The 115343-nt window shown below is 44.2% G+C and carries 93 protein-coding genes and 1 tRNA gene (1 of these 94 running past the window's edge); 36 read left to right on the top strand and 58 right to left on the bottom strand.

What is annotated here, in order from left to right:
* The 6 genes from QL919_RS05670 to QL919_RS05645 all read left to right on the top strand — a co-directional run.
* Nucleotides 1–153: the final stretch of an HlyD family efflux transporter periplasmic adaptor subunit gene (locus QL919_RS05670; protein WP_290188601.1), read on the top strand. Its footprint begins 1071 nt before the window's first position; 153 of the gene's 1224 nt are visible here — the last part of the coding sequence; its start codon lies beyond the left edge, outside the window; it ends in the stop codon at nucleotides 151–153.
* Nucleotides 154–672: 519 nt separating this feature from the next.
* The gene (locus QL919_RS05665; protein WP_058025471.1) at nucleotides 673–1395 is read left to right on the top strand and encodes a response regulator transcription factor; all 723 of its coding nucleotides are present in this window, start codon (nucleotides 673–675) and stop codon (nucleotides 1393–1395) included.
* A gap of 135 nt (nucleotides 1396–1530) precedes the next feature.
* Nucleotides 1531–3819: a sensor histidine kinase gene (locus QL919_RS05660; RefSeq protein WP_290188600.1), complete on the top strand. Its 2289-nt coding sequence runs from the start codon at nucleotides 1531–1533 to the stop codon at nucleotides 3817–3819.
* A 295-nt stretch (nucleotides 3820–4114) separates the two neighbouring features.
* A complete protein-coding gene (locus QL919_RS05655) occupies nucleotides 4115–4885 on the top strand; it encodes a methionine ABC transporter ATP-binding protein (protein WP_290188599.1) in 771 nt (256 codons plus the stop codon).
* A 19-nt stretch (nucleotides 4886–4904) separates the two neighbouring features.
* Complete coding sequence (locus QL919_RS05650) at nucleotides 4905–5591, top strand: methionine ABC transporter permease (protein ID WP_290188598.1); 687 nt, start codon at nucleotides 4905–4907, stop codon at nucleotides 5589–5591.
* A 167-nt stretch (nucleotides 5592–5758) separates the two neighbouring features.
* The gene (locus tag QL919_RS05645) at nucleotides 5759–6730 is read left to right on the top strand and encodes a MetQ/NlpA family ABC transporter substrate-binding protein (protein ID WP_290188597.1); all 972 of its coding nucleotides are present in this window, start codon (nucleotides 5759–5761) and stop codon (nucleotides 6728–6730) included.
* A 165-nt stretch (nucleotides 6731–6895) separates the two neighbouring features.
* On the opposite strand, the gene QL919_RS05640 is transcribed toward QL919_RS05645, so the two are convergent.
* The 3 genes from QL919_RS05640 to QL919_RS05630 form a co-directional block, all read right to left on the bottom strand.
* Nucleotides 6896–8152, bottom strand: coding sequence for an amidohydrolase family protein (locus QL919_RS05640; RefSeq protein WP_290188596.1), 1257 nt, complete (start codon nucleotides 8150–8152; stop codon nucleotides 6896–6898).
* An 83-nt stretch (nucleotides 8153–8235) separates the two neighbouring features.
* Nucleotides 8236–9330, bottom strand: a complete 1095-nt coding sequence (locus QL919_RS05635) for an MFS transporter (RefSeq protein WP_290188595.1) — start codon at nucleotides 9328–9330, stop codon at nucleotides 8236–8238.
* Nucleotides 9330–9452 (bottom strand): hypothetical protein, encoded by a 123-nt coding sequence (locus QL919_RS05630; RefSeq protein WP_290188594.1) that lies wholly within the window; start codon nucleotides 9450–9452, stop codon nucleotides 9330–9332. Before QL919_RS05630 ends, QL919_RS05635 begins: the two co-directional genes overlap by 1 nt.
* A 412-nt stretch (nucleotides 9453–9864) precedes the next feature.
* Here QL919_RS05630 and QL919_RS05625 point away from each other — a divergent pair, with 412 nt between their 5' ends.
* On the top strand, nucleotides 9865–10713 hold the full coding sequence (locus QL919_RS05625; protein WP_290188593.1) for an aldo/keto reductase: 849 nt from the start codon (nucleotides 9865–9867) through the stop codon (nucleotides 10711–10713).
* Nucleotides 10714–10816: 103 nt separating this feature from the next.
* Here the strand turns inward: QL919_RS05625 and ccmE are convergent, their stop codons facing one another.
* The 5 genes from ccmE to ccmA form a co-directional block, all read right to left on the bottom strand.
* Nucleotides 10817–11305 carry a cytochrome c maturation protein CcmE gene (ccmE, locus tag QL919_RS05620; protein ID WP_290188592.1) on the bottom strand — a complete coding sequence of 163 codons (489 nt, stop codon included), beginning with the start codon at nucleotides 11303–11305 and terminating at the stop codon, nucleotides 10817–10819.
* Nucleotides 11306–11559: 254 nt separating this feature from the next.
* Nucleotides 11560–11781 carry a heme exporter protein CcmD gene (gene ccmD / locus QL919_RS05615; protein ID WP_290188591.1) on the bottom strand — a complete coding sequence of 74 codons (222 nt, stop codon included), beginning with the start codon at nucleotides 11779–11781 and terminating at the stop codon, nucleotides 11560–11562.
* Nucleotides 11782–11821: 40 nt separating this feature from the next.
* Nucleotides 11822–12610 (bottom strand): heme ABC transporter permease CcmC, encoded by a 789-nt coding sequence (gene ccmC, locus QL919_RS05610; protein WP_290188590.1) that lies wholly within the window; start codon nucleotides 12608–12610, stop codon nucleotides 11822–11824.
* Nucleotides 12611–12804: 194 nt separating this feature from the next.
* Nucleotides 12805–13536 carry a heme exporter protein CcmB gene (locus QL919_RS05605; protein ID WP_290188589.1) on the bottom strand — a complete coding sequence of 244 codons (732 nt, stop codon included), beginning with the start codon at nucleotides 13534–13536 and terminating at the stop codon, nucleotides 12805–12807.
* 121 nt (nucleotides 13537–13657) lie between these two features.
* Nucleotides 13658–14287, bottom strand: a complete 630-nt coding sequence (gene ccmA, locus QL919_RS05600; RefSeq protein WP_290188588.1) for a heme ABC exporter ATP-binding protein CcmA — start codon at nucleotides 14285–14287, stop codon at nucleotides 13658–13660.
* Nucleotides 14288–14385: 98 nt separating this feature from the next.
* Between ccmA and QL919_RS05595 the strand changes: the two genes are divergently transcribed.
* From QL919_RS05595 to QL919_RS05580, 4 genes are all read left to right on the top strand, one after another.
* Nucleotides 14386–14733 carry a helix-turn-helix domain-containing protein gene (locus QL919_RS05595; RefSeq protein WP_290188587.1) on the top strand — a complete coding sequence of 116 codons (348 nt, stop codon included), beginning with the start codon at nucleotides 14386–14388 and terminating at the stop codon, nucleotides 14731–14733.
* Nucleotides 14676–15536 (top strand): RNA-guided endonuclease TnpB family protein, encoded by an 861-nt coding sequence (locus tag QL919_RS05590; protein WP_290188604.1) that lies wholly within the window; start codon nucleotides 14676–14678, stop codon nucleotides 15534–15536. The genes QL919_RS05595 and QL919_RS05590 overlap by 58 nt, the downstream gene beginning before the upstream one ends.
* A gap of 204 nt (nucleotides 15537–15740) precedes the next feature.
* On the top strand, nucleotides 15741–16832 hold the full coding sequence (locus QL919_RS05585) for a hypothetical protein (RefSeq protein ID WP_290188586.1): 1092 nt from the start codon (nucleotides 15741–15743) through the stop codon (nucleotides 16830–16832).
* Nucleotides 16833–16854: 22 nt separating this feature from the next.
* Nucleotides 16855–17784, top strand: coding sequence for a YbjN domain-containing protein (locus tag QL919_RS05580; RefSeq protein ID WP_290188585.1), 930 nt, complete (start codon nucleotides 16855–16857; stop codon nucleotides 17782–17784).
* A 172-nt stretch (nucleotides 17785–17956) separates the two neighbouring features.
* Here the strand turns inward: QL919_RS05580 and QL919_RS05575 are convergent, their stop codons facing one another.
* Together QL919_RS05575 and QL919_RS05570 are read right to left on the bottom strand one after the other, a co-directional pair.
* On the bottom strand, nucleotides 17957–18757 hold the full coding sequence (locus QL919_RS05575) for an RNA-guided endonuclease TnpB family protein (RefSeq protein ID WP_290188603.1): 801 nt from the start codon (nucleotides 18755–18757) through the stop codon (nucleotides 17957–17959).
* Between the two features lie 2 nt (nucleotides 18758–18759).
* Nucleotides 18760–19104, bottom strand: a complete 345-nt coding sequence (locus QL919_RS05570) for a helix-turn-helix domain-containing protein (RefSeq protein WP_290188584.1) — start codon at nucleotides 19102–19104, stop codon at nucleotides 18760–18762.
* Nucleotides 19105–19263: 159 nt separating this feature from the next.
* Between QL919_RS05570 and QL919_RS05565 the strand changes: the two genes are divergently transcribed.
* Entirely contained in the window at nucleotides 19264–20181 is a 918-nt protein-coding gene (locus tag QL919_RS05565; protein ID WP_290188583.1) for a histone deacetylase, read from the top strand.
* A gap of 76 nt (nucleotides 20182–20257) precedes the next feature.
* Entirely contained in the window at nucleotides 20258–20464 is a 207-nt protein-coding gene (locus QL919_RS05560; RefSeq protein WP_290188582.1) for a DUF2905 domain-containing protein, read from the top strand.
* Nucleotides 20465–20619: 155 nt separating this feature from the next.
* On the opposite strand, the gene QL919_RS05555 is transcribed toward QL919_RS05560, so the two are convergent.
* Both QL919_RS05555 and coaBC read right to left on the bottom strand, forming a co-directional pair.
* On the bottom strand, nucleotides 20620–21402 hold the full coding sequence (locus tag QL919_RS05555) for a sulfite exporter TauE/SafE family protein (RefSeq protein ID WP_290188581.1): 783 nt from the start codon (nucleotides 21400–21402) through the stop codon (nucleotides 20620–20622).
* Nucleotides 21403–21451: 49 nt separating this feature from the next.
* Nucleotides 21452–22813, bottom strand: coding sequence for a bifunctional phosphopantothenoylcysteine decarboxylase/phosphopantothenate--cysteine ligase CoaBC (coaBC, locus tag QL919_RS05550; RefSeq protein WP_290188580.1), 1362 nt, complete (start codon nucleotides 22811–22813; stop codon nucleotides 21452–21454).
* 164 nt (nucleotides 22814–22977) lie between these two features.
* Here coaBC and radC point away from each other — a divergent pair, with 164 nt between their 5' ends.
* From radC to QL919_RS05535, 3 genes are all read left to right on the top strand, one after another.
* On the top strand, nucleotides 22978–23661 hold the full coding sequence (gene radC, locus QL919_RS05545) for a DNA repair protein RadC (RefSeq protein WP_290188579.1): 684 nt from the start codon (nucleotides 22978–22980) through the stop codon (nucleotides 23659–23661).
* Nucleotides 23662–24135: 474 nt separating this feature from the next.
* Entirely contained in the window at nucleotides 24136–27084 is a 2949-nt protein-coding gene (locus tag QL919_RS05540; protein ID WP_290188578.1) for an acyl-CoA dehydrogenase, read from the top strand.
* A gap of 413 nt (nucleotides 27085–27497) precedes the next feature.
* The gene (locus QL919_RS05535; protein WP_290188577.1) at nucleotides 27498–28874 is read left to right on the top strand and encodes a dicarboxylate/amino acid:cation symporter; all 1377 of its coding nucleotides are present in this window, start codon (nucleotides 27498–27500) and stop codon (nucleotides 28872–28874) included.
* A gap of 101 nt (nucleotides 28875–28975) precedes the next feature.
* Here QL919_RS05535 and QL919_RS05530 read toward each other — a convergent pair whose 3' ends face one another.
* A complete protein-coding gene (locus QL919_RS05530; RefSeq protein ID WP_290188576.1) occupies nucleotides 28976–29731 on the bottom strand; it encodes a TSUP family transporter in 756 nt (251 codons plus the stop codon).
* Nucleotides 29732–30254: 523 nt separating this feature from the next.
* Between QL919_RS05530 and nhaA the strand changes: the two genes are divergently transcribed.
* The 3 genes from nhaA to QL919_RS05515 are packed head-to-tail and all read left to right on the top strand — an operon-like array spanning nucleotide 30255 to nucleotide 33509.
* Entirely contained in the window at nucleotides 30255–31460 is a 1206-nt protein-coding gene (nhaA, locus tag QL919_RS05525; RefSeq protein ID WP_290188575.1) for a Na+/H+ antiporter NhaA, read from the top strand.
* A 55-nt stretch (nucleotides 31461–31515) separates the two neighbouring features.
* On the top strand, nucleotides 31516–32100 hold the full coding sequence (locus QL919_RS05520; RefSeq protein WP_290188574.1) for a DUF2799 domain-containing protein: 585 nt from the start codon (nucleotides 31516–31518) through the stop codon (nucleotides 32098–32100).
* 53 nt (nucleotides 32101–32153) lie between these two features.
* Nucleotides 32154–33509: an oxygenase MpaB family protein gene (locus QL919_RS05515; protein WP_290188573.1), complete on the top strand. Its 1356-nt coding sequence runs from the start codon at nucleotides 32154–32156 to the stop codon at nucleotides 33507–33509.
* A 259-nt stretch (nucleotides 33510–33768) separates the two neighbouring features.
* Here QL919_RS05515 and QL919_RS05510 read toward each other — a convergent pair whose 3' ends face one another.
* Complete coding sequence (locus QL919_RS05510; RefSeq protein ID WP_290188572.1) at nucleotides 33769–34506, bottom strand: CoA pyrophosphatase; 738 nt, start codon at nucleotides 34504–34506, stop codon at nucleotides 33769–33771.
* Nucleotides 34507–34699: 193 nt separating this feature from the next.
* Between QL919_RS05510 and QL919_RS05505 the strand changes: the two genes are divergently transcribed.
* Together QL919_RS05505 and QL919_RS05500 are read left to right on the top strand one after the other, a co-directional pair.
* Nucleotides 34700–35215 (top strand): HPP family protein, encoded by a 516-nt coding sequence (locus tag QL919_RS05505; RefSeq protein ID WP_290188571.1) that lies wholly within the window; start codon nucleotides 34700–34702, stop codon nucleotides 35213–35215.
* A 576-nt stretch (nucleotides 35216–35791) separates the two neighbouring features.
* Complete coding sequence (locus QL919_RS05500; RefSeq protein WP_290188570.1) at nucleotides 35792–36355, top strand: NUDIX hydrolase; 564 nt, start codon at nucleotides 35792–35794, stop codon at nucleotides 36353–36355.
* Nucleotides 36356–36475: 120 nt separating this feature from the next.
* Here QL919_RS05500 and QL919_RS05495 read toward each other — a convergent pair whose 3' ends face one another.
* A complete protein-coding gene (locus QL919_RS05495) occupies nucleotides 36476–39553 on the bottom strand; it encodes an insulinase family protein (RefSeq protein ID WP_290188569.1) in 3078 nt (1025 codons plus the stop codon).
* 262 nt (nucleotides 39554–39815) lie between these two features.
* Here QL919_RS05495 and QL919_RS05490 point away from each other — a divergent pair, with 262 nt between their 5' ends.
* A complete protein-coding gene (locus QL919_RS05490) occupies nucleotides 39816–40277 on the top strand; it encodes a universal stress protein (RefSeq protein WP_290188568.1) in 462 nt (153 codons plus the stop codon).
* An 80-nt stretch (nucleotides 40278–40357) separates the two neighbouring features.
* The gene (locus QL919_RS05485) at nucleotides 40358–40819 is read left to right on the top strand and encodes a universal stress protein (RefSeq protein WP_290188567.1); all 462 of its coding nucleotides are present in this window, start codon (nucleotides 40358–40360) and stop codon (nucleotides 40817–40819) included.
* 83 nt (nucleotides 40820–40902) lie between these two features.
* Here the strand turns inward: QL919_RS05485 and QL919_RS05480 are convergent, their stop codons facing one another.
* A complete protein-coding gene (locus QL919_RS05480; protein ID WP_290188566.1) occupies nucleotides 40903–41838 on the bottom strand; it encodes a LysR substrate-binding domain-containing protein in 936 nt (311 codons plus the stop codon).
* Between the two features lie 219 nt (nucleotides 41839–42057).
* On the opposite strand from QL919_RS05480, the gene QL919_RS05475 reads away from it, so the two are divergent.
* Nucleotides 42058–43143 carry a YeiH family putative sulfate export transporter gene (locus tag QL919_RS05475; protein ID WP_290188565.1) on the top strand — a complete coding sequence of 362 codons (1086 nt, stop codon included), beginning with the start codon at nucleotides 42058–42060 and terminating at the stop codon, nucleotides 43141–43143.
* 297 nt (nucleotides 43144–43440) lie between these two features.
* Here the strand turns inward: QL919_RS05475 and QL919_RS05470 are convergent, their stop codons facing one another.
* The 4 genes from QL919_RS05470 to QL919_RS05455 all read right to left on the bottom strand — a co-directional run bounded on the left by QL919_RS05470 (nucleotide 43441) and on the right by QL919_RS05455 (nucleotide 48323).
* The gene (locus tag QL919_RS05470; protein ID WP_192524164.1) at nucleotides 43441–43650 is read right to left on the bottom strand and encodes a cold-shock protein; all 210 of its coding nucleotides are present in this window, start codon (nucleotides 43648–43650) and stop codon (nucleotides 43441–43443) included.
* A gap of 278 nt (nucleotides 43651–43928) precedes the next feature.
* A complete protein-coding gene (locus QL919_RS05465; RefSeq protein WP_290188564.1) occupies nucleotides 43929–44351 on the bottom strand; it encodes a YbaN family protein in 423 nt (140 codons plus the stop codon).
* A gap of 329 nt (nucleotides 44352–44680) precedes the next feature.
* Nucleotides 44681–45163, bottom strand: a complete 483-nt coding sequence (locus tag QL919_RS05460; RefSeq protein ID WP_290188563.1) for a hypothetical protein — start codon at nucleotides 45161–45163, stop codon at nucleotides 44681–44683.
* Between the two features lie 196 nt (nucleotides 45164–45359).
* Nucleotides 45360–48323 carry a valine--tRNA ligase gene (locus QL919_RS05455; RefSeq protein WP_290188562.1) on the bottom strand — a complete coding sequence of 988 codons (2964 nt, stop codon included), beginning with the start codon at nucleotides 48321–48323 and terminating at the stop codon, nucleotides 45360–45362.
* A gap of 315 nt (nucleotides 48324–48638) precedes the next feature.
* On the opposite strand from QL919_RS05455, the gene QL919_RS05450 reads away from it, so the two are divergent.
* Nucleotides 48639–49712 carry a formate/nitrite transporter family protein gene (locus QL919_RS05450; RefSeq protein ID WP_290188561.1) on the top strand — a complete coding sequence of 358 codons (1074 nt, stop codon included), beginning with the start codon at nucleotides 48639–48641 and terminating at the stop codon, nucleotides 49710–49712.
* 150 nt (nucleotides 49713–49862) lie between these two features.
* Here QL919_RS05450 and QL919_RS05445 read toward each other — a convergent pair whose 3' ends face one another.
* The 6 genes from QL919_RS05445 to QL919_RS05420 form a co-directional block, all read right to left on the bottom strand.
* Entirely contained in the window at nucleotides 49863–50798 is a 936-nt protein-coding gene (locus QL919_RS05445) for a bile acid:sodium symporter family protein (protein ID WP_290188560.1), read from the bottom strand.
* 397 nt (nucleotides 50799–51195) lie between these two features.
* On the bottom strand, nucleotides 51196–51699 hold the full coding sequence (locus QL919_RS05440) for a heavy metal-binding domain-containing protein (protein ID WP_290188559.1): 504 nt from the start codon (nucleotides 51697–51699) through the stop codon (nucleotides 51196–51198).
* A gap of 47 nt (nucleotides 51700–51746) precedes the next feature.
* Nucleotides 51747–52199: a YbjQ family protein gene (locus tag QL919_RS05435; protein ID WP_290188558.1), complete on the bottom strand. Its 453-nt coding sequence runs from the start codon at nucleotides 52197–52199 to the stop codon at nucleotides 51747–51749.
* A gap of 153 nt (nucleotides 52200–52352) precedes the next feature.
* Nucleotides 52353–52910, bottom strand: coding sequence for a YecA family protein (locus tag QL919_RS05430; protein WP_290188557.1), 558 nt, complete (start codon nucleotides 52908–52910; stop codon nucleotides 52353–52355).
* A 414-nt stretch (nucleotides 52911–53324) separates the two neighbouring features.
* Nucleotides 53325–53561 carry a PA3496 family putative envelope integrity protein gene (locus tag QL919_RS05425; protein WP_025652287.1) on the bottom strand — a complete coding sequence of 79 codons (237 nt, stop codon included), beginning with the start codon at nucleotides 53559–53561 and terminating at the stop codon, nucleotides 53325–53327.
* A 223-nt stretch (nucleotides 53562–53784) separates the two neighbouring features.
* Nucleotides 53785–55353 carry a hypothetical protein gene (locus QL919_RS05420; RefSeq protein ID WP_290188556.1) on the bottom strand — a complete coding sequence of 523 codons (1569 nt, stop codon included), beginning with the start codon at nucleotides 55351–55353 and terminating at the stop codon, nucleotides 53785–53787.
* Between the two features lie 453 nt (nucleotides 55354–55806).
* Between QL919_RS05420 and serB the strand changes: the two genes are divergently transcribed.
* From serB to hemJ, 6 genes are all read left to right on the top strand, one after another.
* Nucleotides 55807–56997, top strand: coding sequence for a phosphoserine phosphatase SerB (serB, locus tag QL919_RS05415; protein ID WP_290188555.1), 1191 nt, complete (start codon nucleotides 55807–55809; stop codon nucleotides 56995–56997).
* A 112-nt stretch (nucleotides 56998–57109) separates the two neighbouring features.
* Nucleotides 57110–58099, top strand: a complete 990-nt coding sequence (locus tag QL919_RS05410) for a DUF368 domain-containing protein (protein WP_290188554.1) — start codon at nucleotides 57110–57112, stop codon at nucleotides 58097–58099.
* Nucleotides 58100–58441: 342 nt separating this feature from the next.
* A complete protein-coding gene (aciT, locus tag QL919_RS05405; protein WP_290188553.1) occupies nucleotides 58442–58834 on the top strand; it encodes an AciT family ciprofloxacin tolerance protein in 393 nt (130 codons plus the stop codon).
* A gap of 195 nt (nucleotides 58835–59029) precedes the next feature.
* Nucleotides 59030–59536, top strand: coding sequence for an SCP2 sterol-binding domain-containing protein (locus QL919_RS05400; RefSeq protein WP_290188552.1), 507 nt, complete (start codon nucleotides 59030–59032; stop codon nucleotides 59534–59536).
* 284 nt (nucleotides 59537–59820) lie between these two features.
* The gene (gene bioB / locus QL919_RS05395) at nucleotides 59821–60951 is read left to right on the top strand and encodes a biotin synthase BioB (RefSeq protein WP_290188551.1); all 1131 of its coding nucleotides are present in this window, start codon (nucleotides 59821–59823) and stop codon (nucleotides 60949–60951) included.
* Between the two features lie 99 nt (nucleotides 60952–61050).
* Complete coding sequence (gene hemJ, locus QL919_RS05390) at nucleotides 61051–61485, top strand: protoporphyrinogen oxidase HemJ (RefSeq protein ID WP_290188550.1); 435 nt, start codon at nucleotides 61051–61053, stop codon at nucleotides 61483–61485.
* A gap of 195 nt (nucleotides 61486–61680) precedes the next feature.
* Here hemJ and QL919_RS05385 read toward each other — a convergent pair whose 3' ends face one another.
* From QL919_RS05385 to QL919_RS05360, 6 genes are all read right to left on the bottom strand, one after another.
* The gene (locus QL919_RS05385) at nucleotides 61681–62505 is read right to left on the bottom strand and encodes a hypothetical protein (protein ID WP_290188549.1); all 825 of its coding nucleotides are present in this window, start codon (nucleotides 62503–62505) and stop codon (nucleotides 61681–61683) included.
* A 273-nt stretch (nucleotides 62506–62778) separates the two neighbouring features.
* Nucleotides 62779–63303 carry a hypothetical protein gene (locus QL919_RS05380; RefSeq protein ID WP_290188548.1) on the bottom strand — a complete coding sequence of 175 codons (525 nt, stop codon included), beginning with the start codon at nucleotides 63301–63303 and terminating at the stop codon, nucleotides 62779–62781.
* A 121-nt stretch (nucleotides 63304–63424) separates the two neighbouring features.
* Nucleotides 63425–64141, bottom strand: a complete 717-nt coding sequence (gene rph / locus QL919_RS05375; RefSeq protein WP_290188547.1) for a ribonuclease PH — start codon at nucleotides 64139–64141, stop codon at nucleotides 63425–63427.
* Nucleotides 64142–64377: 236 nt separating this feature from the next.
* Nucleotides 64378–66156, bottom strand: a complete 1779-nt coding sequence (locus tag QL919_RS05370) for an AMP-binding protein (protein WP_290188546.1) — start codon at nucleotides 66154–66156, stop codon at nucleotides 64378–64380.
* A gap of 630 nt (nucleotides 66157–66786) precedes the next feature.
* Nucleotides 66787–68514 carry an AMP-binding protein gene (locus QL919_RS05365; protein WP_290188545.1) on the bottom strand — a complete coding sequence of 576 codons (1728 nt, stop codon included), beginning with the start codon at nucleotides 68512–68514 and terminating at the stop codon, nucleotides 66787–66789.
* Nucleotides 68515–68880: 366 nt separating this feature from the next.
* Nucleotides 68881–70692: a VWA domain-containing protein gene (locus tag QL919_RS05360; RefSeq protein ID WP_290188544.1), complete on the bottom strand. Its 1812-nt coding sequence runs from the start codon at nucleotides 70690–70692 to the stop codon at nucleotides 68881–68883.
* Between the two features lie 368 nt (nucleotides 70693–71060).
* On the opposite strand from QL919_RS05360, the gene parC reads away from it, so the two are divergent.
* Entirely contained in the window at nucleotides 71061–73367 is a 2307-nt protein-coding gene (gene parC / locus QL919_RS05355; RefSeq protein ID WP_290188543.1) for a DNA topoisomerase IV subunit A, read from the top strand.
* A gap of 111 nt (nucleotides 73368–73478) precedes the next feature.
* A complete protein-coding gene (locus tag QL919_RS05350) occupies nucleotides 73479–73862 on the top strand; it encodes a hypothetical protein (RefSeq protein ID WP_289049824.1) in 384 nt (127 codons plus the stop codon).
* Nucleotides 73863–73964: 102 nt separating this feature from the next.
* On the opposite strand, the gene QL919_RS05345 is transcribed toward QL919_RS05350, so the two are convergent.
* On the bottom strand, nucleotides 73965–74564 hold the full coding sequence (locus QL919_RS05345) for a hemerythrin domain-containing protein (RefSeq protein WP_290188542.1): 600 nt from the start codon (nucleotides 74562–74564) through the stop codon (nucleotides 73965–73967).
* A gap of 271 nt (nucleotides 74565–74835) precedes the next feature.
* Between QL919_RS05345 and QL919_RS05340 the strand changes: the two genes are divergently transcribed.
* Complete coding sequence (locus tag QL919_RS05340; RefSeq protein WP_290188541.1) at nucleotides 74836–75666, top strand: Cof-type HAD-IIB family hydrolase; 831 nt, start codon at nucleotides 74836–74838, stop codon at nucleotides 75664–75666.
* A gap of 136 nt (nucleotides 75667–75802) precedes the next feature.
* On the opposite strand, the gene QL919_RS05335 is transcribed toward QL919_RS05340, so the two are convergent.
* The 3 genes from QL919_RS05335 to QL919_RS05325 form a co-directional block, all read right to left on the bottom strand.
* A complete protein-coding gene (locus QL919_RS05335) occupies nucleotides 75803–77422 on the bottom strand; it encodes an AbgT family transporter (protein WP_290188540.1) in 1620 nt (539 codons plus the stop codon).
* A 258-nt stretch (nucleotides 77423–77680) separates the two neighbouring features.
* Complete coding sequence (locus tag QL919_RS05330; RefSeq protein WP_290188539.1) at nucleotides 77681–77944, bottom strand: hypothetical protein; 264 nt, start codon at nucleotides 77942–77944, stop codon at nucleotides 77681–77683.
* A 134-nt stretch (nucleotides 77945–78078) separates the two neighbouring features.
* Complete coding sequence (locus tag QL919_RS05325) at nucleotides 78079–78876, bottom strand: 3-oxoacyl-ACP reductase (protein WP_290188538.1); 798 nt, start codon at nucleotides 78874–78876, stop codon at nucleotides 78079–78081.
* A gap of 257 nt (nucleotides 78877–79133) precedes the next feature.
* Between QL919_RS05325 and QL919_RS05320 the strand changes: the two genes are divergently transcribed.
* The gene (locus QL919_RS05320; RefSeq protein ID WP_290188537.1) at nucleotides 79134–80258 is read left to right on the top strand and encodes an extracellular solute-binding protein; all 1125 of its coding nucleotides are present in this window, start codon (nucleotides 79134–79136) and stop codon (nucleotides 80256–80258) included.
* A 237-nt stretch (nucleotides 80259–80495) separates the two neighbouring features.
* Here the strand turns inward: QL919_RS05320 and QL919_RS05315 are convergent, their stop codons facing one another.
* From QL919_RS05315 to QL919_RS05265, 11 genes are all read right to left on the bottom strand, one after another.
* Entirely contained in the window at nucleotides 80496–81731 is a 1236-nt protein-coding gene (locus QL919_RS05315) for an FUSC family protein (RefSeq protein ID WP_290188536.1), read from the bottom strand.
* Between the two features lie 180 nt (nucleotides 81732–81911).
* On the bottom strand, nucleotides 81912–83333 hold the full coding sequence (locus tag QL919_RS05310; protein ID WP_290188535.1) for a glutamate synthase subunit beta: 1422 nt from the start codon (nucleotides 83331–83333) through the stop codon (nucleotides 81912–81914).
* A gap of 165 nt (nucleotides 83334–83498) precedes the next feature.
* The gene (gene gltB, locus QL919_RS05305; protein ID WP_290188534.1) at nucleotides 83499–87962 is read right to left on the bottom strand and encodes a glutamate synthase large subunit; all 4464 of its coding nucleotides are present in this window, start codon (nucleotides 87960–87962) and stop codon (nucleotides 83499–83501) included.
* A 956-nt stretch (nucleotides 87963–88918) separates the two neighbouring features.
* On the bottom strand, nucleotides 88919–90025 hold the full coding sequence (locus QL919_RS05300; RefSeq protein ID WP_290188533.1) for a hypothetical protein: 1107 nt from the start codon (nucleotides 90023–90025) through the stop codon (nucleotides 88919–88921).
* A 168-nt stretch (nucleotides 90026–90193) separates the two neighbouring features.
* Nucleotides 90194–91312, bottom strand: coding sequence for a 3-dehydroquinate synthase (aroB, locus tag QL919_RS05295; RefSeq protein WP_290188532.1), 1119 nt, complete (start codon nucleotides 91310–91312; stop codon nucleotides 90194–90196).
* 73 nt (nucleotides 91313–91385) lie between these two features.
* Nucleotides 91386–91946, bottom strand: a complete 561-nt coding sequence (aroK, locus tag QL919_RS05290) for a shikimate kinase AroK (RefSeq protein ID WP_290188531.1) — start codon at nucleotides 91944–91946, stop codon at nucleotides 91386–91388.
* A gap of 259 nt (nucleotides 91947–92205) precedes the next feature.
* Nucleotides 92206–94563 (bottom strand): type IV pilus secretin PilQ family protein, encoded by a 2358-nt coding sequence (locus QL919_RS05285; protein ID WP_290188530.1) that lies wholly within the window; start codon nucleotides 94561–94563, stop codon nucleotides 92206–92208.
* A 27-nt stretch (nucleotides 94564–94590) separates the two neighbouring features.
* Nucleotides 94591–95124 carry a pilus assembly protein PilP gene (locus QL919_RS05280; RefSeq protein ID WP_290188529.1) on the bottom strand — a complete coding sequence of 178 codons (534 nt, stop codon included), beginning with the start codon at nucleotides 95122–95124 and terminating at the stop codon, nucleotides 94591–94593.
* Entirely contained in the window at nucleotides 95121–95828 is a 708-nt protein-coding gene (pilO, locus tag QL919_RS05275) for a type 4a pilus biogenesis protein PilO (protein WP_290188528.1), read from the bottom strand. Before pilO ends, QL919_RS05280 begins: the two co-directional genes overlap by 4 nt.
* Entirely contained in the window at nucleotides 95825–96475 is a 651-nt protein-coding gene (locus tag QL919_RS05270) for a PilN domain-containing protein (RefSeq protein WP_290188527.1), read from the bottom strand. The genes pilO and QL919_RS05270 overlap by 4 nt, the downstream gene beginning before the upstream one ends.
* A complete protein-coding gene (locus QL919_RS05265; RefSeq protein ID WP_290188526.1) occupies nucleotides 96475–97530 on the bottom strand; it encodes a pilus assembly protein PilM in 1056 nt (351 codons plus the stop codon). Before QL919_RS05265 ends, QL919_RS05270 begins: the two co-directional genes overlap by 1 nt.
* A 195-nt stretch (nucleotides 97531–97725) precedes the next feature.
* Here QL919_RS05265 and QL919_RS05260 point away from each other — a divergent pair, with 195 nt between their 5' ends.
* Nucleotides 97726–100374 carry a transglycosylase domain-containing protein gene (locus tag QL919_RS05260; protein ID WP_290188525.1) on the top strand — a complete coding sequence of 883 codons (2649 nt, stop codon included), beginning with the start codon at nucleotides 97726–97728 and terminating at the stop codon, nucleotides 100372–100374.
* A 311-nt stretch (nucleotides 100375–100685) separates the two neighbouring features.
* Here QL919_RS05260 and QL919_RS05255 read toward each other — a convergent pair whose 3' ends face one another.
* From QL919_RS05255 to QL919_RS05205, 11 genes are all read right to left on the bottom strand, one after another.
* The gene (locus QL919_RS05255; RefSeq protein ID WP_290188524.1) at nucleotides 100686–101219 is read right to left on the bottom strand and encodes a DUF6586 family protein; all 534 of its coding nucleotides are present in this window, start codon (nucleotides 101217–101219) and stop codon (nucleotides 100686–100688) included.
* 157 nt (nucleotides 101220–101376) lie between these two features.
* Nucleotides 101377–105600 (bottom strand): DNA-directed RNA polymerase subunit beta', encoded by a 4224-nt coding sequence (gene rpoC / locus QL919_RS05250; protein ID WP_290188523.1) that lies wholly within the window; start codon nucleotides 105598–105600, stop codon nucleotides 101377–101379.
* A gap of 152 nt (nucleotides 105601–105752) precedes the next feature.
* Nucleotides 105753–109871, bottom strand: a complete 4119-nt coding sequence (gene rpoB, locus QL919_RS05245) for a DNA-directed RNA polymerase subunit beta (RefSeq protein WP_290188522.1) — start codon at nucleotides 109869–109871, stop codon at nucleotides 105753–105755.
* 787 nt (nucleotides 109872–110658) lie between these two features.
* A complete protein-coding gene (gene rplL / locus QL919_RS05240) occupies nucleotides 110659–111030 on the bottom strand; it encodes a 50S ribosomal protein L7/L12 (protein ID WP_011514491.1) in 372 nt (123 codons plus the stop codon).
* Nucleotides 111031–111156: 126 nt separating this feature from the next.
* The gene (rplJ, locus tag QL919_RS05235; RefSeq protein WP_193006701.1) at nucleotides 111157–111684 is read right to left on the bottom strand and encodes a 50S ribosomal protein L10; all 528 of its coding nucleotides are present in this window, start codon (nucleotides 111682–111684) and stop codon (nucleotides 111157–111159) included.
* Nucleotides 111685–112085: 401 nt separating this feature from the next.
* Nucleotides 112086–112787: a 50S ribosomal protein L1 gene (gene rplA / locus QL919_RS05230; RefSeq protein WP_290188521.1), complete on the bottom strand. Its 702-nt coding sequence runs from the start codon at nucleotides 112785–112787 to the stop codon at nucleotides 112086–112088.
* Entirely contained in the window at nucleotides 112788–113219 is a 432-nt protein-coding gene (rplK, locus tag QL919_RS05225) for a 50S ribosomal protein L11 (RefSeq protein ID WP_068405081.1), read from the bottom strand.
* Nucleotides 113220–113311: 92 nt separating this feature from the next.
* The gene (gene nusG, locus QL919_RS05220; protein WP_290188520.1) at nucleotides 113312–113842 is read right to left on the bottom strand and encodes a transcription termination/antitermination protein NusG; all 531 of its coding nucleotides are present in this window, start codon (nucleotides 113840–113842) and stop codon (nucleotides 113312–113314) included.
* Nucleotides 113843–113912: 70 nt separating this feature from the next.
* Nucleotides 113913–114401, bottom strand: a complete 489-nt coding sequence (secE, locus tag QL919_RS05215; protein ID WP_290188519.1) for a preprotein translocase subunit SecE — start codon at nucleotides 114399–114401, stop codon at nucleotides 113913–113915.
* A gap of 51 nt (nucleotides 114402–114452) precedes the next feature.
* Nucleotides 114453–114528, bottom strand: a tRNA-Trp gene (locus tag QL919_RS05210).
* Between the two features lie 384 nt (nucleotides 114529–114912).
* The coding region (locus QL919_RS05205; protein ID WP_244951942.1) for an EF-Tu/IF-2/RF-3 family GTPase at nucleotides 114913–115343 on the bottom strand (431 nt) is incomplete at its 5' end.

The raw sequence follows: 115343 nt of genomic DNA, 5'->3' as shown, positions 1-115343 counted from the left end.
CAGAATCAACGTCTGACACGCCAGCCTGTCGAAGTCGTCGAATATAACCCTTCTACCAAACAGTATTTAATTGCAGGTATCAGTAATGATAGCTTGATTTGTTTAGCAAACTTACCTGTTGATTCTAAGGGGAAAAAAGTCATCGTTTCATAACATTTAATGCTGACAGTTACATTATGTAGAAACATTAACAAAGCCGCTCTTGTTTTGTAACACCGATATTAGGCAATATGAGCTTCTATATATAGCACTAACCGAGTATTTTGTGAGATTAAAACCAAAGCGATGTGCTTGGTCATCTCCGAACGATATAATGAAGATATGATGAATAGCTATCCAGTGCACACTTGAGCATTATATGGCTACGTCTAATGACCGTAGGACTGAAGTGCTCACTAAAGCGCCATGACTCAGGATTAAACCCTTAGCATTTAGGGATTGCTATTTGAGAGTTGATTAGTTGAGAGTTGATTAGTATCTCAGAATTACCATATAAGAGAGAGTACTTAAATACTGGCATTTAAAGAATAACTTTTGAGAGATGAAACATTGCCACATATCAATCGTTTAGATAGCTCTAAGAAATTGTAATCACTGATGTATTTATCATGATTGACGTCATTGAGCACTCTAAGCTTTTGGCAAACCATAACAACAACTAGAGGATAACCCATGAGTAAGCAGATTTTACTAATTGAAGACGACCCAGATTTAGCAGAGCTGATCAGTGATTATCTGACCATGAATTACTATGATGTACATCATGCAGGACTTGGTCAGGAAGGTCTTGATTTATTGGACACCAAAGAACGTGATATTGATTTGGTGGTGCTGGACTTGATGCTGCCAGATATGGATGGCATGCAAGTTTGCCAAAAGATTCGTGGCAACAAAAATAACATGACCAATAAAGTACCAATTATCATGCTAACCGCTAAAGGTGACACCACAGATCGCGTTTTGGGTCTTGAAATGGGTGCTGATGATTACATCGCCAAGCCATTTGAGCCTCGTGAACTGTTGGCTCGTATTCGTGCGGTTATCCGTCGTCATGAGCAGCCAAATCAAGCAGACAGTCAATCAGACAGCTTGACCTTCGGTCGCCTAAGTGTGTTCCCAGATAGCCATGAAGTGACGATTGATGATGAGCCTGTACGTCTAACGACGCATCAGTTCCAATTACTGCATTACTTTGCCACCCATTCTGGTAAAGTGTTAAATCGTGAGCAGCTCTGGCAAGCCATGCCAAATGATGATAGCTCAGACAATATTGATCGTGCTATTGATGTCCATATCTCACGCCTACGGGCATTGATTGAAGACAACCCTCGCCAACCAAAACGCATTATTACTGTGCGCGGTGTTGGTTATCAATTTGCCACTGATCAGGTCTAATGATAGAAAACGGCTGAGTAATCGCTTGAGCAATCTTACTGTTTAATTCTGGATGTAGCTGACTTTATGCTATAAAGTTTAAACAGTAAGCACTGCTTAAAGTCGATATAAGCGTCTGATAATAGAGATGGTTTAATGCAGCAGTTGGGTTTTCGTTCCGTATTTGCTAAGTTATTTGCCAGCGTGATGCTGGCACTTATCTTATTTGCAGTGGCGATGGTGCTGTTGACGCAACTTGTCCACGACAAAGATGCGGGAATTCGCTCGGAAGTACTGGCGACGCAAATCTTGGGACAAATCGACCCTTTTTTGCATGAGTTAAACATTGCCATTAGCAAAGACAATCGTCTGCAGTCACGGTTTATGTTGGCTGTCGTTAAAAAAAGCTTTGATATTTTTGATGAGTCTTTACAAGCCAAAATGGGCTTGTATGACAATGAAGGTCGTTTGCTCATGCAAACCGATCACAGCGACTTACCGTTAGAGTTACCCCCTACTCCCTCTTTATTTTCACGCGTTTTTCCTTCTTTTTCAGACACGATTCCCACCCAGCAAGCTCAAGTATATAGCAGCACTGGCTACACACTGTTGTACGAATCACGCCTGCCACCTAAAAAGCCTGTACTCTCTGCTGCGTTAAATTTATTTACTGGCACCTTGCTACTGCTGCTCATTATGGCAGGTGTTCTATGGATTATCGCCCGTACAATGACCTGGCGTATCAATCAGATGAGTCAGCAAATGACGCAATTGGGTGATGGTGACTTTACCGTTCGTGTCAATGCACGCGGTAATGATGAAATCGCCTCCTTGGCCCGTGGGTTTAATCAGGCAGCACAGAAAATTGAACACCTCATTGATGCCAATAACTTGCTATTAGCACATGCTTCGCATGAGCTACGCACCCCTATCACGCGTATTCGTTTGCAGATTGAGATGATGGATATGTTGGCAGGCGCGCTACCCTCTGACACCAAAGCAAAATTCGATAAACGCGCACAGGCAATCAATCGCGATTTATCGGGGCTCAATGACTTAGTAGAGAGTATTCTGCTGGTCAGCCGCTTAGATGCTGGACACGCCTTACAGCAAGTTGAACGCTTAGATTTATACGACTTAGTCAACCAAGAGCGCCAGCATTACCCTGAGGCAACTTTGATTGGTGAACACATCGTCATTGATGGTCAATCTTCTATGTTGACCCATCTGATTCGCAATTTATTAACCAATGCAATGTTACATGGTGTCCCGCCAGTGACCGTATTACTCTACGGCGTTCAGACTATCGATGAGGCTGACAATATACCTGACTATCTGTTACAAACCCTGATTTGTAGTAGCTTCGTTGACTATAATAGTTCGGACTTTAGCTCATATGATGAGCAAGCTATCGCAAATACAGAAACCCTAAAAACTGACGATGTACCAGACAACGTCTCTGATTTTATTGATAAAATAAAACCGACAACCGCTGACTCGATAGCCGTATTGCCCGCACCACCTATCTATAAAAATGGTGAGAGCGTGGCTACTGATAGTAATGATGGCGACGAATTAGAGGCAGTTGATGTGACTGATGCCAATAGCATTGGAGTCAGTGGCGCTGAGAAAAATGATTGCAGCATGGAAGCAGATGACAATGGGATTAATGATGCAACAGATGCCATAAATTCTGAAAAATTAGAAAGCAACCATGCAGACAATGTCAATTCAGATAGCACCAGTTTATATAGCGCTAACCATCCATCAGAGAACGTTGAAGAGCCTTCTCTAATGGCAAACTATCAGCGCTTTACTAATGACGTGGCTGATAGAATCAAAAAAATGGTTTGGCGTGTTGTTCCTGAGTCTGAATCTAATTTTGATATTAAAAAGGCGGCTATGACTGATAGTAGCGAAGTGGTTAGTGGTGCCGACCTGACGACATCAAAACCCAAAGATGGCATTATGAGTAAGGGACTGAATGCTCTCAAAAATGGTAGCGCTCAAAAGAATCATAAGACTACTGTCGATACGGCTGTCAGTGTAGATGACGCTAAAGCTAAAAAAGTGGACCAAAAAAATAATACCAAAAGTAATCATCAACCTGACGACGATACGTCAGATATGCCGCGAAAAGAAGGTCTATTTACTAAGCATCTAAAGAAAGCTAAAACAGAACCTGTACGCCCATTACCAAAATATGCCGTAATGGCAGTGATTGATGAGGGTACCGGTATTCCTGAAGACAAACGTGAAGAAGTGTTTAGCCCGTTTGTACGGTTGCAGCAAAAGAATAAAGGCTCTGGTCTTGGCTTATCATTGGTTTCCCAAATCGTAACCGCCCATCAAGGCCGTATCATCACTGACACTATTAACGGTCATACGAGATTCTTGGTAGTCATCCCTATCAAGCACGACCCCCATTACCACCAACATAATTAATCATTCTCTTTAATAAATAACCGTTATAACAAGCACTAGCAAGTCAGCATTACGTCAACCATCGCTTATAGTCCTGTAATCTCCTAGCTTACACGCTCCCTCTCGATACTTGCTAATTGCTAATCATCATAAGCAGGTCACGTATGCGCATATCCAAAGTACCCAATAATATGCTATATTAGCGCCCCTTATTATAGGGTTATAGACGGTTGTTTTTTAATTGGCTTCTTACATGATAATAGAAGCGAAACAATACGTTCATGACATTAAAAAATTATTGAATTTTGAGCCCTCCATGAATGACATGATTGTCTTAAACGATGTGACCAAGAGTTTTTTAAGTGACCGTTCAATCAAAGACAAAGATGGCAAACCGCATTGGTTTACGGCTGTTGAGCCAACGTCACTGTCTGTCCAACAAGGTGAGATTTTTGGCCTCATGGGTTATTCGGGTGCCGGCAAGTCTACTTTGTTACGCATTATTAATATGCTTGAGCGTCCAGATTCAGGTCAGGTTATTATCGATGGTACGGACTTAACGACACTGTCTGCCAGTGAGTTACGTATTGCCCGTCATAATATCGGCATGATTTTCCAGCAATTTAACTTGATGTCCAATCGCACTGTTTTTGACAATGTCGCCTTTAACTTAACCGTTGCCGGCTATCCTCGCCGCGATATTCATCAGCGCGTCATGGATTGTCTTGAGATTGTGGACCTGACTGATCGTGCTGGTCATTATCCTGCGCAGCTATCAGGCGGTCAAAAGCAACGTGTTGGGATTGCTCGCGCCATTGCACCAAGCCCAAAAGTACTGCTCGCTGATGAGCCGACCAGCGCACTTGACCCTGCCACGACCCGCAGCCTGCTGACGTGCCTACGTGACATCAACGATCAGCTCGGCGTCACCATCGTCATTGTGACGCATGAGATGAGTGTCATTCGCAGACTCTGTGATCGTGCAGCTTTGCTGCATCAAGGACAATTGCTAGAAGTCGCAGATGTAAGAGATGGCCTGATTCAGGCAACCACCCCGATTGGCAAAGGCTTAGTCGTTGAGGACTAATGAGGCAGGAGAAATAGATATGTTAACTGGTACTGAATTATCCGCCTCAATAGACAAGCTTTTTGCCCTGCGCAAAGAGATTGTGAACGCATTTATTGATACATTCATCATGCTTGGTATCTCATCGACGGTCGCCATTCTCATCGGTGGGCTATTTGGAATATTCTTATTCTTATCCAGTGATAGACAGTTTTTGCAAAATAAAACACTATACGCGGTACTGGGCGGCATCACTAACTTTATGCGTGCCTTCCCTTTTGTGATTTTGATGATTGCGATGAGTCCGTTCACTAAAGCCATTGTCGGCACGGGCATCGGACCGATTGCAGCATCTTTGGTATTAGCGATTGCCGGTTCGTTTTACTTTGCTCGTCTGGTCGAGCAAAATCTGCGTGAAGTGCCGCGTGGTATTATCGAAGCCACCGAATCTATGGGTGCACGCCCTTTCACAATCATTAAGGTACTGCTTAATGAGGCGCGCTCAGGGTTGGTGTTGTCAGTGACGATTCTTGCGATTAGCTTGCTGTCTTATTCAGCGGCTGCGGGTATGATTGGCGGCGGTGGTTTGGGTGATTTGGCCATTCGATACGGCTATTATCGCTATCAAACTGAGGTGATGATTTTTATTGTCCTTATGCTATCAATCATGGTTATCTCAATCCAAGCCTCTGGTAACTGGTTGTCCAACCGCTTAGACAAACGTTAAACCGCTTTAGAGAATACTTGACATTGTCAGCGACTAGGTTTATTTTTGGCAGTTATTAATCCTTATCTCAGCGCATTAAAAAGCAGCATTACTACTTAGAATGTTGCTTTTTTAATGCTCAGACGATACCTCACTTTCCCAATCCCACATAGTAATAAGGAAGTTTTATGAAATTAACAGACATCAGCCGTCAGTTAGCAACCGCATTTGCCGCTGTTGGCGTATCGAGCCTAGTATTGGTAGGTTGTAATAACTCATCAGCGCCAGAAGCGACAAAAGAAGCTGTGACTGAAGGCACAACTGCTGAAACTGCTGAAACTGCTGCTAACGATATCGACCCTGAACACACCAAAATTGTCATCGGTACTACCGAAGGTGACTTTGCCGATATGGTACGTAACCAAGTCAAAGCCTCATTAGAAGATCAAGGTTATGAAGTTGAGCTAATCGCTTTTACTGACTACGTTCGTCCTAACCTAGCGTTGGCTGAAGGTGATTTGGATATTAACATCTTCCAGCATAAACCTTATCTTGATACTTTCAAAAAAGAAAATAATCTTGATTTGGTCGAAGTGTTCCAGGTTCCAACGGCACCACTTGGCATTTACTCTGGTAAAAAGACCACGCTTGATGACGTATATAAGGGCATGAGCGTTTCTGCGCCAAATGATCCAAGTAACTTTGCCCGTGCATTGGTGATGATGGATGACCTTGGTTGGATTACCCTAAAAGATAATATTGATCCATTGACGGCGTCGAAAGCTGACATCGCTGACAACAGCAAATACGATATCAAAATCGTTGAGTTAGAAGCGGCTCAATTACCACGCGCTCGTGACGAAGTTGACTTTGCTGTTATCAACGGCAACTATGCGACCGACTCTGGTATTAAATTGACTGAAGCTTTATTCCAAGAGCCAAGCTTTGCTTATGTAAACTGGTCAGCGATCAAGTCTGCTGATACTGGTAAGAAATGGGTTGAAGACGTCACCAATGCTTATAACTCAGAAGCATTCAAAAAGTATGCTCATGATACTTTCCCAGGTTACAAGTATCCAAAAATCTGGGGTGGTAATACTGCACCAGCTACCGAAACTACTGCAAGCACTGCCCCTGTAGAAGCGGAAGCCGCTCAGTAATCTGAATCTGCTTGAGCAAAAATTTAGACACTTAAAAACGGTTAGTTTCAATAATTAACTCATAGTGCTAAAAGTTCAAATTGTAAATACAAAAAATGCCCACTACTTATGAGTAATGGGCATTTTTTATGGTCTGAATTTTATATTTAGCTCTTGGACTAACCGTTAAATAGTGCTTCTAAACAAGTCCAGCTCAATATCATAACTAGGTTCAGGTTTTTTAAACAGGTACTTACCATTGCGAATAGAGGCCAGTACATCCGCGCGTTGGCGCACCGCTTCAAATGGACTTATCGCGTCCAATACTAGGAAGTTTGCTGCTCTGCCAACTTCTATACCGTACTCTTCTTCGATATTTAAAGTTTTCGCTCCATTAAAGGTAATGAAGTCAAGACAGACGTCAAGCTGTGGTAATGACATGGTTTGTGCCAAGTGAATACCATTATCTAAGATATTCATCATGTTACCGTTGCCCGCGGGATACCAAGGATCATTGATAGAATCTTGACCAAAAGAGATGTTGATACCATTCTCCCAAAATTCTTTCACTCGCGTGAGACCACGACGCTTTGGATAGGTATCTTGGCGACCTTGCAAATAAGCGTTCTCAGTAGGCAGCGCAATGAAGTTCATCTGCGATTGCTCAAACAGTCCCATCATGCGAAACGCATAAGCATCGTCTGCTGAACCAAATGAACAGGTATGGCTAGCTGCCGTACGCGTACCAATATCTTCAATCATCACCAAAGCATTCAATAGTTGTACGTGGCGACTCATTGGGTCATCGGTTTCATCACAATGCACGTCGATAAGCTTGTCATACTTCAGCGCAAGCTCAACCGTCTTACGCACAGAATCTTGACCGAACTCGTATGCCCATTCAAAATGTGGAATACCGCCGACGCAATCCGCGCCCATCTTTAGCGCCTCTTCCATCAACTCAACAGCCCCTTTATAGGCGTACATGCCCTCTTGCGGGAAAGCGACAATCTGAATAGTGACGTTGTCTTTTAGCTCTTCGCGCAGCTCCAGCATTGCTTTAAGCCCAGTCAAATCAGGGTCGCAGACGTCAATATGGGTACGAATGTATTGCACCCCTTTGGAGACTTCTTCTTGAATACCTTTTAGCATCCGCGATTTAGCATCTTCAAAAGTTTGCGTCTTTTTGACATCGTGCCAGCGAGCAATACCTTCGAACAAGGTACCTGTGGCGTTCTTGGCATCATCGCCGCCGCCCGTGTAGACATAATCAAGATGCAGATGCGAGTCCACATAAGGCGGTACGATCAAACGACCTTTGAGATCAATCTCTTCTTCAGCAGCAGGCAAATTGTTACCTATCTGCTGAATAACACCGTCTTTGACCAAAATCTCAGTAGCATCGCTATTGCGATAGATATTGGCATTGGTAAATTTAATCATGACAAACTCCTATTATTATTAAATAATTATTGATTGAAATTGCTGATCGAACATTATTTTATTAAAAGCTACTTCATTGAACGCTATCCGACAGTAGGCGCATCCAATGTTTTCTTAGATATGAAGGTAATGATGATGGCAGGAACGAAACAAAGAATGGATAGATATACAATACCTAAGACGCCTGTCTCTGGCATATGCACCAAAATCAAGCCAGCAAGCCACGTTGCAATCATAATTGAGAAGTTGAACACACTTGATTGTACGGAAGTCGCGACGGCTTTTGCTTCGGTGACTTGGTGACTGACTGCTGTTTGGAACATCGTTACCAAAGGTCCGAATGCTAGTCCCCATAATAAAAAGGCAAAATGCGAGAAACCATTCATTCCTCTAAAGAAAACGAATAGCAACATAGCTATCGCTCCAGATACAAGCATACTGACGATCAAACCGCGCAGATGCGTATCGATAATCTTGGCGGATAGTATGACTGAGATGACAGAACCGATACCGAAGATAAGCAGGGCCAAACTAATACCGCCGACAAAGTCCAAGGTTTCAACCAACAAGGTAATGTAGGTGTAGGTACTGTAATGAGCCACAACTGCCAAGAAAGTGAGGGCTAAGACTATCCAAACGCCAGGTATTTTTAGCACAGCTATTGGGGAGTTACTTTGCGTCAGCTTTTCACCTTTTACCGATGGTAAAAATTTCATCGCCAATAGCGCAATCAGCGCGCCTAAGCCGCCTAGTACCAAAAACGACATACGCCAGCCCACTTGCGTCCCGATAAAAGTCATCATTGGCAGACCCAAACTCACGCCAAAAGTATTACCTGCCATGATGATGGTAATTGCCTTACCATGCATATTCTCTGGCACAAGCGCGGTACCGTAGGCAGCAATCATCGGCCACATAATACCGGCACAAATACCACCCAAAATACGCATAGCAACAATAAGCGGATAAGATGAAGTGAGCCCGACGACGATATTGGAAACCGCAAAACCTGCCAGTAGCGTTAGCAGTAAAATCTTCCTATTAACCCACAGCGTCATACTGATGAGTGGAATGGCAAAAATCGCCGAAGCTAGCGCATAGATACCGACCAAAAATCCGACTTGGGTCTGTTCAATGCCAAGACCTGCCGTCATCTGTGGCAAAATACCGGAAGGCATCAACCGATAAAAGTAACACTGGCCATGAGACCAAAGATAAACCAAGAAATAGGGCTCTGTCCGACATTATTATTTTTTGATAGCTCGTCTTCTGAAAGATGAGCTTTTGAAACGATTGACATAATATCCCCAATCAAAGAAAAGGTTTTTATGAGTTTTTATATGGGTTTAGAGAAATTGAATACTGGAATAATTTTAAGATAAATATTTGATTTTTTGAATAAAACGTATATAAAAGACTGGTTATAGCGTAGTTTCTATATTACTTTATAATAACCATACTAATGGTAAGGTTTTGTTCGCTTGAGAGACACTTAACAGTTTGAAAATACTGCTCATCCTACAAATCAGAATAGTAAATGACGTTACAGCCTGTTTGTCCTTTGTAGGAAACCGTCACTCGCCCTTTCACCTCAGCCTACTTTTTTCTATAGTGGTTGGGCTGTATAGAGGTCGAGACAATAATATTCATGAGTAATCGCTCTCTTGATAAGTCCTCTATTAACAAATCACACAAATAACAAGGATAATAATATGCGTGCCAAAACTTATAATACTCGCACAGCAGGACAGGCTAATATCCCCGTACTTGGACTAGGTACATGGCAGTCAACAGGACAAGACTGTATCGATGTGGTCAGTAAAGCCTTACAGATGGGCTATGAGCATATAGATACAGCGCAAGCTTATGGTAATGAAGTCGAGGTTGGTCAAGGTATTAAACAGTCAGGCGTGGCGCGCGATAAATTCTTTTTAACCACGAAGATTTTTCCTGATGATATGAAGTTTGAGCCAGAGAAACTGGTGGCAGCAGCTAAACGTTCTTTAGAAAATCTAGATACCGATTATGTTGACCTGCTATTACTACACTGGCCTGATGATCGTGTGCCATTATCTGAGACCATTCCAGCCTTGTGCGAGCTACAAAAGCAAGGCTTAACGCGCAATATCGGCGTCTCTAACTTTAATATTGCCAATATTATTGAAGCCAAAAAGTATGCTGACGTGCCGATTGTGGTCAATCAAGTTGAATTTCATCCTTTCATTAAACAAAACACCTTGCAGACTTTTTTGAACAATCACCATATTTTATTAGAAGCTTACTCGCCACTTGCACGCGGTGATGTGTTCGATAATGACATCATAAAAGAAATCGCTGAGAAGCATGGCGTGACGCCAGCACAGATATCATTGGCTTGGATACTATCAGACAAACACCGTATCGCTATTCCAAAGACTTCTAATCCCGAGCACTTACAAGGGAACTTAGATGCCATCAACGTTCAATTGAGCGCATATGAATTAGAGAGAATCGGCAGTCTAGCCCGCAGTGACGGTCGCAAAATTGAACATCCCGACTATACTCCTGTATGGGATGACTGATACTTTAGATGCTTAAGGTCTCTTTATTACAGAAACTCTATAAAAAAAGAGAGCCGCTAATATTGTGTTAGCGGCTCTCTTTTTTGTCAGGCTCTTTACAGCATTACTGCTGTAGTGTCTGGGTTTCACGAATCGGCTCAGCAGGTTTGTACTGCTCTGCTCCGTTACGATTATTTTCTTTCATTGATTTGGCAACTTCTGGTGGCATGTAGTTTTCATCATGCTTTGCCAACACTTCACCAGCGACAAAGGTCTCACCCTGCATTTTACCAGTGGCAACGACGCCTGAGTTTTCAGCAAACAAATCCGGCAAAATACCTTGATAAGTGACCGGAACCGTTGATTCAAAATCCGTAATCGCGAACTCCACATTTAAGGGATTATCTGGCGCACGCTGTACACTACCAGCGACGACCATTCCGCCTGCACGAATACGCTTGTCTTGTGGCGCTTCACCTTGTGCAATCGCCGTAGCATCAAAATAGTAATCGGTTTGTTGACCAATAGCATAAATGACCAATACTACCGCCACTGCCGCCCCTGCAAGCGTGAACATAACCCACATCAGTTTTTTGCGACGAACTGCGTTCATACCACTACCTCATTGATGAGTCGCTGTTTTACAATGTATAGATAACGCCATATAAATCTATAAAACAGAAAATATTAGAGAAACTACCATTAGAAAAACTGTTTAAAACTGTCTTTCTAATCGTACTCTTCTAATAGCTATATGGTAGCATTTTTCGGATAAATCAATAAGCCCTATAATCGTCAATACAGCCATATACTTACAATTTAAAGCGTATAATTTTATTAGCTAAAGTTATGATATTAAAATAATTTTTACATCGGCTGCTTGGTTGCAGGATTGGCGGTTTTAGCAGTACGTTGAGCTTGTCGAGCCTGCTGAATGGTCAGTTGTTTGATAAGCGCTTGTCGTTGCCTGCGACTATATATAATAAAAGCCAGCATCACGCCAACCGTAATTGCCCAGCACGACCAGACAAACAAACCATGCTTACCCATGGCGATGAACTCAGATACGCTATAAAAGTAAGGCTGCATAATAGGTTCCTAGCCGTTATTTTTGTCCATGATTATGTGGTTATTTAGCTTGCCCGCGAATATATTCTTTGACCCACGCTTTACCTTGATCACGGTATAAGATGAGGGTGTTGGTACGATAAATCGTCAGTGTCGCGACGAGTAAGTAGCTACCGATAATCATTAGAAGCAAAGGCATCCACATGTCTGCGGACATCTTGGGCGCGGCCGTTAAGGTGAAAGTAGAGCCCTGATGTAAGGTATTCCACCACTGTACCGAATACTTAATAATGGGTAGATTCACTGCACCAACAATAGATAAAATGGCAGCCGCTTTACCACGGTTAGCAGTGTGCTCAAACGCTGCAAACAATGCCATCACGCCTGCATATAAAAACGCCAAAATCAGCATAGACGTCAAACGCGCATCCCAGACCCAGTAAGTACCCCAAGTTGGTTTTGCCCAAATAGAACCCGTAATCAAACTAATCACGCATAGCAAAAAGCCCAGCGGAGCAAGCGCCTGCGCCACCAAACTGGCTGTTTTAATCTTCCAAACGAGAAAGATGACACCTAATACGGCGAGGGCAAAATAGATAGAAATAGCAATACTAGCCGCTGGCACGTGAATAAAGATAATGCGATAGCTATTACCTTGTAGGTAATCGGGCGGTGCAAAAGCGAGGCCCCAAACACTACCAATCACAAGGCAAATACTGGCTAATATCGCAAGCCACTTAACCCAAGGCGCAAAGATACGAAAGAACTGCTTGGTTCCCACAGTGGTCAAGAAGCCTTGCCAAATACGCTGCCATAGGCTAGGAGATGAGACATTATTCAGGTTGGGCATGGGAATGTACCTATATACACAGCTAATTGGTTGGCTTATTGATTATAAATGACAAAGCACATGATGGACGCTACTATCTACTAACCTGCTGGCGTTAAACACTGGATAGAATCTACAAGTGACTGTTTACATATCGAGTTAGCTATTATAGCAAAGTTGCCAGTTTTCACCATGCTGTTAATATAAAGGGTTTTTCAATTTAGCCACGCCATTTTTAAGGTCATGGCAATCACCCACGGCATCACCAAAACCGAGATAATACTACCTGCCAATAATAAAGCCAGAATCGGCAAACCATTGAGACCAGTAGCAAACAAATCAACTGCACCGGTGGCAAAAATCAACACTGGCAACTGCATTGGCAAAGCAATCAGAGGCACTAGCACCGCGCCATTCTTCAATGACAGCGTTAAACTACTGGCGACCGCTGACAACATCAACAGCATCGGACTACCCGTCACGATAGAAGCCATCAATATCCACGCTTCAAACCAGCTAAGCTGAAATAATGGCACGGCGAGTAAACTGAGCGCTGCCACAATCCCACTACTAAAAATCCAATGGATGACTAGGCGGATAAGCACCCATAACGGTAGCGAGGCTTTTGCGACGACCAATTGCGCCAGTGTGCCATTATCAAGAGCGGGCTTAAATAAGCCATCAACACCCATCACTAGTGACAATAGAGCAGCAATCCACACGGCAGACACTCCAAGACGCTGTAACAGCGCAGGCTCACTACCAACGGCTAGCGGAAACAAGGTGATAATCACTAAAAATAGTACTAAAGGGTACAACCACTGTACCGCCCCTTGCTGCTTTACGTGCCATTCGCGCCGCCATAACTGCCTAAAGCTGATACCGCGAGCAGCAGATGCACTGACATTCGATATCTTATTCGCTGCTTGTACTGGACTGTCGGTCATTATCCGTCCTTTTACTGATAATTATCGCCCTTAGTTTGCACATATCTTATATTATCAACATGCCAGTCAGTTCAACTCAATCCGGCAAGCTCTAATATGTCACACATCTTCAGAGGCTTGACTAAACCATATAATCTGACAAATCGAGCACTTGATTGGCGACGCCGACAGCCTGATGACTGGTCATCAATATGCCACCGCCAGCATTGGCAAAATCGCGCAACCTGTCTTCCATCCGTGCCACCATATCGACATCAAGTGCGGTAAAAGGCTCATCGAGTAACCATAACGGGGTCACGTCCGGCGTCAATAAATATAACCTTGCCAGGGTGATGCGGCGCGTTTGCCCAGCCGATAAATGGCTTGAGCTAATCGTCTCAAAGCCTTGTAGTCCTACCCAAGTGAGGGCATCATCGATATCAGCGATACTTGGGCTAATACCATATAAATTTAGCAGAAAGGTCAGATTTTGCGCGACCGTGAGATTAGGATGGATACCCAACTGATGCGAGACATATAAAGGCTGAATCGGCAGATTCCCTACTCCTAGGTAGTAAACCTCACCTGTCAGCACTGGCAGCAGTCCAGCCAGTTGCATCAGTAGCGTCGTCTTACCCGTACCATTAGCACCAACCAAGTGACAGATGCTACCAGTAGGTAAATTGAGCGTGACCCCTTCACACAAAGGTATTTCACCGCGCTGAACCGTCAGCGCATCGAGCGCAAGTAAGGATGCATCCACAGCCGTCATCAAAACCTCTCATTGTTTAACATTTTCAGCGCAGAATTCCCCTACTTCTAAAGTAGAGGGATGAATGCGTCAGACTTTTGGTATGGTACAATAGCTTCATGCCAAAACAAGTCCTAAAAGCCCATAAAGTAAGATTATACCCTAATGAGGGTCAGCAAATATTCTTTGCTAAATCATTTGGCTGCACACGCTTTATTTGGAATAGGATGCTTAGTGACAAGATTGAGTATTACAACGAGCATAAGACCGAGCTTAAAAATACCCCTGCTCAATATAAGAAAGAGTTTGACTGGCTCAAAGAAGTCGATAGCCTGGCACTGGCGAATGTGCAGCAGAACCTAAGAGCTGCCTATAACAAGTTTTTCAAGCAAGGCGCAGGCTTCCCAAAATTCAAGAAAAAAGTCAGCGTGACAGCTACACCACCAATAATCAAAAGGGCACAGTAGCGATAACTGATGATACTGTCAAACTGCCTAAGATTGGTCATATCATCGCTAAATTTCCAAGCAAGGTAAATGGCTTGATTAAGAGCGCCACCATCAGCCGCACCCCATCAGGCAAGTACTATGTCAGTCTATTGGTTGAAACGGTTGTTGAGCCATTATCAAAAATCAGGTCTAACATTGGTATTGACTTAGGATTGACAGACTTTATCGTCTTATCGGACAGCACGAAAGTTGCCAATCCTAAGTTTCTATCGAAACTGCAACATAAGCTTGCGCGAGAACAAAAGATACTGGCCAAGCGTAGAGCAGTGGCCAAGGCCGATCAACGCAAGCTGTCTGACAGCCGCAACTATCAAAAGCAAAAAATTAAAGTCGCCAAAGTCTACGAGCGTATCACGAATTGCCGAAAAGACTTTCTGCATAAGCTATCATTCAATCTCATCAAAAACCACGATGTGATTGCCATTGAGGACTTGAACGTCAAAGGCATGGTTAAGAATAAAAAGTTAGCTAAAGCCATATCAGACAGCTCATGGTCAACCTTCACCACCATGCTGAACTACAAGGCTGAATGGTACGGCAAAAAGCTTGTCAAAATAGACCGATGGTATCCATCGTCTAAGACCTGCTCAGGCTGTGGTCACTTACTCACTAAGGCTGAGCTACCATTACAGGTGAGATCATGGAATTGCCCCAGCTGCTTGCAATCCAACGATAGAGACATAAATGCCAGTATCAATATCCTAAACGAAGGATTGAAGTTGGCAACACTCAAAACCGTCGGTGCGACGGGGTTAGCTTAGTCCATTTGCCTAACCGCTGATACAAAACATCGTATCAAGTATGGGTATTACCTAAGAAACCGCCACCTCTTTAGGTGGTGGGTAGTTCATTAAAGCAGCAGTCAATATTCATCACCAACAATTATCATGTTCATGGCATAATACTTTATGCTTACCCCAACCACACAGTATAACAAATTGTCGATTACTATGACCTCAAAACCTATGCAGACTTCAAAAGATAACCAAACGCCAAGCGCTCAAGCGTCAGATACTCACGCATCAGTAGCCGATACAAATGCAAGCGCTTCAGGTAAGCGTTTCACCGTAGACAGCTTGGTTAATGCCCAAGTTACTTTCATGCAGCAATGGTTACGTAGCCAAGCAGGGTCGCTGAGTATAGAGGCATGGCAGTGGTTAGGCGCGCAGCCAATGAACAAATATCTCAGCACTGATGACTTGCAACACCTCGTCAACGACTGGCTACTTAGCCAACCGATGAGCGAGGTCATGCGCACCGATATCCGCGATATCTTGCAGACTGTCATTTATCACCCAGTCAACGATAACGTGCCTTTATCTGAGCTGGTGGACGATACTCAGATTGAGACCCTTGCCAACTATGTCGGTAGCCATGACGAGCAGCGTAATGTGTTGATACATACACTGGTCGGCAATGAAACCTTTGCAGACTTGCTGACCCAAACGTTATATCACGCCATCAACGACTTTATGGAAACCACGCTGGATAAAGCAGGCGGTGTTGGTAAGCTCATGAAGCTTGGGCGCAGCTCTTTCGAAAAAGCCACCAACAGAAACCTGGATGAAAAACTGCAAACGTACTTGCATCGCAATATTAAAGACTTAACTCGCCGAGCAGAAGCCAATGCGCAAGAGCATTTATCCAATGAAGAGGTGGCACGACTACTGGTGACAGGCTGGGCTCGTATAAAAGAGCTGCCTGTTAGTCACCTGCAAACGTATCTGCGCGATGAGCCTGGCAATAGCAGTATCGATCATATCGAAGCCAGCATTCAACAAAGCTACAACCGTCTGCGCCTGTCCCCTTATTTGCATAGCCTCGTAGCGGCCAGTATTGATACTTGGTACGCCAACCATCAAGATGACACCATTGCAACGGTAGCAGCGAGCTTATATGTCGATGAGAGCGCTATGGCGCAGCTGAGCACTGCCATATTGCCGCTCATACATGATGCGCTTGACAGCCCATGGTTTACCGCTCATATTCGTGAGATGCTGCAGGCATTTTATGAGCAGCCTACTATCAGAGAAGGTCTGGCATTGAGCAGTCATTAATATAGTAATCAGCGATTAGAGCATGCCCTCGTTTGCGATGACCACTGACTGCTCATTAAGGCTAAGTTTCAATGCGGCTTTTCGTTCATCTATTGGTAAATGCAAGCTTATGGGTCAATCTAAAAAACTCAGCTTATGGCAAAAACTAAAGCGGTTTCTGACCACCTCAGCACCGCAGCCTATAGCCGATGATGTAAAAGTGTCACCGCACCCATCTGCCATTGTAGATGAGCTTGATTATGAAATGCACCAAACGCAGACCCAACAGCACGCTGATACAAGCAGCAACGATAAACACCTTCCAGACTTTCAAGCATCCCATAGTGACTATCATGCTGATTCTGCGTTTGGTGCTAAGAATGATAGCCTCAATTCTCGAATGGACTCATCAAGCCTCAATAAAACGCAGCAACAGCAACGTAATGACACATCCATTGTTAATTGCCTAAAGCAGTACTTCGATGACAAACAATGGAATTATACTCATTATCAACCCAGAACGAATGACAGCCAGCAATCACACCATTTATCCTTAAGAATGCGACATAAACAACTCAACTGCGGTTATCTATTTCGTGTGCAAGAAGACAATAAGCTACTGGCTGTTTATGGAATATTACCATTCTTAATGCCAGAGAGTCATCAAAACGCTGCAATGTTACTCATTACCCAAATCAATTATGACATGCTGATCGGTAATTTAGAGATGGATGTGAATGATGGCGAAATACGTTATAAACATGCTATCGATGTCGAAGCCGTTGGTATTAACGACGCTATCATCGAGCATCTCTTACAAAGCGTGATTGCCATGACGACGGTCGCTAATGAACTGTTTAGCGATTTAATCAATAACCAAGACCCTGCTGAAGACATGCAAACGTTATTGGCAGAGCTAAGGCAGCAATCGGATTCTCGAACCTTCTTTTTACCAACTCAGTATGTCCAGTAGTCCACTCACTCTGATGGCTATCCGCAGCTTTTACAATTCCTCACCAACCCCTTATTTTCAAAGTGTTTAAACTTATCTATCCATGAACTACTGACCACCTATAGAGGTAGGGGTTTCTTAGGTAATACCCATACTTGATACGATGTTTTGTATCAGCGGTTAGGCAAATGGACTAAGCTAACCCCGTCGCACCGACGGTTTTGATTGTTACCAGCCTTAGTCCTTCGTTGAGGATGTTGATACTGGCGTTTATGTCTCTATCATGCTTTTGCTGGCAACTCGGACAATTCCATGACCTCACCTGTAATGGTAGCTCAGCCTTAGTCAGTAAGTGACCACAGCCTGAGCAAGTCTTAGACGATGGATACCATCGGTCTATTTTGACAAGCTTTTTGCCGTACCATTCAGCCTTGTAGTTCAGCATGGTGGTGAAGGTTGACCATGAGCTGTCTGATATGGCTTTAGCTAACTTTTTATTCTTAACCATGCCTTTGACGTTCAAGTCCTCAATGGCAATCACATCGTGGTTTTTGATGAGATTGAATGATAGCTTATGCAGAAAGTCTTTTCGGCAATTCGTGATACGCTCGTAGACTTTGGCGACTTTAATTTTTTGCTTTTGATAGTTGCGGCTGTCAGACAGCTTGCGTTGATCGGCCTTGGCCACTGCTCTACGCTTGGCCAGTATCTTTTGTTCTCGCGCAAGCTTATGTTGCAGTTTCGATAGAAACTTAGGATTGGCAACTTTCGTGCTGTCCGATAAGACGATAAAGTCTGTCAATCCTAAGTCAATACCAATGTTAGACCTGATTTTTGATAATGGCTCAACAACCGTTTCAACCAATAGACTGACATAGTACTTGCCTGATGGGGTGCGGCTGATGGTGGCGCTCTTAATCAAGCCATTTACCTTGCTTGGAAATTTAGCGATGATATGACCAATCTTAGGCAGTTTGACAGTATCATCAGTTATCGCTACTGTGCCCTTTTGATTATTGGTGGTGTAGCTGTCACGCTGACTTTTTTTTTGAACTTAGGGAAGCCTAAACCTTTGAAGAATTTACTATAAGCGGCTCTTAGGTTTTGCTGGACGTTAGCCAGTGCCAGGCTATCGACTTCTTTGAGCCACTCAAACTCTTTCTTATATTGAGCAGGAGTGTTTTTAAGCTCGGTCTTATGCTCGTTGTAATGATCAATCTTGTCACTAAGCATTTTATTCCAAATAAAGCGTGTGCAACCAAATGATTTAGCAAAGAATATTTGCTGACCCTCATTAGGGTAGAGCCTGACTTTATGGGCTTTTAGGATTTGCTTGGTCATAAGGAGCTTGTTGTTAATTGGCGTTATAATTATTAATTATAATACCATAGGGAGTAAGGGTAGTTATCAATAACGCATTCATCCCACCACTTTAGAAGTAGGGAAATTCTGCGCTGAAAATGTTAAAATACTTTTCAAAAAAAGACATGCTTTAACACTATGCTAAAAATTGCTTACTCTGACATTTTCCGTTATTCCGTACCCGACAAGCATCGTTTTCCCATGCAAAAATATACAATGATTCCTGAGCGCCTGCTTAGCGAAGGGACTATCACTACCGATAATTTTTTTGCACCGAAGCGCCTGACAGAAGACGAAATATTAACCACCCATACTGAGGACTATTGGCATAAGCTTAAAACCCAAACCTTGCCGCGCAAAGAAGCGCGCCCTATTGGCTTTGAGATGACCGAAGCGTTAGTAGATCGTGGTCGCCATATCGCTCACGCCACTTATGAATGTGCGTTATATGCTCAGCAATACGGTGTGGCGATGAATGTTGCGGGTGGTACGCATCATGCGTTTGCCGATCATGGCGAAGGATTTTGCGTGTTTAATGATGTGTGTATCGCCAGTAATTTATTGCTTAATCGTGGACAGGCGCAAAAGATTTTAATCGTTGATTTGGATGTTCATCAAGGCAATGGCAACGCCAGCATTATGGCGGATGAGCCACGTGTTTTTGTGTTTAGTATGCATGGCGCCAAGAACTATCCGTTTCGTAAAGAAATATCCGACTTAGATATTGAGCTGGATAACGATACGGGTGATGCAGAATATTTACAGATTTTGATGGATACGCTGCCGCGCTTAATTAGCGACGTCGCACCAGATATGATTTTTTATCAGTCTGCGGTCGATGTGCTCGCGACCGATAAACTGGGTAAACTTGGCTTAACGCAAGGGGGTTGCAAGGCACGCGATGAGTATGTGTTGCAGCAAGCAAAAACTGCTAACATTCCAGTCGCTATTGTCATGGGCGGTGGCTATTCAGAAGATATTGAAGATGTGGTCGAAGCGCACTGTAATACCTTTCGGGTCGCCCAGCAGCTGTATTTTGGTGAGATGGCTGGCTAATCTGTAGCGCACTAATAGACGAGATAAAACCATTTAGTTAAGACGATATAAAATCAGAGCATTTGCGAGGCTTTATATGGCAAAAATATTCATAGTTATAGGCATTGTGCTGGTTATTATCGGCGTTATTTGGCTGTTGTTTCCAAGCGCGTTTTCGTGGATAGGTAATCTGCCAGGCGATATTAAGCACACTTCAGGCAATACACGTGTTTATTTTCCAGTGGTCACTATGATAGTCATCAGTGTTATCGCTACTATCATATTAAATTTATTCAATCGCTAACCTGAAAAGCACTGCCTATAGTTAATTCACTTTAAAACCGAGTCAACGCTACTGGGATGAATTTTGCGCAGCCTCTGTGTCAGCAGCACGCAAGGAAAATTTATACCAGTAGCACGTAATTATTGATGCTTCGATTCTATTTGGTACTGACTATACTACAAAAACGCCGTAATCCCCTGCCAGCCTACGCGTATACCAAGTACGGTAAGAATCAATAAAATAAGCTGACGAAAGCGTGCTTGCGGTAAGTAACAACGCAGGCGGATACCGACTAAAAGCGCGGCAATAGACAGAACACTTAGCAGAGTAATCAGCTGCCACTCACTACCGCTCAGCGCCATAATAGGCTCCCGCAATACGATAATTTGGGCAATTTTGCCCAAGAAATAACACATGTTGCCGACTTTAGCGATGGTGTTTTTATCGTTACTTGCAGACAATAAGTACATCATCAGTATGGTCGACATTGCGTTGGTGGCGCCGCCAATGACGCCTGCACTAAAGCCAACGATAATCAGCACAGGCTTAGTATCAGGCAGACGTATTTGCTTACCGAGTAATGCACTTATCACATAAAAGCCAATAACAGCTGCCAAGACTAACAAGATATAAGCGCTATCTACCCACAGCAGTAGCTTTGCACCCAAAATACTACCGAGCAAGCTGGTTAAAGCTAATAACCAATAGCGTCTGCCATAATAGATAAAGTTGTGCCAAATACTACGCCCGCCACCAGCCAACCAAGTCATCGCATTTAGCAATAATGACGGAAAAATTACTAGTACAATCGCATGCGGTAATGGATATATACTTGCCAGCGCCGTAGTCGTCACCAACGTTACACCCAGCCCACTAATACCATGCAGCAGTGAGGCTAGTGCAAAAATCACAATCAGCAATAACGTCTGGGTGCTATCGCTATCTACCATATTTGTCATCAGACGTTAGTGTCTAATAGCAAATTTATCGAAAGCAATAGTGCGTGTCTTACGCATGGTGACGTTGCCAAATGGCTTCACCAATAATACTGGCCAACTGCTCCGCAATTTTATCTTTGCTTGCTTTTTCAAGGGTCACGCTATCGTGCTCATAACGCTCTGAGAAAAACACTTGCATCGCATTGTCATCACTTGCAAAACCAATATCTGCTCGCGAAACATCATTACAAGCAATCAAGTCCAAGTCTTTAGCTGCCAACTTGCCACGAGCGTAACGTTCGACATCCTGCGTTTCTGCTGCGAAACCAACGACAAACAGCTCTGGATGGGCAAGCGAAATAGTCGCTAGAATATCAGGGTTTTTGACCAAGCTTAGCATCATCGCATCTTGGGTTTTTTTGATTTTTTGTGGGGCTGCTTCTTCAGTACGATAATCAGCGACAGCGGCAGTGGCAATAAAAATATCAGCGACTTTCACGTTGCCATCATTGATAGTGTCAGTAGTAGGTTCATGCGCTTCATGCTCATGATCTTCACCGCAATCACAGTCGTGGTGGTCGTGATGATGCTCATGCTCGTCTGCTGAAACATACTGCAGCGCGCCGTGCGTGCCATCCACACATTGCTGTGCTGCTATCAGCATGTCTTTAGCTGATAGAACATCAATGCGCGTGATATTAAGCGGCGTGGGCAGCGTTACTTTGCCGCCCGCAATCAAAACAACCTCTGCACCAGCAGCTACGCAAGCACGGGCTAAGGCAAACCCCATTTTCCCCGAAGAATGATTGGACAGATAGCGCACCGGATCGATAGCTTCTACCGTCGGGCCTGCGGTAATGACCACTCTTTTGCCTGCTAATAGTTGCGGCGTGGTTTGCATAGCATTGAACAGCAAAACCTCAGCCAATAACTGCTCAGGCTCAGGCAAGCGACCGGCTCCCACATCACCGCACGCTTGCTCACCACTGGCAGGCTGAATGATCTGATAGTTCATGTCACGTAAGGTCTGCACATTAAGATTAACCGCTGGATGCGCCCACATTTGCTGATTCATCGCTGGGGCAACAATCACTGGCGCCGTCGTCGCTAGGCATACGGTCGTTAGTAAATCATCTGCCATGCCCATCGCCAGACGCGCCAGGGTATTGGCTGATGCTGGGGCTATGACTATCAAGTCCGCCCATTTTGCCAGCTCAATATGACCCATGCCCGCCTCTGCCTGCTCATCGAGTAATGAGATATGCACCTCATTGCCAGTCAAAGCCTGCAGCGTCAGCGGTGTGATAAATGCTTGTGCGCCTGTGGTCATAATGACACGCACATCAAAGCCCGCCTTTATAAGCAGGCGAGCAAAAATAGCAGATTTATAAGCGGCGATACCGCCGGTGATAGCGAGGACGATATTGGACATAGGCATGGCATCAATAAAAAAGATAAAAGATAAAATTGCGCTTATAGTAACAATTATGAGATAAGTTGGGTAAGAATTTCCACATTTACCCAACTTATCTGTCAAAACGTCATTAAAGTACAACGAATAAGGACGTATTTCTAGGGCATCTTGAAGGAGTAACAATGGCGATCAAAGACTGGCATGAAGATGACAGACCACGTGAGAAGTTATTAAAATTTGGTGCATCACACTTGTCTGATGCCGAAATACTTGCGATATTTCTGCGGACAGGTACTCAGTCGCAGTCTGCAATCGAGTTGGCTCGTCATTTAATCGAGCAATTTGGTAGCTTGGCAGAACTATTGGCTGCGCCGCAAGAGACTGTCCTTGCTTGTCATGGTATCGGTCCTGCCAAATATGCACAGATAATGGCCTCACTTGAAATGGGTACACGTTACCTGGACAGTCAGCTTAAAACAGGTCAGGCACTTGGACGCTCACAAGTAGTCAAAGACTATATCAGCACGCAATTACGCGGTGAGCATCGCGAAGTCTTTGCTGTACTCTGCTTGGACAATGCACTGAATCTTTTGAACTTTGAGGTACTATTCACGGGCGGCATCTCATCGTGTTCGGTCTGTATCAAACATGTCCTTCGTCACGCATTGAACCATGCTGCTAGCCAGTTAATCGTCGCCCACAACCATCCACATACCGATGCAAAACCATCGACGGCTGACAACTTGTTGACCTATGAGCTAAAAAAAGCGTGTGACTTAATAGACCTGTCTCTAGTTGACCATATTATCGTCGGTCGTAACGATACCTTATCTTATGCTGAAAGTTGCCTAGCGCCTTTTAATTAGGGCATGTCATCAATGACGTCAATATATTTACTGGATTTAGGATCAAAACGATAAAACAACCTAGTTTTGACTTAACGGTTGAATCACTGATATAAATAATAAACGACGATACATATTATCGACACAGCGTAGCATTTTAGCTATTGATAGTTATCGACAACTGTTTCATATTGGTAGCTAACTTTGTTTTTTACTTGGTAATGCGACTTATATAACGCTTTAGCATGAATAGCAGAGTCTCTGATTATGGACATTTTCTCTATTTACGATGCTAAAAAGCATTATAAAACTTTTGTTATAAAAGTATTTATCAATGAAGTAGTAGCAGTCGCTCAGCTACTCTCTCATTGAGTAATAAGAATTTGAATTTGTCTATAAAAACAAAGTATCAGACAAAACAAAAATTATATTTATCTGATATTCCTCATTCATATATTTTTCACGCGGTCGTTCAGCGTTATAAAGGAGATAGTCATGGCAATTGGCTTATTTATTTTGGCAATACTCATTCAATTAGCCATGGTCCTCGCCATCTTTTTGATGTCCTTATCACGTGTCACCGGTAGTATCGTTGCACTGATTACTATCGCTGTCACTGCCTTTATCAGTCCTTGGTCGCTGATTTTAGGCGTTCCGATAGCGCTATTGTGTTTGGTACTCCTTATTGCTCCTCTACGTCAGTCGCTGATTACTAAGCCAGTTTATAAAGCCTTGGGTGGCGCTATGCCAAGCATGAGCGACACTGAACGTGAAGCGCTTGATGCTGGTACCAGCTGGTGGGAAAAAGAGCTGTTTATGGGTGCCCCTAACTGGGATACCTTTGCCAAGTACCCGTATCCAGAGCTGTCAGAAGAAGAACAAAGCTTCATTGATAATGAAGTAGAGACACTGTGTGCCATGCTTGATGAGTGGAAAATTCAGCATAAAGACAAAGATTTATCGCCTGAAGCATGGCGGTTTATCAAGAGTAATGGCTTTTTGGGCTTAATCATTCCCAAAGAGTTTGGTGGTTTAGAATTTAGCTCTTATGCGCAAAGTCGTGTCATGAGTAAGATTGCCTCACGCTCGCCGACGGCGGCTGTGAGTTGTATGGTACCAAACTCGCTCGGCCCTGGTGAGCTACTGATGCACTATGGTACGGATGAGCAAAAACAACGCTGGTTGCCAGGACTCGCCAAAGGTGATGAAGTGCCTTGCTTTGGTTTGACAGGACCTGAGGCCGGCTCGGATGCAGGTGCGATACCTGATACAGGCGTAGTATGCTATGGGATGCATGAGGGCGAGCAAGTGCTCGGTCTACGTATGAACTTCTCAAAACGCTGGATTACGCTTGCGCCTATCGCGACCGTCGTGGGTCTAGCCTTTAAGATGCATGATCCAGAAGGTCTGCTTGGTAATCCAGAAAAGACGGATTACGGTATTACTTGTGCGCTCGTACCTGCCAGTCATAAAGGTGTTGTCATTGGACCACGTCACAACCCAATCGGCTCGCCATTTATGAATGGTACTGTCGATGGTAAGGACGTCTTTATCCCGTTAGACTTTATCATTGGCGGTGTCGAAAATGCGGGTCGCGGTTGGCGCATGCTGATGGAATGCTTGGGCGTTGGTCGTGGTATCTCCCTACCTGCGCTGTCGACCTCAGCCAGTGAGATGACATATTTATCTGTTGGTGCATTCGCTAAAGTACGCGAACAGTTCAAAATCTCTGTCGGTAAGTTTGAAGGTGTGCAAGACGCGACCAGCCGCATGGCGAGTAATACTTATATGCTAGAGGCATTTCGCCATCTGGTCACTTGCGGATTGAACCAAGGTGGCACACCATCGGTTATGACTGCCATGGCAAAATACTATGCGACCGAAACCATGCGCAGTGTGGTCAACGATGGTATGGATGTTGTTGGAGGTCGTGCAGTACAGATGGGGCCACGTAACTTTTTGGCGACGCCTTATCAAGCAATCCCAGTGTCTATTACTGTTGAAGGTGCCAATATCTTAACGCGCTCATTGATGATATTTGGTCAAGGCGCAATGCGTTGCCACCCTTATCTCTTTGATGAGTTGCAACTGCTACAAAGTAAAGATAAAGAAGGTGCCACTCGAAAATTTGATACGTTATTCTTTAAGCATTTAGGCTATACCTTTAACCGCGGGGCAAAAGCCTTTGTTGCAGGTTATGTCGGTGGTAGTAGTCATGCGCCAAGCTTTGCCGATAGCTTTACCCGTCCTTATTATAAATATATTAACCGCTTAAGCGCGAGCTTTGCCCTAACTGCCGATATGGCACTAGGATTGCTGGCCGGCGACCTAAAGCGTAAAGAGATGCTCTCTGGACGTCTGGCTGATATTCATAGTCATCTATTTATCGCAACGGCTATTTTGCAGTTTTATGAGCATGGTACTAAATCTGAGTCTGAGCGTTTGCATGCTGAAGTCGCGTTGCAAAACAGCCTCTTCACGATTCAAGAAGCGTTTGAGTCTTTCTTTGAAAACTTCCCAAATCGTTTCGCAGCAGCATTGGTAGGTTTTGTCACCTTCCCTAGCGGTCGAATCTTTACACCGCCAAGTGATGAGCTTAAGCGTAAGCTGGGCGATACCTTTATGGATGACTTTGAAGCCAACCCTTTTCGTGATTATCTCAAAACCATGGTCTACTACACTACTGAAGAAGATGATGTGACTGGTCGTATGGAGTATGCTTATCAAACGTTGCTCGACATCGAACCGTTATGGCAGAAGTTCAAAAAGGCAGAACACAAAGACAGCTTTGAAGGTCTCACTTTTGAAGATTATGTGGTGTATGCCAGTCAAAATGGTGACATTACTGAAGAGGAAGCTGAAGTACTTATCCAATATAACGCCATACGTTTTGACTCGCTATTAACCGATGTGTTTGATAAGCATCTATCGCAAGTCAAAGAACGTGTCAATCCGCATACGCTTGAGAATGCAGTACAGCAATTGACTGACTATGCGCAGCTCAAGAGTGAAGCGCAAGCTAGAAATGGTATTGCGGTTAATAACGACCATACAGTTAATGAAGAAATTGCATCTGACGCCACGAATGCGTCTACAGACATCAATGAGCCTACAGGCGATGATAACCCCAATCATGGTTATGAAAGCGATGGTGATGTAGAAATGGTGGCTGAACAAGATACTGCTAAAGAAATGCAGGCACAGACCGACTTTGATGAGTCTAATCCTGAGACAGAAGCATTAGATCATCGTCACCGTGATGCCGCATCACATTTAAATGAACGCATGAGCTATAACCATCGCCTCGAGAAATCAGGCAATGATAAGGGGGCTAATAAGCTAGAAAACACTAATAGCGTAAAGGTTGAAGATAGCGTCGAAAAATCGTCTTCTGATACTCAGTGGCGAGATGGTTTACGTCGTGATGAAAGCGACAACGTTTAAATATGCAATACTTTAGCTACGTAAAGGTATAAACATAGCCTTTTTAAGTAAAAAACACTTGAAGGTACATGACTATTGTTTAACATAGAAAGACTGTCCAACTTGGGCAGTCTTTTTTTTGGTTACAAATGACAATTTTTGCTTATCATTGTGAAAAAAAACCCGTATCATCTGCCCCTTTCAATCGTGAAAGCCCTTGTAGACAGACCAACTATTGGGTCCGCATGGGTTAATTCATAAAAAAACATTGCAGTAACCTTAACAATTATTTTATATTGTTTAAGAGCCTGACATGAAATGACAGACAAAAAATTGATAGACGCAACAAGATCAGGCGTAAGGACAGCAATCATAGACGCATTGATTCAGTACCATACCTGATACTGAGCGTTGCGTATAAAAGGATAGAGGCTATGTGGAAGAATATGGGACTGACGGGCAAGATTATCGTTGCCATGGTGCTCGGTATCATACTGGGTTTATTTATAAATTATTCTGGATTGAACGCTGAAGGCGGTTTTGTTAGTACGTATATTACAAACGGCTTTCTCGCTATTGTTGGCAAGCTCTTTGTTAACTCATTAAAAATGCTGGTCGTACCTTTGGTACTTATCTCGCTGATTTGCGGGGTTTGTGGTATTGGTGATATTCGCTTACTTGGACGCATTGGTACCAAAACCTTCCTCATCTACATGATGACGACTGCGCTAGCGATTGCCACCGCCATTGGACTTGGTATTCTGTTTGGTATCGGTAAGGGGATGGATGTCGAGACTGAAGCGGCATTTGAAGCGCAGTCAGCGCCACCGCTACTTGATGTATTCTCTAATATTATTCCGTCAAACCCCATCAGTGCGATGGCAAATGGCGACATGTTATCGATTATTTTCTTTGCCATCTTAATCGGTATCAGTATTTTGATGGTTGGTAAACCTGCCAAAGGCTTGGTGCAAAGCCTAGAGCTTATTAATGAAGTCATCTTAAAGATGGTTACCATCATTATGAATCTTGCCCCTTATGGTGTATTTGCGCTGTTGACCAAAGCGATGGCTGAGCTTGGTTTAGACTTGATTTGGTCATTATTGGGTTATGTCGCTGTACTGGTTGGCTCACTGGCTTTCCACTTCTTTATTACCATGATGATTGTTCTCAAGCTGTTTTCAGGCTTATCAATCAAGACGTTCTTGGCAAAAATGCGTGAAGTCCAGATTTTTGCGTTTAGTACGTCAAGCTCTAACGCGACCATTCCGATTACCTTGCGTACGGTCACCAAGCGTATGGGTGTCAACAACTCAGTCGCTTCGTTTACGGTTCCTTTTGGTGCCACCATCAACATGGATGGTACGGCCATCATGCAGGGTACGGCGACCATTTTCATTGCCAATATTTATGGTATTGATTTGGGCGTGACCGAGTATCTGACTGTGATTCTCATGTCTGTATTGGCGTCTGTCGGTACTGCAGGGGTTCCTGGGGTTGGTCTGATTATGTTGTCTATGGTCTTTGCCCAAGTCGGTTTACCTATCGAAGGTATTGGCCTCATCTTAGGTGTGGATCGTATCCTAGATATGTTACGTACGGCAGTCAACGTTGGTGGTGATGCGGCAGTGACGGCTATTGTGGCAAAATCTGAAGATAAAATGGATATCGCTATCTATAACGACCCTAATGCGGGTGCCAAAGACGTGTTTGATGGTCACATCGATGAAGACAATGAGCGTGAATTCTCTGAAGTCTTTAGTGATGGGATAATGGGTAGTGAGTACGATGATGTCGATCGTAGACGCTAGTCATTGATACTGACAGTCAAATTCAATTCGGTGTCATGAATTTTAATCGTTAAAAGACAAAACCTCAGTCACATTGGCTGAGGTTTTTTGATAAAGGATGTTTAGCCAAAAACGTATTTGGTGATCATCGCCAAGCACACCAATACAATCATGGGACGAATCAGTTTACTGCCCCCTTTCACCACCATATGTGAGCCGAAATATGCGCCTATCGTTTGCCCAACCATCATGGCCAGACCGACTTTCCACAAGACATTACCCCCTAAAATAAAGAAAATCAGCGAGCCAATATTGGTAGATAGATTTAACACCTTTGCAGCCCCTGTCGCTTCGATAATCTGCCGACCTCGCAGTGCCACATTGCCAAGCGCAAAGAACATGCCAGTCCCTGGACCGATATAGCCATCATAAAAGCCAATTAATGGCGCCACGACTTTCTGCCATTTGCCCTCTGATATACGCGGTGCCGCCTCTACCTCGCCAAGTCTGGGTGCAAACAGCGTATAGATACCAATCGCCGCAATCAAAAATGGAATGAGCTTTTCAAGCAAATCAGGTGGTGACATTTGCACGGCAATGGTACCGATGACCGAACCGATAAAGGCACCGATAATCGCCACTTTGATACGTTGCGGCTTGACGACGCCCTTTCTAATCATGGTAATGGACGCCGCTAACGCCCCTGAAGCAGCTTGTAGCTTATTGGTACCAAGGGTTAATACTGGTGGGATATTGGCAAGTAACATGGCTGGAATGGTCAACAAACCACCCCCACCAGCGATGGCATCGATGAATCCTGCCAACGCTGCCACAGCCGTAAGCATTAAAATAATCTCTAGTGAGAGTGATACGTCCATGATGCTGACCTGAAAGTTTGATTATAAAAAAAGTGCGTCTTATTGGCTGGCGTTAAGTGCTGAATTTATCAGTAGCTAAGTCAGCTAAGTCATAGCGTCGTATTGCTAAAATCACTGAGCCGCATGAAACGACTAAAAAAAAGCATGTAGAACATAGCTAATGGCGCTCATTATAAAGATAAAAGCATAAAAAAAACCAAAAACGTAACAAAGTCTGCTAGATTTGTCTTAGCGCTTGTTGAATATGCAAACAAGCCGTGCTCAAATGAAAATTTTAACGACATGCAACTATTTTGCCTGTCCCATCACCTTTATAATATCGCTATTAATAAAATGGCAAGGTGAGCTTATGACCTTGAGTCGACGTATTTTGTTGTCTATATGAATAAGAGTATGAGAAACTGTGCTTATCTATTATATGTTACGAGCTCCCATGTCTTTATGAGCCGTGTCATAGATATTTGAGGTTATTGGATTATTTGTAATTCGTTTTTGAAAATTGTATTTAGCAAATGAGGATGATATGGCATTACGAAGGATTAAGGCATTTTTTGAATTTGAAGCAGCGGGCGGTATCGTCCTAGCATTGGCTGCTATTGCCGCAATGATCATTGCCAACTCCCCTCTTAGTGTCTGGTATCAGGGCTTTATCCATGCACCTGTTGCCATTCAAATTGGTGACTTTGCTATTGCCAAAGACGCTCACCACTGGATTAACGATGGTCTGATGGCGATTTTCTTTTTCTTAGTTGGACTGGAGCTCAAGCGCGAAGTATTAATTGGCGAGCTCTCCAACGTCAAACAAATTATCCTGCCCGCCGGTGCGGCATTGGGTGGCATGATCGCCCCAGCCATTGTGTACTTGCTTTTTAACTATAGCGAACCTGAGTTTTGGAAAGGTTGGGCCATTCCTGCTGCCACTGATATTGCATTTGCCCTAGGTATTTTAAGCTTACTGGGCAACCGTGTCCCTAATTCCCTTAAGGTTTTCTTAGTCTCCATTGCTATCTTTGATGACATTGGTGCGATTTTGATTATTGCTCTGTTTTATACCAGTGACTTATCACTAGAATCATTGGCATTGGCAGGACTATGCTTACCCTTCTTATATCTACTCAATCGTCGTAACGTCACTAGCATCACACCTTATCTGCTTATCGGTGTCATCATGTGGATTGCCGTCCTCAAGTCGGGTATCCATGCTACTTTGGCAGGAGTGGTACTGGCGTTATTTATCCCTATGTTTGACCGGACAGATCCTGAACACTCGCCGCTAGAAGAGCTTGAGCATGATCTTCATAACACCGTTGCCTTTGGTATTTTGCCATTATTCGCTTTTGCCAACTCAGGTATATCGCTTAAAGGCGCAGGTTTCGCTGAGTTATTCCACTCTGTGCCACTAGGTATTGCTGCTGGTCTATTTATCGGTAAGCAAATTGGTGTCATGGTAATGTGTTGGCTAATCTTTAAACTTGGTATCTCGACCATGCCAAGAGGTATGAACTATAAGCAAATCTATGGAGCCGCCTTATTGTGTGGTGTTGGATTTACTATGAGCTTGTTCATCGGTGGCTTAGCGTTTGCTGGCGACACAGCCTTATTTGACGAGCGCCTAGGTATTATCATGGGTTCAATTGTCTCTGGTATCGCAGGTTACCTCATGCTAAAAGCCAGTCTAAAAGACAATGTCAGCGGTACATCAGTCGACTTGACTCGTCCGCAATCATAAGATGATGAGCCGCTTGTCAGCCGAAATTTAGAGCAAGCAGTTATAGGAGAGGATTATGCAACGGTTTATCAGGCACCTGTCGCGAAGCTTGCCTATCCTTGGTAGTATTTTTCTACTATCAAGCTGTGCTACCCTCTCCAAACAACAATGCCTTATCGGTGATTGGCAGGCCATTGGCTACAACGATGGCGTATCAGGTTACTCATCAGAGCGCCTAGCATCACATGCCAAAGCCTGTGCCAAGGCCAGCGTTGCCCCTGACTATCTAGCATGGGAGCGCGGTCGCAAGTTAGGGCTCAAACAGTACTGTACGACTAACAATGCCTACAATATCGGTCGACGTGGGCGTAAACTGAATAATGTCTGCCCAGCAGCTGCGGTAAATGATCTACATCTGGCCAACCAACGCGGCCTAGCGTACTACGATTTAGACACTCAACTAGACAAAGATAAACGTCTGATAGAAGAATACCAAGACGAGTTCGATAAACTCGAAGGTGGCGCGATGCTAGACTTTGCGAATGAAAAAGAAGCGCGCAAAAGACTGTTATCGCTGGCTGATGAGATTCGTCAAGCCAAACACCGTATGTATAACACGCAACAGCAGCTCGACTCATTAAACCAGATGATTAGATATTAGGCTATGATTATAGATTACTCATAACAGCCTATTTATAAAGGCAGTTGATAGCTATGGATTCAATCAATATAAATAATACAGAGACGACCACCACTTCCCGTCACAGCCAACCGACTTTAGCATCTTATCAGCGTCACGGGCGTACCACTGCGGTTGACGACCATAGCGACCTACAAGTTCTGCAGCGCATCAAGCGCTACTTATTACCCAAAGATTTCGTCATCTCACAAGATTTGCTTGAGGAGATGGTCGCAGGATACGACATAGGCGACCCACTGACAGATACATTGGCTGCTGACGGTATTCGTTTTGCTAAGCCATTGCAGCAGTTGATTATCGATAAAAAAACAGATGATAACCTGCTAAAAAACCCGTCTTTTAAAACGCTTACTGAGCAGTTTAGCCGCCATCCTGACTGGTTTGATCCTAAGCTTGCACAGATTGGGGCAGTTGCCTATCGACGCTATCCACTCATGCTAATTTGGCTATTGCGTAATGTGGCGTTGATGGCAGGCTATAGCATTCCTGCTTTGTCCTTACCACTCATCCAGACGGGCGCATTGATGCATGAGGCTCTACCGCGATTGATGCGTACCTATGCTTATATTCTAGCGGTCTCAGAACATCCCTTATTGCCCCAATCAAATACGAGCAGGCACAGTAATCGCAAATCCATTGATGAGGTGTTGGCCATTGGTTCTGAGGGTTGGCGGCAATCTATCAAGGTGCGTCAGATCCATACCTTAGTACGGCAGAACCTACTCAAAGGTAAGGGCAATGCTGCCGCAGGTATCATCGCTGATGCCGATCAGCACCACAATCCTGATGGCAGTTGGAATACTGACTATTGGGGTCTACCGATTAATCAAACTGATATGATTGCGACCCACTTGCAGTTTTCACTGTTGATTATGCGCGGGTTACGACTGCTTGGTGCCCGTATCAGCAGCGAGGAAGCCGAAGGTATCCTGCATCTATGGAATCTAGCCAGCTATTGGATGGGCGTTGACTTGCAGCGCTTGCCTAAAGATGAAGCCGCTTGTTGGGAATGGCTCTATACCTATTTATCGATTCAGCAGTTAGATTTTAAAATGGGACAACCATTAGCAAAAGCCCTGCATGATTTACCGCGTCAGCTAATGGGTGAGGACAATCGCCGTGGACGTTTCGTTGAGATGGTCAATGCCAGTGTGACGCGTACGCTAGTCGGCGATGATATCGGCGATGGACTGGATTTACCAAAATCGAAAATTCGTTTTGGTGTCTTATCCTCTGTACCCATTCTTTTCGCCCTCGATACGGCACGTCAGCATAACCAGACAATCGCCACTAAATTAGAAGCATTTCGAGCCAAACGCCAAGATAATATGAATTGGTGGCTTAAGAAAAATGATGATTATTATAAATAACGTGTGCTAAATACAGAATAGTAGAAGAAGAAAAATCGCTCAACATTCAGTAAATTTATAACAAATAATATTATTGAAATCTATAATCCATAACCAGATGGTATATGACGAATATAATTATTAGTAAATAGAATATATTAAGCCATTATCAACAGCGTCCATAATAACTATAATAAATCCGCAAAAGACGCGCTTGGCCTTGATTAGAAAATGCTTCTACTTTAGATACGTCAATGGATAACTTCAACGGCTATACGTGTTAATTACGCGTATTCTGGATGCGGTAATACCACTCAAGCTGCCGATCAAAGCCCGTTTCTAGCAAGCTGGCTATGACGCGTCCTGTCAGACCCCAAACCGTTTCACCATCAACCTGCCAGCTAGGCGTGAGGATGGTCGCGGTCTGATCTTGCATCGTATATTCTATCGCATACTCTACGGTAGGCTGCGTGAGCAAGGTTTCAAAATCTGCCCAAAAGATACGCGAGATTTCACCAAGCTCAGGCACTAGCAATAAATCTGGCGCAATCAACGCCACAATGGGACGCACACTCATACCGCTTTTTGAGGTTTGAATCGGTAACTGACCAAGTAGCTGGACTTTATTGGGTGGCAGCGCTGTCTCTTCGCAGGCTTCACGCAAGGCAGTGATGACATTGTTACCGTCACCGGCGTCATGTTTACCGCCTACGCAAGAGACTTCGCCGGCATGACTGTTCATATGTGCAGCGCGGCGTGTCAGTAGCAGCTTTGGATGGCGTTCGTGAGTGATGGCAACCAAGATCGAAGCATCAGCCACTGGGGTCTGATATAGGCTATCTAAAACACGAGCGCTACGAGAGGTGTTATAAGTGTCGTACAGCGCTGGACTGGTGACCGCATTTAAAGTCTCATGCTGTACCCGCTCAGCCAACGTTCTGAGCGTGGGATAGCGAATAAAAGTAGGCACAGCAACTGAAAACTCATCAAAACTTACAGACTGTGGGGGGAGTAACATTATTATTGCCCTTTATTTTTATCAGTATCAAGCGTCATCACGATAGGCGATGCAAGAACCAGCATGCAAAGCAAAATTCTCATGGCAGTCTCTGATTCTAAAGACAATCCCTAAAAACAGATTATAAAAACAATGCTTAGCCTATCGTAAATCAAGTCTTTCAATTTATCGGTATATTATTTAGGATGTGCGAGTGAATAAGATTTTCTCATTAAATAAGATGCAAGGCAGGATTGATGACTGCCCGCAAAGACTACCTTTGGTTATTATCGGTCTCGCTTGGCTTGGCGGCACACTCGCCACAGCCGCACTGGCGTTAATCGGCAGCTGGCAAAATGTCGCCATGATTTTGGGCTCGTTTGGTGCCAGTTGTTTACTTATCTTTGCTTATCCAGAGAGTCCATTCGCTCAACCAAGAAACATCGTCGGTGGTCATTTTATTACCACATTTACCGGCTTAACATTTTTGACGTTATTTGGCATCGAATGGTGGAGCCTGTCTCTCGCTGTCGGTACAGCAATCGCCCTGATGCTGTTGCTAAGAGTACCGCACCCACCTGCAGGGTCAAACCCATTGATTGTGATGCTAGGCGGTGTCAAATGGCACTTTTTAGTCACGCCGACTTTAGTAGGCGCGCTGGCCTTGGTTGTCGTTGCCCTTATCTATAATAATATAGGCCGTGGTAGACATTATCCTCGTTACTGGTAAACGGCTATTTATAGATAGGCACTGGTAAATAGTTACCGGTAAATAATTGTGGGCAAATGGCCAATGGCAGATACGCACTAAAAAACAATTGATTATGTTAAACAGGGCATACGTTATCCAATCCATCCTATCGCAGCAGCATTATCCTGAAGCTACTCATCACCCCTTAGACTAGCGTAATCTAGAAGCAACTGCATGCCATTTGTGTGACTGCCTATTATGTGACTGCCCATATATAAAGCGCGCGTCTCCTGATGACCTTCATATCAGGCCTTACCTTTATACCAACAATGCCATTCTAAAAAAATGGTGTAGCAAGAGAGAAAGTCAAAGCACTCATCTATTAGACTGTACCCGTATAACCCGCAAAGACAGTGCTGCCAATCCTATTGCTTTTGATTGGTATAAAACACTCTGTTCCTGTTATCATGATTCTATATGATAAGACATTCTGTACAGTACTAATCTGTGCTATCTTAAGGCGATGCTCACTCATTAGAATAATACCTCGCAGCATCTTTTTAGAGTTATCATCACTTACCCATCACGCTTACTATATTCATAAAGGCAGTTGATATGCGCTATTGTCTACAATGCGGTCATGAAGCAGAACGCAAAATACCAGCCACCGATAATATTCCGCGCTTGGTATGCCCAAATTGCAATTATATTCATTATGAAAACCCAAAAGTCATTTGTGGCTCATTGGTCGTGCATAAGCAACGTGTGCTGCTATGTCGCCGCGCAATTGAGCCACAATATGGCTTATGGACGCTGCCCGCAGGCTTTATGGAAAATGGCGAAACCATGGCGGAAGGGGCGGCGCGGGAAAGCTTTGAAGAGGCAGAAGCGGTGGTCACCAATCCGCACTTATATTGTTTATATGATATTCCTGATATCGGGCAAATCTATAGCATCTATATCACCGAGTTAAAAGACGGCGCTTACGGTATTGGCTCTGAAAGTCTGGACTGCGCTTTGTTCGCCGAAGAAGACATTCCATGGGATAAGCTTGCCTTTGAAGCCGTGCGCCGCACTTTAAAAAGCTATTTTGCCGACCGTCAGCAATACAATAACCATGAGAGTTTTCCCATTCATCAAGATATGATTGGCAAAGACCAAGCCATTAAGCGTTATTAATACAGCCTTTAAAAATACTTACCGGCAATAAAAACCGCCGCTTTCAATATAGATATTGAAGGCGGCGGTTTTTTTATACAGTCAATAATTTGCTATGACTGATTTCACGATAAGTAAAAACTAGCTTTTAATCTTACATACGTTAAAGCCAAGCTCTTTAACCGCAGCTTCTTTATCATAAGGTGCTAATACGGCACGTACATGCTTTTGGCCTTGCAGATATTGCTTAGCAACTCGCTGTAAATCATCGACCGTCACAGCCAATATTGCCGCACGCATTTTACGTTGCCAGTCGACGCCGCGATGATGCAGATTGGCAAAGCAAGCTTTGACCGCTTCGCCAGCTGGAGAGCCTGGTTTATCCATACCTGAGATAATGCCTAAGATGGCTTCTTCCAACTGCTCATCGGTTTGCGGCTCATTTAATAACCATTCGATACTGGCATCGAAATGCGCAAAGGTTTCAGCACACTGCGGATCGCGGTAGCTAAAGAACTTAAAGGCGCAAGCGTTGGCATCATAGCCCGCACCGCCGCCATAAGCGCCGCCGCGCTCACGGATGGCACTATGCAGATAGCCATTACGCAGATAAGGCGCTAATACCATCAAGGCAGCGGTATCAGGATGGTCGGCTGCTGGCACGGTATATGCGCTAGCATTATGATAGACGTTGGTCGGAACTAGCCACGCCAAATCTTCAACATCGAGCGCCACGCCATTTTCTATTGCTTTGACCGCGTCTGTTTCGCCATTTAACGCCACATCAAGTTGCAACTCGGCAAACTCGCTTGGGATATTGTCTTCAATACCCGCATCAGAGTTTGTGATTTTTTCAGCAATTTTTGGCGCTTGGCTGTCTTTCCAGCTATCAACGATTAAGTTGCTCAAACGTTCGGTTTGCTCGGCTTCACAGATAATAACCGCATGCTTAGGCAAGCTGATTAAACGCTGATGTAAATCCATCAGACTGGTTGCCAATTTATCCCACTGCGCATCATCCGTACTGGCATGGGCTAAGAAGTCTTTTAGCGCGTTTAGTGCTGGCAGACCGCTGCGCACATATTCTAACTGCGCTTGGCGGCTCATGCCACGACTGGCAGTTTGCATCGCATACGAATGCCCTGAACCTGCAAGGTTTGATTGCCAACCTGCTTGACGCTGCTGCAAAATCTCTTTAATACGGTCGTGCTCACTAAAGACGCTGTGCTCCATGACTTCTTTTAGCAAGTCAATGGCCTCAGGCTTGCGATTCAACGCGCGCGTTGCCACAACGAAATAGCTGCTAATCGCTTGGCTGTCATCGATATTGGTGCGCTGACTGATACGCGCCGTCACCCCTGATGAATGCGCCGCTTGCTTGGCTTGCATCTCATGAGCGCTTAGCGAATCCGTGCCAAGTTCTGACAATAAACTCAGATAAATAGGCAACAATGGATGATTAATCACTTCATTAACCGGTAGCTCGCTGGTGTTCTGATTACCAATCGCATCGGTCAACGGCACAATCACTTGATAATAATACAAGCCATTGGTACCTGCCTCATATTCAAATAAGGTACTGTCTTTCCCGCTTAAAATTACTTGTTCTTGCGTGCCTTGCTTAAAGCTGATATCGGTTGGGACATCTTCTAAGCCAACTTTTGGCAATAGGCTTAAGTCATCAGGTGCTGCTTGGCGCGCTGCCAAATCTAAAGCTTGTTGCTTTAAGATAGCTTTATCATCAGCGGTCAAATCCATCGCAATCGTATCAAGACGGGTTTGCTCAGCTGCCGTAAGACGGGCTGTTTTTTCGCTATCCGGTGTCAGTGTGACGCGGACACGATGTTGATTGTCTAACAAGTGCTGCTTAATCAAATTCGGTAACCACTGCGCATCTTTTACTTGTTCACGTAGCCATTGTAGATGCTCATCAACTTCCCAAACATCGATAGGGTTGCCGTCATGAATCGCCGTGCTAAAGCCTTCTAGCATGAGATTTAGACCATAAGGAATGCTATCACCGCCGATATGGCGCTGATCAATCTCGATTTGGTGCAAAATGGTTTCGATGGTTTCATCATCAATCGGCTTGCTGGCAACTTGGGTAAGCAAATCAATAATGCCCTGCTCTACCGCTTCGGCATGCTCAGGGTTTGAACCGCGCAGACCGGTATAAAAAACCATTTCATAATGACTGTCGTCGAGTCCCAATAGCGGACTTGGCGCTTTACCAAGTGGATGGCTGTCCAAATACGCACGCAATGGCGAACCAGCATGCTCAACCAACACGCCTTCTAACAGACGCAATGCTAAACGCTGCTTTGGATCGGTAATTGATGGTAATAACCACGCCACCACATGATGGGTTTGGTCAGGACCGGCTTCGTCAGCGGTATAAGTATCGACCGCGCTAATCGGTGCAGACAGACGTTTTTCTGGACGCGATACATGTTTTTTGCCGGCTTCAAATTGAATCAAGGCATCTTCATGAATTTTCGCTTGCGTTTGGGCAACTGGAATATTACCAAAGCTCATAATCACACTGTTTGATGGGTGATAATGGCTTTGATGAAATTCAACCAGCTCATGATGGGTCAAGTCAGGAATATCAGCAGGATCGCCGCCTGAATTATAATGATAGGTCGTCGTTGGGAACAAATGATGGGCGACCGTATGATACAACTGATCAATCTCGCCGCTCATCGCGCCTTTCATCTCATTAAAAACGATGCCCTTAAACTGCGGTTTATCATTTTCGTCTAACTCGACACGAATGCCTTCTTGGGCAAAATCAAGCGGGTGAATATTGGGGAAAAATGACGCATCAAGATACACAGCAAGCAAGTTAAAATAGTCATTTTTATTTTGCGTGGCATACGGATACGCCGTCCAATCGGCAGCCGTCATCGCATTCATAAACGTGTTCAATGAGCGTTTAATCATCGAAAAAAACGGGTCACGGACGGGAAATTTCTCAGAGCCACATAAAGCGACGTGCTCTAAAATATGCGCCTCGCCTTTTGAATCCATGGGCTGAGTGCGAAAGCCAACCAAAAAGGCATTTTCATCACTCGGATGCGCCAAATGGTAATGCATCGCCCCAGTCTTAACATGCTGACTGATCAGCACATCCATCGATAGCGCCTCAATGTGGCGATGCTCAATCAGCTCAAACGCTGGATGTAGCGTTAAATCCGCAATAAATGGCGTGTCAGTCATAGTTATCCTTATCAATGATAATGTATATCGTGCCCTGACTTTCAGGGCTCATAAAATGTTATCTATAGCGCTATTAGATGGGGCTTAACTATTGATAAGTCAAGCCTACTGCCTTCTAATAACCTATGATTCATTCGACTTTTCAGACAAAGACCTAAAGCAATACCTGCCAGACAAATCCATAACTTAATAATGGATTTAATCCTTAACAAAGTCAGTCAGCACTGTTAGTATAAAGGTAACTATTCACTAGGAGCACCTGATGAGCTACCAACATATTTTATTGGTCACAGACTTATTGTCCGATGCCGACGAGGTGGCCTTAAAAGCCAAACGCATCCTTGCAGGCTCCCCCGAGGCGAAATTGTCTGTATTACACCTCGTTGAAGATGATATGGTACGCTTTGGGTTTGAGCTTGTACCTGCTTCTAGCTTATCTGGCGAAACCGATGGCGAGCACTGGCAAGAAGCCCGAGCGAAGCTTGCGGCATTTCTTGAGCGTAACGATTTGCACGCCGTCAATTCTGATGTAAATGCTGCCATTTCTAACGATAAAGGCATCGTCAACTACTGCCACGAAAAAGAGGTCGACTTGCTGATTATCGGACGCCATGAGCGCCGCGGTATCGCTGCTTGGTTAGTTAAGGCAACGGCAGACAGTATATTACCCAATGCCCCTTGCGACAGCTTAGTGGTGAAGCTCGATCAGCCTGTATCAGAGTAGTCATTTATTCAGACAACGATTACTTAACAGCGCTCGGTAGTAGTGCTATAGTAAATACTCTCTGACACGAGGATTACGCCATGAGTTATGAACACATACTACTGGTCACCGACTTACTTTCTGATGCCGACATCGTCGCGCAAAAGGCCAAACGTATCGTCGATAACCGCCCAGGCTCTAAACTATCGGTACTGCATATCGTCAAGGATACCATGGTCGGCTTTGGCTATGAGCTCGTCCCTGCCTCTAGTTTATACGATGAGATTGATGATGAACGCTGCCAAGAAGCCCGCGCAAAGTTGGCACAATTCTTAGAGCGCAATCAGCTAAACGCAGCAACCTCTGAGGTAACGACCGCTATCTCTAGTAGCGAAGGTATCGTCAGCTACTGCCATAAGCATGACGTTGACTTATTGGTTATCGGTCGTCATAAGCGCTCTGGTATCGCCGCATGGATCAGCGGAGCGACCGCAGACAATATCCTGCCCAATGTTCCTTGCGACAGCTTTGTCGTTAGACTCGATAAACCAGTATCGAAATAGTAACAATATAAAAATTAGTGACAGACTGCTAAAATCATAAAAAAGCGCAGCGTATTTATTGACGCTGCGCTTTTTATGATAACTCAATCTTGTTGAATAATATCTATAAAGGTTTGCCAAATCGGACTTTGGTGCCGAGCTTTATGCCAGACTAACCACCATGTCCGTGACAAATCAATGCCTGCCACTTTTACTTGTACCAACTTTCCTGCTGCCAATTCTGACTCGATGACGTGTTGCGACAGGCAGCCAAGTCCAATATCGGCACTAACCATATGTTTAATCGCCTCCGATTGCTGAATTGCCATGATGACTTCTGCATTGGGTAAATGCTTGAGCAGCTGCTCATCGATAATTTGCCGCGTACCTGAACCTGCTTCACGCACCAACAGCGGTAATTTGGCTAGCTGAGCTATCGTAATATTATAAATATTTTCACTTTCTTGATAGTCCGTCAAACCTACCAACCATTTGCTATCGCGCTTAGCAAAGACCATCAAGGTATCTGTCCGCCATTCTCGCTGTTCAATGGCTTTCATATCTGTCGGGCGTGGCATGCCTTCTACCAAGGCAATATCAATACTTAACTGCTCAACCTCACTGACCACTTCCTGCGTATTGGCAATATACATATCGACATTGGCATCCGGTAGCGCTGCATATAGCTTAGCCAGCAGCGGTGGCAATACATAATTACCGATAGTGGTACTGGCACCGATATGAATCTGTCCTGCTTGATACTTATGATAATGCTCAAGCGCTAATGACTGACCTAAGATCGCTTGTGCTTGTATATAGATGGGATGAGCATTGGGATGTTGATTAAGCCTACGCCCGACTCGCTCAAACAATGGCATCTGCAATCTTGCCTCTAGCTCGGTCAACGCGCTACTGACTGCCGACTGTGATAGGTGCAGCTCTTCACTGGCACGGCTGGTGCTGCCCGTTTGATAAATACTCACAAATACCGCCAGTTGCTTTAGCGTAATCTTCGGTAGTGTTTGCATCGCTTTTTTCATTATCTTATTACGCCCTATGCCAGCCTTTTAAACATTATCTTTGATAATAATCTTTGTTATCAGTCTCTTAATATCAGTTTTTTAAGCATTACTATATTGACCTAAAAAATCGATAATTCATATCTTATTAATCTGTTTTTATTATAAAAAAAGTTAGCTTATACTGTCTATTCATAAGCTTATTCTTATTTTGATTATCGACAATAGGATGCGTCCTTTATGCACGCTTTTGCTCAATCAGTGAATCATTATTTCCCAAGCAATCGCCATCTAGCAGGGTTGCTTGTCGTGCTGATTGGTAGCTTATTGTGTTTATGGCTTAATAGCAGCTTAGATACGTGGTCGAACGGACGTATCGTTGGACTATCCTCTTTAACATTAGCCATTCTGCTTGGTATGCTATTGGGCAATACCGTTTATCCTAGTTTCGCTGAGCGCTTAGATGCTGGTGTGGGCTTTGCTAAGGGTCAGATTTTGCGTCTTGCCATTATGTTTTATGGTTTTAAGCTGACGATGACACAAGTTGCCAGCGTTGGTATGCCAGCGATTATGGCGGATGCGTTAGTGTTGACTTCAACGTTTTTATTAACCTACTGGCTAGGTACCAAATGGCTAAAGGTCGATAAGAAAACAACATTGCTTATTGGCTCAGGGGCTAGCATTTGCGGTGCCGCAGCGGTGATTGCAGCAGAGCCAGTGGTCAAGGCTGAAGCGCACAAAGTTACTATCGCCGTGGCAACCGTCGTGGTCTTTGGCACTATTGCGATGCTGCTGTATCCCTTCTTATATCATCTTGGCTGGTTACAGCCTTGGCTAAACGCCCAACAGTACGGAATTTATACGGGTTCGACCATACATGAGGTGGCGCAAGTCGTGGTTGCAGGTAATGCTATTAGCACCGATGTTGGCAATACAGCTGTCGTGACTAAAATGATAAGAGTCATGATGTTGGCGCCATTTTTACTTATCTTATCCTTTGCTCTCACCAAGAGCGAGGACGAAAATAATGATGAGAAGTTGTCGCTTATCGCACGCGTCAAACAAGTCAACGTACCTTGGTTTGCCTTTATATTTATTGTTATCGTCATTTTACATACGTGGATACCAATGTCTGAGAGCTTTGTGCAAAACATGGTCATACTAGATGATGTCTTACTCACTATGGCGATGTTTGCACTGGGTTTAACAACGCATCTGAGTGCGATTAGGCAAGCTGGCGTTAAGCCGCTTATTTTAGGCGCTCTTATATTTGCTTGGCTGATCGTTGGCGGTGGTCTGATTAATATTGGCATTAGCTCTATCTAACGTCTGCCCTCACTTGACTTAGTCTTCATCAAATAACACTCTTAGCCTCTTCTAAATGCAGAAATGCCTACGACTAACTCAATAGTACGTAGGCACATTTGATTCTATATTTTAATTTCAGAACTTTATTTTAAGTTCAAAAGCATGAATTCATAGCCATTTAGCATGAAGCTTAAGTGATAGATAATAAGTTTTTGACAGTAACCAAGTAATATCAAATCGTAGACGAAAAAAAACGAACCCGAAGGTTCGCCTTTTTTATTCATCTTGCTCTAACTATTATCTATAAAAGATAAATTAGATAGCAACGATGTTATGGGCTTGTGGGCCTTTTTGACCTTGAGTTACAGTGAACTCAACTTCTTGGCCTTCAGCCAAAGTTTTGAAACCTGAACCAGTGATTTCGCTGTAATGAGCAAAAACGTCTGCGCCGTTTTCTGGAGCGATAAAACCAAAGCCTTTAGCTTCGTTGAACCACTTAACTGTACCTTTTTGAGTATCTGACATAATCATAATCCTGATATTTAATTTATTAGTGGTCTAATTGACCGATAACGCTTGCAAATAGCTACTGAACGATAAATATTAAAACGAAGGATTATAACTAATACTACGAGGTAATGATTTGGTGCAGAACTGCTCTTAAGCTTGAGCGTATTATAGGGGGGTATTTGGATTAGTGCAAGCCCTAAATGATACTTTGTGTAACTGAGTACAGTTTTAAAGCCTTTACTCATCGAAATATAGCCTGATTGGACAGCTATAGGGTGGATTGAAGGCTTATCCTAAGCATTGGGGAAACGGAACAGAAATATCGCTACCCCACTACACACCACGGCCACCAACCAAGCTACCCATACCATATCGGCAGGAATGTTAAAAAACAGCATCGCTGTCGAAATTGCCATCATTATCGTTGCCAACCATTTAGCATAGTGTGGAACGGCACGGCGATCTTCCCAATCACGGACATACTTACCGAAATATTTATGATTAATCAGCCAAAAATGAAAACGGCGTGAGCTACGCGCCCAGCACCATGCTGCTAACAGCACAAAAGGGGCGGTTGGCATCACAGGTAATAAAATCCCAATAATACCCAAGACAAAAAATACCCAACCAAGCGTCACAAACGTCCAACGAACCGTCGGGCTGTTAGATTGGTTAGTCTTGGGTCGATAATAAAAGGCTTTTTTGTTTTGGCTCATAAAATAAATGTCATTGGTTAATAGTGAGTGTCTAATATTGACTTCGTGATGGTTGTGAAGCAACAGAAGTCATTGTGTATGAATGCTTCCTATACAGCTGCCTATATAACTAGTAGCTAAGGATGCAGTATCACTCAAAATCCTACAAGGCTATTTTTATGAGGTTTTTGCTATCAATAGGTGTATTTGATTAGTGGTTGGGTAAGTGTGTCGACGAGTTTTACTGATTTTAAAAATATAAAAACCGCTACTGTATTACTATAGCGGATTTTAAAGACTACTGGATTACTACTCTATTCGACTACTGCATAGACAACGCCTATTGATTATTACAATGAGCAAGTAGGCTCCAACGTAGGTTTATAAATATAAGTAAACTCTTGACCATTTGGGTAGGCTTGCTTTAATTCAGGAGCACTAAAACTTTGATTTAATACTAGCTTTTGTCTAGGTGCTAACGTTACCACTTTTATTTGTGAAAACACCGGCTCGTTTTCGTACTGTAGCCCTACTGCGGTTTTATTAGGCTTTAGCTGGTATTTTTCTACACCTACTTGCTTATAAGTGCCATCTGCATAGCATTTAAAGCGATAATTATAACTCGTTCCATCTCGACGAAAGTTAATGACAGCGGCCTGACCACCCATCCCTGCCGTCATTACCCAGTACCCTTCATATATTTGTTGGGGTAACTGGTAGTTATTGTTAATCTGATCGTTTGGGGTCGATGGTGACATGCCGGTACTGGCACAGCCTGATAAAAATAATGCACCGCTTAGCATGGCAGCGGTAACCTTAAGGTAATGGCTCATGGTTAGTCCTTTAATGATGAGTGAATACTGGTGTTAGATTTCCATCTAGTCTTATCATTTTAGATGAGATTAAATGGAAATGTAATACCACGACTTATTAATTAAGCCTTTAAAATACACGGTAGCAACATACATAAAAAAACGCCGTCATAAGATATGACAGCGCTCTTCACTAAAATAGATATTTACACGTTAATTACAACGCTTTTAACTCTTCCATCTGCGCCGTCATCGCCGTCAACTGCCCTTCTAACTCAGCCAGTTTGGCCTTCTCCGCATCGACTACTTCGACTGGTGCTTTACTGACAAAGCCTTCATTACCCAGCTTACGTGATATACCTTCGGCTTGCTTTTGTAGCTTTTCGTAAGATTTACCCAGACGATTTAGCTCAGCAGTTGGATCGATAAGACCTTTCATTGGTACAAGCACGCGCAGTTGCCCAACCATACTTGATGAGGACAATGGCACCTCATCACCTTCTTTTAATATTTCTAGGCTCTCAACTTTGGCAAGTGCCTTAAACTGATTTTTGATACGTGATAGACGCGCATCTTCGTCGCTAGAGATATTTTGTAGCAAGACTGGCAGACGTACCGCATTGCCCAGTTTCATCTCACCACGGATATTACGCACGCTGGCGATAAGCTCTTGTAGCCATGCCATGTCCGCTTCCACTTGCTCACTGATTAGCTCGCTATCGGTTTGTGGATAGTCAGCAACCACAATGCTATCAGTATTTTTACGACCCAGTAGCGGTGCAACCGTCTGCCAGATTTGCTCAGTCAGATACGGCATGATTGGGTGGCTAAAGCGCAACGCGGTCTCGAGCACGTGCAGCAGTACATAACGAATTTGCGCTTTACGCTCGCTTGATACCGAGTCATCATTGAGGCTGGCTTTTGCAAGCTCAACATACCAATCACAGTACTCATTCCAGATAAACTCATAGATATCTTGGCTGACCATATCGAGGCGATATTGAGTAAAATGCTGATGAATGTCTTTCACACTAGAGTTCAGACGACTCATAATCCATTTTTCTGGCAATTCCCAAACGTCAGGATTTGCCGCTTGGTCGATAGGTTTGGCACTGCCCTCGCTATCGACACAGTTCATCAGTACAAAACGGCTGGCGTTCCAAATTTTATTACAGAAATTGCGATAGCCCTCGACACGTTTTAAATCAAAGTTGATATCGCGACCGGTACTGGCTAAGGATGTAAAGGTAAAGCGCAGCGCATCGGTACCGTAGGCTGGGATGCCTTCTGGGAATTCTTTACGGGTTTGCTTTTCAATTTTAGCCGCATCTTTTGGATTCATCATATTACTGGTGCGTTTTTCAACCAGCGTTTCTAAGTCGATACCGTCAATCAAATCAATCGGATCTAAGACGTTACCTTTCGACTTCGACATCTTTTGACCATTACCATCACGTACGAGACCATGCACATAAACGGTCTTAAACGGTACCTGCGGTGTGCCATCTTCGTTCTTAACAAAGTGCATGGTCAGCATAATCATGCGCGCGACCCAAAAGAAGATAATGTCAAAACCGGTGACCAACACACTGGTGGGGTGGAAGGTTTCAAGCACGCGCGGATCAGCATTGACGTCTGCCCAGTCAAGCGTACTAAACGTCCACAGACCCGAGCTAAACCAGGTATCAAGCACGTCATCATCTTGGCGCAGTTTTACATCATCGCTCAATTTGTATTTGGTGCGCACTTCCGCCTCATCACGGGCCACATAAATCTCACCGCTCGCGTCGTCATACCATGCAGGGATACGATGTCCCCACCATAACTGACGGCTAATACACCAGTCCTGCAAGTCAGTCATCCACGACATATACATGTTTTTATACTGCGCAGGGACGAACTCAATGCTGCCATCTTCTACCGCGTCAATCGCAGGCTTGGCAAGCTTACTAACCGCCACATACCATTGATCGGTCAACCATGGCTCAACGATCGTACCACCACGCTCAGCACGGGGGGCTTTTAGCTCATAGTCTTCGATATCTTCTAGCCAGCCTTGCTCACCTGCTTGTTCTACAAGGAACTTACGTGCGGCAAAACGCTCAAGGCCTGCATATTCACTCGGCGTGGTCTCTAATGTTGGCTCACGCGTTTGCAAATCAACATAAACTTCCATTTCAGGCAAAATATTGGCGCGCTCATCTAAGATGTTAATCAGCGGCAAGCTATGACGACGACCCAATTCATAATCGTTAAAATCATGCGCTGGCGTGATTTTAACGCAGCCTGTGCCAAAGTCTTTTTCGACATAATCATCAGCAACAATGGGCACCACCCGCCCAGTGATTGGCAAGGTAATGGTTTTGCCCACCAAGTGCGCATAACGCTCATCGCTAGGATTGACCGCAACAGCCGTATCACCTAATAAGGTCTCAGGACGAGTGGTCGCGACCACTAGATAGTTTTTACCATCTTGGGTGGTCAGGTCTTTGTCAGTGAAATGGTAGCGGAAATGCCACAAGCTGCCTTTTTCATCATGGTTTTCAACTTCTAAATCAGACAGCGCCGTTTGGAATTTAGGATCCCAGTTCACCAAACGCTTACCGCGATAAATTAAGCCATCATCGAACAGACGCACGAATACTTCTTTTACCGCATTGGACAGACCGTCATCCATGGTAAAGCGCTCACGCGACCAGTCGACTGAGCTGCCCAAACGACGAATTTGACGGGTGATATTGTCGCCCGACTCTTCTTTCCATTCCCAGACTTTATCGATGAAATCTTCGCGCGTCATATCTCGGCGCTTGAGTCCTTGTGCTTCCAGACGACGTTCAACGACCATTTGGGTGGCAATACCTGCGTGATCGGTGCCTGGTTGCCACAGCGTGTTGTCACCATCCATACGGTGATAGCGCGTCAACGCATCCATAATGGCGTTATTAAAGCCATGTCCCATATGCAATGAGCCAGTGACGTTCGGTGGCGGCAAAGCGATAGAGAACGACTCGTCTTTATCAAAGCTTGGCTTAAAATAACCACTGTCTTCCCAGTCTTGATACATGCCCGCCTCGACCTCTGCAGGATTGTAGGCATTTTCCAACTGGCTGAGTGCTGCTTGAATGGATTGGGTCAGGTTAGCGCTGGTGTTGATATTAGTATTGGTATCAGAATTGCTCATAATAGAATGTTCTTTTATTAAAAATGAATGTGGTCGAACAAATACGTTGAAAGTAGGCAAAATAGTTAATAGTGTGATTTTAACGCAGATAGCTAGATTTTGTTAGATGCTAAGGCAATTTATCGGCTTTGAGGCGCCTCCATTAAACAATTAACAACATCAATTGGCTCAATGCTAAATATAATAAGTTATAGTCATGCTATAGGATATAGGTTTTGGCTAACTGCCGTGCTTATCTGCTCTATATCTATCTTGCTAGTGCAGAAAAACATTGCCTCTAAGAAACAACTATTGCCTCTGAACAGTGAGCTTACCGTGCCCAAAGATACCGACCTGACAAACGACTCTCTCAATAGCCCTGTGGAAGACAAGCATTTGGCCAAGAGCAATATGCATCTTGCACATCAGCCTGAGCCTGATAACGATATCGAAGACACTCATAAAAAAGCTGATGAACAGGTAGAGGCCACTGAAAACCTCGACGACCAGGATTTTCCTGAAGAGATTAGCGACGAAGACAAAGAAACCATCAAAAAAGTCGCCAGTGATGACAACTTGAGTCAAGCAAAAAGCTACGCCAGTATCTTAGTTGAGCAAGTCATCCACGCCAAAGAAACCTTTGATCGCTCCTTAGGCTCTTTATTCACCAGTGCTTTGACGGCAGGACTTGAGATTGGTATTAGCTTTTTTATGATTTTAGCCGCTTTTGCCTTACTCACCGAAGTCATGCCCAATCAATATGCAATGGTCTTATCATCACTGCTATACCCAATAGGTTTTATTATCGTGGTCATTGGTCAGTCGTTATTGTTTACCGAACAAACCTCGCTGTTGAGCTTACCAGTACTAAATGGTATTGAGCCATTAAACAAACTGCTGCGTCTTTGGGGCATTGTTATCGCGGGCAACCTTGTTGGCGGATGTATATTTGCGGCATTGATGATTGGCCTTGGGTTAAACATGCACCTGTTTAGCGCCAGCGATATTGATGCTTATGCCGAGCATATCTTGGGGTTTGCATGGTGGGTGATATTTGGTAGCGCCGTATTAGCAGGCTGGTTGATGGGCGTTGCTGCTTGGCTTGTGACCTCAGCACGCGATACCCTCAGTCGCATTGTCTTAGTCACCCTTATCACTGCGAGTATCGGATTTTTAGGCCTGCACCATAGCATCGTTGGTAATATCGAAGTGTTTTCTGCATTACTGTATGGCGATACTGTCAGCCTGTGGCGTTATTTAGCCTTCTTAATAGTGGTGCTGGTGGGCAATACTGTCGGTGGCGTGGTGTTCGTCGCCGTGCTGAAAAACCGTACTTTCTTATTCGAGATTGAAAAGGTAAAAGAACAGGCCGCCGATGCGAAAGCAAGAATAGAGGCGCGTCGACCTTAGTTTTTGATGCACTGCCCTACTTAAACTGACTCACCGTAGCGTTGAATATCATATTAGATATGGCAGCAAACGTACAAACCCCATATCACTCTTAAACCTATTAAGCCTGATATGAGGTTTGTACTCAGCAACGTTGATATAGTGAGTTGACTATAGTCTACGAGCTGCCAATACGCTTCTTTCTACCTCAGTCCTTTTGACTTTATTGTATCTACTACTAAATACTCTGACCAAGATACCCGCGGTCAAGAACATGATTAGCGTATAGATAGCAGGCGTCATCGACATCTTATAGTTCGCCAATAAAGTCAGTGCCATAAATATTGATAAGGTACTGTTTTGCAGGCCAACCTCTAATGTCACCGACGTCCTCTGTGCTAGGTTTAGGCCAAACCATTTACTGGTATAGTAGCCAAGCGCCATGGTCGAGACGTTCAATAATAAGGATACAGGACCAGTCGCAATAAATGCCTCAACGATGATGTCTCTTTGTACATAACTTAAGAAAACCACCAAGAAAGTCAAAAATATCACCCCAAATCTAGACACATAGACCTGAGAGTTATCCGCAACCCGTGGCGCAAAGCGTTTGATAAGCATACCAATACTAATAGGGACGATGGTCAGCACAACTAGGGTGAGCACGGTTTTTAATACGGGCAGTTGAAACTCACTACCCGCGCCCATAAAGTGAATCAATGAAAAACTTAAAACAACGGGAATACTAAATACTGTGATGACACTGGCAATCGCTGTCATTGTCACAGACAACGCCACATCACCTTTGGCCAGATAGGTAAATAGGTTTGAGGTGGTACCACCTGGGCACAATACCAACAACATGACCCCGACTGCATACTCAGGCTCTAACGGCATGATATTTGCCAAAGCAAAACCAATAATCGGTAAAAGTAACAGCTGATTGGTCAAGCCAATACCAACCGCTTTTGGATATTTTAAAACGCGTTTAAAATCATTGGCAACGAGGGTGAGACCCATGCCCATCATAATGAGGAACAGACAAATGGGAATAATAACTGAGTTGACTAATGTGACTATCTCAAGACCTTCCATAACTACATCCATGTAGATAAGACCCTTCTTTGGGTCGGTTTATGAAAATTCCGCGATGCTAAACCAGCCAATCCTGCTGATAATTTGGGTAAAAGCCATCGACGTTATTAGCGTTTTTATGATGCTATTGCGCACTATAATGATATGCACATCATTGCGTGACTTTTGTGCGTCTTATCATAACTTTAGAATCATAAAGGAAAGTATATCGCTGTGGTATGTTATTTATTTACTTTATTCAACCACTGATCAGTCAGTATGCTGTTTTTGCGTTGAGAATGGTTTTGAAGAAGTATTACGGGAGAGTCTGATAAAAGCATAAGTTGATGAGCCAAAGCAACGATGTGCGACGGCTGATTTAAACAAATAGCAATCAGCTTAAACAACTGACTTACTAGAACAGGGCATTTCAAATAAAGGTTTTAGGATGGGTCGACGTCATATTGGTAGTTTCAATACTGCTAACCGCCGTGCCATAAGCAATGGCTTCTACCATACTGCCCAACTGGTTAACGTTACTGACTTCTAGACGTAAGCCATAGATATGATTGTAGCCTTTGGCATGCGCCTCAGTACGCATACGCACAATGGCCTCGCGACGCGCGCGGTCTAATAGTGTCTCGTAGGTGGTCAGGTTTTTGCCAAAGATACTCAGGACACGGGCGATAATCATTTTAAAATAGTCTTGAGCAATAACCACGCTGCCGAGTACTAGCTCACCCTGACTATCATCGACCAGTTGTGGACGATAAAAACGCTCGCTTGACACAACGATATGACCGAGCTTCTGCTCTGCAATGCTGAGCTGTGCTAGGTGTTGGCGTTCGTGACGCGTGCCAAAAAACCAACCCACTACAAACAAGATAATGAGCGGTGCATAATTAATGAGCATTTGTGTGAGTGACTGGTTCATGGCACGTCTCTTATCATAAAAAGCATCAATGCTTAAAATCTGGTTAATTAACCAAAAGGATTGAAACGTGGCAAATCATCAGCTGATGTGTTCGCAGGTTGTGCTTGACCAGTCTGACCAATTTGATGGCCACCTGATTGATCGTATGGTGGCTGCGCTGACATAGACTGCTGCTGAACTGGCACGGCTTTGACAGCAGTACCATAAACGAACAGCTCAGAGGCACCTTGAGCGATGCTAGACGTTGAGAAACGCAACCCAACGACGGCATCCGCACCCAAAGCTTCCGCTTTAACAATCATCCGATCTATTGCTTCTTGGCGAGATTCTTCTAATAGTTCAGTGTAGGCCGTTAGCTCGCCACCTACGATATTTTTTAGACCAGCAAACAAGTCTTTGCCAACATGCTTTGAGCGTACAGTACTGCCGTACACCACATCCAGGCGCTCAGTAATTTGATAGTTAGGCAGGTGCTCAAGATTGGAGAGTTGCACAGTCATAGTACGACCTTATCGGTGACTTACAGGGTTATTCAAGGGTATTGGATTCTATTGAACAGTTAAAACAGCACTGACACCCAATTAAAAATCAGTAGCAGTACTGTTTATCATTTAACCATTTTAGACGACTATTGATTGCCTTAAGGCCATGCCCTAGTCGTTGGTATGAAACAATAAAAACAGCTCAGTCAAATTGCCTTCGATGCTATTGGCCATTTGTGCCAGCTTATCTTCATCTTTACGCATCTCTGCAAGCTCTGGGTCTTCGTCATCGATACCGCTAAGCACAATCATTGGCAACGTCAATACTGCCACATCTTCAGCCGTTTCTTCGTCTTCAAACCAATCACTGGCTTCATCACCATACATGGCATCCACAAAGCCAATCGACCAAGCCACGATATCAGATTCATCGGAAAAATCGACAGCCACTTCTTCATCACCAGCATCTTCACCAAACGGTAGCTCTATAGGCGTTTCGTTTTTTAGCTCGGCGATGATAGAGTCGCGCCAGCGCTTGATACCGTCAAGAACGTTTTCTGGCATCTCATTGGCATGACCTTCAAACATCGCATCTATCCAGTTAGGCAATGGACGCCCGATGACTGTCGCTGTCAAAAAACCATGAGCGGCGACACTATCAAGCACAAACTGGCTCTCTTGGTTGTCCAAATAATCTAATAATTCATCAAAGCTTAATTGGTTACTCATGGGTAATAGTCCTTGAAAGATAGAGTGCGGCGATTGCCAGTTGCAATCGATTATATGAAGGATAGCAGGTCATTTGAGAATGCTGGTCGCTCGGACCAGTTACCGAAAAGACCGATGAAAAGTGAAACCATCACGATAGATAGTAGAAAACAGAATAGGTCGCAAGCTTTTATAACACCATAAACACCAGGTGACCAAATTAACAATATGACAAAGTATGGTGTAAAAATTTGAGCCGTCAGAATACTAGCGCGTTAAGCAATGTAGCGGTTCAACCTTCAATCAATTGACCTTTGAGTAAATAAACCGCTCATCCGTTAACAAATAGCGGCTATTAAGGGGCTTTAGTCGACTCATAAAACACCCTTAATCAACAATGTATAACATGACAGTATCTGCTTAGTCTTATCGACTCTACAAGTCATCATCATCCCAATCATCGCCATCTTCATCGAAGTTGTCTAAGTCATCGAGGTCATCTTTTAGCTCTTTAGCCAAACGCTTTTCTTCTAGCAAATTATCGATTAGTCGACGCTTCTCAAGACTACTTAAGCGTGTGCGCACACTTGTCTCGGCCTCTTCAACCATCTTTGCATCATCATCATCGACAAAATCATCATCAAAATCGTCGTCAATATCAGCGTCACTCATGACAAACTCCTATCATTTTTGGCAAGGGTATAAAAAACAAATTAATATATATATGCCTTATAAAGTCTCTATTGAACGTTGTCAATCCTTTTTGTCACTATGGCATATTTACTATAGCGTGCCAAGACAATATCAACTCAACTATTGATACTATATTGCAGGCAATTGTAGAGACAGCTGGCGCAAAAACAAGCTTTTTGTGTCACTTTGTTTTTTATAGCGCTTAACCTTGTGACACTGCTTCGTTTTCAATCATCAACACGGCGTTGCGGACATCAGCCAAACGCTGAATCATCGCATCATTACCACCATCAAAGATGGCACATTCACGCTCATAAACGGTGGTTGGACGCATGATGCTATGTATTTGCACATGATTGCTGATTTGTTTGAGACCGGCGTTCGGCAATAAGATAAGCATCTGCTCTTTTTTACCGACACTCTCTAACAGTTGAGTCATCGCGTTACTCTGCGCGTCGTCACTGACACCCGCTTTGGCTGGCAAGGCAAAACGGCTCAGCTCAATATGCTTATCATGAATAATTTTGTTTAGCATCAAATATAGCTTGGCAAGCATCACGCCTGCCAGTGCAACTTTGGCATGGCTGTTGTCCGCTTTTAACAATACGCTCGCACCACTGTCATCAAAGCGTGGCTCATTCATCGCACTAACCCCTAGTAACAATGGCTGCTTGAGCAACTCTGCAATCGCTTGATTGAATAGCTGCATGCACAGTGCTAAATAAGGCAGGCGTTGTGCAGGTGCTAAGCGCTCAAGCATATTGAATTCATCATGAAAAGCAATCTGTACTCTCACGCTGTCAAATTCACGTGTCGCTGACAATCTAGCAGCGCCATGCTGTGACGTTGTCGCACTAACATCACTACTTGTATCAATATCACTCTTATCACTACTATAGAGCTCAGTGGTTGAGGATTCGGCTTGTTTTATCGCCGTACCAGAGACATGACTGGACTCAAAGTCAGCTGCCGTACTATCTGTGGCAGACTCTGAGTTTTGCTGACCTCTAATATATTGGTTCACTGCGCCATGGATATCGAGCTTTTGACCACTAGCCTTTTCATTGCCTGTGTCAGCACTGGCCGCATGGTCAGATGCTTGTCCTTTGCCCAGACTGTTTGTCTCCCCTGCATTAGCTGGGTTATTAAAGTCAGTGGCGACGCGCTCAATTTCAGGATTGTGCTCATGGCTTTCACGGCTTTCACGATTATAGTCATGCTGATTAATTTGCAAATATTGTTCACGATGCAAATCTTGAACATCTCGACTGATGGCATTGATTTGCTCTTTGGTTGGACGCGCAAGATAGCCATAAATAAGCCAAAGCAACAGATGCAGTAACATGGTACCGATAACAAACGGCCATTGCATCGCGATAATCTCGCCCTTACTAATGTCTTTTAGCGTCAAAGATACGCTACCAATCACCGCATCGCCTTTGGTCGCGATTTGACGTATCGTATCGCCCTGTTGCATCGGCGCGTTACCGACTGGCACCAAGATATCATCGTTATTGTCTTTGATTAATATCCGTGTGACATCTTGCTCGCTGGTGTAGCGATTGGCAATGACGCTCAAACTGACGCGATCCTTGTTTTCTAAAGACAGCCTCGCCTCATCTATCAGCTGAGCAACCATCTGCTCGCCCTTTAACGCACGGCTTTTGCTCAACTGCTGATCGGTGCTAATGACCAATAACAGTGTCTGCAAACAAAAACTAACCAGAAGAATAATGGCAAACAACCCTTGCCGCGGCGCTAAATACGTCATGATATGTTAAACTTTTTTGGATAAATGAAATTAAAAAACGAGGCTATCGCTCATTTTTTGGCTAATTTTGGAAAATCGTGCTGCGTACTTATAAAACACACTTAGAGAGCCTCATCAGCGCTCATAAGGTGTGACCGATATTCAGCGTTTGCATAAACTTGGAATAATGGCATTATAACGACCTAGGTACAATGCTAGCGTCAATACATGGTCGACACCTTTGGTCGACAAATCACTCGCTTATTCTATCTACTATATCACCATACTAAGCCCTATAGCGTTAGCAGTTTTATAAATTTAACGAATTTATGAGAATAAGTTTTTAGTCATAAAAGCCTTTCTTAATTAACGGTTTTAGCCGGCGATGATACTTTGCACCTCATCTATAGGCGCTGACCTGTAAAACTGTTATTATTCCTAATCTTATATGAGCATACAAGGGACAATTGAGCCATGCCAAAAAATACATCTTATTCGTTACCAAAAGACAGCAAAGCATGGCAACAAGCCGTCGATTCTATTGCCTCACTTCTACCAAACGATACGAATTTGCAAGATTTTGACGCCTTGCAGTCCCTTCCTGTTTTTGCATTAATCGTCGTTCTCCCGACTCAAGTGTCGACGCTCGATATCCATCAGTATGTACAGTCATGGGTCGATGAACAGCCAAACTGGCACTTAGTCACCGTAGCAGAAGATGCCGATGCAAGCTTTGTGAATATCACAGTTTCTGATACAGAGCCGATGGAAGACAATGCACAGCGCTTACCCTTTACCCAAGCGCAAGTATTCCGCTACTTGCTGGTGCCAGTGACTGATACGCTTATGCATCCTGGCAAAAAGACTGCAGCAGCGCACATTATTGATGATCAGCTGACCACGCGCTTGCGTCATGACTTAACGGAAGAGTATAACAATACTCGCCCTGCCGATAACAACGATACATTAGATGTCGTCGACTGTCATATCCTATCTGTTGGTCATATGCTACGCACACACAAGCTTGCTTGTTTCGATATGGATTCGACCTTGATTGAGCAAGAAGTCATCGTTGAGTTGGCGAAAACGGCCGGAATCGGTGAGGAAGTTGAAGCCATCACTGAAGCGGCGATGCGCGGTGAGATTGATTTTGACGAATCTTTTGCTCAGCGTGTGGCACTGTTGCAAGGCATATCAACCGATGTCCTCGATGAGATTTGTAGTCGCCTAACCTTGTCAACAGGTGCTCGCACCACCATCAGCGCCCTTAAAGCTTTAGGGTATCATACAGTGTTGGTATCAGGCGGCTTTACCTATTTTGCCCGCTATATCGCTGAACAACTAGGTATTGACGAGGTTCACGCCAATGCGTTAGATATCGACGAAGGCGAAGTGACTGGTCATGTACAACTGCCTATCGTCAACGGTGCTAAAAAAGCTGCAATCGTCGAACAAACTGCCGAACGCTTGGGCATCGCTATGTCACAAGTGGTCTGTATCGGTGATGGGGCTAATGACCTGCCGATGATGGCTATCGCTGATTTGGGCGTTGCCTACCGTGCCAAACCCATTGTCCAAGCACGGGCTGATTCTGCGATTAATGTCACTGGGCTTGAAGGCACCCTTTACGCCCTTGGGTATCCAGCGCTTGCCGCGACGAAGTAAACGCCAAACATATATTTATTAAGACAAGCTGGGTTAATGCCTTACCATTAATCTGGCTTTTATATTTTAATAGTTCTTAGAGTTATTACTTTTTCATCATGAAGGACTGCCCATGACGGCATCACGCTCACCGCAACCAGACCAATCTTCAGTGTCACAACCAGTAAATAACAACACCTCCCCCACAACTCCTGATGACCCAAAATCACTTTTTGCGACTTATATTAAGGGTATGGCAATGGGCGCTGCCGATATCGTGCCTGGTGTCTCTGGCGGTACTATCGCACTGATTGCTGGGATTTACGAGCGTCTGATTAATGCCCTTGGTAGCATAGGCCCCAATCTTTGGCAGATATTTCGCCAACAGGGTGGTATCAAAGGCTTACTGGCTGTATGGCGACAGGTTGATGCAACATTTTTGCTATTTCTGCTATTAGGTATTGCCACCAGTTTTGCGACACTGGCCGGCATTATTAAACACTTATTAGACAATCAGCCACTACTGATTTGGTCGTTCTTCTTTGGTTTAGTCATTGCCACGGTCTTCTTATTGCTCAGTGAGATTAAACGTTGGAACATAGGCCGTGCAGCGTTGTTTGTGATGGGACTTGTTAGCGCAGTGGTTATTAGTAGCTTGCCATTGCTCGCCACAACACCAAGCTTACCCTATCTTTTCTTTGCTGGAGCAATCGCCATTTGCGCGATGATATTACCCGGAATCTCAGGGTCTTTTATCTTATTGTTATTGGGCGCTTATGATGCAGTGCTAGAAGCAGTCAATACAATGAACCTAAGCGTCATCTTAACCGTCATGGCAGGTATGGCAACGGGTCTGTTACTATTCACCCGTGCCCTCAAGTGGTTGCTAGCTCGTTACTATCAGGCCACGCTTGCATTGCTCACAGGTTTTATCGCAGGTTCTTTGGTAAAAGTTTGGCCGTGGAAGGTCGACGCCTTAGGAGCGCTTAATAGCGATGCCATCAATAACGTAATGCCTTGGCAGTATCCTACAGGACCGCACTGGCTAACCACTATAGGTCTCATGCTATTGGGTGCAGTATTGGTATCGTTGCTGTCGTGGTGGGGCAATCGTACGCAATAGACACTCGCCTTCACCTAACCTCTGTGTAAATCAGTAAGCTCTAATACATAAGCGAGCGTCAGACTGGCTTTAAAATACTGACTTTAAAATATATTTACAAAAGCCACGCTCAGGAACGCTTAGAACCCACTCCTAAAACCAAGCGCCCATCCTTGCGGCGCTTGGCTTAAATTCTGCCATCCCTCATCTAAAAATACGCGTTAACCAGTCTAATAACACGCTAAAAAATCAGACGTCAACGGTTGTCGCAAAGTCGCCTTCACCCTCTTTAGCTTTGGTCAGCAAACTTCCATAATGGTCATATTGGAATTCACCTTATGAATAGCGAGATGAATAATGTTAATGACTATATTTTCTTTTATCGGGTTAGATACTTGGAGCAATGCCGCTCTGCTTGGCTACGGTCTACTAGCAGGCTTGATAGTGGCGCTTGCCTTTTCATCGCAGCGTTGGCTATTGATATATTTATTCGGTGGTATGGCCTATTGGTTAGCGGTCGAAGGCATCCAAAGTGTGATATCGAGTCGGCCTATGCTGGCGGAGCTGTCAGAATGGCATAGCTATGTCGTCGCTATGGGTATTAGCTGGCTGCCATTGGTTGGTTGGGTGTTGTATCGTGCATTACGTTATGAGGATGTCAGTCAAGCGGTGCAACAGCAGCGCGAGTTGGAAGCAGCGCGCTATATCGAACACACACCTGTCTATGATGATGACTATCAGCCGCGCTTCCACTAAATATTTGATACTAAATAAAAAAAATTCACCAAATTAGCGTTATTGGCTGCGAATGTTACAAGATACTTAACGCTCTCTACTTAACTACTAAAGAATAATGCCTACTTAATGGTTTATAATCTAGTTATATATTTATCGCAAAAATTGGTATAAAGTACGCTTTATTTTTATGCCTCATTCTTTAGGAGTTCCATTATGTTTACTGTTCCTGTGTTAGATATCAAATCTGATCCATTAGATGTGTTGCTGGCTGTGATTGGCTATCGCTTGTCTATGTTGGCTGATAGTGATAACGAAGACGTTAAAGCACTATTCGCTGATCGTAACGTCACCATCGAGCTTGCCAGCAAAGAGTCTGATATCGCACGTCATTTCAGCTTTAATAATGGAAAATTTAGTCAACAGAGCGGTCATGCCAAAGACGCAGATTTGACGATTAGCTTTAAAGACTCTATGACAGGCGTTAAGCTTTTGACCAAAGGCGACCTTCCTGCGTTTATGACTGCCGTTCAAGAAGGCAATCTGAGCATTGAGGGTGATTATAGCCTAATGATGTGGTTCAACAAGCTAGCTAAGCACATTGTTCCTGCTATTCCAGAAGAGTGCAAACCTTACATCCAAAAAGCCAAACCTTATGCTTATAAAGCACAGCAGTTTGCGAATCATTGGATTGGTTTTGCTAAGCATAAATTGGGCAAATAATTCGATATCATTCATTAGAGTACCCAAACATTAAGTAGCGCGTAGTTGTAAACATTCACTACTCTTCTGCTCACTATATTATTGGTTCGAAGCTTTTTGATTAATGGCACTTATATCAAAGCCACTTTGCTTAGCGTTACTACAATAGGCACTACTCTAATAAGCACTACTCTGACTTTCTAAAAAGGTTGCGGTATACTATATCGCAGCCTTTTTTGTTTTTTAAAACCCTAACAGAGAAAATAATCAGACCCACCTAACAATATTATAAAAGGATTTAACTCATGGCAGGATTCCTCAATATCTCAGAGCCTAATGACAGTAACCACACCGATTTACTCAATAATAAAAATAATGCCAATCATCAACCACAAGCCACCACCCAAAATACATACAGTCGTGAAGACATTGCCCAGCTTTTTGACCTGCCATTGATGGATTTGTTGTTACAAGCTCAGACCATTCATCGAAAGCACTTTAGCGCCAATGAAGTTCAAATCAGTACCTTATTATCTATCAAAACAGGCAACTGCCCTGAGGATTGCGGCTACTGCTCACAGTCCGGTCATCACCGCAACACCACTAACCTACAAGCAGAGAAACGTATCGAAGTCGATAAAGTCATCGCTGCTGCCAAACGTGCCAAAGCCAGCGGCTCGTCACGGTTCTGTATGGGTGCGGCGTGGAAGCATCCTAGCGCTAAAGACATGCCCTACGTCGTTGAGCTTATCAAAGAAGTCAAAAACTTGGGGCTTGAGACTTGCATGACGCTTGGCATGCTCGACACTGAGCAAGCGGCGCAACTGGCTGACGCTGGGCTCGATTACTACAATCATAATTTAGATACCTCGCGTCGCTACTACGAGCAAGTCGTTAGCACACGCAGTTATGATGAACGCCTCGATACGATTAGCAATGTCCGCAACTCAGGTATTAACGTTTGTAGTGGTAATATCGTTGGCATGGGTGAAAGTCGTGATGACCGTATCGACTGGGTGCATGAGCTGTTAAAAATGCCCAAGGCTCCTGAGTCAATTCCGGTCAATCTACTGGTGCCAATTAAAGGCACACCAATCGGTGATAAGGTCTTAGCAGAAGGCCAGCTGCCAGTACTGGAGTGGATACGTACAATTGCTGTGGCGCGTATTTGCTGCCCAACTAGCTATGTGCGGTTGTCTGCTGGTCGTGAAAGCTTATCCGATGCCGAACAAGCATTGGCCTTTATGGCAGGTGCCAATTCGTTCTTTTACGGTGACAAACTACTGACCACGGGTAATGCCAGTCAATCAAGCGACAATAGACTCATGCGTGAGCTTGGCCTAACCGCACAATTTGCAGCCCCTAGGGCGCCCAAGCAAGTGCCGGTCATTGATGCGATGAGTGGTCATGAATCACAAGTCGTGTTAGCAGATTAGCTTTTTAGCACTACCGTTCATGAATAATCTGCGCTAAGCTTGCCGACATGATTGAGTGCACCCTATTAGAAGTAAAAAACATCCTTAAGAGAGACGACAATGGCAGATTATTTTAACTGGATTAAAGCGGCACATATTATCTCTATGGTCTGCTGGTTTGCAGCGATATTTTATTTGCCGCGTCTGTTTGTGTACCATGCGATGAGTGACGATAGCATTAGCCATGAGCGCTTTGCCATTATGGAGCGTAAGCTCTATCGTGGTATTATGACGCCATCGATGATAGCAACCTGGATATTTGGGCTCTGGATGTTGGGACTGGGCTGGGATGTTTATAAAACGCAAGGATGGCTACACGTAAAGCTGTTATTGGTGGTACTGCTATCTGGCTATCATGGTGCCTGTGGATTTTATCGTAAAAAGCTGATTGATAATCCACATTATAAGTCACATAAGTTTTGGCGTTGGTTTAACGAAATACCCGTTTTTGCGTTAGTCATTATTGTGATTTTAGTTGTGGTAAAACCGTTCTAAGACCCAAGCAATCTCATAATCATTGATAGTGTATGTCTTTGATAATTTATAGCAAAAAGCGTCCGTTACTGATAAAAGTAACGGACGCTTTTTATTAAGCTACTGTATCTAACAGACCAAATGAGTATGACACTACTGGTTATATTTCTTAGTCTTAGTGCGAAAAACTGAATGCTAAATCCTGAACACTAAACACTAAACACTAGGGCGCATGATTTGGTAGACATTACTCAAATCATAAACACGGTAACGAGCAGGCTCACGGCGATTTTCACCAGCATAGCTCAGTATCAGTGCTTGCTTAGCACGTTCATCAACCCAACCGACAAACAATCCACTATGCTCGACCCGATTGTAGCCATGATTGATATAATAGAGCCAATCACCGACCTCAATATCGCTACTATTGGCATAAGGTCCTTGTCCATAAGTGCCTTTATGAATAGTATCGCGCGTCACCCCCGCACGTTTAAATACGGCATCCAGATAGTCCCAGCAACCCCCTTGGATAATCGCACGCTCGTTCAGCGCCATCTTGCGTGCTGTACTGACTACCTCACGCGCAGCCGTATTACTCTGCATCTCAGCACTGCTGAGTATCGGTAAATATTCGCTATCGACATTATCGTAATTACCGGACAAAAAAGCTGGCAATACTGCAGGTGCTTGACGTGCTATTTCAGGGTAGCGATAAGTGGTGCTCATGTTAGGCTGGGTAGCCGGTGTATTTGTAGGGGTAGCGCGATAAGTGCCAGTACGTTGAATGGTTGAACGAGTACTTACCTTGGCAGAGGGCACTGCTGAATAAGACGGCGTATAACGAGCACTAAAGTCAGATTGGCCGGACTTTTGCGCAATCAGCGCACTCATACTATCTGCATGGGCCGGACCTACTAGACCAAAGGTCATTAATAAAAGGCTGCATGGCACTGTCATTGATGACATAAACGACGTCTTGGAAAATAACTGAGCAAGTGGCTTAGAAAATGGCTTATTAGATGACATGGGCAAACGCGACATGACTGACTCCTTGTCAATAAAACATAAATACCAAGATAAAAATAGTGGTTTACGGACTCTCTAAACTTACTTATAAACCATTTAGGCACGAATCTGCAAGCACTATTGCAGATGCATAGGCGATGAGGGGTATTAAAACGCAGATTAATGGTGCAGCTAGAGAGTACGTTAAGGATTTAATTTTCAAGAGAAAAGTAATTAAAGCAATGCTATTTACAAGGAAGCGGATAGCATTGAATCATGTGCAATGCAGAAGCAAGTTTTAGGAGTATCCTATTGGTTGTTTTTTTCAGATTCAGAAACAGAGGAATCGTTGCTCATCTTTATATTGGCATGGCGCTTAGTGAATGTCTGACCCTCTAGTATCGCTTGAGCGGCTTTGGCTTCTTGGATGCTATCAAAGCCACTAATATGATATTTGCGTGTACCGTCGATATCAGCAATCTCTAGCTGCTCGCCAGTCAGCGTAATGCGATTCTCTGCCGTCAGCTGAATATGCTCACGCTTGCCTTGATTGTCATGCACCAATTCACCATTGCGCACCCATAAGACGCCACTGCTAATCATGCCGCTCATAGACTTCTTGTGCTTTAGGCGCTGCCTATTAAATATAAAACTACCGATAATAAGCAATGCTAGCGCGCCAATAGCCAAGCGTTCAGGCAATAGGCTCATTGCCATAGCGACCGCTACTGCACCCACAAGCAATGCAGACCCAAACCAAAATAGTCCATTGTCAGCCGTTTGCTGCTGACCTTGTAGAGTGATTTTGGCGCCGTCATCAGTCAGCTTGAGCATGCATTATTACCTATTGCTGAATATCTATAAATAAAAATGACAGTCCATGAATGAACCACCATGAAACACAAACCGTTAGAAAGTTAAATTTTCATAAGTTCATATAATCATCAAAAGCAGATTACCATCCTAAAGCGGTCTGCTGCATTTTAATCAATTCGGCGATACCTTTTTCAGCCATCGCAAGCATGTCATCTGCCTGAGCACGGGTAAATGGCTTTTCTTCAGCAGTACCCTGAAGCTCAATGAACTCGCCTTTTTGAGTCATGACGACATTCAAATCCGTATCACAGCTAGAGTCTTCTTCGTAGTTCAAATCTAGATACGCCTCGCCATCTTTCATACCGACAGAAACAGCAGCAACCAATCCAATCAATGGATCAGCTTTAAGTTTTTTGGTCTTTTGAATGCTCTCAAGTGCATCGATCAAAGCAATAGCAGCACCAGTAACACTAGCGGTACGAGTACCACCATCCGCTTGCAAGACGTCGCAATCAAGATAGATGGTATTTTCACCCAACTTACTCAAATCAATCATGGCGCGCAAGCTGCGACCAATCAAGCGCTGGATTTCTTGCGTACGACCTGACTGCTTACCGCGTGCTGCCTCACGTTGATTACGGGTATTAGTCGCACGTGGCAACATGCCATATTCAGCGGTAATCCAACCTTTGCCTTTGCCTTTTAACCAGCGCGGTACACCTGACTCAACACTTGCGGTACAGAGAACTTTGGTATCGCCAAAGCTGACCAATACAGAGCCCTCTGCATGCTTGGTATAGTGGCGCTCAAAGCTGATCGAACGAAGTTGGTCAAGCTCACGATTGTCAATACGCATAAAAATTCCTAGTACAGTGTTTTAAAAGCAGTGTTATAAAATAAGAGAGGTGTCATTACGTGGCTGGCTGATGTTTATAGGATAAAAAATCAAACTCGATAAGCATCTATCAAAATGAACAATCACCACACACTCTAGCAGACGTAAATATTAAGATATCCTAACGTGGCAGCGGCGCAATAGCAAGATTCCCTCACGCTATTACGCCGCTGTTTTGGTAAAGTTTGCTGCTAGATTTATTCTAAGCCTTCCATCTTACGCAATTCTTTACGCAGAATTTTGCCGACGTTTGATTTTGGTAATTCATCAACGAACTGTATGTGGCGTGGACGTTTATAACCCGTCAACTGCTTTTTACCAAAATCAAGCAGCTCTTGCTCGGTGACGTCGCCTTTTTTGACCACAAATAGCTTCGGCTCTTCGCCGCGCTGATCATTTGGAATACCAATCGCACCGCACTCCACCACTGCTGGATGCTCGCTCATGGCCTCTTCAATCTCATTTGGGTAGACGTTAAAGCCCGAAACCAAAATCATGTCTTTTTTACGATCGACAATTTTGATAAAGCCTTTTTCGTCCATGATACCGATGTCACCGGTTTTTAGATAACCGCTGGCTGTAAAGGTTTCAGCCGTTTCTTTCGGACGGTTTTGATAACCAATCATCACCTGTGGGCCTTTTACACAGATCTCACCGCGATCGCCTGTCGCGACTACGTTTTCTTCATCATCAATCAAAATCACATCCGTACTAGAAGCAGGAATACCGATTTTTCCTGTAAATTCAGAAATGGTCATAGGGTTGAAAGCAACCACTGGCGAGGTTTCAGACAGACCATAGCCTTCAACGATAGGTAGGCCAGTGATTTTATGCCACTCTTTTGCCACGCTTGGCAATACCGACATACCGCCGCCGATAGAGGCTTTTAAATTAGAGAAGTCTAGGTCTGCAAACCCTTCTTTATGCACTAAACCATTAAACAAGGTATTTACCGCAGGTATAAATGAAGGCTTATACTTGCCCATCTCTTTAATCAAACCATCCAAATCGCGTGGGTTTGGAATCAGCAGACCAGCATAACCTTGGTACATGCCATACATACCACAAACCATAAATGAGAATACATGATATAACGGTAGCGCGGTCAAAATCACATCACTAGCATCAGCATCATCATCAAATGCACTGTTCATAAGGGCACTAATCTGCAGCATATTGGCGACTAAGTTACCGTGAGACAGCATCGCACCTTTGGCAACACCAGTGGTACCACCAGTATACTGCAACAATGCCACATCGCTTAAATTCAAATCAGGACGTTGATACTTACTCGCCGATACCGCGCTCAATGCTTGCTTAAAACTGATACTGTTTGGTAGTCGATACGCAGGAATCATTTTTTTGACATGGCGCGCGACTAGGTTGACCATTGCCCCTTTAATCGTACCTAGCATATCGCCAATTTTACAGACGATGACGTGCTTAACCTGACCTTTGTCTTCCGCATCTTCATACGTTTTTGCAAAGTTTTCAACGATAAACAAGGCTTTAGCGCCACTGTCATGCAACTGATGTGACAGCTCACGGCTGGTATATAAAGGGTTAACATTGACCAGCACCATACCTGCACGGATGATACCTAGCGCAACGACTGGATATTGTAAGATATTGGGCATCATCACGCCGACTTTGTCACCCTTGACCAGTCCTAATGACTGTAAGTAACTGGCAATTTGACGGCTATATAAGTCCAGTTGTTTAAAGGTAATAGAGGCGCCCATACAGATATAGGCAGGTTTTTGACCATAACGGCTAAAGTTACGCTCAAACACATCAATCAAAGAGGTATTGTCATCTGGCATATCGATGGTTGCATCGATACCGTAGCGCTCGTAAGCATTCAACCATGGACTGTCACTAGATATCGTGGGCACATCAGGAAATGCATTGCCCTCATATATTCTACCGGTTGTGTTTTGGCTCGCTGTTGTCTCTTTATTGATATTGTCGGTCATAATTTCCCTTAAATGTCGCCGTTAATAATATAGAACACCATTATCTTTTGTGAGTAATCGATGACAGCAAAAGCTTATGAATAAAAAACAGAGTAACTCAGTCGGGTTTATCATTCATAAGATTTTTGAAGCATAGAGTACTATTAAGTCAATGATAAATGGCACAATAGCTTAGCATCGCTAAGTTGTAAATTACTTTTATTATGTAAGGTTTGCAAAGCAGCCCACGCAAAACCAACCTAAAACATCCGTATGGTTTTGCCGTTAAAGATAAAAATATGTCGATGCGCACTATAGCAGTTTTGCTACGAATTCTCTATCTATAGCACTGGTGCTGTTCTGCCGAAGTAGTGTCGTATGACTTAGAGCAATATAAAAGGCATAAAGGGATAAAGGCAAAAAATGACAAGGCAGCATGTAAGCGACCTTATCATTTTTGGTTATGACGACTCTAATAGCAGTAGCATCACATTATTCATATAAATGCTAAGCTGGGCATCCATACTTCAGTCTATATTGAGTACCTAAAATATAGGTATTTAATAATAAGCACTCAACCATATAGACCTTCAATATAGCGACTTAATATGGACACTCATCGCATGCTACCTAGACGTAAGCGTTCGTTGACTAACTGTGCTTACTTTCTTCGAGAGTACGCAAGTCTTTGTGTAAAATCTTACCAACGTTCGACTTAGGTAACTCATCGATGAATTCAACATAACGCGGACGCTTATAACCGGTTAGATTTTCTTTGCTATAATCGAGCACTTCTGCTTCAGTCAAGCTGTCGTCACTACGCACCACAAAAATCTTCGGTACTTCGCCACTCTTTTCATCGTCGATACCAATGACGCCACATTCCAAAATCTTTGGATGACCCGACATCACGTCTTCTACTTCGTTTGGATAAACGTTGAAACCTGATACCAGAATCATATTCTTTTTGCGGTCGACAATCTTAAAGTAGCCTTCCTCATCCATGATGCCAATATCACCGGTGCGGAAATAACCGTCAGGCGTCATCACTTCATTGGTCGCATCTTCACGCTTCCAATAGCCTTTCATGACCTGCGGACCACGAACACTGATTTCGCCGCGCTCGCCAAGTGGCACTTCATTGCCTTCTTCATCCAAAATAGCCATGTCAGTGCCAGGCATCGGTAGACCGATATTACCTGAGAACTCACCAGTACCTTGCGGATTTGCTGAAGCAACCGGTGAAGTCTCTGACAGACCATAACCTTGCACAATAATATTGCCTGTAATTTTTTCCCACTTAGCTGCGGTATCTTTTAATACTGCCATACCGCCGCCCATCGACATCTCAAGCTTGCTATGGTCTAGCGCTTTAAATGCATCACTGTTAGCAAGCGCATTAAACAGCGTATTTACTGCTGGGAAAAACGCTGGTGGATAATCTTTATAGGCTTTGATTAAGCTGGCACCATCGCGTGGGTTTGGTACTAGCAGACCGATACAGCCACGGTACAAGCCAAACATGCCACAAACGGTAAATGAGAAAATATGATATAGCGGTAACGCCGTCATAATAACTGGCTGCTCATTAAGATCTTGGAATTTATCAAAAGCGTCGCCCAGATAGGTATCACACTGAATTAAGTTGGCGACTAAGTTGCCGTGCGTCAGCATCGCGCCCTTTGCCACACCTGTAGTACCACCGGTGTATTGAAGCACTGCCACATCATCCAAACCGATATCGTTAGGACGTTTGTATTTTTTCGCTGGGAAACTGTGTAACGCTTTTTTGAATTTTACGCTGCCCTTAATATGGAATGGCGGCACCATTTTTTTGACATGACGAACCACGGTATTCACAATCAGACCTTTTAATGGACTCATTAAGTCGCCCATTGAAGTCACAATCACATGATCGACCAAGTCTTTACCGATGTCTTCATAAGTTTTGGCAAAGTTTTCAAGCAATACCAACGCTTTGGTATCAGAGTCATCTAGCTGATGCTCAAGCTCTTTTGTGGTATATAGTGGGTTAACGTTGACCAGTACCATGCCGGCACGTAACACACCCAGTACGGCCACTGGAAGCTGCAAGATGTTGGGCATCATGACCGCAACTTTATCGCCTTTTTGCAGTCCTAATGACTGTAGGTAGGCGGCGAACTGTTTACTATATTGGTCTAACTCTTCATAAGACAGCTTTACATCCATACACACAAACGCAGTGCGACCAGCATGGGTAATAAAGTTCTGTTCAAGGATGTCGATTAACGACGTATTGGCGGGTGGCATATCAATATCGTACTGAATACCAAGCTTTGCGTAAGTGTTGACCCATATTTTGTCGTTGCGACGAGTTAGGTTACCGTGATTTTCCATAATCTGTTCTCTCCTAGTAATAGTACGCTATCGTCCACCCATGCCAATCACAGTGTGATAAACATATGAGTCATCAAAACATCTACAAACCATCGTGATGGTAGCAAACTGGCGATGTCTTCGTATGGTGATGAGTGAACAATATAGCGGTAAATAGCCCTTTGTTCATTAACATACACACTTTATACAAACTACTCAATATAAAAGATTGCTACCTGAGTTCGCAAACTTACTTGACGGCAATTAAATATATAAATATCAAATGCTTATCTACAATATGACTGACCATACCTCTGATTGTTACTAATTATTTATTACTGAACAATGTTTTATTGTTAATAAAAACTACCGTATATTACGCTTTTATTAACGCTTGTTATCCAAGGCTTCAGCAAGTTCTGTTAAGGTCACAAAGTTACGGCGCGTGCCCTCTTTATCACTATTTGGTTGCTTGGTAAAGGTGTTTGTCGCAAGTTTAGAGCTGTCACTATATTGCCAATCATTGATATAGTCACTCTGACTTAAGCGTTGACCAAAGCCTGCAACGGCGATGGCAAACTGGGTATCAATATTGGCTTTATTTAAAGGGCGGCTGGCATTAATAATCGGTTGGCTTATCAGTTTTGAGCTGCCACCTTTTGGCGACTTATAGCGAATATTTAGATAGCCTAGCTCGTTCGCTTTTTTACCGCTAGCAGTTTTCTTTGATTCATTCTCATTATAACGGCGCTCGCTAAACAATCCTTTTGCACCCGTTGGCGTTACTTCAAACAGCGCAATGACTGCCTTACCTGCCCCAAGCTCGCCGGCATCGACTTTATCATTATTAAAATCCTGCTCGTTCAGTACACGGTTTTCATAACCGATTAAACGCCACTCGCTGACCACATTTGGATTGAACTCCACTTGTACCTTGACGTCTTTGGCAACAGTGTTAAAGGTCGCTGCCAGCTCATCGCTAAAGACTTTTTTTGCCTCAGTCAAACTGTCGATATAGCTATAGTTACCATTGCCGTTGTCCGCCATTTGCTCCATCATGTGGTCGTTGAGATTGCCACGACCAAAACCGACAGTCGATAGGGAGATGCCGCGATCGCGATTGGCTTTGACCAACGCTAGCATCTCATCAACACTACTAATACCGACATTAAAATCACCATCGGTCAGCATCATAATACGATTGATACCGTTCTTTTCCATGCCTTGTTCTGCTTGCCTATAAGCCAGCTTTAAGGCGTCTTCACCGTTGGTCGAGCCAGCAGCGTTTAGGCTTTCTATGGCAGCAAGTATTTTTGCTTTTTGGTCACCACTGGTCGTAGGCAGCGCCACACTGGTAGTGCCCGAATACGTGACAATGCTAATATTGTCTTGCGCGCGCATCTGCTCGGTAAGTAATTTCAATGACGATTGCGCCAGTGGTAGCTTATCGCGTGATGACATGGAGCCTGACACATCGACCAAAAACACCAAGTTAGCGGGCGGCATAACTTGATTGGCAGTTTTATTAGACCAACTATTCTCAACCGCTTTAATCCCGACTTTGACGATTTTATTCTCTTGATCGGCCTTATCCCATGGTGAATCAACCACCTCCGTTGCGACCACAAACGGTGCGTTGGCGATACGTTTGCCATCATCGAATTGATAGTTAAAATAGTTGATTAACTCCTCTACGCGCACGGCATCGACAGGTGGCAACTGCCCCTCATTAAGATAACGACGCACATTGGCGTAGCTGCCAGTATCGGTATCAATGGACAGAGTGGCAACCGCCATCTCAGTGGTACGGTGTACTGGATTGGCGTCGTTCTTTTGATAATTATCACGCGCTGCTGGTTGTATACTGATGCCAGATAATGGACGAATACTCAATTGTGGTGCTGAGCGTGTCATGATGCTATTGCTCATCGCGCTATCAGCCACAACAGCACTTGGCTGTGCCATCTCCAACTCGGCCACTGCTACGATAGGCTGCACGGATCTTTTATTATCTGGTTGCTTTACGTTCTCTTGACGGACCGTACTGCTGGTCGGCTCAGCCACCGGCTGACTCACTGGCTGACTCACTGGCGATGAGCTACACGCTGCCAACCCCATCATACTGGCGACAGCACTGACTAATAGCGTATTTTTGGTTAAAAGATGGGCACACATTCGTGATAAATAAGCAGGTGACATAGTAGCTACTCCATAGGATAGGCAGTTTGAATAGACAGCTCGATGATAACAAATCCGTTTTACAGCTTTTATAATAATTGTTGATAAGCATTATTGAGTAGTGCGCTATAAAACAGGCGCTCAACAAATAAAAGAGGTGCTCAATAAAAAGGCAAATAATATGCGTCTGATTCACTATACTTATCTTATTTTGTAAAAGCCATCAGCCAAAACGCAATCAGCACGTCTATCTAGCACGTCACGACCTGTCGTCTATTCTGACTTATGCCTTTTTAATTTTGCCAATATCCTTTACGATAGCACTATCCTATTTGCACACTTGCACCAATTATTTATATCTATTAAAACTGATAAGCGAAACCTATTCTATGTCCGATGTTATTGATAATACGATTGCTCCCATTATCCCAAATGAACCGATGGATACCCGCTCCGTGGCGGAGTTCACTGAACAAGCCTATCTCAACTATGCTATGTACGTCATCATGGATCGGGCGTTGCCCAATATCGCTGATGGCCTAAAGCCTGTACAGCGCCGTATTGTCTATGCGATGAGCGAACTGGGGCTGAAATCCTCTGCCAAGGCGAAAAAGTCGGCGCGTACGGTCGGTGACGTGCTGGGTAAATATCATCCGCATGGTGATAGCGCCTGTTATGAAGCCATGGTACTAATGGCACAGCCGTTTAGTTATCGCTATCCGCTCATCACGGGTCAAGGTAACTGGGGTAGCCCTGATGATCCCAAATCCTTTGCCGCGATGCGTTATACCGAAGCCAAAATGTCCGCTTACGCCAATACCTTGCTTGCAGAATTAGGACAAGGCACGGTTGATTGGCAAGATAACTTCGATGGCACCATGCAAGAGCCAACCACCCTACCTGCCCGCCTGCCCAATATTTTATTAAATGGTACGACTGGTATTGCGGTTGGTATGGCAACCGATATCCCGCCGCATAACCTTAATGAAGTGGTACGCGCGGCTATTCGTCTGCTAAAAAATCCTGAGCTATCGGTTAAACAATTAACCCAATCGATACCAGCGCCTGACTTGCCAACGCCAGCTGAAATCATTACCGGTAAAAAAGACTTGCAGGCGATGTATGAGAGCGGTCGCGGCAGCTATAAAATGCGCGCCACCTTTCACATTGACCCAAAAGAAAAAAATCTCGTCATCATCGATGCGCTTCCTTACCAAGTCTCAGGCAATAAGATTCAAGAGCAAATCGCTAAGCTGATGACGGATAAGAAACTACCGTGGATTACTGATATTCACGATGAATCAGACCATGAAAACGCTTGCCGTATCGTCTTAGAGCTAAAATCTACCCGCGTCGATGTGCAGCGCGTCATGAGTCATTTGTTTGCCAGTACTGATCTTGAAAGCAATTACCGCGTCAATATGAATATGATTGGCCTAAATGGTAAGCCACAAGTCAAAAACCTCAAAGAAATCCTTGAAGAATGGCTCGTCTGTCGCCGCTCAGTGGTCACGCGCCGTCTGCAATATCGCCTCGATAAAATCGATAAGCGCTTGCATATCCTTGCAGGTTTGCTGATTGCTTATCTGAATATCGATGAAGTCATTCGTATCATTCGTGAAGAAGACGATCCAAAATTATCATTGATGCAAGACTATGACATGACTGAGATACAAGCCAATGCTATCTTGGACATTCGTCTGCGTCAGCTCGCTAAACTAGAAGAGATTGAGCTGCGCCGCGAGCAAGATGAGCTGGCAGCCGAACGCGCCATCATTCAAGAGTACTTGGACAATCCAGACAGCCTGACCAATCTGATGATTGATGAGCTTACCGCTGATATGAAGGAACACGGTAACGAGCGCGTATCACAATTGGCAGAACGCGAGGAAGCGCAAGCACTCAAAGAGTCCGACCTCGTACCAAGTGAGCCTGTCACCGCTATCCTATCGAAAGCGGGCTGGATTCGCGCCGCCAAAGGTCATGAAGTCGATGCCGCTGGCATGACCTATCGCTCGGGTGATAGCTATCAAGCCCACGTGCGCGGCAAATCCAATGAGAGAATCTACGTGCTCGATAGCACTGGACGCAGCTATAGTATTGACGCGCATAGCCTCGCCTCGGCACGCGGGCAAGGTGATCCGCTAACCAGCGTACTTAAACCACCCGCAGGTGCTAGCTTTGAGCAATTATTAACCGGTGCTGACAATCAGCGTATTATCCTTGCCAGTTCAGCAGGTTATGGTTTTATCAATAACATTGGTAATCTTGATAGCAATCAAAAAGCAGGTAAAAACATCATCAATCTAGCGACTGGTAGCCGTTTGCTCCCTGTTGCGCGTATCGATGCACCAGTGGAAACGATTGCTAATGCTGACGGTTCAGAAACCAATTCAAATGTAGCGCCTGACCATCTCGCTGTCGTGACCAATGCAGGATATCTATTGATATTTGCCCTTGATGATTTGCCTGAACAGGCACGTGGTAAGGGTAATAAGCTGATTAAATTAAAAGACGGTGAAGAGGTGCTTGCCATCACGCCACTCAGCCAGCAAGACAGCCTAATCATTACTGCTGGTAAACGGCACGTAACGCTAAAACCCAACGATTTAGCCAACTATACGGGCAGTCGTGGTAATCGTGGTGGGCAGTTGCCAAGAGGTTTTCAGAATGTGACGAGTGTTGAGGTTGGGTAGTTTGGGTTTATTTATTTAAGTTTTAGAATGCTGGGCTAAAAGCCCAGCCTACGGTTTAGCTTCCTAAGTAAGAATAACCAATGTTTCAGCTTAGCAAAATAAGGGACTGCTATGGGCCCAGATTTGAGCGATGGAACTATCATCGAAATTGATAGAGAAAAAGGTATTATTTATATCAAAGATAATATTCATGACGGTATGATTGTTCGCTGTAAAAGAAATAATCATCATACAAAAGAGATATTTATAGTCGGAGAAAAGGTTGTTTATCCTTTGTTATATCTAGACCATCCCACAGCGGCGGGTCTCTATAAAGAAGAAGTGTTTAGTAATCCTGCTGCCCAGCAACAGACTCACCAAAGTAAAACTGGCTCTTTATACAATAAATGGCTAACGAACTCACATATAAATGATAGTAACAGCCGCACCATTCCTAAATGGTGGATAGTGCTCTGTTTATTATTGGGTATACTTTGGGGAATATTTAAAGGATAACTCAGATAATAGGGGCGCTCTAGGCAACTATTGAGTTCATAACCTAACAAAAAGGTGCGTGGATCTCACTATATAAATGACTAATATCTGAAACCAAAACCTCTAACCCTGCCTTAACCCCAAAATCGGAATAACCAAGTCTTCTTCATCGGTCAAATGTTGCGAGAGTAAATCGGTCGCCTCCACCAAGGTTTGATGTAATTGCGCTGCCAGCGCCTTATCCTCAACCTCACTTTTCGCCAGCGTATTATTTTGCACTTGCAGCTTATCAAGTAGCGCATCCAAGCGCACATGGTCGCGACCCAACATCTCAAACCCTGCCTGTAACTGCGGATACATCCGAATAAACTCAGGGAAAAACCCCTCATCCTCGACGCCATGATGCTGATGCAATTTAAGAATGTGCATACTGATACGTTTGAGTATCTGCGAGCGATATTCTGCCCAGTCATACTCGCCAGATTGATAAGCCTCACTTATCTGTGTCAAGATACGCTGACGCTTGCGTATGTTAGTATGTACTTTTAGCCAGCCCGATGTTTTGTAAGCATAATCTGCGCTAAACCATTGATCAGGCGGTAGCTTATTAAATAAGAACAACCAATCTACCTCAAGCCGACTGTCAGGATGACGCGGCGATAGAATAAATAAGTCATCGTCTAAAGATTTTTGGCTAGCAGTGTTATTAGTAGATACGGGCATTATATTATCCTTATCGCACAGTTTTGCATTGTATGTATTTATTAATAATACTAAACCTCGTAAACATGGCGTTAAGAGGTTATATAAAGCCAAAAGACAGAAAATCAACCGTTTCTCTTGCTGTATTTTTAGCGCTATAAAATGCATACTTACCCATAAATTCAAATTATATTATTAGTCATAACCCTTAAAATTATTCAGCAAGTTCCAACGACTTTCTATACTTGCTTTGAATACCTATACAGTCGGTTTTTAAATATAAAGGATACTCATGTTTATTGTAGATAAGGCGGCGCCAGCCAGTATCAATCAGGCGTTACCGGTGCCGAAAGTGATATTTTTTGACATTGATGACACGCTTAGCCGTGACGGTGTTATTGCCGCGCACAACCAAGCGACGCTTGAGGCGCTGGCCAAAACTGATATTAAACTCGTGATTTCGACCGGACGCTCTAAAGCGATATTGCCAGCGGATATTTTAGCGTTGCTCGACGCTGATGTTTTGGATGCCATCATTTGTATGAATGGGCAGTACAGCTTTGATAAAAATGGTGTCATCAGTCATTACCCATTATCTGCTGAGCAGACGGGCAAAATCGTCCAGTTATGCCAAACAAGCGAGCTCATTCATAAGTTTGACTCTGCCACGCATATCGCCTGGTCGGGTGAAAATGCACGCCTGCGTGAATACAATGCCAGAACACCAAACTCTATCGTTGACCCAGTCTATTACCTATCGAATCCGGTCTATCAATGCTCGGTATTCTTCAACAATCAAGAAGACAAAATGCAAGACATCGACTTTGCCCAGGACGATTTAAAGCTCGTCCATTGGCATCATATTGGCGCAGATATCTTGCCAGTAAATGCCTCTAAAGCACGAGGTATTCAAGACGTCTGTCAATATTATGGCGTGGAACCGCGCGAGTGCATGGCATTTGGTGATGGCATGAATGATTTGGAGATGTTTGATTTGGTCGGCTATGCGGTTGCCATGGGTGATGCCCAACCAGCTCTGATAGAGCGCGCAGACTTTGTCACTGGCACGATTGAAGAGTACGGAATACAGGCAGTACTTGAGCAGTTTCACATAGCATCGTAAATAGAACAGCTTTAAGCAAAGTTGTTAAGAGTGCTCTTTTATACAACCAACAAAAAACCCTTGTCAGTTCAATCTGACAAGGGTTTTTATTTTGCGAATAACGACTAAATCTTATTAGCGATTATTCATTGAACAACTACCTCGCAGGATAATAAGTCTCTGCGCCAGGTCCTACAGGTAAACCCAGTACGAACACCCAAACAGAGAACAAGATGGTCCAACCAATTAAGAATGCCATAGAGTATGGCAACATCATCGCCATCAGCGTACCGACCCCTGTGTCTTTTTTATAACGCATCGCTACTGCCAAAATCAGACCGAAATAGCTCATCATAGGAGTGATGATGTTGGTGGCTGAATCGCCAATACGGTATGCCGCTTGAATCATCTCTGGCGCGTAACCGGTGAGCATGAGCATCGGCACAAAGATCGGAGCGGTCACTGCCCACTGTGCAGACGCCGAACCAAGCATCAAGTTGACCAGACCACAAATAATGATAAAACCAACCAGTAGTAAAGGTCCAGTGAGACCAATATCACTTAGGAATGTCGCACCAGATACCGCCATCACCGAGCCAAGATTCGACCATTTAAAGAACGCCGTAAACTGTGCCGCAAAGAATACGAGCACAATATAAATACTCAATGAGCTCATGGCGTTACTCATGGCATCGACCACGTCTTGGTTGCTCTTGATGCTACCAGTAATTTTACCGTAGATATAACCCGGTACCGCAAAGAACACAAAGATAAATACCACAATGCCTTTTAAGAATGGCGACCCTGATACCAGGCCAGTTTCTGCATTACGCAAGATGCCATCTGCAGGCACCACTGTCCACGCCAGCAATAAGCAAAATACGAGCATGCTTAACCCTGCCCACAGTAGTCCCTTTTTCTCAACTGACGATACTTTTTCGATTTGCGTCTCTAATACAGAAGCATCGTCAGCATCGTTAGGATTATATTTGCCCAAGCTTGGCTCAACGATTTTTTCGGTGACAAAATAACCCAAACCACTGATCAAAAAGGTACTGGCGATCATAAAGTACCAGTTGGCCTCTGCGCCAACGGTGTAAGCTGGATCGATGATACGCGCCGCTTCTTGGGTAATCCCTGATAATAGAGGATCTACCGTACCGAGCAATAAGTTAGCACTATAGCCCCCTGATACCCCAGCAAATGCTGCTGCCAAACCTGCTAGCGGATGTCTACCGAGCGAGTGGAAGATAACCGCTGCCAGTGGTATCAATACCACGTAGCCAAGCTCTGCTGCTGTGTTTGACATGATGCCAGCGAATACAATGGTAAAGGTCACCATCTTTTTGGGCGCATTCATGACCAGACCACGCAGGGCGGCTGATATCATCCCAGAGTGCTCAGCGATACCGACACCTAGCAATGCTACCAGTACCGTACCGAGCGGCACAAAGCCTGTAAAGTTGGTGACTAAATTCTCAACAATACGCGCTAAGCCCTCGCCGTTCAATAGGTTGACGACTTCAATCATGCCATCGGCACTACGACCACTGGTGCCCTCTGGTCTCGGATCAATCACCGATACACCAAAGTAAGACATGACTGCTGAGAGTACCAACAACAGCACAGACATCCATACAAACAAAATGACGGGATGTGGCAATAAATTACCGAGCCACTCCACCCCTTTTAGGAATCTTTGCATACGAGAGCTTTGCGCTGCTGTATCAAAACTATCGGGTGGCGGACTGCCATTTGGCGAATTACTTCCCTGCATAGCCATTGCTCCATTCAAGATTTAAGTAAAGTGAGTATATTTCAAACATATGAAAATATTGATAAAAGATAGCGATTGAAACATAGTTGATAAACAGAAACAAACAATTTTGGCTTATCAAACAAATTGTTTGCAATGTTTAGCAATCTATAAATGACAAGTCGCTAAAAATAAATCATCAAACATGAAAAAGCGACAGATCAGAATATGTCCAATCTATCGCTTTTGAGTAGGAGCTGGTCTTTAAATTATTGCCTGCTAGCGCTTACCCGCTACCAGACCATATACCCAGCTACCAATTTTATAGAACCCTACGATTATCAAAATAAGTACCACGGCTGACAACACATAAGCCAACCAATTGGGCACACTGCTCAACCAACCAATCGTAAATGCCAAGCCCATATAGGTCTCTACTGGCCAGTTCAGGATAGATGTCGGTGAACCAGCATTGAACAGCGCCATAAAGGCGACGATGCCAAGCACTGCGGTAACAATCCCTGCACGTTTACGATTATTCATGTTATTCCTCTATATATCATTCAATTTATTTAAACTTTCGCTTATCTTGTATTTTATTTTTGTTAGCGTTGAATCATCAGTGCAATAAAATACTAGCATATCAGGGGCTTGTTAGGACAATGAACCATGCATAGTCAAGGCATGGTCAAACCACCATCAACAGCGATGGACTGTCCCGTGATAGCCGCACTCAAATCAGACGCCATCAGCAGCACGGAATTGGCAAAGTCAGCCACTGAGGTCGCTTGACGTAACGGTGTGGTGGTGGCGATATAATCAAAGACTTCTTCAGTCGTTAAGCTGCTTGCATCAGTGGTTTTCAGTAGCCCACCTGCCAGCAAATTAACCCTAATACCATGCTGGCCAAGTTCAGCAGCCAAGTTACGCGTTAGCCCAATCAATGCAGACTTAGCAGTCGTGTAGTCGTAATAAGTGACCACTGGATTATAAACGAGGTTGGTTGAGATATTGATAACCTTGCCCATCTGCTGCGTTTTCATCTGTGGTAGTACAGCCTGTACCGTATTAACAGCACCCTTGACGATGCCATCCATTTGCTGAGAAAAGTGCGACCATTTGACAGTCTCAATACTGGTATAATCAGCACTAGGATTAAACTGGTAGCTTGGCAAGGCATTATTGACCAATATATCAATGCGTCCATAACGAGCAACCACTTCATCTGCTAGTGCCTTCACTTGTTCAAGCTCAGTAACATCTGCCTGATAAGCAAACGCCTGTCCACCTGCCTTAACAATATCATCAACGACTTTATCAGCCATCTCTTTACTTTTTAAGTAGTTAACGCAAACGATAGCGCCTGCTGCTGCCATTTGCCGAGCTATCTGGGCACCAAGTCCACGACTGGCGCCAGTGATGATAGCGACTTTGTCCGTGAGAAGCGCTGGAATCAGTGAGTGACTTTGAGTCATTATGTTGCATCCTTTATTATTGTGTTATGGTTAGTCTATTAGGGCGTGTCCTCAATCTGAGCACATCATAGCATGATTCGTTATTGCCATTAACTTGCTCAAGCTCAACAGAAAAGTCTCTGTTACCGTGTACGCCTTTGCCCTTTAAATTGTTAAAACTAACAACCATAATGGCTGACATAGCAGCAAAATCGTATCACCTCGCATGTTTTACTGTTTTTTATTCATTTGCTTCACTTTTATTTAGGAGAGATATTTTGACTCACTTATCATCGTCACGCAGCATTACTGGTCGCGTTCACATACTGCCAAAAGCCTTATTGGCAATGGCTGTCAGCTTGGCACTTGCCAGCTGTAGCAACTCTGATAATGCTGCAGCGGATGGCAGTACTGCCACGAGTAATGAGACGCTCAACCTCTATAACTGGTCAGAGTATATGCCACAAGAGATTCTTGATGGTTTTAAAGAAGAAACCGGCATTTCAGTCAATTACACCACGTTTGACTCTAACGAAGCAATGTATGCCAAGCTAAAACTGCTTGATGACTCTAGCCAATATGACTTAGCCATTCCTTCGACCTATTACGTTGAAAAGATGGCAAAAGAAGGACTATTACAAGAGCTTGATAAATCTAAATTAAGCAACTTTAAGAACCTCGACACTTCATTTACCAATACCAAAGTCGATCCTGAAAACAAGTACTCTATCCCATACATGTGGGGCAGCACTGGTTTGGCCATTAATGGTGACACTGTTGATCCTGCCAAGGTCAATAGCTGGAACGATCTGTGGAGTCCCAACTATAAAAGTCAGGTCATGCTGACCAACGATGTGCGTGAAGTCTTTGGTATGGCACTGCTGACCCTAGGCTACTCGGGTAACAGTAGCAATCCTGACGAGATTAAAGCCGCTTATGATAAGCTCACTACCTTGATGCCGAATGTGAAAACCTTTAACTCAGATGCGACACGCATGCCGTATATCGAAGGTGAAACCGCACTTGGGATGACATGGAACGGCGAAGCAGTCATGGCCAATGACGAAGGTCTGACCAGCTTAGTGTATAAATACCCATCTGAGGGCGCGATATTATGGATGGACAACTTTGTCATTCCAAAGAATGCCAAGCAAGTGGATGCCGCACATAAATTTATCGACTACCTACTCCGCCCTGAGAACGCTAAAATCGTCAGTGAAGAAATTGGTTATGCGTCACCAAATAGCGCAGCAAGAGAGCTGATGGATGAGTCAGTACGTAATAATCCAGCGATTTATCCTTCTAAGGACGTACTGGCTAAAGCGGAGTTCCAAGAAGATGTCGGCGATGAGGCATTGCAAGTGTATCAACAGTATTGGGATAAGCTAAAAACAGGTCGTTAATCGTTGTTTGTTAAGTGATACTTATCACCAGCCATCTTTGCTAAGTCTTAAAACAAAAAACGCCAACTATTAACAGTTGGCGTTTTTTTACGACTTTTTTTAAAAAAAAAGTCACTCAAAGTCACAATTCACAATCCACAGGTCAGGCGGTTTGATACAACTTATCGCCTGCTTAAAGCTTAAGAGCTTGAGTCGCCTTAAGTGTTTGAAAGCTGATTTTTTGAAAGTAGAGATGACTTATAGATGCAAATCAGTTTCACTGCCTTTATCCTCAATACGGCGTTGCTCTCGGCGCTGATATCGTAGGCCAGAAGCTGCAAACCATTGCGGCTTGGTCTTTTGTAATAAGTCACTGAGGCGCTGCAGCTGCACTTGCAATGTTTGCGTCAACCAAAAATACCCTTGCCACTCAAATCCTAAATTCTCCACACTCGGATACTCGGATACGGCGGTACGGGTGATGGGTTGAAACACTTCATCACTTGGACTGCGTAATACGGCTGCCATATGCAGCATGGCCTGAGTCAGTTCATGCTGATAATGTATCAATAAAATATGGTTTTCATCATCGATTTCTATATTGGCTAAACGTGGCGCTGCACTGAGCAATAAGTCAATCGTACCAATGATATTACGGTGGGTACGTTGAATGGTTTCCAGCGTCTCTTTGTCGATACCCGACTCACTGGCAGTCGCCGCGATGTGCGGACGCACGGCCAGCAGTCGCTTATTGATTTTTTGTAGTGCCTTGACTAAGGATTTGTTGACGGGCGTATCAGGGACAGAGCTACTTTTTGGGTAAATGATACTGGCTGAGCTGGTCGCCTTGCTATATTTAAACGGCTTGGGAACCAAGACCTCGGCGTCAATATGATTGCCAACCCCTGCATACAAATTGCTGCAGGTTTCAAGATTATTGGCCAATAAAAACCGCCACATCAAGGTCGACTTCAACGGCAAAATTAAGGTTGCTGCTACTGCGACCCCTGCGCCAATCAAAATATTAAAGGCGCGATATAGACCATCTTGAGCAATATTGCTATGGTCTGGGCTTGAGACAATCATCAACATAGTGATACCGGTCAGCAGACCAATATAGCCTAGTTGCTTGACGGCCACATAGCCAATGATGCCACTAATAATGCCAATCAATGCATAATATAACCACAGCCAACCCTCGGTATCTTGAATCAACCATAAAAAACTCAGCCCAACCACTACCCCAAGCAAAGTGCCTAATATGCGCTCTTTGGCCTTGGTATAAATCGCGCCCTGATATTGCAACAAACCTAAGATGACGAACACGGTAATGGTCGTCCACTCACCATGCGGCAAGTGCGTAAACTCATTTAACAGTAAGGCTGTAAGCACAGCCACACCCAAACGTATGGCATGCAAAATATCTGCATGCTGATAACGCGCATAAGGCTCAATGAACGGTGCGGTAAATCGTTGCCAAAGTTTCGGTTTCACGCAAGGTCACTCTTTTAATGGTTGGATAAATACAGGGTCGTATAATGATTGGCCTGATGTACGTTAGCTTAAACACTTCGCTAGCATTTATCAAAAAAATAACGTCTTTTACCTATTAAAAGATAAAAGACGTTTGAAAACGAAGCGGGATTATCAATAGTTGGATTTTTATCCAACCAATTATACTTCTAAAAAGTCCAGAATACCTTCAGCGGCTTCACGACCCTCCCAAATGGCGGTCACCACTAAATCAGAACCCCGTACCATATCGCCGCCGGCAAAGATTTTAGGATTATTGGTCTGGAATTTAAAAGTCTGCTCTTCTAAGGCCAATACCCGCCCCGAGCTATCCATCTCAACTTGCTGGGCTTCAAACCAGTCAGCTGGGCTAGGACGGAAACCGAAGGCCATAATCACCGCATCACAAGGGATAATCTCCTCAGAATTGGGAATAGGCTCAGGACGCTGACGACCACGATTGTCAGGAGCACCTAATTGTGTTGTGACCACCTTTACGCCTTTGACCTTACCGTTTAAACCAATGATTTCAATCGGCTGACGATTGAATAAGAAATCAACACCCTCCTCACGCGCATTGACCACTTCACGGCGTGAGCCTGGCATATTTTCCTCATCACGACGATAGGCGCAGACGACTTGCTCAGCACCTTGGCGAATACTGGTACGGTTGCAGTCCATCGCCGTATCGCCGCCGCCCAATACCACCACCTTCTTGCCTTTTAAGTCGATATATTCTTGAGCGTCTTTTTCCCAGTCGTTACAGCGATTGACATTGGCAATCAGATAATCCAGCGCGTCATAGACACCGTCTAACTCCTCACCGGCAAAGCCACCGCGCATATAAGTGTAAGTGCCCATACCCATAAATACGGCATCGTATTCGCTTAACAACTCATCAATCTGAATGTCAGTACCGATTTCTGTTTCAAGACGAAACTCAATGCCCATGCCTTCAAAGATGACACGGCGGTTGCGCATGACGTCTTTTTCCATCTTAAACTCTGGAATACCAAAGGTTAATAGACCACCGATTTCAGGACGTTTGTCAAAGACAACAGGTTTGACACCATTTCTCACCAGAATATCTGCGCAGCCTAGCCCTGCGGGACCTGCGCCAATGATAGCGACTTTCTTGTCTGTCCAAACGACATCTGACATATCAGGGCGCCAGCCTAGGGCAAAGGCCGTGTCATTAATATACTTCTCAACATTACCAATGGTCACGGCGCCAAAGCCGTCGTTTAAGGTACAAGCGCCTTCACATAGTCTATCTTGTGGACAAACGCGACCACAAACCTCAGGTAAGGTATTGGTACGATGACACAATTCTGCTGCCTGAAAAATTTGACCTTCGGTGGCCAATTTGAGCCAGTTAGGAATGTAGTTATGGACTGGACACTTCCATTCACAATAAGGGTTACCACACTCCAGACAGCGATGCGATTGCTGCGCCACTGCCTCACTCTCAAACGGTTTGTAAATCTCAACAAACTCTGTTGAACGAGTAGCGATGTCTTTTTTGGTTGGCTCTAACCGTGGCACATCTAAAAACTGAAAACTATTATCTAAGCGTTTTGCCATGATGCTATCTCTCTATAGTGGGCAGTGACAGTCAACGATACTTCATTAATCGTAAATGAAAAATATATCTACTATTAATGGACTTATCATTACTATGTCTATTGTTACTGTCACTTACCTGCTGAAAACCTATGTATTAAAACGTCTGTAAAAACCTACTATTGGCTACTGTGGGTCAGCCATGGTGGTTTTTAGAAGGCTGGCAATATTCGCCGCTTTTGGTTTGACCAAATAGAACTTGCGAACATAATGCTCAAAGTCAGCCAATATCGTCTGACCCCAAGCACTGCCTGTTTTATCCACATGGGTTTCAATCACTTGTTGCAAATGGATACGATGCTCTTCGGTTTGCTCGCTCGAGATACGGTTTAAGTCAATCAGCTCATGATTACAGCGATCAAAGAAATCACCTTCCATGTCGAGCACATAAGCGAAACCGCCTGTCATGCCTGCACCAAAGTTCAAACCAGTACGTCCAAGAATGGTAACAATACCACCTGTCATGTACTCACAGCAGTGGTCACCTGTGCCTTCGATGACGGCATGCGCGCCAGAGTTTCGTACACCAAAACGCTCGCCTGCCGTACCAGCTGCATACAACTTACCACCCGTTGCACCATATAAGCAGGTATTACCAATAATGGCCGTCTCTTGCGCCGTAAAACTTGAGTCTTTTGGTGGATAAATGATTATCTCGCCACCTGCCATGCCTTTACCGACATAATCATTGGCATCGCCTTCAAGCTCAATATTTAGACCGCCGGCATTCCAGACGCCTAAACTCTGCCCAGCAGTACCCGTCAGATGCAATTTAATCGGCATATCACTCATACCGAGGTTGCCCCAGACCTGCGCAATCTCGCCTGAGATACGCGCGCCAATAGAACGATCGCAGTTACCAACATAATAACTATAATCACCGCCATTACCTTGACGAATATTAAGCAGCATATCATTAATCATCTGCTCCGCCAGCAAGCCTTTATCAAACGGCTCATTACGCTCAACCTGACAGGTTTGCGCTTTGCCGCTACTGGCTGGATGGCTAAACAATAACGGCGTTAAATCTAAATGACGCTGCTTATCGGTATTGCCCTCTAGCACGTCAAGCAAGTCAGTACGCCCGACCAACTCCTCCATGCTACGCACACCAAGTGCAGCAAGCCATTCACGTGTCTCAGTCGCCACAAACTTAAAGAAGTTAATGAGCATCTCTGCTTCACCAATGAAATGCTCATCACGTAGCTTGGCTTTTTGCGTAGCAACGCCTGTCGGACAGTTATTAAGATGGCAAATGCGCAAATACTTACAACCAACCGCAATCATCGGTGTGGTACCGAAACCAAAGCTTTCTGCACCAAGAATGGCGGCTTTTACCACATCAAGACCCGTCTTGAGACCGCCGTCAGTTTGTACGCGCACTTTATCACGCAGCCCATTGACACGTAGCGACTGATGCGTCTCAGCCAAACCTAGCTCCCATGGCGAGCCAGCATGATGGATAGAGGATAGCGGTGACGCTGCCGTACCGCCATCATAGCCTGAAATGGTAATCAAATCAGCGTACGCTTTTGCCACACCGGTCGCGATAGTGCCAACGCCTGGACGTGAGACCAGTTTCACCGATACCAAGGCATCTGGATTGACTTGTTTTAAGTCAAAAATTAGCTGCGCCAAGTCTTCAATAGAATAAATATCATGATGTGGCGGCGGTGAAATCAACGTCACACCTGGTACAGAATAGCGCAAGCGTGCAATCAAAGCATTAACCTTGCCACCAGGTAGCTGACCACCCTCACCTGGTTTTGCACCCTGCGCCACTTTAATTTGCATCACTTCAGCAGAGCGTAGATACGCAGGCGTCACGCCAAAACGACCAGAGGCCACTTGCTTGATTTTTGAATTGCGCAGCGTGCCATAGCGTACCGGATCTTCGCCGCCCTCTCCTGAGTTTGAGCGGCCACCGATGGTATTCATCGCCATGGCGATCGCTTCATGAGCTTCCGGTGATAATGCACCTAACGACATACCAGCCGAGTCAAAGCGTGTCAGGATTGCTGAGATATCCTCCACGTCATTAACGTCAATTGAGTTGTCTGTCTTTAATTGCAATAAATCACGCAAGGTCGCAACAGGACGACTGTTAACCAAGTCGGCATAATGACGATAATTATCGTAATCACCCGTGCGTACGGCGGTATGCAGGCTGTTAATCACATCAGGGTTAAAGGCATGATATTCTTTATTAAACACAAACTTCAGCAGACCACCTTGATCGAGTGGCGCACGACGTTTAAAAGCATTAGCCGCCAATTGTGCTTGGTCAGCAGCAAGGTCGGCAAAGGTAGCGCCTTTAATCCGGCTTTGCACGCCTTTAAAGCATAAGCTCACAACTTCTTCAGAGAGCCCAACCGCTTCAAATAACTGCGCGCCGCGATAAGAAACAATGGTAGAGATGCCCATTTTTGATAAGATTTTCAGTAGGCCTTTATCCAAGCCCTTACGGAAATTAACACGGGCTTGAATCGGATCACCGAGTAGCTCACCAGTCGCGACTAAATCATCAATAACATCATAAGCCAAATAAGGATAAACGCATGTCGCGCCAAAGCCAATCAGTACCGCCACTTGATGCGAATCACGTGCCAGACCAGTCTCGATAATTAAATTGGCATCGGTACGAATGCCTTGACCAATGAGATAATGATGCACCGCACCGGTTACCATAATAGCGTTGGCCGGCACTTTATCGGCATCGATAGCTTTATCAGACAATACAATCAAAGTATGGCCTGCACGAATAGCACTCGCCACTTGCTCACAGATAGTGGCGATGGCTTCTGACAGCTCAAGGGTGCGATCATAATTTAAATCAATACGCGCCATCTTAAACGCTGGATCACCCAAAGTTTCAAGCTGCTGCATCTTGCTGGCAGACAATACTGGCGACGATAAGATAATACGGTGTGCATCTCGCGCAGAGGGCGCAAACACATTGGTCTCAGCACCAAGACAAGTCTGTAACGACATCACAATTGACTCACGTAGTGGGTCAATCGGTGGATTGGTTACTTGTGCAAACTGCTGACGGAAGAAGTCGCCGACATGACGGATTTGCTGCGACAGCACTGCCATTGGTGTATCATCGCCCATCGAACCGACTGGCTCTTGACCATTTTCGGCATTGGGACGGATAATTTCAGTACGCTCTTCATTGGTGATGTGATACATTTTTTGCAATGCTTTAAGCGGCTCACCGCGGCATGCCTGCGCTGCCAGCTCTTCTTCAAGGCGCTCATCATCACGGATACGGGTCGCTTCTTCGCGCAGCCATTTACGATAAGGATGCGCTTTCTTAAGTAAGGTCGCAATGGCTTTGGTATCTAAAATCTGACCAGTTAGCGTATCAATGACCAGCATCTGACCCGGGCCTACTCGACCTTTTGCCAGTACATCCTTTGGTGCATAATCCCAAACGCCAACCTCAGAGGCCACCGTGATATAACCGTTCTTAGTCGTCACCCAACGTGATGGGCGTAGGCCATTACGATCAAGCATACAGACCGCATAGCGTCCATCTTGAATCACCAGACCTGCGGGCCCATCCCACGCTTCCATATGCTGCGAATAAAATTCATAAAATGCCCGCAAATCCATATCCATACTATCGACATTTTGCCAAGCGGGTGGCACCAAAATCGACATAGCATGAAACAGATTCATACCACCAGACATCAGCACTTCTAACATATTGTCTAAGCTTGATGAGTCAGAGCCAGTACTATTCACGAGTGGGGTTAATTCGTTTAAATTGGGCAATTTGTCTGATTTTAATTTTGGCGTACGTGCTTCAGACCAGTTACGGTTACCTGTGATGGTATTCAGCTCACCATTGTGCGCTAGATAGCGAAATGGCTGTGCCAGCGGCCAACGCGGTAGCGTGTTGGTTGAAAAACGCTGATGGAATACAACAATATGCGAAGCCAAACGTTCATCTTGTAAATCCAAAAAGAACGCTGGCAGATCTGATGGCATCACCAGACCTTTATAAATAATAGTTTGGCAACTTAATGAGCACACATAAAACAGCTCATCATCAGCCAAGCGCTGCTCTGCTTTTTTACGAGCGACAAACAACTTACGGTTAAAATCGTCTGCAGCCAGATCATCGGGAGCATTGACAAAAACTTGCTTAAAATCAGGCAGCGTCTCACGGCCAATCTCACCAACGATACTTAAATCAAGCGGCACATCACGCCAGCCAGCAACCTCTAAGCCTTGCGCGGTAATCTCATCGCTTAGTACCTGCTGGCTATGCATGGCTTTAGCTTCATCTAAATTGACGAACACCATGCCTACTGCAAAGTTATCTGTAATGGTGAATTGCTGTTCAGTAGCTATATTTCTAAAAAACTCAGTAGGCTTGGCAAGTAATAGACCGCAACCGTCACCAGTTTTACCGTCAGCAGCAACACCGCCGCGATGCGTCATGCAGCTTAAGCTGTGGATGGCGGTTTTTACCAAATCATGGCTGGCTTCACCCTCAATGTGAGCGATCAAACCAAAACCACAGTTATCAGAGAAGTCATCTGGCGTGGCCAAATGCGTATGGGAGGAAATCATTGACATGGCTAGTCCTTTTTAGTGAACGGGTAACTTATATATCCAATGCGGCACATAAGCCAATACCCGTAAGCAGAACGGGCTGAGAATTAATATTCGTATATCCGAATTAATAAATGATGTAGCGCTCCGATTATCATTCTGTGACAGTAAGCTAAAGCCTTTACCGTGGTAATCGTGCAATGAGGTGTCAAAAGATAATGTGAATCAAAAGACAGTAAGTCATCGCCCTGAGTATTAGGATAAATATTTAATCCGCATACCAGTGACTTAAACATCAATAACGCAATGTGGTTATCTTCGTTATGTTGAAGTCGCTTGCTACCGTCCTTTACCTAGCGCTTAACGGTCATTAGCTAGATATGATGACGGGGTCATTTGATTAATTTGGAATATCTGACGCTCTGTACTCAAGCGCTTTACGAACCCCAAAAAGAGTGACAATAAGAGAGGTTGCGCTACTTACCTTAATTTTATGCTAAAGGATAAGTAACCGCGCTTGAGACAACAAATATTTAGCAAAAACACCTCATAAATCACAAGGACCTGCTAAACGATTGTTAATAGATAGTTGTTTACGATAACTATACAGAACGTCGCCCACCGTTATATTAGTTAATGATTGACAAAAAATCTAGTCTTTTCTATCGATTCATCAGCCATATTTTGTAAGAGCATTTATTATTAGGTGCGATTAAAGCTCTAGAAACCTTTTAATGAACTGACGATAAGGCTTCTTATAATATAGTAAAAATATCCTAAAAACGCTACGGTATTGCTGATATAAATTTTTTGTAGCCTCTGTCTGCGCAGGCACAGCAAGCAAGAAAAATTGATATCAGCAGCGTGTGATGTATCGATATTACTTTTCACTGACTATAGTAACAAAAAACCCCACTAACACGTTGTTAGTGGGGTTTTATTAGTGATAGCAACAATCCGAGCAGAATAACAATCACAAATTAATTGCTTTTCTCTTCTATCAGCTCTTTGATGCTGTCGTTATTCTTAGCCGCATTCGAGTTGGCTTGCTTATTTGCTGCACCAGCGCTACTGTTTGCATTGTTCGCAGTAGTTGGTGGTTTAGGGGTTGGTACCACTGGTGGCTTTTTGGTCGCGCTATTATCAGTACCTGATGGTGCAGGTTTTTTGTTCTCTTGAGCAGGCTTGGTCGCGTTACTTTCTTCTTTGGGCGTGCTTGCAGAAGATGAGTCTTCGTTCCCCACGATACGCTCTTCATTGACAGACAAAGTGGCAGAGGTATCAGCAGACTGACGGATGCTTTCTTCACTACTGTCATCGCCAGCACTTTGATTGCCACGGTTACTACTACTAGATGCGCGTTGCGTCTCACTATTGTCAGTGTCTTTGGCAACAGGCTGAGCCTGTTGACGCACTGGCACTTCACGCTTAGTCGGCTTTAAATTGACGGAACGTGTGCGTTTAGTGCTCAAATCCTTGACTGGATCTGGGCGCTCATAGTTATCAATAATACTGACATAGCGGTTGATTTCTTCTGGTAGCACACGGACATCAGCAGGCAGTTTGAAGTCGACAAGCTTGGCCGCCCCTACCGCTTCCTGTGGGCTACTCATCAGACCATAGGTCAGCATATAGCGTACTTGATTTTCCTCATCAAGATAGCGGAAGTAGGAGAACTTATTACGATCGTCACGGCTCTCTAGGTAGCTGACGATGACATCATTCTCGGCAACATTCATCACCTGAACGGTCCATTTACCTTTGTTGGCGAGCAAATAACGCTTGTCTTTAAACTCGTCAGGATAACTGCGCAAATCACGGATAGTCGCATCAAAATTAATCGGCTGCACATCGGTATCAAGCTCGTGCAACGATTCTATCTTTAACGGTTGCTCAAGCTCTGCACTTAACGTCTGCGGCGCTGATATCGGTGCATTCTCGATTTTGGCTCCCATCGCTGGCGTCTGACTGAACATCCAGACAAGCGCAGTAACCACACCCAATAGCAATGTCACCACCAACCAGATTAATGCTTGGCGGCGATATGATTGGCTAGCGCTACGCGTGTTCGGTCTTGGTGCTGCCATGAGAATATCCTTAGGGAAAATATATTTAAGAGCGTAAAACAGGCTCATTCAAATAAAGCAATGGCTAACGAGTTGGCTGTACTTAGCGTCAGTAGCTTCTGGATAGCAGCAATAGCTATTAGTGGTAAATTGCTAATAATTAAACGCTCATCACCAAGCAAAAAACCATCACGCGCTATGCTGTGACAATACATCCGTCAAAAGCTCGGCATCAAAATCATTGGTAAGTACCGCCTCACCTAATGATTTTAACAAAATAAGGCGGATTTGTCCGTGTTTCACTTTTTTATCATGACCCATTAATCTTAAAGCGGTTTGTACCTCTATGGCTGGCGGACAGGTTGGCAAACTTGCCAACTCTAGCACGCGCTTGACACGAGCAACATCCTCAATCGTTAGCCAACCAAGTTTTTGCGACAGCTCAGCTGCCTGTACCATACCAGCAGCGACTGCTTCACCATGTAGCCAATTACCATAGCCTTCATGGGTTTCTATCACGTGTCCAAAAGTGTGACCAAAGTTTAGTAAGGCACGCACACCCGACTCTCTTTCATCTTGCGCTACGATATCTGCCTTGTATTGGCAGCAGCGTTTTACCGCTTCACCAAGGACTGCCAAATCCAGCGCCATCATAGCTGGCAGATTTGTTTCTAGCCATTCCAAAAAGGCTATGTCCATGATGAGCGCGTATTTAATCACTTCAGCAAGCCCTGCTGACAACTCACGTGCCGGCAACGTCTTAAGCGTACTCATGTCAGCAAGCACCATCTGCGGCTGCCAAAAGGCACCAATCATATTTTTGCCTTGGCTGTGATTGATGCCCGTCTTACCGCCTACGCTCGAGTCGACTTGTGACAATAGTGTGGTCGGAATTTGGATAAAATTGACGCCACGCATAAAGCTTGCGGCAGCAAACCCCGTCATATCACCAATCACCCCACCACCTAGCGCAATTAAGGTCACATCGCGATTGAAATGCTCATCCATCAACACATCGTAAATGTGGTTGATACTGGCCTGATTTTTATACTGTTCGCCATCAGGCAGGACGCATACTTTAACCGTAAAATGCGCCGCTAACTCGTCTTCTAATGATGCTAAATATAAAGGCGCAACAGTGTCATTAGTGACTATTAACACTTGGCGACCATTAATATATGGCGCAATCTGCTGTGCCATACTGCTCTGCCCAGTAGCATCTTCAGTAGCGCTTTCAGTAATAACAATCGGATAATCATGACTTTGTGTATGAACGGTCAAACCATCAAGAAACAGTGATACAGCCATGAATGATTCCTTAGATTTATATCGCAAGCTAAAAGCAGCTGAGGCTAAATAGTATGGAGTTTGGTATAAGTGATTAGTTTTCTTTATTGCTCACTACGGGTGATTCAGATGCATAAAATGGCTCTAGCTGCTGTAAGAGCTGATTGACCATATGCCGTGGATAAGTATGGCCAGTAGGCATAATAATGTGAGCGATTTGACGATACAGTGGGTCGCGAGCACTGTATAAATCCTGCAAGATTTTTCTAGGATTGGGCTGCTGCAATAGTGGTCGCGACTTGTCCTTTGCCGTGCGCGCCATTTGCACATCGACAGGTGCATTCAAATATACCACGATACCACGCTGTTCTAAAAACGCACGATTTTCCGCAGACATTACTGCGCCGCCGCCAGTCGCCAAAACAATCTGAGGCTTTTGGGTCAATTCATCGATGGCTTTTGTCTCGCGCTCACGAAAGCCCGCTTCACCTTCTTTGGCAAATATCCAAGCAATATCGGCACCTGTCTGCGACTCAATATACCAATCACTGTCTACAAACGTTCGCCCTAGCTGCTTAGCCAGCAACTTACCGATGGTTGTTTTCCCTGCTCCCATCGGTCCCACTAAAAACACCGACGGTAATTCCTCCACCATAATACTCACTCAGCTAAATTAGGTATGATACAACGTCATTGATATTCTGGCTAGTAATGAGCGAGGATTATTGTGACAACAAATCCAAAAAATACGACTGCCTTTGTCAAAACTGCTTTGTTTATTAAAGATAATACTACAGCGTTTCTTCATTTTGAGAATGGGGTTAATCACATACATCCCCTCTCAAAATTAAACCATAAAAAAAGCAAGCACTCAGGCTCGCTTTTTCTTATTCGTCAAACCAACTGACTGACCCTTAGTTCAAACGACTGGTGCCATCATTGATTAATTTTGGGGTGACAAAGATTAACAACTCTTCTTTGGCGTTACTGCGTACATCTTTGCGGAAAGCACGACCAATATAAGGCAAGTCACCTAAGAAAGGTACTTTATCTACGCCGTTACTGGTGCGATTTTTAAAGACGCCGCCCAATACAACCGTTTGACCGTCTTCAATGATAACGTTGGTTGAGATAGAATCTTCAGCAATGGCGACCTGATTATTAATGATAGTCGGCGTACCATTGGTGATGACTAACTGCAAACCAATCTTACCGTCAGGGGTAATGTTTGGTGTGGCTTCTAAGCTTAATGCCGCTTCTTTAAAGCTGGTGGTGGTTGCACCACTGGCTGAGGCTTCTTGGTAAGGAATCTGGGTACCTGAAGAGACTTTCGCGGTTTGTTTATCCGCGGTCAAAATCTTCGGCGTGGAGATGACTTCACCGCGGTTATCCGCTTGTAGCGCTGACAGCTCAAGATCAAGCATCACATCTGACATGCTGAGCAAGCCAAAAGCAATACTGCCCGCTGGATTGGCAACACCCAAATCGACGTTTAAGTTATCAGGGCGGCTGATATCGTATGAAGGATAAGAAACGGTTTGACCATTGACGGTCGTTGTTTCCACATCAAAGTCTTTTAAGTCCCACAATGTTTGGTTACTACCGCCTACCAGTAAGTTCCGGTTGTTGGCTGCACCGTTTGACAAGATACCCCAACGAACACCAATCTCTTTACTGAAACTATCAGTGGCACTAACGATACGCGCCTCAATCATTACCTGACGAACAGGAATATCAATTTTACTGATTAACTTATGGATATTTTCAATGCTGTCTGCCACATCTTTGATAATCAAGGTGTTGGTGCGTTCGTCAACAGTGACCGTTCCACGGTTGGATAATAGAGTATTATTATCATCGGCACGATTTGAGCTGCCGCCAGATGAGCCACTTCCTTGCGAGATTAGAGTCAACACATCTTGTGCTTTGGCATAGCTTAAACGAATGTATTCTGTGCGCAGTGGTGCGAAAGATTCGACCGCTTGCTGAGCTTCCAGTTCACGTGCTTCTTGTTCAGCAAGCTCTGTAGATGGAGCAATCAAAATCACATTGCCATTCTCACGCTTGCCCAGATTTTTACTTTTTAGGATGATGTCGAGCGCTTGATCCCAAGGCACATTGATTAAGCGCAAAGTGATATTACCAGCGACCGAATCACTGGCCACAATATTCATTTCAGTAAATTGAGCCAAGATATCTAATACACTACGTATTTCCACGTCTTGGAACTCCATGGAAAGTGGCTCACCGCTATACACTCTTTCTTCCAGTGTTGGCTCACGTAGCAATTCAGGCTTGTTGATACCAATATTTAGCTGATTGCCTGACTGATACGCTTGATACTCATAATCATCAGTCATATTGATGGTAATAACACCATTTTGACCTTGGTTTTTGGTATCAATACTACTCACCAGACCACTATTAATATTTAACCGGCGTAGTAGGTTTCTAGGCACAGTGCTGCCTGTGAGACGTACAACCAACTTGTTGCCTTGGCGTTGTACATCAACTGGAATCGCTTCATTGGCAAGAGCAATACTCACATTGCCGCCGCCATCGTTGCCTGCTGAAAAATTAACCGCACTTAGACCATCATAGCTGTACTGTTTGCTGACTTGCGAAGCCGCAAGTTGTGGATTTAACAATGGGTTGACTCTGACCACCATCGTATCAGCTGGCACTTGGTTTTTGACCACCGTAGTATTGGTGCTATTGACAGCCGCAACAGGAGCGCTACTGGTTTCTACAATGGGAGTGACAACTGCTGTGGTTGTCATGCCACTATTGTTGTTCAGCACGTCTTGGACAGGGTCGTTGGTAACTACTTGATTAACCACTGGACGGTTAGGATCAGTAATGGTCAACAACAAGTCGTTGCCATCAATCGCTGTCGTATAGTTACCCGCTTGTTTAAGCCCAACAATCAGACGCGTGGTGCTGTCGCTACTTAAGGTAGTGACGTCATTAACCATACCAATATTGTATTCATTAAATCGGCTAGCAAGTCCGTTTTGCACTTGTTCGAAATCTAGTACCAAACGGCTTGGGTCGTCGAGCTGATATGCAGCAGGTAATACTGGCAAGCCTGCAAAGCCCAAACGCATTTGTGTCACCGCTGGCGCAGTTTGTACCACAGAAACATTTTCAATGCGCTGTGCAGCATGAGCGCTGTTACTTACTGCCACCATGCTGACTGCCAATGCTGAAATGGCAAAAGCCGAAGATACGCGGTTGCTCATCATCATTACCTTGTTATTGCGTACTGTCATTATTTATTCCTCAAAAAATCTGCCGACTTAGCTTATAGGAGAGACCAACGACTGGGGTTTTTCAACGAACCCTGCGCGGCTGTCTGGCACAATTTCAATCAAGTTAATCTGGGTCGGCGTGATTTCAACAATACGGCCGTCATTCAGTCCAAGATAATCACCAACTTTAACACTCGCAACCGAACCATCAGGGCGCTGTATTAAGGCGTATCGCTGGCCTTCAGGTGAGATGACTACCCCACGAAAGACCAATTGTGATAGTTCATACTGCTCAAGCGGCTCTTTTACTCTAGTAATATCAGGACGTACGCCATCAATAGAGGTCGTAGGCCCTTGCACATTGACTAAGCTTGGTGGCAGAAACGGACTACGCTGCGCACTAGCACTGTAGACAAAGTCTTCTACCAACTCAGCTTGAGGCGGCGGTTCAATCGGCTGTGCCGGTTGGTTACGTATATCATCCATGGCTTTGCCCGCCATACCTATGCGGTCACTACAGCCCGTTATAGATAAAATAGCGATACTTAATGCCAGTAGCGTGGACAGTCTAGTCGTTATCATTGCTCGCCTCCTGCAGTGGCATCGGTTTCATCAGATGCGGCCTCTTTTGAGCGATACGTTTTTGTTCGCAACACCAAATTAAGCTCTGGCAATACATCCAAGCTAGGCTTCGGGTTACTCACTTCAAAATCGTGCATAGTGATAATCCGTGGCAACGCTGCAAGACCACTGATAAAGCTACCAAACTGATGATATTCACCCAAGGCTGCAATACGAATCGGCTGCTCGATAAAGAATTCGTTCTCAATCTCAGCTTCTACTGAAATATCTTGGAAACGTATGTTACTGCCCACACCCGTCATATTGATACCTTCTACCAACTCTGACACTCGCGTGTCTTTTGGCAATTGATCAAGTAAGGTGTTGAACTCCGTTTCCATCTGAATGACTTGCGCTTGATAGGCTTCTAAGTGACGAGCACGTGACTCTTTTTCACGGTAGCTTTCAAGCAAGGTTTGCTGCTGACTTTCGGCGGCTTTGATCTCATCGATTTTGCTACTAATCGGCAAGGCCCACGCCAGTGCTGCGATTAACGTGACGATAAGCCCAATCACCGTTACCTTTACTGGCATCGGCCAGCTACCATAGTTATCCGAATCTAGCGACTCAAAACTGCGGCGGAACTCCTGCAAGTCAAACTGCTTCTTTTGCTTTAGGTCTGTCTTTTTGGTTTTGATCAGGCTTTTTTTACGGCTAAGCTTCATAACTCACCTCCAAGCCCAGTACCATCATCAGTTGGGGCGGTTTCTGATTGAACCTTAGTCGTTACCACAAACTGTACATAGCTGTCTTCAGGATAAACAGGGCGCGACTGCTCGCCAGTGTTTACCGTATTATTAAGCACTGGTGCCGCTTCATAAGCGCTAATGTTTTGTTGGATATTACTAACGGCAGAATTGCCCATCCATTTACTACTATCAAGATTGCGAATCAAACTTGAAACGATATTTGGATTATCAGCCAGACCTGTTAAGGTAAGCACATCGCCTTCACGCTTCAAGTTATTCAGATAAAGCGCTGGCGGCATGGCTTTTGCTAGGTCATCCCACAAGCGAACAGGGACAGGACGTCGACCTTGCAAGTCTTGAATAACCTGCATACGTGAGATAATATCTTCACGGCGTTGCTCTAGACTGTCAATTTCGCTCAATGCGGTGTCTAAGCGGGCATTTTCCTGTTCAATCAAGGCATTGGCATCAAGTTGCTCATCAAGCTCATTGTTAAAGTAGCTCCATGTGGCAAAGGCTGCCAATAGACTCAGCAGTGTCACTGCCACCACAAGCGTGATGAACTCTTTATTGCGACGTTCACGCTCTTCTTGGCGCCAGGGTAAAAGGTTAATACGAGCCATTAGTCAAAGCTCCTTAACGCAAGACCGCAAGCGGCCATTAGACTTGGGGCATCAATTGCCAGTTGCTCATTATCAATATTCGGAGCAATGGTCATCTGCGTGAATGGATTGGCGATACTGACACTTACGCCCAGTTTTTGTTGTGCCATTCCTGCAAGACCGGCAATAGAGCTACTACCACCGGCGAGTACCACATGGTCGATATTGCTATACTGGCTTGAAGAAAAATAGAACTGTAATGAGCGAGTAATTTGCTGGATGGTGTTTTCTATAAAGGGAGTTAAGACATCAGAGTAGTAGTCATCAGGTAGCGTACGCTCGCGTTTGCTAAGCGTGGCTTCCTCGGCAGATAGTCCATAACGATTTTGTATAGCCTCTGTCAGCTGAACACCGCCAAATAGCTGCTCCCGACTATATATAAACTCGCCGTTTTTGGCGATATATAAGGTGGTTTGATTGTGCCCGATATCTACTAAAGCCACCAATTCAGGCATACTTGGTAAGTTATCTGCCATCAATCCAAAAGCGCGTTCAATGGCATGTGACTCGATATCCATGACCTTGGTTTGTAAGCCGCCGAAGGTTAGAGCATCAACTCTTTGGTCGACATTCTCCGAGCGCGATGCCGCAAGAAGCACTTGTACCATCTCATCACTTGCTAGAGAAGGACCCAAAACTTCGAAGTCTAAATTAACGTCTTCTAATGGATAAGGCACATATTGATCAGCATCCAAACGAATTTGAGCTTCACGTTCGACATCACTTAGCGTCATATCCATATCGATGATTTTAGTAATGACCGCCGACCCTGACACAGCACTAGCAGCATTGCTTCCAGCGACTTGGCAACGTCTGGCTAGACTGGCAATAACATTGCCAACCGCTTCGGTGTCTACAATAAGTTTATCGACGACTACGCCTTCCGGTAGTCTTTCAATACCATAAGATTTTAGATGGAACATGCCCTGTTGGCGCTGTATGTCAACCAACTTTACTGAGGTGGCACAAATATCCACACCAATCAAATGTCGACTTTTAGAAGTAAATAGCCTCACAAACTCTATACCTTATATTAAGTGTACAATCTGATAGTTATTTGTAATAATTGAATACAATACTTTACTTAATAGATAGATTCAAGCATTTAAATTATATATTAAGGCACACTTACACATTTATTATGACCTCGTTATTTTGTTCAAGGTATAATGGCATTACCTGTTGCAAATCATTAATTAATAAGTCTTATTATGGCCAAAAAAAATGCTACCGCTCGTCTCATTCACTTTTTGGTGGGGCTATTTATTGCCTGCTTAGCCTTAGCGGTTATCCTAGCGCTGGCTGTGCCTATCGGTTTTTACGGCATGGCAATGTATTTATCGCCCACTCTGCCAAGTATTCAAGAGATTAAAACAGCAAATTTTGAGATGCCACTACAGATATATAGTAGTGATGACAAGCTGATTGGCCAGTACGGCAACCGCCTATCTTTGCCAATTGATTTTGAAGAGATTCCTGAAGATTTGACACATGCTTTCTTAGCAGCAGAAGATTCGTCATTTTTTCAGCACAGTGGTATTAGTATTAAAGGTCTCGGTCGTGCGGTTACAGAGGTGGTGACTGATGATGAAAGTCAAACAGGTGGTTCAACCATTACCATGCAGGTCGCTAAAAACTATTTTTTAAGTCCGGAGCGCACCCTAAACCGTAAACTGACTGAGTTGTTTTTGGCACGTAAGATTGAAGATGAGCTGAGTAAAAACGACATCTTGACGCTTTATGTTAATAAAATCTATTTGGGTGAAGGCGCTTATGGTATTCGCGCTGCTGCCAAAAAATATTATAGCAAATCATTAGAGAACTTGAGCATTGCTGAAATGGCAATGTTAGCAGGCCTGCCAAAAGCCCCGTCTAAGTATAATCCTGTCGCCAACCCTGAACGCGCCCTTACTCGCCGCAACTGGATTATCGGGCGAATGCACGAGCTCGGTTATATCGATCAAGCGCAGCGTGACGAAGCCATCAACTCGCCTATCGCGCTCAAACTTTATCAAGAAAAACTTGACGTCAATATGCCGTATTTGGCAGAAATGACACGCTCTACTTTAGTCGATCGCTATGGCGAGCAAGTCATGCATGGTGGTTGGCGTGTGCGCCTCACCGTCGATAGTAAAGCACAAACAGATGCAGAAGCAGCGGTATTAACAGGTTTGGTCGCTTATGAACACCGTCACGGCTGGCGCGGTGCTGAAGCAAATGATCAGCCATTAGAAAACTTCCGCCGTTATAGCAACATGTCTCCTGCAAAAGTCACCAAGGTCAATTCACGTAGCTTTGAAGCGACAATGCCCTCTGGTGAGAACGTGACCGTGAACTGGTCTGGCATGAGCTGGGCACGCAAATATATCTCTGCCGACCGTATTGGATATTATCCTAGTAATGCCAGTCAAGTGGTCAGCAAAAATGACATCATTCGTCTTATACCAACTGCCAACGGTAACTGGCAGCTGGCTCAAATTCCTGAGTTACAAGGTAGCTTGGTTTCACTAAATCCAGAAACAGGTGCAGTAAAGGCGCTGGTCGGTGGTTTTGACTTCAATCACAGTAAATTTAACCGTGCGCTACAGGGTTGGCGCCAACCAGGCTCTACTATTAAGCCGCTGGTATACACCACCGCATTAGAAAAAGGCTATCGCCCAGACAGTATCGTATCAGATCGCCCTATTCAAGTCGGCGACTGGAAACCCAAAAACTCTGATCAGCGCTTCTTAGGGGATATCACCTTGCGCCGTGGTTTATACCTATCGCGTAACTTGGTCTCTATTCGTTTATTGCAGGCTATCGGTATCTCTGATGCCCGCAATTTGTTAGATGAGTTTGGCCTTGATAAAGAAAAACTGCCTACAACCTTGTCATTGGCATTGGGTACAGGACAGGCCACGCCTTTACAGATGGCGACCGCTTATGCGACCTTTGCCAATGGTGGTCACCGTATACAGCCTTACTTCATCGATCAAATTTACAATTATAAAAATGAGCTACTTTTCCAAGCCAATCCTCAGCAAGCTTGTGCCTTATGCTTTAATGAGCAGCTAGAAGATATTAATAAAAAGCTTGTAGAAGATTACGACGCGAAAATAGGAGCCAAAAATAACGAGAAAACCTCTACTGATGATACGACGGATAAAGCACCTGACACGACTGTAGATGCAGAGGGTGACGAAACTGCCGCAAAAGATAAAACACTTGATGTCAGTGTTTATGATGCAGGGCCACAGTCGGATCGCCTAAAGGCCCCTGTCGTACAGTATGTAATGGCAAAGCAAGCACCTCGAATTTTAAAACCTAGAGTTGCTTACGAGATGGCAGATATCTTACGTGATGTCGTGCAGCGCGGTACGGCAGTACGGGCAAGAGCGTTAGGCCGTAATGATATTGGCGGCAAGACTGGTACCACCAATGAAGCCAAAGATGCTTGGTTTGCAGGATTTCATCCTACCAATGCAACGGTCGTATGGATGGGATTTGATCAGCCAGCTACCATGGGACGTCGTGAGTATGGCGGTGTTGCAGCGCTTCCGGTTTGGATGGACTTCATGAAAGCTCAGCTTAAGGGCACACCTCATCAGTGGGTTTCTGTCAACAATCGCTCAAAATCTAAGAAGCAAAAGCAGAAAATTCTAGAAATGACGGACGATGGTATCATCGGTGACGATGAAGATACCAATGACAGTACCTCAACCAAGCCAGTTAAAACCAAGACGCAACAGCGCAAACCACCAGAGCCTGAACCTACTGAAGAGTCAACAAGTTCTGAGACAAAAATCAGCAACGATAGCGTACCGGAAAACCCCCTATCGGTAACGCCAGTGGAGCGTATGCCACCAATGCCAGAGTAGATAACAGATAAGGTCACTGGAAAAGCACATGGCATAAAAAGGCTTATTTAGCACTCGCTAGATAAGCCTTTTTCTTACTTAAAAATCTATTTGAATGATTAAATTGCTGAAGTAATCACTAATAACCTATAAATGTCATACTGTTTAAATCCACTGCTTTATGACTGAGAACCAATCAATTAGAGAGCAACCTATAAATAATACCATTTCCAAAAATTAGAGGAGCGCGGAAAACTTATGCAAGCACTACTCCTAGTAGGCTTAGCAAGTTTGACAAAGTTAATCGCACTTTTTGGGTTTGGTATAAGCTATCAAAACTCAACCATCCCACCGCGTAACTGCTCTATTAAATCCAATAGCTGCTGACGCCATTCACGGATTGTTGCCTCATCTGGCAACCATTGATTGGATAAAGTCACCACATTGACGATAAGATCCGCAGTTTTTGCGGTATCAGTACTTGTGCTTGAATGGTCATCAATAATAGTATCTGGTGGCACAGCGTATAGACAGCGTTGATAGGCGCGCTCTATATTGGCAACAAAGCCTTGTTGTTGCAATTGTTGCAAGCGTTGAACCTCTGGTGATACCTGTGTACGTTCACTTAGCGCTTGCTCAATATCTGACAAAGTAGGAGCAGTTATATTTAGACTATAAAAATGACCCAATTCTTGAATAAAAGCCAGTAACGCACCGTACAAATGAAAAATAGCTGTTTCGCAATGCGCTTGGTAAAGTTGCTTATCATTGGTACTTCCTGCGGCTTTACAAGATAGACGACAGAAATATAGCTTTTGATTGGTTCGATCTGCTTGATACTTGGCAACGCGAGTTTTACCTGCCATTTGCTAATTATCCTTCTATAAATAGTGAATTAAAGCGTGTTTTCCAGTGTACTATTTTTTTAGATAATAGCACCATGCCTTTCTCGATTTTTTATACACACAAAAAAGCCTGCAATTAATTGCAGGCTCCTTATTTTACAACTATTAACTATGTCAATTAAGACTGGCTGTCTTGATTAAGCTCTTGAGCAAAGGCTTCATCGAAGCTAGCAAAGTCTTGACTGTCAGTGCTGGCAGTCATATCAAAGGCAGCGTTCAGATCTTTGTCTTGTAGCTTCTGCTCTGCCTTTTCTTTACGAGCTTTGTGATAAGCAAGACCCGTACCGGCAGGAATCAAGCGACCAACAACCACGTTTTCTTTCAGACCACGTAGCTCATCCACTTTACCAGTAACGGCAGCAGCAGTTAGAACACGAGTGGTCTCCTGGAACGACGCTGCTGAGATAAAGCTTTCTGTTGCCAGACTTGCTTTGGTAATACCAAGTAATTGACGCTCATACTGTACTGGGAATTTATCTTCCGCTTCCAGTTTCGCATTCAAGACTTTGATATCAGCGTATTCGACCTGGTCGCCTTTAAAGTGACCTGAATCGCCGCCATCAGTCACTTCAACTTTACGCAGCATCTGACGAATAATAACTTCGATGTGCTTATCGTTGATTTTTACACCCTGCAAGCGATATACATCTTGCACTTCGTTAACAATATAGTCAGCAAGGGCGGTTTGTCCTTTCAGACGTAAGATATCGTGCGGGTTTTGTGGACCATCAGCGATAACTTCACCACGAGCAACTGTTTCGTTTTCGAAGACGTTGATTTGACGCCATTTCGGGATGAGCTCTTCATGTACTTCACCATCTTCATTGGTGATGATAAAGCGGTTCTTACCTTTGGTCTCTTTACCGAAGCTGACGACACCAGTCATTTCTGCCATGATGGCATGATCTTTCGGACGACGTGCTTCGAACAAGTCAGCAACACGCGGTAGACCACCGGTAATATCTTTAGTTCCTGAAGATGCTTGTGGTACACGGCCTAGAATCGAACCAGCGGCTACTTTTTCACCATCGCTGACGCGAATGATAGTTTCAGCTGGTAAGAAGTAAACCACTTCTTTACCTTCGTCAGTGTTCAGGATAATCGCAGGACGTAAGTCTTTAGCGTTACTTGAACGGTCACGAGTCGCTAGAATCTCAAATGAGCTCATACCAGTTGCATCATCAACTTTGACCGTCGCTGTCATACCATCAGTGATATCACTGAAGCGTGCTGTACCAGCGAATTCTGTAATAATTGGATGCGTGTGCGGATCCCATTTAGCGATGGTCTGACCACCTTCAACTTGCTCTTCGTTTTTCACAAGCACGCTTGAACCATAAGGTACTTTATAGCGCTCACGCTCACGGCCAAGCTCATCGGTCAATGCCAATTCTGCTGAACGCGATACGATAACCAAATGACCATCGGTATGTTGTACCGTTTTCATGTTCTCAAAGTGCACTTGACCCGCATTACGTGCCGAGATGCTATTGTCTACAGATGCAGAACTTGCGGCCCCACCAACGTGGAACGTACGCATGGTTAACTGAGTACCTGGTTCACCGATAGACTGCGCTGCCATAACACCGACTGACTCGCCGATATTGACTTTGTGTCCACGAGCAAGGTCACGACCGTAACACTGTGAACAAACGCCATGTTCGATATCACAAGTAATAACCGAACGTACCCAGATATCATCAATCGCGTTGTTATCAAGAACATTTACCCAATGCTCATCGATTAATGTACCCGCTGGGATTAACACTTTATCAGCATCATCGTTATACGTTACATCACGAGCGGTCACGCGACCAAGGACTAGCTCACCGAGCTTCTCGATGATCTCACCACCCTGAATGTGCGGCTTCATGAGCAAGCCTTCCTCAGTACCACAATCTTCACTGGTAATAACCAAATCTTGTGCCACGTCAACCAAACGGCGCGTCAAGTAACCTGAGTTCGCAGTTTTTAGAGCGGTATCGGCAAGACCTTTACGGGCACCATGCGTTGAGATAAAGTACTGAAGTACCGTCAAGCCTTCACGGAAGTTGGCTTTAATCGGTGTCTCGATGATTGAGCCATCCGGTTTTGCCATCAAACCACGCATACCAGCCAACTGACGAATCTGTGCTGCACTACCACGAGCACCAGAGTCTGACATGATAAAGATAGAGTTAAATGACTTCTGCTCTTCTTCTTCACCTTTAGCATTCATGATTTTATCAGTGGCTAGGTTGTCCATCATCGCTTTAGCGACTTTGTCATTGGTACGTGACCAAATATCGACAACTTTGTTATAACGCTCACCAGCAGTTACAAAGCCTTGCTCGAACTGATCTTCGATTTCGCGGACTTCGCCTTCTGCGGTTTCAATGATCTGTACTTTGCTTGGCGGAATGACCATGTCATCGATACCGACAGACACACCAGATAGTGTTGCTTGTGCAAAACCAAGGTACATCAATTGGTCAGCAAACATAACACTTTCTTTCACGCCAACTTTACGGTAGCAAGAGTTAATCAATTTAGAGATGTTTTTCTTTGTCATCTCTTGATTACACTCGTCAAACGCCATACCTTTAGGCATGATGTTCCAGATAAGCAAACGACCAGCAACCGTATCTTTGATACTGATCTCTTTGGTCTCGTTGCCTTCTTCATCAAAATGCGTTTCAGTCACACGAACTTTGATTTTGGCGTTCACATGTAAATCGTTTGAGCCAATCGCGCGCAATGCTTCATTGACAGTGGCAAAAATCATGCCTTCGCCTTTGGCATTTACTGATGAACGGCTAATATAATACAAACCAAGTACCACATCCTGTGACGGTACGATGATTGGGTCACCGTTGGCAGGTGACAAGATGTTGTTGGTAGACATCATCAGCGCACGTGATTCAAGCTGAGCTTCTAGCGTCAATGGCACGTGAACGGCCATTTGGTCACCATCAAAGTCAGCGTTAAACGCGGTACAAACGAGTGGGTGAAGCTGAATGGCTTTACCTTCAATCAATACTGGCTCAAATGCTTGTAGACCCAAACGGTGAAGCGTTGGCGCACGGTTTAGTAGCACTGGATGCTCACGGATAACCATGGCCAGCATATCCCACACTTGTGGCTCTTCACGCTCTACCATCTTCTTAGCAGCTTTAATAGTCGTTGCTAAACCATGAGACAATAACTTGTTATAAGTAAACGGCTTGAATAGCTCAAGTGCCATTTTCTTCGGTAGACCACACTGATGTAGGCGTAGCGTAGGACCGACAACAATAACCGAACGACCAGAGTAATCGACACGCTTACCAAGTAAGTTCTGACGGAAACGACCTTGCTTACCTTTGATCATATCTGCCAAAGATTTCAATGGACGCTTGTTACTACCAGTGATAGCACGACCGCGACGACCGTTATCAAGCAACGCATCCACTGACTCTTGCAACATACGCTTTTCGTTACGTACGATAATATCAGGTGCGCTCAGCTCAAGCAGACGCTTAAGACGATTGTTACGGTTGATGACACGGCGATACAAATCGTTTAGATCTGACGTCGCAAAACGACCACCTTCTAGTGGTACTAGAGGACGCAAATCTGGTGGTAGTACTGGTAAGATATTCATTACCATCCACTCAGGCTTGTTATTAGAATCACGGAATGCTTCTAATAATTTAAGACGCTTAGACATCTTCTTAAGCTTAGTCTCAGAACCGGTTTGTGGAATTGCTTCACGCAGCTCATCAATTTCTAAATCTAAATCGATGTCTTTTAATAGGTCTTGAACGGCTTCAGCACCCATTTTGGCAGTGAATTCATCGCCAAATTCTTCAAGCGCTTTGTAATAGTCTTCATCATCAAGCAATTGGTACTTCTCTAAAGAAGTCAGACCCGGCTCAGTGACGATGTAGCTTTCGAAATACAATACACGTTCGATATCACGTAGCGTCATGTCTAGCAATAGACCGATGCGGCTTGGTAATGATTTTAAGAACCAAATATGCGCAACAGGGCTCGCTAAGTCAATATGACCCATGCGGTCGCGACGTACTTTAGCAGTCGTGACTTCAACGCCACATTTCTCACAGATAACGCCTTGGAACTTACGGCGTTTGTATTTACCACACAGACATTCAAAGTCTTTTACTGGACCAAAGATTTTGGCACAGAACAAACCATCACGCTCAGGCTTGAACGTACGATAGTTAATCGTTTCAGGCTTTTTAACTTCACCATGTGACCATGATTTGATCACGTCAGGTGACGCTAAAGTAATTTGAATACTATCAAACTCTTGGTTACCGTTACCGGTAGGGCTTTGCATGATATCGAGTAAATCTTTCAAGTTGCTTCTCCGTTATCTTTATAATCATCTGACAGCGTGCTATGAGCGCGGCTAAGATGAATGAAGGCAATGAATAGGGTTGAGACAAATCACTAAAAGCAGCAGCAATATAGCGTACTGCCTTTAATAGACAACTAAGTTAAACAACGGATTTAGTTGCTTTGTTTTAACTCAATATTAATACCCAGTGATTTGATTTCTTTGGTCAGTACGTTAAACGACTCAGGCATACCTGGGTCCATGTACTGCTCACCATCAACGATGTTTTTATACATACGTGTACGGCCTTCAACGTCATCCGACTTCACAGTCAGCATCTCTTGCAACGTATAAGTCGCGCCATATGCTTCTAGTGCCCATACTTCCATCTCACCGAAGCGCTGACCACCGAACTGTGCTTTACCGCCGAGTGGCTGCTGAGTGACTAGCGAGTAAGAACCGGTTGAACGCGCATGCATTTTGTCATCAACCAAATGGTTAAGCTTGAGCATGTACATATAACCAACGGTTACCTTGCGGTCAAACTTCTGACCCGTACGACCGTCATATAACGTCTGCTGACCATCACGCTCCATACCAGCAAGCTCTAGCAGGTCTTTAACTTGATGCTCATGCGCACCATCAAATACAGCAGTACCCATTGGCACACCAGCACGCAAGTTATCTGCTAAGGCCATGATGTCATCATCGCTCAAGCTATCAAGGTCAACTTGTTCACCGCCGACTTTGTTATAGATTTGGTCTAAGAAGTCACGCAAATCTTTAATCGCTGCTTGTGCTTTAAGCATACCGTCGATTTTTTCGCCCAAGCCCTTCGCTGCCATACCCAAATGCGTTTCTAGAATCTGACCGATGTTCATACGCGATGGTACACCAAGTGGGTTCAATACGATGTCAACGGTATTACCATGTTCGTCATAAGGCATGTCTTCAACCGGCATAATGCGCGATACCACACCCTTGTTACCATGACGACCAGCCATTTTATCACCAGGCTGAATACGACGCTTAACGGCTAGGTAAACCTTAACAATTTTTTGTACACCGTGTTGCAAGTCATCACCTGCGGTCAATTTGCGTTTTTTCTCAGCAAATTTCACATCGATGTCTTTTTGCTTATCAACCAAGTAATCAGCGATTTGCGTTAGACGCTCAGAGATTTCTTCTTCTACTGGTTGGATATCAAGCAATGTCTCAAGGCTCATATCTTTCATATCAGCCAAGGCCATAACTGTACCAGCTTTTAGACCAGCACCGCCGCTGACTTTTTGGCCATCTAATAGATTACCAATACGTCCACGTGCCGCTTCTTCGAAGATACGTAACTCTTCTTTTAAATCTTTACGGTAGCTATCAAGCTGTGATTTTTCAATCGCTTTAGCACGCGCATCTTTTTCGACACCGTCACGGGTGAATACTTGTACGTCAATAACCGTACCTTTGCTTGATGTTGGTACACGTAATGACGTGTCTTTCACATCAGCCGCTTTTTCACCAAAGATAGCCCGCAGTAGTTTCTCTTCTGGCGTCAGTTGCGTCTCACCTTTTGGCGTGACTTTACCAACTAAGATATCACCCGCGTCAACTTCAGCACCGATATAGACGATACCTGCTTCATCAAGGCTTGATAGAGCAGCTTCACCAACGTTTGGAATATCAGCAGTAATCTCTTCGGTTCCAAGCTTGGTATCACGTGCCACACAAGTCAATTCTTGAATATGAATGGTAGTGAAACGATCTTCTTTCACCACTTTTTCAGACAGCAAGATTGAATCTTCGAAGTTATAACCATTCCACGGCATAAATGCGATACGGATATTCTGACCTAATGCCAACTCACCAAGATCCGTTGAAGGACCATCAGCCAAGATATCACCCAAAGCAATCTCATCACCTTGGTTAACGATGATACGTTGGTTGATACAAGTATTTTGGTTAGAGCGCGTGTATTTGATCAAGTTATAGATATCGATACCCGCTTCACCAGCGACCATTTCATCTTCATTGACACGAACGACAATACGTGATGCATCAACGTCTTCAATCACGCCGCCACGCTTAGCAATGACACAAACACCTGAGTCACGAGCAACGTGACGCTCCATACCAGTGCCCACTAGCGGCTTATCAGCACGTAGCGTAGGAACAGCCTGACGCTGCATGTTCGAGCCCATCAAGGCACGGTTAGCATCATCATGCTCTAGGAATGGAATCAGACCTGCTGCTACCGAAACTACCTGACTTGGTGACACATCCATATGCGTCACTTTTTCTGGTGGCATACGGACAAATTCACCATAACTACGCACACTGACCATTTCATCAGATAACGCACCTTCTGCAGTTACTGGTGAATCAGCCTGTGCAATCACAGTGCCTACTTCCTCAATCGCTGACAGGTATTCAATAACGTCTGTTACTTTACCATCAACCACACGGCGATAAGGGGTTTCTAAGAAGCCAAAGCTGTTGGTTTTAGCAAAGGTCGCAAGCGAGTTAATCAAACCAATGTTTGGACCTTCAGGAGTTTCAATCGGACACACACGACCATAATGGGTATCATGTACGTCACGTACTTCAAAGCCTGCACGCTCACGAGTCAGACCGCCGGGTCCTAATGCTGATACACGGCGTTTATGCGTCACTTCTGACAATGGGTTGTTCTGATCCATAAACTGTGACAACTGGCTTGAACCAAAGAATTCTTTGACTGCAGCTGCAACAGGTTTTGAGTTAATCAAATCTTGCGGTGACAAGTTATCAGATTCCGCTGAGCTCAGACGCTCTTTGACTGCACGCTCAACACGTACTAGACCAACACGGAACTGGTTTTCTGCCATCTCACCAACCGAACGAATACGACGGTTACCTAAATGGTCAATATCATCAACTTCGCCGCGACCGTTACGAATTTCGATAAGCTCTTTTAGAACATTAACGATATCGTCATTGGTCAATACGCTGCGCTCACGTTGAACATCAGGGTCATCAGTGTTTTCAAAGTCCAACCCTAAGCGGCGGTTGAACTTCATACGACCGACGTTAGACAAGTCATAACGATCTGCGTTAAAGAACATGCTCTCAAACAGTTTCTCAGCAGTTTCAACCGTTGGTGGTTCACCCGGACGCATTACTTTGTAGATTTCGATCAACGCTTCTTCACGGCTTGAGGTACTATCAGCGCGTAGCGTATCGGCAATATAACTACCTTGATCAATATCGTTCGTGAATAGAATGCTAAATTCTTTGATAGATTCACTGGCTTCAAAGGCACTCAGTTTAACCAATAATTCATGGTCAATTAGCGTATTGGCTTTAGCGATAACTTCGTCATTAACCACGATGTCTTCTGCCAAAATACGCTCATACAGGTATTCGTCAGGCACAGCAATCTTCGTCATACCGGCTTCTTCAAGCTGACGGATGCGACGTGCATTAATACGTTTGCCCTGCTCTACGATAACATCACCGTCAGGTGATACGATATCGAACTGCGCCATCTCACCGCGCAAACGGTCGGCAACCAAATCAATCTCAAACTGCTCTTCGCCTTTATAAACTTTTACTTTATCAAAGAACAAGTCTAAGATTTCAGAGGTAGTCAGACCAAGCGCGCGTAGGATAATAGACGCCAAAAGCTTACGACGACGGTCAATACGAGCGAAGACTAAGTCTTTGGCATCAAACTCAAAGTCCAACCAAGAACCACGGTAAGGAATGATACGGGCGTTATAAAGTACTTTACCACTTGAATGTGACTTACCTTTATCATGGTCAAAGAAGACACCAGGTGAACGATGTAACTGTGATACGATAACACGCTCAGTACCATTAATAATGAAAGTACCATTGGCAGTCATCAGTGGCATCTCGCCCATATAGACGCTTTGCTCACGGATATCTTTAATTGCCGCCTTGCTGTCTTTATCCTTACTGTCTTTATCTTTGATAATCAGACGGATTTTGACACGCATCGGCGCAGCAAACGTTGAGCCACGTAGAATACACTCACGCTCATCAAACTCAGGCGTACCTAGATAATATTCAACGAATTGTAGCTCTGCATTACCAGAGTGACTCTCAATTGGGAAAATAGAGGAATACGCAGCTTGCAAACCAGTATTCTCACGAGCTTTTGGCTTTTTGTGCTCTTGCAAAAATTGCTCATAAGAATCTACTTGAATAGACAGTAAATAGGGAATGTCCATCACAGTAGGCAATTCAGCAAAACTTTTGCGAATACGCTTTTTTTCAGTATAAGAATATGCCATCGAGAGTCCTTACAGTAAACGTGGAAACAAATGAAAAGCGTAACCAAGATGCATAAATACTATGCAAAGTTGGCAACGTAAACGATATTTTAAAACGGGTGTTCGTGTTCAGTTTATGTCTTTAGTCAATTACTACTTCTACCAGTGCCTGCTTGGCACCCTTTCTTTAATCTTGTCATTGAAGCTTTACTCTTGATATCCTTTAATATGGATAACAAAGCCTGAATCAGTCTATATGACTACTCAAACCAATAAATTCAATATCATATAAACGATAATATGTTGTATTTGACGGTTAAATCATCGATAAACATACAAAAAACAATGTGTTCAAAATGTTGCTGAGTTGGCAATTATCAAAGCCAACCACTCTATCAAAACCAATATCGTCACTGATATACACCGTCTACAAGCCTACCTACTGACAGCAAAACCATGCGAAATGGATAATTTAGATCAACAGCTTTTAGAATTAATGGCAATTGGGGTAACTATAAATTTTAGAACAATGACTTTTAAAATCAATATAAACTATAGTGTTAATGGGAAAGCATGCAGACACAAAAAAATGCCAAACATCTATGGACGTTTAGCTTATATCAACTGATTTCAAAAACTGGCATGTGTGCTTGCATGTATATCGTCTGTCCTTTTGATGGGTATCCACCGTGATGTTGCATACGTATGTTGGCAGACACAAAAGGTCAAGCTACGAATTATAATAAAAAAAAGCCGGCAATGCAAGGCATTACCAGCTTTTTTTGTACAACACTAAGATAAGCTCAGCTTATTTTAGTTCAACAGTTGCACCAGCTTCTTCAAGTTTCTTTTTCAACTCTTCAGCTTCAGCTTTGTTAACGCCTTCTTTGATTGGAGCTGGAGCGCTTTCAACCAAATCTTTCGCTTCTTTCAGGCCAAGACCAGTAGCTTCACGTACGGCTTTAATTACGCCAACTTTCTTCTCGCCAAAGCTGGCAAGAACTACGTCAAACTCGTCTTTTTCTTCAGCAGCAGCAGCAGCAGGACCAGCAGCAGCAGGTGCAGCAGCAACAGCAGCTGTTACGCCGAATTTTTCTTCCATAGCGCTGATTAATTCAACGATATCCATTACTGACATTTCAGCGATTGCGTTTAACACATCATCTTTAGATAGTGCCATGAGAACTCTCCGTTATCTGATAAAATTTAATTGATTTTAATACCGCTTTGATTGCTTGCCAAATGTTAAAATAGGGTTGGCAATTAAGTACAATCAGCGATGTCAAAGTTACGTTAAAACAAGCAATTAAGCAGCTTCTTTTGCGTCTTTGATTGCCGCTACAGTGCGAACGAACTTGCCAGGAACAGCGTTCATAGTCTGGACAAGCTTGGTCACTGGTGCGTTCATAGTAGCCATCAAGATAGAGATTGCTTCGTCGCGAGTTGGTAGCTTCGATACGCGCTCTAGCTCTTCTGGACCATAAACTTCACCACCGACTGATACTAATTTGGTCTCTAAAGCTTTGTTCTCTTTGCTAAAGTCGAAAACGACTCGAGCGGCAGATCCCAAATCTTCCATAGAGAAAGCCAAAAGTAGTGGACCAGTCATACGGTCTGACATGCTCTCAAACTTAGTGCCTTCGAAAGCGCGTTTTGCTAGAGTGTTTTTCACTACTTTCAAAACGACGCCTTTCTCACGGGCTTGTTCGCGCAGCTTAGTAAGCTTTGCAACACCAATACCATGATATTCGGCAGCTACTGCTGAGTAAGCATTAGCAGCAACTTCAGACACTTCAGCCACAACTTGTTGTTTTTGCTCTAGCGTTAATGCCATAAGTTGACTCCTTTAATCTAATCAATCTCGTTAATGCTAAGACTGACTTGATACGACACGTTACTCATAAATTCTATAAACATAAAATTTATTCATAACGACTGATTACGGCACCGTTATCAGAATGACATCAAGTGATAGGTTGCCCTATCGGCTCTTATCAACAACTGGGTGGGTCACCGTCTGCGTAGGACAACTAAGATTTTCATCTGTCGTCGATTAACAAAAGCAGCTCGTTGCTATCAATAATAATCCGAAAATCATTAATAATAACGCAAAACCGCTTTCTACCTACGGTCTTAGACAGCATAGCGTGTGCTACGCTGACCTAATTCTTTAAAATAATATGTGCTTTTTATTCAAAATCGTCGAGTAAAAAACAGATTTATATACGGTATAAATTATTTAGCGACGCGATATGGAACAGGATCAATAGTGATACCTGGGCCCATGGTGCTAGACAAGGTAATTTTCTTAATGAAAGTACCTTTAGACGTAGCAGGCTTAGCGCGCTTAAGATCAGATAGCAATGCTTGAGCGTTTTGCATAACTTGCTCAGCAGTAAAGCCAACTTGACCGATAGTCGTGTGGATGATACCCGCTTTATCAACACGATACTGTGCTTGACCCGCTTTCGCATTAGTCACAGCTTCAGCAACGTTAGGCGTTACCGTACCAACTTTTGGGTTAGGCATCAGGCCACGTGGACCTAGGATAGTACCTAATTGACCAACAACACGCATCGCATCAGGAGCCGCGATAACAACGTCAAAGTCCATGTTGCCAGCTTTGATTTGTTCTGCTAGGTCTTCAAAACCAACGATGTCAGCACCAGCTTCTTTGGCGGCTTCAGCAGCAGCACCTTGAGCAAATACAGCAACACGTTTGGTTTTACCAGTACCAGCAGGTAGGTTAGTAGCACCACGAACGACTTGATCAGATTTACGTGGGTCAACGCCCAAGTTTACTGCGATGTCGATAGACTCTTTGAATTTAAGAGCTGGCAAATCGTTTAAGATTTGAACCGCTTCTTCAAGAGTGTATAATTTTTCGTTTTCTACACGCTCAGCGATTAATTTTTGACGCTTAGTAAGTTTGCTCATTTACACACCCTCCACGGTAATACCCATTGAACGTGCAGTACCAGCGATGGTACGGACAGCAGCATCAAGACCAGCAGCCGTTAAATCTGCATCTTTAGTCTTAACGATCTCTTCTAACTGAGCACGGTCCACTTTACCGACTTTAGCGGTGTTTGGTGTACCAGAACCTTTAGCGATACCAGCAGCCTTACGTAGTAAGTATGCAGCTGGTGGCGACTTCATGATGAAGGTAAAAGACTTATCGCTGTATACAGTGATCTCAGTAGGAATCGGTAGACCCGGCTCTTGGTTTGAGGTCGCAGCGTTAAACTCTTTACAGAACGCCATGATGTTCACGCCTTTTTGACCCAATGCTGGACCAATCGGTGGTGAAGGATTTGCTTTGCCTGCAGGCACTTGTAGTTTGATGTAACCATCAATCTTCTTAGCCATGAGATACTCTCCTAAATGGGTAATAGCGCCAAATCAATAAGGTATAACCCTTATCGACTAACAGCTCCCCGGTTGATGAATTTGTTACGGGTTTAGTCTAGTTTTTCAACTTTGCTAAACTCAAGCTCGACTTGAGTCGGGCGATTAAATACGTTTACCGTTAGATGTAGCTTAGACTTCTCGTAATCCACTTTTTCAACCAACCCTTTAAAGTCAGTGAATGGACCATCGATAACCAGCAACTCTTCGCCCGGCTCAAATAGAGTCTTAGGACGTGGGTCAGCTTCTGTCTGATTGAGACGGTTTAAAATACGGTCGGCTTCTACTTGAGTAATAGGCGCTGGCATTTCTGGCGTACCACCGATAAAGCCCATAATACGTGGGCAGTCTTTAACGATGTGCCAAGTATTATCATTCATTTCCATTTGGATCAATACATAGCCTGGAAAGAATTTACGCTCACTCTTACGCTTCTTGCCGTCTTTCATTTCGACGACTTCTTCAGTAGGAACCAATACATCACCGAATGAATCAGCAAAGTCACTACGGTTAATACGATCAGTTAATGAACGTTGTACTTGCTTTTCATATCCTGAAAACGCTTGGACAATATACCAACGCATGTCACGCTCCTGATCATTATAAGTAAGTCGTTATAAGTAAATTGTGGGAAATAGTCACTAATACGTGCTATTAACCAATAAAGATACCAACGAACCAATTAAAAAAGTTGTCTAATAACCAAATAAAAAACCCAACAATCGCAATCACGACAAGTACTTGCCATGTGTATTGAAAGGTTTCATCTTTACCTGGCCAAGTCACTCGGCGTAGCTCAACAGCAGCGTCTTTTAATAATATTTTAAAAGCACGACCCTGATGTGTTAATGCCAAGCATACTAGCGCAAATACAATAAGGGCGACAATAATACCAATACGTACCCAGACATCGTTGGCAGGTTGCCAATAGCCAGGTAGATATTGATTAACTAGAGTCGCACCTATTAAAACTACTGCGGCTAATAGCCACAAAATCAAATCTTTGATTGAGCCTGTCTTAGCAACTTCAACAGCAGTCGTTTGATTGCCCGCTGAGATGTGCTTATCTTTAGACAGCATTCCACCAGCCGTCGCCTTGGCATCAGATAACTTATTCTCGAGGTTATCTTGATTATTGCTCATAAAGAACTCGCTTCGGAGATGGTGAGGTATAACAAAGATGTGATAAGAAGATGGCAGGCGATGTAGGACTCGAACCTACAACCCTCGGTTTTGGAGACCGATGCTCTACCAATTGAGCCAATCGCCTATGGGTGTAAAGGACAGCATTATACAATATTTGACATAGAATGCAAGCTTTTGGGCATAAAATTCTTATATATTCCCAAGCTGTTGCTATAAAACATGATAACTTAAGCACTCTGTATTGATAATCAATAAAATTATTTATCAATAGTCCTTATCAACTGCAGCGCTAATATAGCAAGCTCCGCTGGAGATTACAATAGATATCACGCGAGTTTGAACGCATATTTTCAAGTGCATTAATCTCAGCACTTTAAACATCAATAATAGAGGTTCTGGCTTTATCATGATCTTCCCTTCTCCTGCCCACAAAAAAAGCCACCCTCAATGAGGATGGCTTTTCGACTAATGGTTTAACTATATCAGATTGCTCTGAATGAGTTAAATCTTAGTTCAATACGTTAGCAACAACACCAGCGCCTACAGTACGGCCGCCTTCACGAATAGCAAAGCGAAGACCTTTGTCCATAGCGATTGGGTGGATAAGCTCTACGCCCATCTCAACGTTATCACCAGGCATTACCATTTCAGTACCGTCTTGTAATTGGATTGCGCCAGTTACGTCAGTGGTACGGAAGTAGAACTGTGGACGATAGCCGTTTAGGAATGGTGTGTGACGACCACCCTCTTCTTTTGACAGTACGTATACTTCTGCGTCAAACTTGGTGTGAGGAGTGATTGAACCTGGCTTAGCTAGTACTTGGCCACGTTGTACGTCTTCACGCTTAGTACCACGTAGTAGTACGCCACAGTTTTCGCCTGCACGACCTTCGTCAAGCAGTTTACGGAACATCTCTACACCAGTACAGGTGGTTTTTT

Source organism: Psychrobacter sp. APC 3426 (assembly GCF_030408035.1).
GTDB lineage: Bacteria > Pseudomonadota > Gammaproteobacteria > Pseudomonadales > Moraxellaceae > Psychrobacter.
Note: the sequence above shows the minus strand (reverse complement) of the source record. Positions and strands in the feature narration are given on the sequence as shown.

What these genes read in the sequence shown, in the direction of transcription:
- QL919_RS05665 (WP_058025471.1), top strand. Translation starts at nt 673, where the DNA reads ATGAGTAAGCAGATTTTACTAATTGAAGACGACCCAGATTTAGCAGAG.
- QL919_RS05660 (WP_290188600.1), top strand. Translation starts at nt 1,531, where the DNA reads ATGCAGCAGTTGGGTTTTCGTTCCGTATTTGCTAAGTTATTTGCCAGC.
- QL919_RS05655 (WP_290188599.1), top strand. Translation starts at nt 4,115, where the DNA reads ATGAATGACATGATTGTCTTAAACGATGTGACCAAGAGTTTTTTAAGT.
- QL919_RS05650 (WP_290188598.1), top strand. Translation starts at nt 4,905, where the DNA reads ATGTTAACTGGTACTGAATTATCCGCCTCAATAGACAAGCTTTTTGCC.
- QL919_RS05645 (WP_290188597.1), top strand. Translation starts at nt 5,759, where the DNA reads ATGAAATTAACAGACATCAGCCGTCAGTTAGCAACCGCATTTGCCGCT.
- QL919_RS05640 (WP_290188596.1), bottom strand. Translation starts at nt 8,152, where the DNA reads ATGATTAAATTTACCAATGCCAATATCTATCGCAATAGCGATGCTACT.
- QL919_RS05635 (WP_290188595.1), bottom strand. Translation starts at nt 9,330, where the DNA reads ATGCCTTCCGGTATTTTGCCACAGATGACGGCAGGTCTTGGCATTGAA.
- QL919_RS05630 (WP_290188594.1), bottom strand. Translation starts at nt 9,452, where the DNA reads ATGTCAATCGTTTCAAAAGCTCATCTTTCAGAAGACGAGCTATCAAAA.
- QL919_RS05625 (WP_290188593.1), top strand. Translation starts at nt 9,865, where the DNA reads ATGCGTGCCAAAACTTATAATACTCGCACAGCAGGACAGGCTAATATC.
- ccmE (WP_290188592.1), bottom strand. Translation starts at nt 11,305, where the DNA reads ATGAACGCAGTTCGTCGCAAAAAACTGATGTGGGTTATGTTCACGCTT.
- ccmD (WP_290188591.1), bottom strand. Translation starts at nt 11,781, where the DNA reads ATGCAGCCTTACTTTTATAGCGTATCTGAGTTCATCGCCATGGGTAAG.
- ccmC (WP_290188590.1), bottom strand. Translation starts at nt 12,610, where the DNA reads ATGCCCAACCTGAATAATGTCTCATCTCCTAGCCTATGGCAGCGTATT.
- QL919_RS05605 (WP_290188589.1), bottom strand. Translation starts at nt 13,536, where the DNA reads ATGACCGACAGTCCAGTACAAGCAGCGAATAAGATATCGAATGTCAGT.
- ccmA (WP_290188588.1), bottom strand. Translation starts at nt 14,287, where the DNA reads ATGACGGCTGTGGATGCATCCTTACTTGCGCTCGATGCGCTGACGGTT.
- QL919_RS05595 (WP_290188587.1), top strand. Translation starts at nt 14,386, where the DNA reads ATGCCAAAACAAGTCCTAAAAGCCCATAAAGTAAGATTATACCCTAAT.
- QL919_RS05585 (WP_290188586.1), top strand. Translation starts at nt 15,741, where the DNA reads ATGCAGACTTCAAAAGATAACCAAACGCCAAGCGCTCAAGCGTCAGAT.
- QL919_RS05580 (WP_290188585.1), top strand. Translation starts at nt 16,855, where the DNA reads ATGCCCTCGTTTGCGATGACCACTGACTGCTCATTAAGGCTAAGTTTC.
- QL919_RS05570 (WP_290188584.1), bottom strand. Translation starts at nt 19,104, where the DNA reads ATGACCAAGCAAATCCTAAAAGCCCATAAAGTCAGGCTCTACCCTAAT.
- QL919_RS05565 (WP_290188583.1), top strand. Translation starts at nt 19,264, where the DNA reads ATGCTAAAAATTGCTTACTCTGACATTTTCCGTTATTCCGTACCCGAC.
- QL919_RS05560 (WP_290188582.1), top strand. Translation starts at nt 20,258, where the DNA reads ATGGCAAAAATATTCATAGTTATAGGCATTGTGCTGGTTATTATCGGC.
- QL919_RS05555 (WP_290188581.1), bottom strand. Translation starts at nt 21,402, where the DNA reads ATGACAAATATGGTAGATAGCGATAGCACCCAGACGTTATTGCTGATT.
- coaBC (WP_290188580.1), bottom strand. Translation starts at nt 22,813, where the DNA reads ATGTCCAATATCGTCCTCGCTATCACCGGCGGTATCGCCGCTTATAAA.
- radC (WP_290188579.1), top strand. Translation starts at nt 22,978, where the DNA reads ATGGCGATCAAAGACTGGCATGAAGATGACAGACCACGTGAGAAGTTA.
- QL919_RS05540 (WP_290188578.1), top strand. Translation starts at nt 24,136, where the DNA reads ATGGCAATTGGCTTATTTATTTTGGCAATACTCATTCAATTAGCCATG.
- QL919_RS05535 (WP_290188577.1), top strand. Translation starts at nt 27,498, where the DNA reads ATGTGGAAGAATATGGGACTGACGGGCAAGATTATCGTTGCCATGGTG.
- QL919_RS05530 (WP_290188576.1), bottom strand. Translation starts at nt 29,731, where the DNA reads ATGGACGTATCACTCTCACTAGAGATTATTTTAATGCTTACGGCTGTG.
- nhaA (WP_290188575.1), top strand. Translation starts at nt 30,255, where the DNA reads ATGGCATTACGAAGGATTAAGGCATTTTTTGAATTTGAAGCAGCGGGC.
- QL919_RS05520 (WP_290188574.1), top strand. Translation starts at nt 31,516, where the DNA reads ATGCAACGGTTTATCAGGCACCTGTCGCGAAGCTTGCCTATCCTTGGT.
- QL919_RS05515 (WP_290188573.1), top strand. Translation starts at nt 32,154, where the DNA reads ATGGATTCAATCAATATAAATAATACAGAGACGACCACCACTTCCCGT.
- QL919_RS05510 (WP_290188572.1), bottom strand. Translation starts at nt 34,506, where the DNA reads ATGTTACTCCCCCCACAGTCTGTAAGTTTTGATGAGTTTTCAGTTGCT.
- QL919_RS05500 (WP_290188570.1), top strand. Translation starts at nt 35,792, where the DNA reads ATGCGCTATTGTCTACAATGCGGTCATGAAGCAGAACGCAAAATACCA.
- QL919_RS05495 (WP_290188569.1), bottom strand. Translation starts at nt 39,553, where the DNA reads ATGACTGACACGCCATTTATTGCGGATTTAACGCTACATCCAGCGTTT.
- QL919_RS05490 (WP_290188568.1), top strand. Translation starts at nt 39,816, where the DNA reads ATGAGCTACCAACATATTTTATTGGTCACAGACTTATTGTCCGATGCC.
- QL919_RS05485 (WP_290188567.1), top strand. Translation starts at nt 40,358, where the DNA reads ATGAGTTATGAACACATACTACTGGTCACCGACTTACTTTCTGATGCC.
- QL919_RS05480 (WP_290188566.1), bottom strand. Translation starts at nt 41,838, where the DNA reads ATGAAAAAAGCGATGCAAACACTACCGAAGATTACGCTAAAGCAACTG.
- QL919_RS05475 (WP_290188565.1), top strand. Translation starts at nt 42,058, where the DNA reads ATGCACGCTTTTGCTCAATCAGTGAATCATTATTTCCCAAGCAATCGC.
- QL919_RS05470 (WP_192524164.1), bottom strand. Translation starts at nt 43,650, where the DNA reads ATGTCAGATACTCAAAAAGGTACAGTTAAGTGGTTCAACGAAGCTAAA.
- QL919_RS05465 (WP_290188564.1), bottom strand. Translation starts at nt 44,351, where the DNA reads ATGAGCCAAAACAAAAAAGCCTTTTATTATCGACCCAAGACTAACCAA.
- QL919_RS05460 (WP_290188563.1), bottom strand. Translation starts at nt 45,163, where the DNA reads ATGAGCCATTACCTTAAGGTTACCGCTGCCATGCTAAGCGGTGCATTA.
- QL919_RS05455 (WP_290188562.1), bottom strand. Translation starts at nt 48,323, where the DNA reads ATGAGCAATTCTGATACCAATACTAATATCAACACCAGCGCTAACCTG.
- QL919_RS05445 (WP_290188560.1), bottom strand. Translation starts at nt 50,798, where the DNA reads ATGGATGTAGTTATGGAAGGTCTTGAGATAGTCACATTAGTCAACTCA.
- QL919_RS05440 (WP_290188559.1), bottom strand. Translation starts at nt 51,699, where the DNA reads ATGAACCAGTCACTCACACAAATGCTCATTAATTATGCACCGCTCATT.
- QL919_RS05435 (WP_290188558.1), bottom strand. Translation starts at nt 52,199, where the DNA reads ATGACTGTGCAACTCTCCAATCTTGAGCACCTGCCTAACTATCAAATT.
- QL919_RS05430 (WP_290188557.1), bottom strand. Translation starts at nt 52,910, where the DNA reads ATGAGTAACCAATTAAGCTTTGATGAATTATTAGATTATTTGGACAAC.
- QL919_RS05425 (WP_025652287.1), bottom strand. Translation starts at nt 53,561, where the DNA reads ATGAGTGACGCTGATATTGACGACGATTTTGATGATGATTTTGTCGAT.
- QL919_RS05420 (WP_290188556.1), bottom strand. Translation starts at nt 55,353, where the DNA reads ATGACGTATTTAGCGCCGCGGCAAGGGTTGTTTGCCATTATTCTTCTG.
- serB (WP_290188555.1), top strand. Translation starts at nt 55,807, where the DNA reads ATGCCAAAAAATACATCTTATTCGTTACCAAAAGACAGCAAAGCATGG.
- QL919_RS05410 (WP_290188554.1), top strand. Translation starts at nt 57,110, where the DNA reads ATGACGGCATCACGCTCACCGCAACCAGACCAATCTTCAGTGTCACAA.
- aciT (WP_290188553.1), top strand. Translation starts at nt 58,442, where the DNA reads ATGACTATATTTTCTTTTATCGGGTTAGATACTTGGAGCAATGCCGCT.
- QL919_RS05400 (WP_290188552.1), top strand. Translation starts at nt 59,030, where the DNA reads ATGTTTACTGTTCCTGTGTTAGATATCAAATCTGATCCATTAGATGTG.
- bioB (WP_290188551.1), top strand. Translation starts at nt 59,821, where the DNA reads ATGGCAGGATTCCTCAATATCTCAGAGCCTAATGACAGTAACCACACC.
- hemJ (WP_290188550.1), top strand. Translation starts at nt 61,051, where the DNA reads ATGGCAGATTATTTTAACTGGATTAAAGCGGCACATATTATCTCTATG.
- QL919_RS05385 (WP_290188549.1), bottom strand. Translation starts at nt 62,505, where the DNA reads ATGTCGCGTTTGCCCATGTCATCTAATAAGCCATTTTCTAAGCCACTT.
- QL919_RS05380 (WP_290188548.1), bottom strand. Translation starts at nt 63,303, where the DNA reads ATGCTCAAGCTGACTGATGACGGCGCCAAAATCACTCTACAAGGTCAG.
- rph (WP_290188547.1), bottom strand. Translation starts at nt 64,141, where the DNA reads ATGCGTATTGACAATCGTGAGCTTGACCAACTTCGTTCGATCAGCTTT.
- QL919_RS05370 (WP_290188546.1), bottom strand. Translation starts at nt 66,156, where the DNA reads ATGACCGACAATATCAATAAAGAGACAACAGCGAGCCAAAACACAACC.
- QL919_RS05365 (WP_290188545.1), bottom strand. Translation starts at nt 68,514, where the DNA reads ATGGAAAATCACGGTAACCTAACTCGTCGCAACGACAAAATATGGGTC.
- QL919_RS05360 (WP_290188544.1), bottom strand. Translation starts at nt 70,692, where the DNA reads ATGTCACCTGCTTATTTATCACGAATGTGTGCCCATCTTTTAACCAAA.
- parC (WP_290188543.1), top strand. Translation starts at nt 71,061, where the DNA reads ATGTCCGATGTTATTGATAATACGATTGCTCCCATTATCCCAAATGAA.
- QL919_RS05350 (WP_289049824.1), top strand. Translation starts at nt 73,479, where the DNA reads ATGGGCCCAGATTTGAGCGATGGAACTATCATCGAAATTGATAGAGAA.
- QL919_RS05345 (WP_290188542.1), bottom strand. Translation starts at nt 74,564, where the DNA reads ATGCCCGTATCTACTAATAACACTGCTAGCCAAAAATCTTTAGACGAT.
- QL919_RS05340 (WP_290188541.1), top strand. Translation starts at nt 74,836, where the DNA reads ATGTTTATTGTAGATAAGGCGGCGCCAGCCAGTATCAATCAGGCGTTA.
- QL919_RS05335 (WP_290188540.1), bottom strand. Translation starts at nt 77,422, where the DNA reads ATGCAGGGAAGTAATTCGCCAAATGGCAGTCCGCCACCCGATAGTTTT.
- QL919_RS05330 (WP_290188539.1), bottom strand. Translation starts at nt 77,944, where the DNA reads ATGAATAATCGTAAACGTGCAGGGATTGTTACCGCAGTGCTTGGCATC.
- QL919_RS05325 (WP_290188538.1), bottom strand. Translation starts at nt 78,876, where the DNA reads ATGACTCAAAGTCACTCACTGATTCCAGCGCTTCTCACGGACAAAGTC.
- QL919_RS05310 (WP_290188535.1), bottom strand. Translation starts at nt 83,333, where the DNA reads ATGGCAAAACGCTTAGATAATAGTTTTCAGTTTTTAGATGTGCCACGG.
- gltB (WP_290188534.1), bottom strand. Translation starts at nt 87,962, where the DNA reads ATGTCAATGATTTCCTCCCATACGCATTTGGCCACGCCAGATGACTTC.
- QL919_RS05300 (WP_290188533.1), bottom strand. Translation starts at nt 90,025, where the DNA reads ATGGCAGCACCAAGACCGAACACGCGTAGCGCTAGCCAATCATATCGC.
- aroB (WP_290188532.1), bottom strand. Translation starts at nt 91,312, where the DNA reads ATGGCTGTATCACTGTTTCTTGATGGTTTGACCGTTCATACACAAAGT.
- aroK (WP_290188531.1), bottom strand. Translation starts at nt 91,946, where the DNA reads ATGGTGGAGGAATTACCGTCGGTGTTTTTAGTGGGACCGATGGGAGCA.
- QL919_RS05285 (WP_290188530.1), bottom strand. Translation starts at nt 94,563, where the DNA reads ATGACAGTACGCAATAACAAGGTAATGATGATGAGCAACCGCGTATCT.
- QL919_RS05280 (WP_290188529.1), bottom strand. Translation starts at nt 95,124, where the DNA reads ATGATAACGACTAGACTGTCCACGCTACTGGCATTAAGTATCGCTATT.
- pilO (WP_290188528.1), bottom strand. Translation starts at nt 95,828, where the DNA reads ATGAAGCTTAGCCGTAAAAAAAGCCTGATCAAAACCAAAAAGACAGAC.
- QL919_RS05270 (WP_290188527.1), bottom strand. Translation starts at nt 96,475, where the DNA reads ATGGCTCGTATTAACCTTTTACCCTGGCGCCAAGAAGAGCGTGAACGT.
- QL919_RS05260 (WP_290188525.1), top strand. Translation starts at nt 97,726, where the DNA reads ATGGCCAAAAAAAATGCTACCGCTCGTCTCATTCACTTTTTGGTGGGG.
- QL919_RS05255 (WP_290188524.1), bottom strand. Translation starts at nt 101,219, where the DNA reads ATGGCAGGTAAAACTCGCGTTGCCAAGTATCAAGCAGATCGAACCAAT.
- rpoB (WP_290188522.1), bottom strand. Translation starts at nt 109,871, where the DNA reads ATGGCATATTCTTATACTGAAAAAAAGCGTATTCGCAAAAGTTTTGCT.
- rplL (WP_011514491.1), bottom strand. Translation starts at nt 111,030, where the DNA reads ATGGCACTATCTAAAGATGATGTGTTAAACGCAATCGCTGAAATGTCA.
- rplJ (WP_193006701.1), bottom strand. Translation starts at nt 111,684, where the DNA reads ATGGCATTAACGCTAGAGCAAAAACAACAAGTTGTGGCTGAAGTGTCT.
- rplA (WP_290188521.1), bottom strand. Translation starts at nt 112,787, where the DNA reads ATGAGCAAACTTACTAAGCGTCAAAAATTAATCGCTGAGCGTGTAGAA.
- rplK (WP_068405081.1), bottom strand. Translation starts at nt 113,219, where the DNA reads ATGGCTAAGAAGATTGATGGTTACATCAAACTACAAGTGCCTGCAGGC.
- nusG (WP_290188520.1), bottom strand. Translation starts at nt 113,842, where the DNA reads ATGCGTTGGTATATTGTCCAAGCGTTTTCAGGATATGAAAAGCAAGTA.
- secE (WP_290188519.1), bottom strand. Translation starts at nt 114,401, where the DNA reads ATGAGCAATAATCAAGATAACCTCGAGAATAAGTTATCTGATGCCAAG.